This is a genomic window from Algoriphagus lacus, from assembly GCF_003583985.1.
In the GTDB taxonomy this organism is placed as follows: domain Bacteria; phylum Bacteroidota; class Bacteroidia; order Cytophagales; family Cyclobacteriaceae; genus Algoriphagus; species Algoriphagus lacus.
The window spans coordinates 865073-955800 of sequence record NZ_QXML01000001.1 but is presented as its reverse complement, the minus strand read 5'-3'; the positions used below and the strand labels follow the sequence as shown (position 1 = coordinate 955800).

Genomic DNA, 90728 nt, shown 5'->3' with positions numbered 1-90728 from the left:
TTGTAAATTATCATTATTGTCGATTACCATACGGCCTAAGCCTAATATGATAACTCCCTGTCTTTTCTACTCAGGCTTTTTCTATCTCTTACATCACTTCAAAGAACTTACTCCGCCTCATTCGGCAGAATCGTCAGAAACCGGTTTTCAACCCCCTGTTTCCCTCTCGTTTTACTCTTACTCCTTTCCCGTTCCTTCCGAACAGGGTTGCAAAGGTAACCGAAACTTTCTACTTTTCAACAAGGCCTGAAAAAAATATTTTCTACCCCTCCAGAACCTCACTAATTCAACCGGGGTCAACCCCAATCATTAAGAATCCAGCCCCTTCCCTTTCAAATCTTCCACAGCTCCGTTTGAGCCGTTTGGGAGTGCAAATATCTCCCTTTTTTCTCCCTCAACAATACCTCGGAAAGAAAAAAACTCATTTTTCTCTTAACTGACTGAAAATGATCGAAAAAAAATTAATCCATAAAAAAGCCCTGAGAGGTCAAATCCCAGGGCTTTTGATTTAGAAAATTCCGAAAATTAGAGTTCCTTCAGTACAATATTTCGCCAATAAACTTTAATCCCTCCACCATCGTGAATTTGAAGCAAAACACCGCCCTTTCCTTCTCCAATTTTGGCATCTGAGAAATTAACCATCTCTACCCCGTTCACATAAGATGTGACGTTATCACCTTTTACAACGATTCTCATTTTGTTCCACTCGCCAAATTTCAAGGCTTTATCTTTTTCCGGATCAGGTTTAATCAACCAACCTCTTCCATATGATTCATAAATTCCTCCGGTATCATTTCCAGGAGGTGCCACCTCTACCTGCCAACCAGAGACTTTTGTGCCATCTACAGTTGACCTGATGAAAACGCCACTATTACCATTGGCTTCCTGCTTGAACTCCAATTCAATTTCAAAGTCATCGTAATTTTCTTTGGTGCCTAAATACCCATATCCTTTATCCGGACCACTTTCGGAAATTAATAATCCATCCTCTACATACCACTTTTCGGTACCATAGACTACCCAACCCGTCAAGTCTTTTCCGTTGAATAGCTTTTTCTTCTTTTGTGCAAAGGTTACCTGAGCTACCAAAAGCAACAACCCAACAATAATTATCTTTTTCATAGAGGTCTTATTTTAATGTTTTTGAACCAAACAGGATCCCCATGGTCCTGCAATGCAATCAAACCTTTTCGTGCAATCTTGTAATCCGGAAAGTCATTCCACTTGCCGGAATTTCTCCTTGCGGTCCAATCCTCAGAGTAGGGTATAAATTCTACCGTCTTTTTACCATTGAGCCAATAGCTTGCTCCCGCTTCTGAGAAAATGATTTTGGACACATTCCATTCTCCGGCTGGCTTTACCACCCCTTCGTAGTCCGGCTCATACATGGCATAATCCCCTGCAAGTGACTGCCACTTTTCCAAAGGCTGTGCAAATCCCAACTGATCGATCACCTGATATTCCGGTCCAGTATAATAAGGCGCCTTATATTTTGGATCTTCCACCACGTGGTAGAAAACTCCACTGTTTCCACCCGGAGAAATTTTCCAGGTAAATTCCATTTCAAATTCTTCGAATTCCATTGGGCCAAAGACGATGTCTCCACCGAAATCTGCACCACCTGTAGCACCAAGTCCTTTCATCGCACCATCTTCAATGATCCAGTTGGATGGCAAAGTGTCTCCGTTGAAGGCTCTCCACCCGTCCATTGATGTCCCGTCGAAGAGGAGCATCCAGCCGGAAGCTTTTTCTTCTTCGCTGAGGGAATTGTCTGGAACAATCACTGGTGCCTCAGCCACCTCTGTTGTTTCTTCTGTAGCTTTTGGTCCACAGGCCCATGCTAAGGCGATCAATGCCGCCCAGGCTATTCTGCTTTTTTTCATATGATTATAATTTGATTTTTAAAGGCCACATGGGATTTATATCAATTTCATGTTTACCGGATCCCATTTGATAAACTTATCCTGGAAGTAGCTGTCATTACAGAGTAATGCCGGTGCTGCAGCTCTAAATCCAAAAATCGGATCCTCTTCGACTGATCCCCCTGTTCTGATTGCCTTGAACCATTTGCCAAAGTGATCATAATGAGCACCTTTCCAAGATCTTTCTGCAGTATAAGAGGTTTCTCGAGGAGGAAGAATCTTTGCTCTTTCTTCTTCGCCTGAGGCTGCCCTCAACTTCGCCTGCTCTTTCATAAACGGATCATCGCTTTCTGCATTGCTATTCAACTTCACCACGACTTCCTCCCACTTCACATCCATTGAACCCTTGGTTCCTACGATTCTCAGGTAGGTGGTTCCGCTTGTTCCATCCACGAAGTTACATCTTAAAGATAGGTTGAAGCCCCGGTGCTCGGGAGTCTCAGGATAATCAAAACTACCCAAAAGCACGTCAGGAACTTCCCGACCGTCTTTCCAATATCTCAATCCTCCCAAAGAAGCAATTTTACTTGGTCCTTTTGAATTGGTGATAAAGTGTAAGCTGGTAAAGAGGTGAACGAACAAATCTCCCGACATTCCAGTACCATAGTCCAAGTAATTTCTCCAGCGGAAAAACCGCAAGGGATCCCAATCCCGCTGGGTAGTATTGGAAATATACCGCTTCCAATCTACTGTCTTTTCATTTCCATCTGCAGGCACATTGTATTGCCAAGCCCCTTCGGGGGACATTCTTGCCCAAAAACCCTCAGCATAGACAATATCACCGATTACGCCGGCTGCCAACAATTCTTTGGCTTTCTCATTTCCCAAAGAAGAAATTCCCTGAGAACCGACGACCATTACCTTACCGGATTTTCTCCAAGCATCGATGACCTCTTGGCCTTCTTTCACAGAATGAACCATCGGCTTTTCGCAATACACGTGCTTCCCGGCATTCAAGGCGTCAATTGAAATCTGCTTGTGCCAGGAGTCTGGCGTCCCGATGATCACCGCATCCACATCAGATCGTTTCAGGATTTCCTTATGGTCTTTGGTGAGAAAAAGATGATCCCCCCACTTTTGCTTTGCGGACTGCAATCGACCATCATACAAGTCACAAACTGCGACTAGGGAAACATTCGCATGGCGCAAAGCTGTGTTTGTATCCTCAGTACCCATAATACCTGCTCCGATCAGGGCTAGTCTAATGGGCTGGTCCGCCACAAAAGAATCTTCTCTGCTGATGTATTCCTTATGAATTGAGTTGGCTTCCGCCATAATGGATGGAGCCAGCGCTGCCACACCCGTAGAAAGCCCGAGCTTTTTTAGAAAACTCCTTCGGTTATCTTTCATCGTTTGGAAATTAGGTTTAATGTTAGGGCTCAAAAGTTAATTGAATTTTTTAAAAAAGTCCCCTGGAGAAAGTTTAATTTTTACAAACGGAAATCGAATTCCGGATTTAGCTTTGCTTATAATCTTTTGAAATAGCGGGAAGATTGAAGCAACCGGCTCCCATACCAAGAAAATAGCTCTCCATCAGCCAGAATCAGTTTGGTCTTAGGCAAAAGGTTTTGGAAGAAAGCGATGTGTTTTTCCTTGAAAGGAAAAGGTTCTGAACTCAGAAGTAAAAAATCCGGTGAAAGACTGATCAATTGGTCCTCGGAAAGTGCAGGATACCGGGCCGATTGAATCAGGTTTTCAAATCCTGCCTTACGCAGCATGGAGTCAATAAAGGTGTTTTTGCCTGCTGCCAAAAGAGGATTTTCCCAAATCAAATAGACACAATTCCCTTTAAAGGAAATTTTCTCGGAAAAGGAATTCTGAATTTCCCGGACGAGTTGCTCCGCCTTGGAGGAAGTTCCGGTCAAAATCCCCACATCCGAAATCATCCTCAATGAATCATCCAGCTTGTAGATATCACTCATCCAAACGGGATAGATCGAAGCAAGCCTTTCGATTCCCTCTCGATCATTTTCCTCCTTATTCCCTATAATCAGATCTGGCTTGAGAGCTTCGATCACTTCAAAACGGTAATTTTTGGTACCTCCAACAATGGTTTTTCTTTTTTTCAAATCATGGGGATGTACGCAAAACTTGGTGATTCCGACGATTTTCTCTTCCAACCCCAAATCCACCAACAACTCCGTTTGAGAGGGAACCAGAGAAATGATCCGCTCGGGAGGTTTGGGAAGAAAAATGGTACGGTTTAGATGATCTGTGAATTCCATTCTGGAAAACGGTCCACAGTCTACTGTCCACAGCTATCGACCGTGGACTGTGGACAGTTGACTTATTTTATATACCTAAAATCAAAGCTTGGATCAAAATCCGTCAAAAATTCATACATCAGATTGATCACTTGCTCAATGTCATCTTTGCTTGCGGTCTCTACCGTAGTGTGCATGTATTTCAGAGGAAGTGAAATCAAAGCAGAAGGCACTCCATCATTGGAATAAGCAAATGCGTCAGTGTCTGTCCCGGTACTTCTCGAGGCAGCTGCCCGCTGAAAGGGAATCTCTCTTTTTCTGGCTGTATCGATGATCAAGTCCAACAGTTTTTTGTGAACCGAAGCACCGTATGTCAAAACCGGCCCTTTTCCGGCTGTCTGATCTCCGCTGCTAATCTTACTATATAGAGGAGCAGTGGTATCGTGGCAGACATCAGTGATGATGGCCATGTTTGGTTTGATGTTATTGGCAATCATTTCGGCTCCACGCAGTCCGATTTCTTCCTGGACCGCATTGACCACGTATAATCCAAATGGAAGTTTTTTCCCAGATTCTTTGATTTTTCTTGCCACCTGCGCAATCATATAGCCTCCGATACGATTGTCCAAAGCACGTCCGGACCAGAATTTCCCATTCAACTCGATCAATTCATCTTTAAAAGTAATCACGCATCCCACGTGAATCCCCATTTCCTCCACTTCAGCTTTGGATCTGGCTCCCACATCGATAAAGATATTGTCCAAAGTTGGAGCGTCTTCTTTTCCTTCTTTTCGTACGTGTATAGCCGGCCATCCGAAAACTCCCGGGATGACTCCTTTATCGGTGTGGATATTCACCCTCATGGATGGGGCAATCATATGGTCAGATCCGCCATTGCGGCGCACATAGATGTACCCATCGTCCTTGATGTAATTGACAAACCAGCTGATCTCATCGGCGTGGGCCTCTATGACGACTTTATAGGGTGCTTCGGGGTTGATAACTCCGACAGCTGTCCCGTAATTATCCGTGAAATAGGTATCAACAAAAGGCTTGATGTAATCCAGCCAGATCTGCTGGCCTGAAGCCTCGAAGCCCGTTGGTGAGGCGTTGTTTAGGTACTTGTGCAAAAAGGTATTCGATTCCATTCAAATTAGTTATTTGAGATTTAAGACTTGAGATTAATCAAAGCGGAATATTCCCATGCTTCTTTCTGGGCAACTTATCCACCTTGTTTTCCAGCATTTTGAAGGCTTTGATGAGTTTGATTCGGGTTTCTGAAGGAAGGATAACTTCATCGATGAAGCCACGGTGGGCCGCGCGATACGGATTGGCAAACTTGGAGGTGTATTCATCCACTTTTTCCTGAAGTTTAGTTTCGGGATTTTCAGCTTCGGCGATTTCTTTTTTGAAAATAATCTCTGCCGCCCCTTTTGCACCCATTACCGCAATCTCCGCAGTTGGCCAAGCATAATTCATATCAGCTCCGATGTGCTTGGAGTTCATTACGTCATAGGCACCACCGTAGGCCTTTCGGGTAATCACGGTGATCCGTGGAACCGTAGCCTCTGAAAATGCATAGAGCAACTTAGCTCCATTGGTGATGATCCCATTCCATTCTTGGTCAGTACCAGGCAAGAATCCCGGTACGTCCACTAAAACCAACAAGGGAACATTGAAACTGTCACAGAAACGCACAAATCTTGCTGCTTTGACTGAGGCATGAATATCCAAGACCCCCGCCATGGATTGAGGCTGATTTCCGACGATCCCGATGCTTCTTCCCGCAATTCGGGCAAATCCAACCACGATATTATCGGCATAGTTTTCATGGACTTCCAGAAAGGATTCCTCATCCACAATCCCTCGGATCACGTCGCGCATGTCGTAGGGCTGATTGGGATTTTCAGGAATTAAAGTATCCAGCACTTTTCGGCTTTCGTCCTTTTTCAATTCATAGGGATAAACCGGGGCGGCATCTTCACAATTCTGCGGAATGTAGCTCAGCAGTCTCTTGATGTGGCGGATCGCCTCGAGTTCATTTGCACAGGCAAAGTGCGTCACTCCTGACTTGGTGCTATGGGTAGATGCACCGCCCAATTCTTCCGCAGTCACTGTTTCCTGAGTCACGGTCTTTACCACATTTGGCCCGGTGACAAACATGTAAGAGGTATTCTCTACCATCAGGATAAAATCTGTAATCGCCGGAGAATAAACCGCACCTCCTGCGCAGGGCCCCATGATCGCAGAGATCTGGGGAATTACACCGGAAGCCAGTGTGTTTCGGTAAAAAATATCAGCATAGCCACCCAGCGAGTTGACCCCTTCCTGGATTCTGGCTCCACCGGAGTCATTCAGTCCGATTACCGGGGCGCCGTTTTTCATAGCCATATCCATGATTTTGCAGATTTTCTCCGCGTGAGTTTCAGAAAGTGAACCGCCGAAAACCGTAAAATCCTGAGAGAATACATAGACGAGGCGGCCGTTAATCTCCCCATATCCAGTCACCACTCCATCTCCTAGGTAATGCTCCTTATCCAATCCAAAATCCTTGGATCGGTGCATGACAAACTTGTCAATCTCCTCAAAGGTCCCTTCATCCATTAGTAAGTCGATCCGCTCTCTGGCTGACAGCTTGCCTTTTTTGTGCTGCGCGTCGATACGGGATTTACCTCCACCTTGAAGGGCCTCTTCATTTTTCTTTTTTAAAATCTCCAGTTTTTCGGCGTTGCCGGGCAAAGTATAAATGGGTTTATGCAGCTCTGACATTTCAGTTTTTTTAATGGACCAAAGATAGTCCCTCAGTTGAATTGGAAAATTGAAAGTTGGCAAATTTGCCAGAATGATTGAACCATAATGCTCAGCAATTTACAAAGCCTTGTCTCTCACAAATCTTACTTTTTACAAATCAAAAACTTTCTATATTCGCCCATCCAAAATTTGGCAGCATTATGAGTACCAGAAAGGCCGCGGTGATTGACATGGGAACCAATACATTTCATTTGTTATTGGTGGAATTAAACGGAGTAGGATTTAAGACAATCTACAAAGAAAAGATTCCGGTAAAGATCGGACAGGGAGGAATCAGCCAAAACCAAATCGCTCCGGACGCCCAAAAAAGGGCTTTTCATACCTTAAAACACTTCAAAAATCTGATTGATGGCGAGCACATCGATCAGATTTTTGCTTTTGCAACCAGCGCAGTCCGAAATGCAGAAAACGGGCCTGAGTTTGTCCAAAAAGTCAAAGAGGACATCGGAATCCACATTAACGTGATCTCCGGAGAAGAAGAAGCCCAACTCATCTATGAAGGGATCAACCTTTCCGGCTCGCTCAATGGTCATGTCAACTTGATGATGGATATCGGAGGTGGATCAGTGGAATTCATCATCGGCACTTCCCAGGAAGTGTTGTGGAAGAGAAGTTTTGAAATCGGAGGTCAGCGCTTGTTGGATGCCTTTCACTACCACGACCCGATCTTACCTGATGAGGTAGCAAAGCTGGAGGCCTATTGCGAAGAAAAACTTCAACCCCTGATTGAGGCAATTCAGAAATATGAGCCAACCGGATTGGTGGGTGCTTCCGGCACTTTTGATACCCTGACGGATATTTATTACGAATCCATGCTCCAATGCAAACTAACGGGACAGCATGTATTTGAGCTTCCCCGGGTGGAATTTGAGCGGATTTTTGAAATGCTGAAAAGCAAAAACCGGGAGGAGCGTCTAAAAATTCCGGGTATGATCGCCATGCGGGTGGACATGATCGTTGTGGCGAGTTGCCTGATCGAATTTATCCTGCGCTATGTTCCGGTGGAAGAAATCGTCTGCTCCTTTTATTCCTTAAAAGAAGGAGCCGTTTCCCGATTGCTTGCAGGAAAAGTGGCCGTTTAAGTTTTTCCGCCACCAAGGCACAAAGACGCAAAAGCCGTTAAGTACGTTCAGCTTCTTTATCAAATCTATTCTAAGAATCATCTCTCCATCTGTGGCTTAACAGCCTATATTTGGGAAAGTGAAATCATCCTATCCATGCAAACTTTCGCCTACGACCACCTTTACCGCTTCACCTACGACATGCTGATTCAAATCGGCTGCCCTGAGGCCGATGCCAAAATCGGGACCGAAGTGCTTCTTTCGGCAGACTTGCGAGGAGTGGACAGTCATGGGGTAGCCAGGCTGTCGGGTTATGTGAGACTATGGGAAAAAGGAAGAATCAACGCCACTCCCAATGTCCGCGTCACTTACGAAACCCCTTCCACAGCCGTTGTAGATGGAGATGGAGGTTTGGGATTGGTGGTGGCACCTTTCGCCATGAAAGTGGCTATCGAAAAAGCCAAAAATGTAGGAACAGGCTGGGTTTCGGTTAAAAACTCCAACCACTACGGCATCGCAGGCTACCATGCCATGATGGCCTTGGAGCATGACATGATCGGAATTTCCCTCACCAATGCAAGCCCGCTGGTAGCGCCGACTTTTTCCAAAGAAAGACTTCTGGGTACCAATCCCATCTCGGTAGCCATTCCTGCCAAAGACCAGCCCCCATTCGTAGCCGACATGGCCACTACCACGGCTGCCAATGGCAAACTCGAAATTCTTCAGCGAAAAGGATTGGACACTCCAACCGGCTGGGTGCAGGACAAAGACGGCAGCCCAACTACCTCTGCCAATGGAGTAAAGGACGGCGGTGCCCTGCTTCCTCTCGGTGGAGATCGGGAGCACGGATCGCACAAAGGTTACGCACTTGGTGCCATTGTAGACATTTTCTCAGCGGTACTTTCAGGTGCGAATTATGGGCCTTGGGTTCCACCGTTTGTAGCTTTCCTAGATCCCTTGCCAAACTTGGTGGGCGAAGGAATCGGTCACTTTTTTGGAGCGATGCGGGTGGATGCATTTCGTCCAGCAGACGAATTCAAATCCCACATGGACAACTGGATCACCCGATTCCGATCTGCTACCCCAACTCCAGGAAATGAAAAAGTACTCATCCCTGGTGACCCGGAGCGTGAACTGGAATCTATCCGCAGAACGGAGGGAATTCCATTGCTTGATCCGGTGGTGAAGGATTTGACTCAGCTGGGCGAGCGGTTTGGGGTGAAGTTCTAGAAAACTCCTATCTCCAACTACCCCCTTTACTTTTCCGAATCCAATTATTTCCCTATGGGTACCTGGATTTGTTGGACACCTGATACTTTTTAAACTCTGACCTCCCATCCCAACCTGATTTGCATCTGTCGGGCCTTTTTGTAAATTGTTGATCAACATGACTCTTTAACCCAAAAACCTATGAATCAACTCAACAGACGTGATTTTCTCAAAGGATCGACGGCGATGATGACCCTGGCCAGCTTTGGCCTGTTTGGCATGGACTTCAAAGATCAGGAAGGTCCGCTCAAAGTTGCCTTGATTGGCACGGGTTGGTACGGTAAATCCGACCTTTTCCGACTGATCCAAGTGGCCGATGTGGAAGTGGTGGCCCTTTGTGATGTGGACAAAAAGCTCCTCACCGCCGCCGGAGAACTCGTCTCCCAGCGCCAAAAATCGAAGAAAGTCCCTGAGCTTTTTGAAGACTACCGCGAACTGCTCAAAAAACACAAATGCGACCTCGTTCTCATTGGCTCGCCGGATCACTGGCATGCACTTCAGGCGATCGAGGCCCTCAAGTCGGGTGCCCATGTCTATTTGCAAAAACCCATTTCAGTCGACGTGATCGAAGGAGAAGCCATCCTCGCAGCAGCCAGAAAATATAACCGCAAGTGCCAAATCGGAACCCAGCGAAAAAGCACCCCACACCTGATCGATGCCAAAAAGCAGATCATTGATACCGGAAAGCTAGGAAAAATCAGTCATGCAGAGGTATGCTGCTATTTCCACATGCGCGCCAATGGCAACCCTCCAGTAGAGCCCGTACCGGATTTCCTGAATTATGAGATGTGGACAGGTCCAGCGCCGATGAGACCATATGATGGGCTACCTCATATCCGCTGGTGGAGAACGTTTATGGAATATGGTAACGGCATCACCGGAGACATGTGTGTCCACATGCTGGATACCGTTCGCTGGATGCTGAAGTTGGGCTGGCCGACTCAGATCACTTCCACTGGCGGGATTTATGTGCAAAAAGAAGGAAAGTCCAATATTGCCGATACCCAAACCGCCATCTTCGAATTCCCTGAACTAAACGTGGTCTGGCAACATCGCACCTGGGGCAATCCGGTGGATCCTGAATATCCTTGGGCCTTCAAGATTTATGGTGAAAAAGGAATGCTTGCCGGAAGCACCATGCAAGCAGACTATATCCCTTACGATTCCAAAGAAGAAAAAATCCACTTCGACTGCTTGTTTGAGCGGGAGCAATATCCTGAAGATGTAACCGAGGACCGAATCGAACTCAATGCAGCTCCAGCTACACGTCTTCACATGAAAAACTGGCTCGAGTCCATCGACAAAGACACCCTTCCGATCGCAGATGTGGAGCAGGGGCATATTTCCACTGCGGCTTGTATCCTGGCTAATATCTCCATGGAACTCGGAGGACGTGCACTTCGCTATGACCCCAAAACCATGACCGTGCTCAATGATCCAGAGGCCACCGCCAAACTCCGAAGACCTTACCGAGGTCCATGGGTGCATCCGGAGCCGAGTACAGTATAAATTAAGAGACTAAGAGATAAATCCCGGACATGAATGTGTTCGGGATTTTTTTTGAAATCCAGACCTGCCAGGTTTTGAAAAATCAGAAAGTCTAACTATTGATTTTCAATTACTTAAAAAAGGAAAAATTTTACTACTAAAAATCAGAGTTGAATTCTGGTTTAATCTTTTTTAACGCTAAATCGAGCTTCCGACTTGGCAAATGCAAACTCCGCTCATAAGGCCTCAGCCGCAAACCAGACTTTCCCCTTCCCTCAAAATATCCAATCAAGCTATCCAGTTCATCAAGATTAGCAGCCTCGATTCGGACTTTTGCCAGCCCATCACGAATCATATCGATTTCTCCAGCTGCAGCCCATGAAATATCAATGTCCCGTTTGGAATAACTGGGTAGCCGGTCATTGATCCTGACCAAAACCGACAAGTCATTTTTCCTGTTGGTCACCCGGACCCAAGTTCCAAAAGGCAGATTCTTGTGCGCTGCCGTCATGCTGTCCAAGTGAAAAATCTCCCCACTGGAAGTTCGTCTGCCCTGGAATTTCTTCCCGTAGTAACTTGCTGTCCCCTCCTGAATCAACAGTGAATCCACCTGGGCATGGGCAGCCACACCCATCATCCAGAAAAAAAAGACGAAAATCAGCCGGTAAAACACCCTTGAATCTAGCATATCCGCCTTGCTTTTCAATAAAAATGCCAATTCATGACAGGACGCCAATCTTCTCTTGGAGAAAGTTACCCCTTGGACTATCTTAGTACATATTGTTTAGTCAATCCCAAAGCCTGAATTTTTTGAGACTTCCGATTGAATGGTACTCCTCAAACTGATTCGTTGCTGGCGTGGACTGCTGACCGTAGACTGTTGACCAAAGAAATGCTGAAAATCCTCCACACCGCCGACTGGCACTTGGGCAAGCGACTCCAAGAATACTCCCGCCTTGAGGAACAAAGACTTGTTCTGGACGAAATCTGCCAGATCGCAGATCGGGAAAGTGTCGATCTTATTGTCTTGGCAGGGGACATTTTCGACAGCTTCAATCCAGCGCACGAAGCCGTGGAATTGCTCTACAAAACACTCCGAAAACTGTCTGATTACGGCAAGAGGCCCATCATTGCCATTTCGGGAAATCACGACAGCACCCAGTTTGTCGAGGCACCGGATCCATTGGCCAGGGAGTTGGGAATTATCTTTTACAGTCGCTTCGACAGTGTGATTCCACTTGGGAAACTGGACTCCGGCGTGGAAATCACCCGCTCGGAAAGCGGTTTTGTGGAGCTCAAACTTCCTCAACATGAATTTCCTACCCGAATCCTGCTGGCTCCTTATGCAAACGAAGTATCACTGAGAATCCATTTGGGTGAAGAAGATCGGGAAGGAGAATTCCGTTCCGTGTTATCCAACAAATGGCAGGAACTAGCGGACAAATACTGTGATGATTTGGGCGTCAATCTATTTGTCGGCCACTTTTTCTTTACCCGCGAGGGTGAACAACCGGAAGTAGAACCAGAATCGGAGCGCCCAATCCTGCATGTAGGTGGCACGCAGGCGCTTTTCACCAAAAACATCCCCAGTCAAATCCAATACGCCGCATTGGGACATTTGCACCGATACCATGCTGTTAGCCATGACACCGTTCCGGTGGTGTATTCCAGTTCCCCTTTGGCCTATTCCTTCAGCGAAGCCGATCAGGAAAAGAAAGTCGTCCTAATCGAAGCCCAACCCGGCAAACCAGTAGCTTACAAGCCCATTGGACTGAAGCAGGGCCGCCCACTCTACCGGGTCAAATTTGATCAACTGGACAAAACACTGCAATGGCTGGAAGAAAACCCCAATTGTTTTGTAGAGATCACCTACGAAACCGAGCAGTCCATTGACGCCTCCACCCGAAAGGCGATTATGAAAGCCCACGACGGGATAGTCAACCTGATTCCCCAGCTCAAAAATCCCCTTGGTCAGGAATCCTTCCAACTTCATGTGGATGACCTGAGCAAAGACGTCGAGAGTCTTTTTCGGATGTTTTACCAAAGTGAAAAAGGCCAGGAACCCAATCCGGAAATCCTTTCCCTTTTCAAAGAAATCATCAGCCAAAACGATCCCGTATGATCCCTGTACGACTGGAAATCGAAGGACTATACTCCTATCGCGAAAAGCAAACCGTGGAATTTGAAAAACTGACGGCAGCTGGCTTATTCGGCATTTTTGGTGCGGTGGGTAGTGGCAAATCCTCCATTTTGGAAGGAATCCTCCTGGCACTTTACGGCAGTACCGAGCGCTTGGCCGCTACAGGTGAGCGCTCCAGCATGGTTAATTTGCAGAGTGATCACATCCTGATCAACTTTACTTTCCGTGCCGGAAAAAACAACTCCAGCACCTATCTGGCCCGCTATTCTGCCAAACGAAACAAAAAGGATCCGGAGAAAATCGATACCGGCGAACATACTTTTTATGCCTGGAAAAATGAAAACTGGGAGGCTATACCACAGAATGCCGAGCAGCTGATCGGCATGAAAAAGGAACATTTCAAGCAGACCGTGATCATTCCCCAGGGCAAATTCCGGGAGTTTATCGACCTAACCCCAGGACCTCGGGCGGAGATGATGCAGCAGTTGTTTGGGCTGGAGCGCTTTGATCTTTCAGTCAAAACAGGAAGTCTGCTCAAAGCCACAAGAGAGGAAAAAATCCGATTGGAGACCCAGCTGAATGGACTTTTGGATATCTCTGAAGCCGGCCTACAGGACCGGAAGTTCCAATTCTCGGAATTAAAAAGGAAAAGTGATGAGGCAAGTCAAAAGCTGAAAAAAACCGAAGCGGATTTTCGGCAGATGGAACTGATCCAGAAGTCCCATCTACAGTTGCAAGAGCAAAGACTGGTCTTATCGGAATTGGAAAACCGGAAACCGGAAATCGAGGAAAAAAGACAGCTTTACAGGGAATTTATCACCGCCAAAACCTACCTCAGGCCAGTTTGGGATAGGCTTATCGATGCTAAAAAAGATCTCGAAAAGAACCAAAGAAGCGTCATTGACTGCAGCCGATTCAAAATCCGGTTTGAAGAGGAGGTGGAATTGCTGGAAAAAGAAGAAGAAAAATTAAAAGAAAAAAACGACGAACGACCCGCACGGGAGGCCAAAATCCGGGACCTTAAGAAAGTCATCGAAATCCAGCTGTTGGATAGCCAACTTGCCGAATCAGTCAGCATTCTTGATACAGCCAAACTGGAGATTGACTCTAAAAAAGCAGCTCTCAAAACACTGGAAAAGCAAATCTCCTTCCTTGAGGAGCGACTTGAGGCTGCGGGAAGCCCAGACACCAACTTACTTTCCGAATTGAAAAGTGCTGCACGTGATCTTGGGCTTTGGAACACTAAAATAACCGATCTTAAACTGATCCAAAACCAGTTTCAGCAAGAGGAAAAATCAGTCTCGGCACAGCTTGAGAAAATCCTTCTGGAAATTCCTTCAGGGGAAAAATCCTTGGAGTCCTGGTCCAAATCCCAAAAAAGCCGGATCGAAAATCTGGAATCAGAACGGGAAAAAATCCTGAGAAAGCAGGGATTGAATGCCCATGCGCACCTCTTGGAGTCAGGAAAGCCCTGTCCACTCTGCGGCTCAGCCCATCACCCAAGTCCCATTCATGCCGAAGCCGAGGAAAAGCAAATCCGGGAAAAAGAACTGGAAATAAACAGAGAAAAAGATAAACGGGAAGTCATCCTATCCCTCATCCAAAAGAACAGCGAACTCGGCATCTATTTGGAAAATCACAAAAGAAATACGAAAGAAAAAGCAGCGGAAATCCTCAATTACGAAGCCTTACTTGGCTCCCTCACTTTGAGACTGAAGGAGTTGGGACTGGCAGATCCAAACCAACTCGAAACGGAGATCAAGTCCCTGAGCGAAGCCGGTGAAACCCGGGAAAAACTGCTCAAAGAGATACAGAATACCCGAAAATCCTGGCAATCCGAGCGGGAAGTACTGGACAAAAAAGAAAAGGAATTCCAGCAGTCACAGCTTAGAAATCAGAGTCTGCTTTCCCAAATCGCAAGCAAAAAAGAAGAAATAAAGGATCCAACTTTCTGCAAACCCTACATTTCAAAGAAGAAATCTGAAATCGAATCTGATATTCTGACAGTAGAAAACCATATCAAAAAAGCTCAGGAAGAACTTTTAGGCAAGCAAAAACACCTGCAGGAAAAACGAAGGGAGCAGATAAAAAACCTATCCGATCTGGAAAACTTCCAGAACCGAGTGAAGGAATTGGAAATAAACTTAGCTGCGTATTCTGCTGATTTTGAAAGGCTCAAAATCGAATACGGATTTACCGATGAGGAGGCATTGATCCGGATATTCCACTACTCGATTGATGCCGAAAAAGTCGATCTGGAGATCCGGCAGTACGACCAAAAAGTTTCCACCACGCTTTCTCGGATAGGAGAATTAAGATCAGAAGCCGGAGTGGAGACATTCTTGGAGGAAAACTTTATAAGACTCAAGGACGAACTTCAATTGCTCAGATCCTATGCTTTGGAAATTCAGGAAGCCTATATTTTACTTCAGGAAGACATCAAAACCTTCTCCCAAAAATTAGCTGAAAAGACGGTTTTACTTAAGGCCTTTGCTCAAACCGAAAGCCGGGAAGGCAATCTCCGCGAGCTCGACAGACTTTTCCAGGGTAAGGGTTTTGTAAAGTATGTCAGTTCCATTTACCTCCGCGAGCTCTGCAATACCGCCAACCTGCGCTTTATGAAACTAACCAAAAATAGCCTGAGCCTGGAAATAGACGAGGACAATACCTTTTGGGTGGTGGATTACCTAAACGGTGGAAAAAAGCGCCTGCTTAAAACCCTCTCCGGAGGTCAGACCTTTCAGGCTTCGCTTTGTTTGGCCTTGGCCTTGGCGGAAAAAGTCAAAGCACTCAATCAGGCTGATCAGAGTTTCTTTTTCCTTGACGAGGGCTTCGGCGCCTTGGACAGAAATGCATTAAGGGTAGTCTTCGAAACACTAAAATCACTGCGCCACGAAAACCGAATTGTCGGCATCATCAGCCACGTGGAAGAATTGCAGCAGGAAATCGGAGTATATGCCCAGATCGAACTTGATCCGGAGAAGGGGTCCCAAATCCGGTATTCTTACTAGAGGAAATTTGCCAGTAAACCTATCATGGTTCATATCTGGAAAATTAGGCCTATCCGAATGAAGTCCTCAGAGGAATTTCAAATCATAAAAGACAAAAAAATACCCCGACAACCTGCCGGGGATTTTTCTAACCTAAATAGACCTTATAAGAAATCGAACATGCCTCAAAAGAGACATAATGCGTTAGGGTCATAATTCAAGCGAGATTCCATATGTCCGATAAAGACAAACCCAAATCATATGAAAATCTTTTGGTTTACCCATTTTATCTCTTCGGCTCGGATCGTGTGATCCGGGTCGTCAAATAGCTTAACTGTAACCTCTGCTCCCATTTTTCTCAGGAGCTCAGCTGATTCATTAATTCTTTTTGCCGGGACGTGAAAGTCCCGATCACTGCTACCGATGAAAATGGAAGTACCCTCAAAATCACCTGAATAATTTTCAGGTTTGAGTTTCTCTCCGATCAGCCCACCGGTAAAGGCCACCACTCCTCCCAACCTTTTCGCATGTCGCGCTGCAAACTCCAAGCTCAAACAAGCGCCTTGAGAAAATCCAAGTAGATAGATGTTTTCAGGTGCTATTCCTGCGCCAGTTACTTCTTCAACTATTTCTTCAATTTTCCTTAAAGACGATTCCAACGCAACAAAGTTGCCTTCATCTGAGGCCATAAAACCAAACGGATACCAGGTATTTCCGTTCGCCTGAGGCGCCAAAATTGCATAATCGGTCAGATTGAGATGGGGAACCAGCGAAAGAATGCTTTCAGCGGTACCGCCACGCCCATGGATCATAACAATAACCTTTTTGGCTTGGTCAAGAGGTAGCCCTTTTCTTTTGATTTCAGACATAATCTTCAAACTTGAGTTTTACAGGAGTCAAGTTCCGCTCGATCTTCTCTCTGCTTGTCTCCGCCCAATCCGGTAGCTTAATCAACTCGCCCAAATGAGCTTCATCTTCATCAATGGCAAATCCAGGTTCATCTGTTGCTATCTCGAAAAGTACTCCTCCGGGCTCACGGAAGTAAATTGACTTGAAATAGTTTCTGTCTTTCACCTCGGTGACCATGTAGCCGTTTTGCATCAGAATTTCCTGAATGGCTAGTTGAGTCGTGGTGTTGGCAGTTCGGAAAGCGATGTGGTGAACAGTTCCTGCAGACTGCATCCCCCTGTTGGCTGTTTTATCCACCACTATGTCTACGATATCACCGGGTTTACCATTAGTTCCATATCGAAATCGCTCCCCTTCCTGTCCGATAAACTTATAATCCATGTGACGGGTCAGGAGATTTTCGGTCAGTTCCCTAGCTCGGAGGTTAAGCGTTGCTCCGTAAAATCCTCGAATCGAATGCACAGCCGGAATATGTCCGTAAGTCCACCCCGGACGATCATCCTGATCATTGGCCACCAGCTCAATGCCCATGCTGTCATGGTCTTCAAATCGGATCAGCCGCTCTCCAAACCTGGTCTGTATATCAGAAACAGCAATTCCGAATTTCCCCAATCGCTCCACCCAATAGTCAAGCGAATCTTTTCCGATGGAAAAAGCCGTGTAGGTCACCTCGCCAGTTCCTTTGGTCCCTCTTCGGGCCCCAGTAAAAGGAAAGGTTGTAAATACCGTGCCTGGCCTACCCAATTCATCGCCGAAGTAGAAGTGATAAACATCAGGAGCATCGAAGTTTATGGTCTTTTTCACCAGTCTCAACCCCAGGATCCCAGTGTAGAAATCGATGTTTTTCTGTGGATTTCCGGCAATCGCAGTGATGTGATGTATACCGGTGATTAAAGGTCTCATAGCGTTTAATTTAATTAAAAAAAGCTGCCAGGAGGCAGCTTTTAGGGATTAGGCTGTGGCCTCCGCCATTTCATTGACGACTTGCTTTACCAATTGTACGTTTAGAATCAGTCTTACCTGATCACTGACTACTACATTTCCAGCCTCGGTCATGGCTGACCAAGTCAAACCGAATTCTTTACGGCTGATTTTACCTTCCATTTCAAATCCAGCCTTAGTTTGTCCATAAGGATCACCAGTCACGCCGCCGAAATCTATGTCCAATTCCACCGCATGCTTGTTTCCTCTGATGGTCAAGTCACCGAGCAATTTATAGTCTCCTCCATTTTTGGATACTTTGCCGGAGAAAGAAAGTTTAGGATGATTTGCTGCATCAAAGAAATCCGCAGATTTCAAGTGACCGTCTCTGTCTGCCTGATTGGTGTCGATGCTGTCAATGTCAGCGGAAAATGCTACAGTAGCTCCTTCGAAATCATCTGAAGTGCTTTCTGCGCTGCCTTCAAACTTTCTGAAATAACCGGTTACGGTAGAAATCACCAAGTGCTTTACTTTGAAAGAAACCTCAGAGTGAGTAGGGTCGATAATCCATTTTGTGGTGCTCATAATTTATTGTGTTTTAGTTTAGTGTTTGATTTGTTTTAACATTATTTGTATAGACATCTATTCAATTAAATTTTTTTATCCCCTAAGCTTATCCAGCAAGTCATTAAGAAGGATAGCTTCTGATTCGGTAAGGTTTACAAATTGCTTGTTACTTTCCTCGACCTGTACTTCCAGTTGTTTTAGCAATTCAAGGCCTTTTTCAGTGATCAAGACATCTACTTGCCGCCGGTCGCTGGGACATTCCTCCCGCTTTACCAAGTTTTTCATTTTCAGCTTTTCAACCAATCGTGAAGCATTTGACATCTTGTTAAGCATCCGATCCTGAATGGAAGAGACCGTTGTCGGAACTCCGTTTTGACCTCTAAGAATCCGAAGGACATTGTATTGTTCAGGGGATAGATCGTGAGGCTTGAAAAGCGAATGCTGTGCAGTCACCAGATAGCTTTGAGTAAAGAGGAGATTTACCACCGCTTTGTTGAAAGGATCTTTAAATTCCCGCTGCTGAATGGCGTCTTCTATCTTTCCCATTTTTATTTACATTTAATATTAATGTATATACATTTAAATCTACCAAAAGGTTTTCATTGATTGAAATAAAAACGAGTTTTATTTTTTAAACCATTGATATTCAATATGATATTTTTTTTATCGATCCGGAAGAACTCGTAAAAAGGATGGTATCAGAACCTCAATAAAAAATCACTCAAGCTATCCTGCCTGGCTAAGCCTAGCTTTTTCCTCACCCGGTATCTTCCTATCTCGACTCCCCGGACAGAAATCCCCAACAAATTGGCTATTTCTTTGGTATTGAGATTCATTCGGATGTAGGCGCTGAATTTGATTTCTTGGGGTGTGAGTTCAGGGAATTTTTCTTTTAGGCGAGTGATAAATCTTCCATGGACCTGATCAAAACTTTCGGCAAAAGCAGACCAATCTTCCACACCCTCCAGATCTTTATCGATGGATCTTACTAAGCGGCTGAGTTGAGCATTCAATTCATTGCTTTTATTCTCCTCCATCAGATTCTTTAAGGAACCTTTAATGGTATTGAGCAGCTTGTTCTTCTGAATCAAATTCATGGCCGATGAAGTCAACTCCTGGTTTTTAAATTCAATTTGGGATTGAAGTTGATCATTTTTTAGCCTCATGATTTCCTGCTCGGATTGAAGTGTGATGGTCTCGATGACATCATCTTTTTGCCTTAATTCCAAGTCCTTCTCCTGCTCAAGCTTCAGGGTTTGCTTTTTATGACGCCTATCGAGCCACTTAAATCCCACAAAAAGAAAGGCAAATAAGGAAAACGCATAAACTGCATAGGCAAAAACTGATCGATAAATGGGGGGCTTCACCGTAAACCGGAACTCCACCGGTGGACTGACCTCATCAAAAACGGTCTTAGACCTTACTTTAAATACATAATCACCTTCCCTCAGGTTAGTGTACTCCTTTTTGATTTCCGAGGTCCAAGGGGACCATTCTTCCTCATAGTTTTCAAGCAAATATTGATAGTGAATTTCTTCCCCGCTTTCGAAATGAGCTGATCCAAACTCAAAAAAGAAAGAATTCTGGGAGTAGGAAAAGGTGGTTTCTTCCAAAGTGGCATTGGGTTGATTGGACAACCCATGGCCGGAGAAAATCACTTGTGACTCCTTCCCCTGGTTTCTGATTTGCCTGAAAAATACTTTAGGTCCATCGGCTCTGGGAAGATCCAAGGATGGATGGTAATGAATAAAGCCCTGTTTACCTCCAATCAAAATATTCTGATTGTCCAAAACGATCACATTGGCCAAGTCGTCATTCCACAGTCTTTTAACCTTGTTGAACGAGGAGTAATTCAGACTCAACTGATGGTTCTGTTGGGGTTTGATTACCCCCAACCGGGATTGTTCAATAAAATAAATATTCCCCAACTCATCCGGCTCTAAGTCTGCCACCACAGTACCATAGCCAAATAGATCATTAAATTCCGAAAGTGGGCTAAACCGATCTTCCTCCGAAGCGTAGCCATAAAATCCGCCATTCGCAGTAAAAAGCAAACGGCTATTCACTTTAAAAACATTGATCAAATCATTATTTGGAAACCCCTGGGCGCTGTTGTACAGCTTTGTTTCCACTACCTCAGACAGATCATCGCTCAACTTGAGTTTAAAAACTCCTTTGTATCCATGTGCGACCCAAAGGGTAGTATCCTCAAACTCCATCACCCTGGAAGATTCCCCGAAGCCTTTGATTTTTTTAACAAATGAAAGCGACCCATTTTGCCATTTGAGCAGGCTGAGCCCCGTATAAGTTCCTTGAATATAATAGTCTGATTGCTTGGGGTGCTGCTTTAGAATCCAAGCCCCCTGAACTGAGGAAATCTGAACTGCCCCATCATTCTCAATTAGAAAAGTACCATTATGGTGATTCAGCACCACTTTTCCTCGGACTTCCTGAATAGAGTACACTTGGCCCTCCGTCCCTTTTACAAAGGAAATCTTTCCGTTCTTCCACAGAAAAAGCCCATTGTTGGTGCCCAAATAAATAACATCATCCAATTTCAAAGCTGCATATCCCGCCCCGGTAAGTCCCATCCGATCATCAATGACCGAAAAAGGGGAGGATAGCTCTACCCTAGCCAATCCATTGTTCATTGCCAACCAAAGACCGCTTTGACTATCTTCGAAAATGAAATTGATGGTCAGATCCTGCAATCCTGAATCTTTGTCCAGATGATCCAACAGATTTCCTTCCTTATCAAGGACAAAAAGACCGGCATTCTGGGTGGCTAGCGCTATACTTCCGTTTCTAAGCCGAGTGCTGTAATTAATTAGAAATTCATTTTTCCATTCTCCGCTTTCAATTTGAAAAGGGCGGACTTCCCCGTCATAAAGGAAAATCCCATGGGAAAATGTCGTTATTAACCATCTGTCTCGGTCATAGCTGAGGATATTAGACACTCTTTTATCCTTGAAAAAATCTCCGTTTCTGATCGGTTCAAACCGGTCTGAGTTAACTTGAAAAAGGCCTTCACCGGGAATCTGAGTGTAGAGCTGGTTATCTACCTGAAAAGAAATGTCCATTCTTCTTCCTGGATCCAAAGCGCGAAGTACTTTACCGTCATACACGTAGATTCTTGTAAACGTGCAGAAGTAAATGAACTTATCCATTCCAAAAACTCTCCAGGTTTCATCAAAATCACGAAGACCTTTTGGCAGGCTATCCGCAAGAGAGGTATAGGCCAAATTTCCCTGGCCATCATGGGAAAGGAATCCGAAATCTGCCTGACTGCCTACGTAGATCTTCTTGTCGGAACCCAAAAACGCCGACCTCACCTTGGTGTTATTCAGTCCATATCTAGCCCAGGATTTCCCATCAAATTCAAGAAGTCCCAAATTATTAGCCACGAAGATTCTTCCCAGATCATCCTGAATGATATCGAAATTCTGAATTCCGGCATGGTAAGTCAGGGCTTCGTGATTGGTGATAAACGGAAGGCCCTGAAATTCCTTCAAATTTTGCCCTTTGACCTCTTGAAAAATCGTGGCAAAAACGGAATATCCAATCAGCAATAAGCCAAGCAGTCTATTTCTCATCAAGGCCCGTTTTTTTCATATTCCACTCTGTTGTGAGCAATAAATAAAACTCTTAAAAGTGCTCAAATGTAGCAAATGGAGGAATTTTTTCCCGATTGATGAAATTTTGATGTAGTGGTTTTTGAGAATTGATGAATACATGTAGATGTCGGCTTTTTGGGTAGCGAGAGGATTAAAAAGATCTTTCCGAAAAAATAAACCCATGAAAAAAACAATATTAAAAATCACAGCTTTGGGAATGCTGACGGCATTCGCCTGGGCATGCGACAACGGATTCTCGGATGTGCCCGTTGTAGACACCCCACCGGTCATTGCTTTGGGTCCAATCACAAGCGGGTTGACTGAAGGACAGGATTTCAAGATAGAAGTTACAGTTTCAGATGGAAGGGATGAAGGCAGAATCACCTCTTTAGCCAATTTTACCTATGCAATTACCAAAGGCGGGGCCTCAGTAAAATCAGGCTCACAGGAATTGACAGGAGAAAATCAAAAAATAACCATAGAAGTAAAAGGTGGATTTGATCCGGGTGACTATAACCTGGACATCAAAGCCACTGATACCAATGGAAACGAAAGCACCGAAAACATTTCTTTTAGGGTGGCCTCAATCAGACCAGCTTTTGATATTTCAGGAACATGGACCATGGAACCGGTAGCCGGAGCAATGAAAGTAGGGCCTAGTCCTGGAAGCAGTGAGTGGTGGCAAAACTCCGCAGGAGATGTCTCTGCCAGGGCGTGCTTTTTCGACGATACCTACACCTTCAATAATGACGGAACTTTCAAAATGAATTTGGGAGGAGTTACTTGGTTGGAGACCTGGCAAGGGGTAGCCGCCGATGGATGTGGGGTTCCAAAATCACCTTTCGACGGTTCCAAGTCCTATAACTATACCTATACCAGTACAACTCTGACCCTCATTGGTTCGGGGGCTCACGTAGGCTTGGCCAAAGTCAATAATGCAGGTGAAATCTCAAATGGCGCAGCAGTAGCAAACCAGATCGCCTATACAATTGTCGATCAATCCAAAACAGGCAATACCAGAAGAATGACTCTCAGAGTACAAGCTGGTACGGGAGTATGGTGGGATTTTAAATTGATCTCAGGTCCTCCTGCCAGCGCCGCCATTGTGGGCAAATGGAAAATGGAACCAGTCGAAGGTGCCCTGAGTGTTGGACCAACTGCGGGCAGCAGGGAATGGTGGTTCAATACCACCGCGGATGTCGCGACCAGAGCTTGTTTCTTCGACGATGTCTACACCTTTGCTGAAAACGGCGCATTTAGCATTGACATGGGAGCTCAAACTTGGCTAGAGGCTTGGCAGGGAATTGCAGCGGACGGCTGCGGCACTCCAAAAGCTCCACACAATGGAACAGGAACATTCACCTATCTGTATGATGGAGGAACTTTGAGACTAATTGGGCAAGGTGCTCATGTCGGTCTTCCTAAGGCAGTAAATGCCGGAGAACTTCCGAACGTAGCAGTCCCTGGGGAAGTCACCTATCAAGTTGTGAGCTTAACTGAGACGGCTGGTGTGAAAAAAATGACCTTGAATATCCAAGCAGGTACCGGCGTATGGTGGACTTTTAAATTGATTTCTGCCTGATTCACAAAACCCCTAGTGATCCACTCACTAGGGGCTATCCTAAAGAAATTATGAGAAATATCTTTTTATTGACGCCAATCCTTTTTTTTGGTCTCTCCGGCTGTGTTTCCGAAGAGAATCCTAAAATTGACGCAGCAGATTCGGTAAACATCCCGACTCAAGGATTGAGTACTCCCAATACATACCCTGGGATGAATTTGGTTTGGGCGGATGAATTTGATGGAGCGACGCTAAATTCAGCTAACTGGAGTCATGAAACGGGAAACGGCCAAAATGGATGGGGAAACAATGAGCTTCAATTTTACCGACCTCAGAACACCAGCATTCAAAATGGCCACTTGGTCATCACTGCTAAAAAAGAATCTTTTAGCGGTAAAGAGTACACCTCGTCAAGAATCATCACCAAAGGAAAACAACAGTTTAGATACGGCAGGGTGGACATCCGAGCGGTATTGCCTAAAGGCCAAGGAATCTGGCCAGCACTTTGGATGCTTGGTTCCAATTTTGACACAGTGAGCTGGCCAGCCTGTGGTGAAATTGACATCATGGAAATGATTGGTGGCAATGGTCGTGAAAAAACCGTTCATGGAACTGTCCATTGGGAACATGACGGCAAGCATGCACAATTTGGAGGGGAATATTCCCTGGCCTCAGGCACCCTTTCGGATAAATTTCATGTGTATTCGATCGTATGGGATGCTACCTCAATCCGGTGGTTTATCGACAATAAGCAATACCATGTAATTGACACCACTCCGGCACAATTGGATGAATTTAGAAGAAGCTTCTTTTTTATCTTCAATATCGCTGTGGGCGGAAACTGGCCGGGTTCACCCGACGGGACTTCCACCTTTCCACAACACATGATTGTAGATTACGTCAGAGTATTTCAAAACAACTAAAAAAGCCCTTCGGGGCTTTTTTAGCTTTTACTCGCAAGCCATTCTGAGATCAACTGATTGACGAGCTCCGGCTTTTCTATACAGCTACTATGGCCTGCCCCTGCAATTATATGAAGCTTGGCTCCTGCAATTCCCATTTGAATGTATTTTGCCTTCTCAGGTTTGGTGGCAACGTCCTCATCTCCGACCAAAATCAGAGTAGGACAGCTTATTTTGGATAATTCGTCTTCAACGCCCTTGCGGAAAATCACTCCTTCTACAGGACCTGTGATGCTTTTCTTGTTGGAAGAAAGTTCCTTCTTCCAAAACTTCATCTGACTGGAATTGGCAGGATCTGACAACCAACTTTCGGCAAACATGATGTGCATGACCTTGTTGGCAACCGGAGGAATAATCCCCAACCATTTTACAATGCCATTTAGCGTCTTGTACTTGGGAAGGTTTTCAACGGGTTCAGGATTTGCAGAAGTCTCCAGCAGAATAAGGCTTTTGACCAACTGAGGGTAACGGGCAGCAATTCGGATTCCTACAAACCCACCCATGGAAAGGCCTGCAAAATGAACCGGCCCATTGCATAGCTTCTGAATCAAGGCAGCTGCATCTTCTGCCACAGTGTCCATATCAAAAGGACCTTTGACCTCGCTTTGTCCCTGTCCTCGGTGATCATAGGCGATGACCCGATAGTCCCTGCTAAGAAAATCTATCTGGGCCTGAAACATCCAATGACTCCATAGTAAGCCATGGGAAAAAACAATCGTTTCTCTCCCAGTTCCTTTTTCCTGATAGAAAAGCTTTATTCCGTTGACCTCAATAGTGGGCATAAAAATGAATGGTTAATGGGTGACTAGTGAATATAAAAATTAAAAATGGGAGTGAGTCAATCTCACCCCCATTCTCAATTAATCTTTTAAAATTTCAATCTAAGTAATTACCAATCCAATCCCGGCTGGGTTATCCGTGCATTTTCGCGTGCCTTATGCTGATCTACCATGGTGCGTACATCCTGAAGGAGTTGCTTGGCATCGTAAACAATTCCATCCTTCACCGTGTACTTCACTCCTCCTACTCGAATTGGCTCATTGTTTTCATTGATTCGGATGGTTCCTGTACCATAAAGGACTTTAAGATTTTGAAGGGGGTTTTCTTCCACAATCACAAAATCAGCGAGTTTACCTACTTCGACCGTCCCGATTTCCTTATCCATACCGAGTGCCTCAGCCCCATACATTGTAGCAGAACGGATCACTTCCAAAGGATGAAATCCGGCTTCTCTCAACAACTCGAGTTCGCGGATGTAAGCAAATCCATACAGTTGGTAGATAAATCCTGAATCAGAACCTGTGGTAACGCGTCCTCCACGGTTTTTGTACTCATTGACGAATGTCATCCAAAGCCGATAGTTTTCTTTCCATTGAACCTCTTCTTCAGTGGTCCAGTCAAACCAGTAAGATCCGTGAGACTGACGGCTTGGAGCATAAAACTTCCAAAGGGAAGGTAGCGTGTAGACCGAATGCCATTCCTGAGTTCTAGCCCGCATCAAATCGCGGTTTGCTTCATAAATGTTGAATGTGGGATCTAAGGTGAAATCCAACTCAAGCAGTTCGGTCATCACTTTATTCCAATGCTCTGAATAGGGAGCAGCAGCCTGTTTCCAGAGTTTACCTGCCTCTGCAAATCGGTGCTGTTCATTTTGATAATTGTAATCCAAACGAAAATCCTGAATTGTACGATTCTCAAAAAGCGCTTCAGGCAAACCATACCAATGTTCCATGGCGGTCAAGCCTGCTCGGGCCGAGTTGAGCACATTCCATCGGGCCACATCCAGTTGTTGATGGTGCATGATGGATCTAAGACCGATCCGCTTATTCTCAGCAATGGCAGCTTCCATCACTTCAGGTTTCGCACCAAAAAATTTAATTCCATCCGCACCTTTGGCTTTGTTGGCGTTTACCCAAGCTTTGGCTTGATCTGCGTTTGTGATGGGAGTGGTAGCTCCTTGGCCGAAAGAGGTATAGGCGAAAATCCGCGGAGCAGTTATTTCATTCGCAGAGGATTTCTTTTTCTGATCCAAAACCCAATCAATTCCATTTCCGGCGGAAGGATCCTTGATGGTGGTGATGCCATGTGCCATCCATAATTTATAGACATATTCGGCAGGAGTCCCCTGTCCTGTGCCACCGATATGGCCATGACTATCAATAAATCCTGGCAGGAGGTAGTGTCCCTCCATATCCATCACTTTGGTGTTTGCATCAGCTTTTGGACGTCTTTCCTCATTGATGGGAAGTCCAGGGTAGCCTACGGTTTGGATTTGGGTGATGCGGTTTTTCTCAACCACAATGTCCACAGGACCCACAGGAGGTGCGCCCGTTCCATCGATCAGCGTGACTCCACGGATAATCAATTTGGTATAAGGCCCCTCACCTTCTTCTCTCGCCGGGGCCGGCATAATCTGAGAGAATGTCTGTATGGCCGTGGCGAAAACCAGTACGGCCGAAAATAGAATTCGTTTTAACATTTGGATTGGTGGCTATTTTATGGTCAATAAGTTAGGAGAAATTGCGTCAGAAAAAAATGTGATTTGGACGAGATTGGACCAATAAAAAAGCCCAATTGAAATCAATCGGGCTTTTTGGGCTGGGAAGGTGGTCTTTATAAGTCTTTAAATTTTTCCATGATATCTTCAGAAATCCCCGTGAAGGAATACCCTCCATCGTGGAATAAGTTCTGCATGGTCACCATTTTGGTAAAATCAGAGAACATGGTCACGATGTAATCGGCACATGCTTCCGCAGAAGCATTTCCAAGTGGGGATAGCGCTTCTGCAAAATTATAGAAGGAGTCAAATCCACCGATGCCTGTACCTGCTGTAGTTTTGGTCGGGGACTGGGAAATGGTGTTAACTCTTACTTTTTTCAATTTACCGAATCGGTAGCCGTACCCTCTCGCGATGCTTTCAAGCAAAGCTTTGGCGTCCGCCATATCGGTGTAGAATGGATAAACTCGCTGAGCAGCAATATAGGAAAGCCCAACAATGGAACCCCACTCTTTCATGATATCCATCTTCTCAGCCACGTGCATCATTTTGTGGAAAGAGATCGCTGATACGTCGTAGGATTTCATCGCCCATTCGTAATTCAAATCTCCATAGCTGCGGCCTTTACGGATATTCGGAGACATCCCAATGGAATGCAACAGAAAATCAAAGTCTGCACCCAAAAACTCCTTGGCTTCGGCATAAAGCTTCTCGATGTCCTCCACCACGGTGGCGTCTGCAGGGATGACTATGGTTTTGCATTCTTCCGCAAGTTCCTTGATTGCACCCATTCTCATCGCGATCGGGGCATTGGTGAGGACAAATCGTCCACCTTGTTCTTTAACCTTCAGGGCAGTTTTCCAGGCAATTGAGTTTTCATCCAGTGCACCTGTGATGATCCCAACTTTTCCTTTGAGCAAATTTTCTGGCATATAGCTTTTTGGATTGATTTCAAAAGTTTGGGTAAAAATAGGGAAAATTTGGGATTACCCTTCTCAATTCAACAGCAGCTCCCTCGCACTCTCCACTGCTGAAGCAGACGGATTGGCTCCTGCAATCATTTTGGCAAGTTCAGAAATCCGCTCCTCATGGCTCAAAAGCTTGATTTTACTGACAGTTTTGTCGGAAGAATTGTCCTTGAACACAAAGAAATGAAGCTCCCCTTTGGCCGCAACTTGTGGCAAATGGGTGATACAAATCACCTGATGACGGGAAGCAATTTCCTTCATCATTCGGACCATTTGCAATGCTACCTCTCCTGAAATCCCCGTATCGATTTCATCAAAAATCAAGGTCGGAAGTGCCATTTTATCCGCCATCAAGTATTTGATGGCAAAGAGCAATCGAGAAAACTCACCCCCGGATGCCACTTTCTTCAATGGCTGAGGTATTCCTCCTTTATTTGCAGAAAAAAGTAATTCTACCTCATCCAATCCTGAGGCAATTGGTGAAATAAGCTTATGCTCCAGTTGGATCCGGGCATTTTCCATTCCAAGGCCTGAAAGCAATCCCTGAAGTTCTTTCTCAAAAGATGGGAAACAGGATACTCGTTTTTTAGTGAGTAACGCTCCTGCTTTTATCATTGCTTCCTGATTCTCTTTCAACTCTTTTTCAGCAGTGGATAAACTCTCATCCAGATTTTGAAACTGAAAAACCTTATCTGCAAGATCGCTCTCAATATTCATCAGGTCCTCCACGGTGGCAACTCCATGTTTTTTCTGTAGCTGATAGATCCTGCTCAACCGCTCTCGGATTTGGTCCAATTTTCCGAAGTCGATTTCCACTTTACTCTCTTCATCCCCCAGGGTCTCTACAAGATCTTTGACTTCAATGAAAACACTTTGAAACCGTTCTTTCAACTCTGAAAATTTATGAGCCAAGCGCTCCAGACTTTGCATCCCGTGCAGGATTTGTCCCATTCCCTGGATCACTCCAAACTGCTCTTCCTGAAAGAGGGCCAACATTTCATTGATCTTAAGTTTGATCTCCTCCGCATTTTCGAGCACTTCCTGAGTGGATTCCAATTCGCTCTGCTCACCTGGCATCAATGACAAGGCGCTTAGTTCGTCCAATTGAAATTGATTGAAATCTGCTTCCTTTTGCAGCTCCAAGGCTTTTTGCTTGAGTTCTTCGAATTTGATTTTCGCCGTCCGATAAGATTTAAAGCACTTCAGAAAAAATCCCCTCTCATCCTTAGTCTGAGCAAAAGCATCCACCAAAGCAAGTTGATAGCTCCCTTCACCCAACTGAAGTGTGTCGTGCTGGGAATGCACATCCATGAGTTTGGCCCCGAGCACTTTCAAAGAATCCAGCAAGACTGGCGTATCGTTGACAAAGGACCGGGATTTTCCACCTGGACTGATCTCTCTGCGAATGATGCAGGTATCTTCATAGTCAAGCTCTTCCTGTTCAAAAAAATCTCGAAGCCCGTATTCGCCGATTTCAAAAACACCCTCGACGACACATTTACGGTCTTCGTGAAGGAGAACTTTGGTATCGGATCGATTGCCAAGCAACAACCCAACTGCCCCCAACATGATGGATTTTCCCGCTCCGGTTTCACCGGTAATCATGCTCAGCCCTTTGCTGGGCTGAAGGTACAATTGATCAATTAAGGCGTAATTGGAAATGCTAAGCGATTTGAGCATGGACTGGAAAACCTTTAGGCAAAGCTAAAAAAAACCAACTTAGCTTCTCAGAAGCTCATTGTACTTTCTGGCGTTATTTGGATCAACTTCCAAAAGTAGTTTAACAGCCTCGTCCCGAATTTCAAAAGGGGCCGCTTTGAGAATTTGGGAGATTTCATCTGATTTAGCGTCCACAAAGGTAATGGTGTAAATTCCATTGGGCTGTAATTTGTTGGCCTCTGCCACCAGTCTGATCGCTTCCAGAATGTTCTGATAGGCTTTTTCAGGATCGATTTGGATCATGTCCATTCCCTGCCGATGATACAGATAATAGGCATCTCGGATCGAAGAATAGATGGTAGAGACGTAGATGTCGTTGATCAACCAATAGCGGCTTCTTCGGTCGGACTGACTCTGAACCCAACCTGGTCGGCCGGATTGTTGGGCATTGTTGACGATGTCATTGGCCACTTCAAAAAATGGATTGCCTCCCCGACTCGAAAAAGTATCGTAGTCTATCCCCAAGGCGATATGGGCATAAAATGCCAGCAAGGAACTGATGTTGTTCAAAAATGTAAATCGATTGAACTCCAATGGTTGGGATTCCAAGTATTCAAAGGTCCAATTTCGATCGGCATAATTGAAAATCAGGGACTCGTAATTCGTACCATAAACAGGCCTAACTACCTGAACCTGCACCGTAGCATTGTACACACCGATCTGTGGAACCTCATTTATGGTAATGAGCAGGTTTCCTTTTATTCGCTCCTCAGGACGGTATTCATCATCTGTCCAAGACCGACCGTTGAGAAACTGCTCAAAGTTGGTCTTCATCTGATTAAAAATATCCGTATTCTGGATTCTGGAGCGATCACTGTTGATAATAACAGTGAAATTCAACTCCTGGGCCTGAATGGCTTGAGCAAAAAAATACAGGACTAAAAGAAGTCGGAACTTTGTCATGTGTCTAAAATAGGTAAAATTCCACCGATCAAATCCAAACTGGGGTCTTTTTGACCTCATCCAAAATCAATTCACCAACCTCAGTTTTGGAAACCAGCCCAGAGTCTATCATCCTTCCATCCCGGCTGAATATTTTCACCCGATTGGTGTCATGTTGGAATCCGGCACCTTCTTCCCTGGCTGAATTCAAAACGATCAAATCAAAGTTTTTCTTATCCAATTTGGCTTTTGCATGTAATTCCTCCCGCTCAGTTTCCAAAGCAAATCCTACATGGATTTGTCCAGGTCTTTTGCTTTTTCCGAGTTCGAAAGCGATGTCTACATTCTTTTTTAACAGAATGGACATTTCAGAGTCCTGCTTTTTGATCTTTTCGGGGGCTATCTGGGCTGGAGCATAATCTGCCACTGCCGCTGAAAAGACACAAATGTCCATCTTGGGGTGAAGCTTATTAGCGGCCTCATACATTTCATCCGCTGATTTCACAGCGGTAATGCTAAAATCACCAGGATTGATCTGGAGAAATACCGGGCCTAAAACCAGAAAAACCTCTGCGCCTCTGCCTTTGAAAGCTTTGGCTATTGCCAACCCCATTTTCCCAGAAGAGTGATTACTAATAAATCTAACCGGATCGATTGCCTCCTGCGTTGGCCCCATGGTGATTAGGACCTTTTTTCCTCTGAAATCGGATTTTTGATTGAAGAACTTTTCTACTCTTGCTAAAATATGCTCGGGCTCCATCATCCTTCCCTGACCTGAAAGTCCGCTGGCCAACTCCCCACTTTCAGCATCCAGAAGAATGTTGCCAAAGGACTGAACCTTCCGAAGGTTTTCCCTAACAGAAAGGTGTTGATACATATCCAAATCCATTGCAGGAGCAAGCATGACCGGACATCGAGCAGACAAGTAGGTAGCAGAGAGAAGATTGTCACAAATTCCGTTGGCCAACTTTGCCAAGGTATTTGCACTAAGGGGAGCGATAATAAAAATGTCGGCCCAAAGACCCAGCTCCACGTGATTATTCCATTCACCGGAATTTTTATCCGAAAATTCAGACAAAACGGCCCGTTTGGAAAGCGTGGCTAAAGTAAGGGGGGTAATAAAATCAAGAGCTGAAGTGCTCATGATGATTTGCACTTCAGCTCCGGACTTGATGAGTAAGCGGGTCAAATGGGCAGACTTGTAAGCAGCAATACTGCCTGTCACCCCGAGTAGAATTCGCTTACCCTGCAGGTTCATGGGAATTATTCGGCTCCCTCCTGATCAGGAAATCTATGATAAATCTTGTCCTCAATAAATTCTTCCATTGCAATGGTAGAAGGCTTTGGCATACGCTCATAAAACTTGGAGATTTCGATCTGCTCCTTGTTCTCAAAAACCTCCTCCAAATTATCCACTGTAGAAGCAAATTCGGAAAGTTTGGTATTCAATTCTTCCTTCAGGTTGGTGGAAATTTGCTTTGCACGCTGACCCACGATATGAAGTGATTCATAAATGTTGCCAGTCTTGTCAGCAATTTTGTCCAAATCACGGGTGACGATGGATGGGTTGATAGCCATATTATATTGATTTTGAATTTTCTTGATTAATTATCTTTCTCGTTAATCTTTGACTCTGAGACTACCTTAGCTTCGGCTGCGGCGGCCTCATCCGCATATTGTTTTTTCAACTTGAGATGAGCATCAAGCTCTTCTTTAGTCTCTTTTTCAAATTCTTGCACCTCAGCCATGTATCCGCTGCTTGGGTATTTTCTGTAAAAATTACTGGCAAATCTGATGGCATCATTGAGGCGTTCTTCTTTTTTGTCGAAGGCAGAATTTCTAGCATAGCCGAATCCGACCTCAACCAATTTGTAAGCAAGCTCTTCGTTATGCTTACTTTCTGGATAATCCTTGGCGAAATTTTGGAAATTGATGATACAAGCTCTGTAAAAATCCCCTGGAAACAATCCGTCTTTCAATCGGTAGTACATCTGGGATTCACTGTATGCCTTCTCCTCAAATCTACTTTCCAAATCGCTTAACATCTCCATCGCTCGCTCATAGCTGGCAGATGCAGGAAATCTTGTCACAAACTGCTGGATAGCAGCAACAGCTTCCTGACTACTTTGCTGATCCAGATTGTAATCCGGAGCATCAAGATAGAGTGAATAAGCATGCATAAACAGCGCTTCCTCCGCTAATGGACTTCGGTTAAACGTGCGGTAAAAGGTATTGAAATATCCAGCTGCCTCGATGTATCGCTTGGTCTTGAAATGACAGTTGGCGTAATTGTACTCCGCCATTTCGGCTTTCTCAGAACCTTTTATAACAGGTAGGACTTTCTCATAGAGAATGATAGCTTTTCCATACTCTCCTTCCTGATAGTACTTGTTTGCGCCGTTATACAATTCCTCCCAGTTGGTACTTTTTTCCAGTTTGGCAAAGGGGCCACAGGAAGCCAATACAATTAGAATTGAAAGAAAAAGAAGGGATTTTGACTGCATGCTCATTTTCAAGACCGCAAATATACGGGTAAATTTTTCGGATTCAAACGGCTGAATTACAACAGGGATTACTACTTTTTGACTTGTAGTTTCTTGGTCACCACATTCTTGTTGTCTACGAATAGGGTGTAGAAGTACACGCCTGGTTGGAAATCCGTGACATTGATTACCAGTGAGTTTCGCTCAGGATCCAGCTCAAATTCTGCGATTGGGTTTCCAATAAAGCTGTTGATCGTAATCTTTGCTTTTGCTTTTGGATTCACCAATTCATAATCCAATTGAGCAATTCGGTTGCTGGGATTGGGATAAATTTCACTCAATTTGATGTCTTTGTGAGTGAAATCGGTTCCTGCTCCGGCTGATACTTGATACCTTGCTTCAACGATGAAGTTTTCACGAATATTTTCCGCATTTACAAAAAACAAATCAAAACTGCCTCTGGTCTCAGCAATACCCATTTCAAACTCTAAATACAAATCAGTGAAAACCTCACCTGGTCCTAACTTCAAGGAAATTTTCGCCAAGTCTCTTTTTGGATCGAAACATTGATCGTTGAGGCAAATCTTTACCTTTTGGGAAGACCCTATACTTCCTCGGACATTCTTTAGAAAATAAGTCTTGGACTGATTGGATTCATTTTGGAGAATGATGGTCTTTCGCTGAGAAGAACCAATATCACCTGAAAAATCTACTGCCTCACTCAATACACGAACCTGCTGCGCACCCGCCGCTAACGGTGCTATGAGCATCAGCCATGTAAAAATTTTGAATAAGGACTTCATGTAAAGCTTTAATCAATACGCTCCAGAAATTGGTTTTTCGGTGAGATTAATATACGTACAAAATTATCTTTTTGGTTTCGGATACAATAAAAATATGGGTTAATAGTTGTTAACCTTTTAAAAATAAATTGAACAGGGACCAACTATATCTAATTGCCCTTTTTGGGCTCGGTGACCAAGGTTCTTTTTGTAGGCATAAAACCCGATTTTTTTAGGTTTTCCTGAATTTGATCGTCAGTTGGCATCTCAAGATGCACATCTGGTTCATTGAATAAATTTTTTGCTTCCGGATCGATTTCTTCAGGTTTTCTCCAGGAATCAATTACCTCACGATCAGGCTTTTCTTCTATTCTCCAGTTAAATCCTTCAAGTCTGGAAATCTTTTCATCTATCTTTTGTACTGGAGTAAACTTCCCATCCGGCCTGACTCCAAAGTTTGCCTTCCTGATAGCCCCATCCTGAAAAGTCAATCGGATATTTGCACTTAAGATCCGGTTGATCCCCTGGGTAAGGGTGTCCGCTTCCAATGCATAGTAAAGCGACTCTCCATTTCCGTCTATTTCCAGATTTTCGATTTGCCCTTCTTTGAAAAAACCCGTCATCCTCCTTCCTTTCATCTGATTGAAATTAAGTAAGGTATCGGACATGATCGCAAAGGCTTTATCCTTTAGGTAAACTCTATCCAGTTCCTCATTTGCAATGTAAAAAACCATAGAATCTGCAGAAATCTGGCTCTTCTTATTCCACATTACCGGGTCATAAAAAAGGCGAATGGAAGAATCTGAATAATTGTAAACCAATGAATCTGCAATTCCTGCCAAATCAGTTTTGGTCAGTTTGATCGATCGAAAGGCCAAAAGATACTTAGCTGTATCCGCTTCGCTATCCTGTGAAATCAGCGTATCAGCTGTCATGAAAAGCGTATCTGCTTCAAAGTACTTTCGTACCAATGCCCGGCCATGAACCAGGCTGTACTTTCGTTGTTCCCAGTATTGTCCCACATCCCCATACACCTCGACCTGCCGCTCCTTATTCAACACCCGAACATCTTCCTTGCCCTCGTAATACGCCTTTGCCTCATCGTAGAACAGTTCCTGAGCCTTTACCCGGCTTTCTTCGGTCTCCACGATCCCGTCAAAAAACCGAAATTGTTTTTGTTGGGTATCATAAAAACTCCCTTTCTGCGCATCCAGCTTGTATCCTTCTTTGGATATAATATTTGTCAGTCCTTGTGTTTCTGCCGTTTTGGGGATAGTCAAATAAATCAGATAATCAGTCTTCATGGTGTAGTCGGGATTAACCAAGACTACCTCGTCACGGAAAGTGATTTTTTCATAATTGACTTCATAGATACCACGCTCGCTGGTCAAAACATTGGTGGAGTCGACAACTTTTCCGTCGTTGTAGTAGGTTGCGACATTCGTCTCCCTATTGTAATCCAGATAGTCGGTGAAGAGTGAGGTCTCTTGATTGGTAAATACCACCTTGTTTCTCAACTTGGCCACTTTGGTATTGCCATCATATTCAGCATAAGAACTGGTGGTAGTGATGGGATCCTCCACATCTTGAATACGAACTTTCCCAAAAAGCTGTGCCCGGTTTTCGTCCCGATAAAAATGCGCCGAATCACAGTAAATCAATGAATTTTGATGCTTCATTTGCACACTCCCTAATAATCGCTCGAAGCCCTTCGCCCCTTCAAGCAGATCCGCACTGAGGATTTCAAGAGTTGATGACTGCTGTGCCAAGCTTCCTCCCGAAATCGAAATGAGTAGAAAAAAGAATACTGAGGAAGTGAGGAAGCGAATGTTCATGGTTACTTAGATGTGGGCAAAATTAACAGAAACCAGCACAAAGCTACATTTCACAGTAGAATTAACTCGTAAAGGATGCAACTCCACTTGGCATGAAATATTGAAGAAAACTCTATTTTTGGACAATGCTTGATGCTTTTCAATCCCACATTCAACTCCGTTCCCTACTCAATTCTGAGTCTGTTTACCTTCTGGCATGCAGCGGAGGAATGGATAGCATGTGTCTGGGAGAGTTGCTGATTCAAACCAAAATCCCAATTGAAGTAGCCCATGTCAATTTCCAGCTTCGGGGAAATGAAAGCGAAGGAGACCGGCAATTCGTCCAAAACTGGGCAGAAAGTCACGGGATTCCTTTTCACCTGAAATTGGCAGAAACCACTGAGTTGGCACTATCCAAAGGAATTTCCATTCAAATGGCAGCTAGGGAAATCCGCTATGCCTTTTTTGAGGAAATTCGCTCTCAAAGAAACCTTGCCGGAATTCTTCTTGCCCATCATGAAGACGATCAGTTGGAAACGGTTTTTCTAAACCTCCTCCGCGGAACAGGAATTGAAGGAGTTTACGGAATGGCAGATCGAAAAGGTTGGCTAATTAGGCCCCTACTTCCTTTTTCCAGAGCCGAAATCCAAGATTTTATGCTAGCTCAACAGCTAAGCTGGCGCGAGGACAGTTCCAATGAAAAGGATGAATACAAAAGAAACAACCTGAGAATCAATGGACTTCCTGCACTTCTGGCTTTGGAGCCCGATGCAAGAAAAAACCTATTCACCTCATTCAATCGGCTCAAAGATACGGGAAGAGCTTTTGCCGGACTTTTTGAGAACTGGAAAAATTCATCCATCCGTACAGAGGATTCTTATCATTATTTGCCTTTTTCTGCGATTCAAAATCAACCCGGAAACTCAAGTCTACTTTACTTTTGGCTTCGCCCTTTTGGATTTAATTCGGATCAGGCTCAGGCAATCGCTGAGGCCCTGAATCATCCCAAGACAGGAACAGTCTTTCGAGGAGCGGGGTATTTGTTGCAATTTGATCGGAATGAACTGATTCTGTCACCCAATCAAGAAGATTTTGAACCCGTTTTTCTTCAAAAGAACGAAACCCTTCTTGACTTGCCTGAAGGAAAATATTCCCTGAACCGGCTGGAATACACAGATCTTATAGATCGAAATCCTACACATGCCCAATTGGATGAAGATCGGCTTGAATTTCCGCTTGAGATCCGAACCTGGAAAGAAGGCGACAAGTTTGTTCCGCTTGGAATGAACTCATCCAAAAAAATCTCCGATTTTTTGATTGATCTAAAAGTACCTGTAGCTAAAAAACAAGGCGTAAAAGTCTTAGTTTCAGGGGGAGAAATTGCTTGGGTGATCGGATTGAGAATTGCAGACTGGGCAAAGTGCAATCCTTCCACCCGAAGAATCCTTCATTTCAAAAAAACTTGATCCATGCTGAATCCATTTTCCAAAACTTACGATGAGGATCAACTGAGAATGTTTGATTTTATGCAAGGGATCAAATTCTTTGAACGCCTTCGCCAAAAAGAACTTGCGAAATTTCTCCCTGCCATGCATCACCGCAAGTACATACGGGATGAAGTAGTTTTTTTCAGCAAGGATCCGAGTCAGGCACTTTACCTGATCAAACAAGGAAAAGTAAATCTTACCATAGACGTCAAGGATAATTTTGAAACGATTCTGGAGGTAAGTAGAGGTGAGGCTTTTGGTGAAAATTCCCTGTTGGAAAATGCCAAGCGGACCTATACTGCCTTGATCGATTCAGATGAGGCCGAACTGATCGTGATTCCTCAATTTGCGATTCAGGAAATATTCGACAGCAATCCGAAAATCAAAGCAAAAATGATGACCTCACTGGCGGAGTATTACAATGCCAATAATCAGCGTCTGTTTCGCTCCTATCGGGAATCTTTCGGCTTTTTCAGCCTACGACAGATGTTTGAATAGGAGGGAAATCCGCTCCCTTTTTTATTTATCAAAAATCAGGAAATCTATCCAAAGTATTCTAAAGCAGACTTCAATTCCAACTTGTTGTTTAATATCTTAGCGCCGCTTTTCAAGCCAGTAATCATTTAAAAAAAACAGATAAAATCATGAGCAAAGTAACCGTAGTAGGTGCAGGTAACGTGGGTGCGACCTGTGCCGATGTTTTAGCTTATCGCGAAGTAGCCGAAGAAATTGTTTTAGTTGACATTAAAGAGGGAATTGCTGAAGGCAAAGCGCTGGACATCTGGCAAAAAGCCCCAATCAATCAGTATGACAGCCGCACTGTAGGTAGCACCAACGACTACAGCAAAACTGCCAACTCAGATGTAGTGGTAATCACTTCCGGTCTGCCACGTAAACCGGGGATGACCCGCGATGATCTGATTGAAACCAATGCAGGCATCGTAAAGTCTGTGACTGAAAACATCATCAAATATTCTCCAAACGCCATCATCATTGTGGTATCCAACCCATTGGACGTCATGACCTATCAGGCACACCTGACTTCTGGTCTTCCTCGTACCAAAGTGATCGGAATGGCTGGAATCTTGGATACCGCACGCTACAGGGCCTTCCTTGCTGAAGAATTGAATGTTTCCGGAAAAGAAATTCAGGCAATCCTGATGGGTGGACATGGCGACACCATGGTTCCACTTCCTCGTTACACAACCGTTGCTGGTATCCCTGTGACTGAGTTGGTTGCAAAAGACAAATTGGATGCGATCATCGAAAGAACAAAATTCGGCGGTGGAGAACTGGTAAAACTGATGGGAACTTCCGCTTGGTATGCTCCTGGATCCGCTGCTGCTCAAATGGTAGAAGCAATCCTTAAAAATCAAAGAAGAGTATTCCCTGTGTGCATCAAGCTGGAAGGCGAGTACGGAATCGACGACTGCTACCTTGGTGTACCGGTAATCCTTGGCAAAAACGGTATTGAAAAAGTAATCGAACTGGATCTCAATGCTGAAGAAAAAGCATTGCTTGAAACTTCCCGCGGTCACGTGAAGGAAGTAATGAACGTTTTGGACAAACTCGGTAAATAATCCTTCCCAATAAACGTTATGACCTAAGATTCTCCAATCGCCCTTGGAGTTTCTTAGGTCTATTTTTTGTATAATGGCCCTTTAATCACCTTATTCAGCCAAGTGAAAATCTGGAAAAGCCTTCTGGTCCTGATAGGAGCAATTCTGCTCGGATGGGGAGCATTTTGGGTTTACCAGAATTATTTTTCTTCACGAAAAATCAACAGCCTGAACCTGATATCTCCCGATGCAGTTTTTGTTTTTGAAACGGAACAGGCGGATCAAACTTGGAATGAATTAGTCAATCAGCCAGTCTGGGAAATAATCTCCCAACTACCCGCTTTTTCAAAAATCTCCACTCAACTGATCAGTCTTGACAGCCTAACTGGTGCAAATGGAGAAATTTCTCGAATACTCAGAGGAAAGCAAGTAACCGTAAGCTACCATGCCACAGGAATTGACAGCTTTGAACTTCTTTTTTCCGTCAATTTCGGAGCTACCACTCCACAGGATTTTCTTGAAAAAATAAAAAGCCAGGTCCCGAAGGATATTCGGATTCAGTCCCGAAAGTACAGTGACTTGGATGTTCTTGAATTTTTCGGCCCAGACAATAACCGGAAATGGTCCCTCACCATCTTGGGAAATGTCTTGCTCGCATCCTCCTCCTCATTTATTGTGGAAGAAGCGATTCGGCTCTACATCAGTGAAGACCAAAATTCCCTAGCCACACGCTTGGGAGAAAATCTCGAGGCCGGTTCGGGACTTGGGCGATTGTTGATTTCTGCAAAAGGAATCTCAAAATTACTGGAAGGAATCAGTGCGGATCGTGAAAATTCTGCTGTCAAAGAACTTAGTCTAAATGAGACGATTTTAAGCTTAGAGCTTTCCTTTGATGAAAACCAACTGACCTTCAAAGGGCCGGCAATTCTCTCTAACGAGATAAACTTCACCCCTTCCGTCAGGGCAAATTTCCCGGAAATGCAAAAGCTGATTTCCAACCGAACCCAGTCCCTGACTCAAATCAATCTGGACGGAATTTTTGAGTCCCAAAAGCTCCAAAACCCGGCCTTTATCCCTAAATCAACAATCAGCGGGGAGATCCAAACCCGCCTGACCGATCGGGGATTTTTGGATAATTTCTCCGGAGAATTATACTTCCTGGAACTGGAAAATCTCGGCAATCAGCTTCAAAATCAAGTCTTATTGGCCCGCACGGTGGATCCTGCCCAGACCTTCGCTTTTCTCAAAGAATTCAGAAACGGGACAGATTCGGATCAATCAGATTTTTACAGAGACTCTGAAATTTTGTTTTTCCCGGAGGAAGAATTCCCGGCACACCTTTTTGGAGGAAAATTTATCGGATTTCCTCAAACCCACATCAGCCTGATCGGAGAGGTTCTAATCCTGTCCAATTCTGCACCGGGCATGAAGATGATTTTGGATGATTTTGCACAAGGCAACACCTGGTCCAAAGCTCCTGAATCAGCCACCGAAACCAAATCCATCAACCCTGCTTCGGGATATTCAAAAACCTTCTTCTTTGAAAAAATCTGGGCGAAATGGGAAGAAAAAAGCAATCCTTCCTGGAGTCCTTTTATCCAGAAATATGCTTCAGTTTTTCAAAGTTTCCCTTACCTGACTTTGAGAATCAATCAAATTGGAGGTAAACCGGAAGCTTCTTTAAGTATTCCCTATTTTTCTGATGAAAAGAAAGTAGTCAACGACCAAAAAGGTCTGATCCTGACTCCCTCCCAGACCATTTCTCTTCCGGAAAAAATCACCTACGGCCCAAAAAGCATTCTCAATTTCAGTGACAAATCCGAGGACCTAGTCCTGCAGGACGCCAATCACATCCTCTATCTGGTCAATTCTGCAGGAGAAACTGTCTACACCCAGAAACTTTCAGGACCGATAGTTTCGGATGCCTTCCAAATTGATTATTTGAAAAACGGGAAACTTCAATTGCTCATTGCCACTGCTGACCGACTGTATGCAATCGACCGATTGGGTAATTCACTACCCGGCTTCCCGGTATCCCTCAAGAATGAAAAAATTGCCCATCTGAATTTAGTCGATTATGACAATTCACGGGAATATCGATATTTCTTATCGACCGAATCTGGGAATCTCTGGCTCCTGGACCGAAATGGAAAGGATCTGGATGGCTGGAATCCCATGAAGCTTTCGGAAAAATCCGTGCTTTCCCCCACTCACATCCGCGTCCCAGCAAAGGGCGATTTCATGGTTACCCAAACGGAAAAAGGGAAGATGTACTTTTTCAACCGCAGAGGAGAAAAGCAGAACGGGTCTCCACTTGATCTGGGGAAAGAATATAATCGCCCGGTAAAAATCACAAGCGGAACTGGAGGGAATTCCCTTCGTATTTCTGCCATTTCTGAATCAGGAGAACTGATCCATGCGAGTTTTGGAGGGGAAATCACCTATAGGAATCAATTGGTCAAAGCTGAACGGGACAATACTTTTGACTTGATTTCCGATCAGGCTGGAAATTCCCTGCTGATTTTGTCTAAGCAATTTTCCAAAACGGTCATTCTCAATGAGGGAGAAAAAGAACTTTTCAGCTTACCGCTCACAGGAGAAAACGTTTGGTTTGGATATTTTGACTTTGGAGCAGACCGAAAAATCCTCGCTGTATCCGATGCTGAACAAGGATTTGGCTACCTCTACGATTTGAAAGGAACCATGCTGACCACCACTCCACTGGAAAGTGAAGGTCCAATTCAGATCACTCATTTACCGGCCAAAAGTCAGTATATAATTCGGACTGTTCAGGGAAACAGGATTTTGGAATACCTCATGCCAGACTAACCGAGGTTTCTTTGGCCTGCCTTTTTGTTATTCCTAACTTTCGGCTCCAACACAAATTGCTATCAGATGATCCACAAGCTGTTCTTGCTATCATTTTTTCTTCTCGCCTTCATCACGATATCGAATGCTCAACTGATCACCGAGGAGGAAGACCTCGAGCAAGTAGGTGAGGGAGTCAATCTCAGTTCGCCGTACCATACCACGCTGACTTTTTTCTACAACTTGGAAAGAGACCACTTCTTTCCAAAGCGGGCCTCAAGGACCTTGGACAAAAGAGGAGTGGAGGGAAATGCAGAGGAGTTGGTGATCAAGCTTCAGCAGATTTTTGAAGGAAAAGGGATAGTAGTGAGGACCAGCGAAATCCCGAATGATCCCAACTATGTGGATTCTACGGATAATGCAGAAAAGAAATTCTATTTCGATCGCGACAAACTTCCTGGAATATACCTGGAGAAAAGAGGGAGTCAATGGCGCTTTTCCTCTTTTTCTGTAGGCCAAATTGACGCCTTACACAAAGAGACCTACCCCTTTGGCACTGATCGGCTTCTCAATATTCTTCCCAAAATAGGGAATCAGGAATACCTGGGACTCCAACTTTGGCAATTGGTCGGGATTGGGATATTGGTCCTTCTCACCTTTCTGGCACATTTTCTTTTCACCTTCCTGGTGGACAAGGGATTAATTTATTTGATGAGGCGCCTGGGCTATGGCTATATCGGAGAAAATTATCTCTTACCGATAGCAAAAATCTGCAGTTTCTATCTGATCGTGATTTTGCTCTCGCTTTTGATCCGGGTGCTGCAGCTCCCGGTCGAAATCTATGCCTGGATCGTTCCAATAATTGAAACACTCAAGCCATTCCTCATCACGGTCATTTTCTACAAAATCGTGGATGTGGTCGCGGCGTATTTTGCCAAACTCGCCTCAAAAACCGAGTCCACACTGGATGATCAGTTGGTTCCCCTGATTCGGAAGACGCTTAAGGCCTTTGTGATCATCGTGGGAACCTTGTTTATCCTTCGTGATGGCCTTGATTTGGATATTATCCCGTTCCTGACCGGTTTGTCCATCGGTGGTTTGGCGATTGCATTGGCTGCCCAGGATACCATCAAAAACTTCTTCGGCTCGGTCATGATTTTTATAGACAAGCCTTTTCAGGTGGGCGATTGGATCACTTCGGGTGAGATCGACGGTACGGTGGAAGAGGTCGGCTTCCGTTCCTCCAGAGTTCGGACACCCCGGAATTCAGTCATGTATGTTCCCAACGGGAAAATAGCGGATGCTGTAATTGACAATCATGGGCTGCGGCAGTACAGAAGGTATACAACCAATCTGACGCTGACCTATGACACTCCACCAGCCTTGATTGAAGAATTTGTCAAAGGACTGCGCGAAATCGTCCTAGTACACCCAAAAACCCGTAAGGACTTTTTCACCATCTATTTCAACAACCTTTCCAGCTACAGTCAGGATGTCCTTTTTACTATTTTCTTTGAGGTTCCTACTTTACCGGATGAACTTCAAGCCCGGCACGAGATACTGGTTCAGGTGGTCAAATTAGCCAGAGCGCTTGGGGTGAGATTTGCATTTCCTACCCAAACACTTCATATGGAATCTTTCCCTGAGAAAAAAGGATTGGAACAGACCTATCCCGAATCTCAGGAATTTCAAGCCAGACTTAATCAGTTTTTAGCTCAGGAATTAACAAAAAAGGAAGACAACAAGGAGGACTAATTCGCTACGTTCAGGTAGCGTTTACTAACTTTTACTTGGCCGGCTTCATCCAGAAATTTCACCCAAAAAATGAATCTTCCGGAAAAAGCCGGTGCTAGGATTTCCTTTTCCAAGGTATTATCCCAAAACAAAACCGTCCTAAAATCCGGAAATTTCCCTCCCGTCCCGGGCTTCCCAAACTGGGATTTGTCAAGCTGAACGGAAGGTTGCAGACCGGAATAATCAAAAAACCGGGCATTTGAAGCGAGTGGAAACATTCCGAAATTGTTGGAATAACTGCTAAAACTGAGTACACCGGGATAGGTTCGGTCATTGAGGTAAAACTCCCGGTTGAGGACTTCCAACTTGCTCAAAAACTTGGGATTGAATGCTGAAAGCAAATCCGAATCGAAAACCGGCATGGCATCGACCAAAATCAACGGATTGGTATCAAAGGCAGCATTTCCTGCCTCATCGATCAAGCGGAACTCCTTCTTTTTGTCTCTAATTCTAACCGCCACGCTAGGCACGTACTCCCGGATGACTGTCTCCACAGTCTCAAATCGGGTGTAATCATCCAGCAAATAGGTATAGTCCGCCACAAATCCTGTTACCACTTCCAGGGAATCCTGATCAAAGGCCTCTACATAGTAGGACTCCACCGCCGAAGCTTTTTGAAGTTGAGTTAAAAACTCGAGGTCTGTCGACGGAATCGACAGGGTTGGAAACTTCATTTCAGGCTTGAATTTCGTCTTGATCACGGGTGAAACGATCTCCAACCCTTCCATTTCCGCACCATCTTCCAATTGGATAATCAGTCGGTCCCAATGGGATAGTCCACCTGCATCAAAGATTATTCGGCCATTGGAATCTACCCGGTCGGTAAATAGGGCACTTTGCTTGCCATGAAGTGAAAGAAAATAAGTTAATGTGGTATCCGACTGAGGAATCTTTGCCTCCACAATATGCCCAAAGAGCTCCGGAAGCAAGGTTTTTTCCTCGATTGAGGTGTAAATACCTGCTGACCGAATTGGCATGTGTTCTTCCTCCAGGTAAGGGTTGGCTATGGAAATCCCCGAGGAAAGAATTACAGGGGCTCCCGAAACCGAAATCCTGAAACTTTCTCCCGTTTTCGGATTTGGATTGCTGAGCTGGAGAAATCCCGGCTCAACTTCCGAACTTGACCTTGTTGGAGAATTTGTACTTACCGCATTCTTAGGGGGAATTTTAGAGTTGATTACCGTGACAAACTGCTGGGCAATGCCTTGGTTAATATCCAAGTAAGGACTGATCCGAGTGTACAGCCGAAGTAAATACTGATCAGAAGGAATCGATCCAGAAAGCAATAGGTAATTCAATGCCTTTCCCTGCTCCAACGGCACTTTGGCATAAGCTACTGAATTGGAAAAACGATCAACCAGTTCGGCATACAAGACCTGTGATGGGCTGGGATTTTGACCGGATTTAACTTCAGCCTCAAACCAGATCTTCTCTCCAACCACAAAGAGCGTTTTGGAAAGATGAAACGAAACAGCCTCAAAGGGACTGTTAGCCTCCTGCGCTTTAACGGCAGACAAGGAAATCAACAGTAAAAACCCTAACCATATAGCGTAAGGACTCTGACTTTTTAGATTTAACTGGATATATCCGCTCACTTTAATTTTTCTAAGTCTATCAATCATCTTCCCAAAAATCAGGTTTGACCCGTGAGGCATAAAGTGTACAATCTGCGCAGCGTCGATCCACTGGATAATACGCCACTATGGTAGTTCCCTCCATCAGTCCGCGTGCAGGCAAAACTGATCCGTCTCCAAAGGCGGTTTTGTAATTCTGAGACCGAACCTCTTCCAATCCGATTGCGCAGTCATTAAACTCAGGATCGAGGTATCCCCAAGGGGAAACATCTGTCAGATTGATGTAGATTCTTCGCTGCTTGACCACTCCCATGCTGATCTGACCGACAACGGGAATCCCAGAATCTCCCACTGACTTGATATTGCCGGAGATTTGAGAAGGAAGTGGGCTGAAAATCGACCCAATGTCCTCCGTATTTCTTTTTAAGGTCTCCCAAAACTGAACTGCTTCAGAATCGATGGCTTTCTGAGAAATCAAAATACTGTAGCGTTCCATGATCCGCTCATCCCCTTGAGGGATTTCAGTGATGGTTTTTCGAAAGACCACCTGATCCTGAAATCTGGAACTCGTCTCCAGTAAAATATCCGGATTCGTCTCATTTTTAAAGCAAAGGTCAATCTTCTCGGCCTGCGTGCGATCCCTTACATTACTGATTTTGGGATCATAAATATAAGGAACCCGAATTCGGGGACGGTAAATCCAGGTTTCTTCAAAGGTCCAGAGGAAATCATCGGCATTTTCATCACCCTGGGTAGTGACAAATACTTCAACGCCTTCCTCATCCTGCAAAAATCCTGCATCGATGATTTCCGGAGTAATAATTGGCTTCATAGTTTCGGATTCAAAAAGCTCCCCTGTTCGCAACTCAATTTCCAGCTGATATTCCATATCCTCCGGCATATTTTGAGCGATCGTATAGACTCCGGGCTCCTTTTCTGCCAAGGAAAAGGTTCTTCCGTTTTCTCCATAAAGTGTCACTTTTGCGCCTATCTCCGGGGCAAAAGTTGCTTCGGCACCGATCGATACAGTCCGGCTTAGCAAAAGCTCGCTTTCCAATCCCTCGGTATCCAAGTATCCTTCGACAACCAAAGCAGAGACACTCTCCTGGGAGACTTCAGGCTCATACGGCTCCCTACACCCAAAAGCCAAGATCAGAAAGCTTAAAATGAAAACAGTTTTTCTCATCAGAACCGGAAGTTGTAAGTAATAAAAGGAATGGGCTCTGCAAAAATGGCCAATTGATACCCTTGGAGTTTGCCTCCTTCAGGCACGTAATAAATGGAATACGGATTGTCCCGGCCCAAAATATTATAGACACCCAAGGACCAAGAGCTGTGGGCAATTTTGTTCACCTTATGATTTCCCTCTAAGTTGATCGATAGGTCAAGCCTGAAATAATCCGGAATACGCATGGCATTACGGTCTGAGAAGAAAACCCGCTCTGACCCGGCATATTGGAATTTGGAAATCGGCAAGGTAACTGGACGGCCGGTGCTATACTTGCCTGCTAGGGTAGTATTGAATCGTCTGCTCAGCTCATAATTCAAGACCAGATTGGCATTGTGCGGTTGATCAAAATTGCTCGGGTACCACTCGGATCGGTTGATTTTTTCTTTTCGCTCGCTGGGATCTGTCTGCAACAGGGAGCGGCTATAGGTATAGGCAAGTGATCCGTTCAATTTTCCCTGAGACTTTTTCAGGTAAAGTTCCAGACCGTATGCCTTCCCTTGGGTTATCAAAACATCCTGCTCAATTCGGTCATTGAGGACGATCGTCGCACCTGAGCGATAGTCCAGCAGGTTTTCCATGGTTCGGTAATAGACCTCAGCTGAAAATTCCAGGGTATTGTTTTTCAGATTTTGGAAATAGCCCAAAGCATATTGGATTCCCCGCTGCGGAGCAATGAAGGCATCACTCAGCTTCCAGGTATCAGTTGGGGTAATAACTGAGGAATTGCTCATCAGGTGGATGTTTTGCCGCATCGTGTTCACCCCTGCTTTGATCGAAGACCAGTTATTGATCGCGTATCTTCCGGAGATTCTAAACTCAGGTCCGTGGTAAGATTGGACCAGTTCACCTGAGTTGTAAGTCTTTTCTCCGGTGATATTTTCCGCCAAAAACGGCTCTCCCGGAGCATAAACCGGCAAAGTCTGGGGACCAAAATAGCCGTAAAGATTGTATCTCACTCCTCCTGAAACTGTCCATTGATCATTGATTTCAAATTCATCCCCGAAAAACAGGGAGGTCTCAAGGGCTTTTTCGGAAGCAACTTGATCCGGAATCACAATACTTTCCGCCCCAAAAGGTGCAATTTCTCCGGGGTTCAAATCGTACCAAATGGAGTGAATCCCATAGGTAAAGATGTGCCGCTGGCCTTTTTCCTGGCGAAACTGCGCCTTGAGAAAACGCTGCCGAATGTCAAAATTGTACTGATAGGAATTGAGCGGATTGTCCTCACCCTGCACCTGAAAATCATAGGCATCCTGACCTGCCGAAAAAGTGGCCTCCAATTGGTAATTGAAATAATGAGTCCAGGAGAGGGCGAAATTTTGGTTGGAATAACTGTAAACGGTATCAGGATCAAATTGGAACTCATCCTCGCTGTAGTAGCCGGTGAATCTGAGGATATTTTTCTCATCAAAACGATGCTCTATCGTCCCGTTAAAATCCGCAAAAAATGCCCGACTGGCTCCAATGTCTGCATTTTCCTCCAAGTAATCCAGCAACCAGTCCGAATAGGTCATTCTCGCCCCAACGATGAACGTGGTCTTCTGTCCAATCGGGCCATCAATACTTAGTCTGCTGGTTAGGGGACCAATTCCTCCTGAGCCTCCGATTTTATCCGTCCGGCCCTGCTTGGGTGTCACCTGCAAAACAGAAGAAAGCCTTCCTCCCAAGCTGGCTGGTATACCTGCCTTATACAATTCCACGCCCTGCACCATATCCGAATTGACCGCTGAGAAAAACCCGAACAAATGCGAGGGATTGAAGAGGGTGCTCTGATCAAAAAGAATGAGGTTTTGATCGGCGGCTCCACCTCGGACATTGAATCCCACACTGGCCTCTCCGGCAGTATTTACCCCAGGCATGGTAAGGAGTCCTTTGAGAATATCCACTTCACCCATCACAGCGGGTAGTTTCCTCATCTGCTGCACGGTCATGGACTGAACTCCCATCTCCGGCCGAGAGACATTGGATAAGGCGCCCGACCGGACCACCACTTCATTGAGTGAAAATACCCCCTCGCCGATACTCATGTTCAGTTCCCCGTCTCCCTGCAAATCGATCAGTCGCTGCTCGGTATACCCGCCGATATTCTGGACAAGCAGGGTCTGATTTCCCTTTGGCAAAGTCAACACATATCTTCCTTCCTGATCGGTGATGGTTTGGGTTTGGCTGAGTTTTTCATAGACTATGGCCCCATCGATGGGTTTACCGTTTTCGAGGCTCAAAATCTGCCCCTGGATTTTTGCCGTTCTCCCTTCACCGCTTGGCACTCCGATGGTGTACCGGCGGTTTCTTACAAATTCATCCTGTTGACTGAATTCACCGCTTCCGCCACCTTGTCCGGATTGGTTGAAAAACGTGTTTGGAAAATCAACTGTCAGTTTTTGTCCTTTGCTGATGAAGACTTCCCCGGACTGGGAAATCGTAAACTTGAGATCGGAATTCAAAAAAATCTGACTCAGTACCTCTTCAAGCTTGCTACTATCCGCCTGAATATTCACCGTCAACTCCCGAATATCTTCCTCCTTATAATAAAAACGATAGGTAGTTTCCTCCTCCACTTTTTCCATAAACCGCTCAAAAGCCACTCCCGGGAAAAATCCGGTTATTCGGTCCGCTGTCTGCTGGGCAAATAGACTGGAAGAGACTAAACAAAACAACACCAATAACCCCGCAGTAAAAATTCTAATCATCTGGTTATTTTTTTGAGGATTGATCTACTAAAAATCGGAGATAGACTTCCGGATTCTGCTTGAAATTCAGACTTCTGGACCTGAGTTGTTTTTTTAGTTCTTTGGGTTCCAAACCCAAAATTTCAATTGCCTGGTTTCCTTGGCTGATCGGATAGAACACCCCCGAATTCCAAAGGAAATAGTCACTTTTTTCTACATAAACCTCGTCGAAACGGGACATTTCGCGGGTAGACTTGGTGGTCTTGTACCGCTTGGCAAGTGCGGTAAAACTTCCCTCTCCAAGAATTTGATAAATTCCGTTTTGGTCACGGAAATAAGAAGAATTGCCTGGGAAAAAGCGGAAACGGGAGCCGTTTGAAAGCACAAATCCATCAATTTTCTCCGGCTTGATCAATATCTTTTGGTTGAAAATGGGGTGGAAAGTCACCAGTTGATCCCGATAGTTGTCATACAACAAAGGGACCTCAGGATAAACAATCCCATTGATGCTCAATGTCCCTTTTTCAAATTGCCGGGAAGCAAAAAAAGGAACTCCTTCGATCAACTTGGACGCCTCGGCATATTGTCCTCCGGTGATTAATTCCTGAAAATAGGGCAAAGCCTCTTTGTACTCGGATAGATATGCGAGATTTTCTCCGGCCACTTGTGCAATTCCGCTTTTCACAAAAAAGGCCGTGGTGAAAAGAAAAAATAGTATTTTTTGCATGTCGTAAAATACGATTCAAAATTCTAATGGATTCGATTTATTCAGAATATGTTTGAACGGCTATCCATTCCTTTGAAAGGAGCAAATCTCCTTAATTCAAGACCTATGACCTCCCGAAGAAACCTGTTAAAAACCCTTGCTTTGGCCCCCATGGCCCTAGCCGCTGGATCTGCATCTGCAGAGACACCAGAAAAAAAAGAAAGCACATTTAGATTCTCCCTCAATACCAGCACCATCCGGGGCCAAAAACTGAACCTTCCGCAAATCATCGAGCTGGCTGCACGGGCAGGTTATGACGGGTTTGAACCTTGGATGATGGAGATCGAGGCCTATGTCAAAGAAGGCAAAACCGTCGCTTCCCTGAAGAAACTGGCTTCCGATGCCGGACTGGAGTTTTTTGACTGCATTGGTTTTCCGACTTGGATGGCTCAGGATGAGGAGAAGAGCAAGACGGGTTTTGCCCAAATGGAAAAGGAAATGGGAATCCTGGCCGAACTGGGCTGTCCGCGGGTAGCGGCTCCAGCCATCGGCACCGAAGCCCCATTGGATCTATTGAAAGCCGGAGAACGCTATAAAAAGCTGTTGGAATTGGGACGAAAGACCGGCGTGATGCCGCAGTTGGAATTTTGGGGTGCATTTCCTTCCTTCTTTCATCTTGGTCAGGCCATGGCCGTAGCGGCAGCAGCGGATGACAAAGACGCCAAGATTCTTGCCGACGTGTATCACCTGTTCCGCGGAGGATCAGGATTTGAAGGAATGAAGATGCTGGACGGGCATGCGATTGACATTTTCCACATGAACGATTTCCCAAAAGAGATTCCGAGAACCGAGCAGCAGGACAAGGACCGCGTTTTCCCTGGAGACGGTGGTGCCCCTATGCAGGAACTCGCCGATACGCTGAAGTCAAAAGGCAAACCCATCATCCTTTCCCTCGAACTCTTCAACCCAACCTATTACGCCATGGATGCGGAATATGTGATCAAGACGGGATTGGAGAAGATGAAGAGGTTTTTTTGAAAGAATTTCCACTGGTCCACGGTTTAAACCGTGGACCAGTGGCGCTTTGCAGTATTAACTGCGCTTAATGAATAAAAAAGCAGTCCGAAGACTGCAATTTAGTGGCCTAAGCCCGCCTTCGGAATGGACAGGTTTGAAGACTTTAACCAATCAGGGCCAGTGTCAATTTTCCAATCTTCCAATTTTTCAATCCCTACTCACCCAAACAAATCCGAGCTCAAATACCGGTCTCCCCGGTCACAGGTGATGCAGACTATCAAGCCTTCTTCAAGCTCTTTGGAAAGTTCGATGGCGGCAAAGAGCGCCCCACCACTGCTCATCCCGGCAAGGATTCCTTCTTCCTTAGCCATACGTCGGGTCATTTCGGTGGCCTGCTGCTGACTGACATCGATGATCCGGTCTACACGGGATGACTCATAAATCTCCGGCATAAATTCCAGTGACCACCTGCGGATTCCAGGAATGCTGGAACCGTCCGTGGGCTGGGTTCCTACAATCTGAGCTGCAGGGTTGACTTGTTTCAAAAACCGGGATACTCCCATGATTGTACCTGTAGTGCCCATGGCAGAAACAAAATGGGTGACTCTCCCTTCGGTATCCCGCCAGATCTCCGGGCCTGTGGTGTAATAGTGCGCTAGGTAATTGTCGGGATTAGCGAATTGATTGAGCATGTAGTAGCCTTCCTCATCCCGCATCTTTTCGGCTAAGACCCGTGAATATTCGATGGTCTTGGCGGCAGGAGTCAAAATGACTTTGGCACCATATGCTTCCATGGACAGTACCCGCTCTTTGGTAGAATTATCCGGCATGATCAGGGTCATTTCCAGGCCTAGGACTTTCGCAACCATGGCCAAAGCAATTCCCGTATTTCCGCTAGTCGCCTCGACGAGTTTGTCTCCTGCTTTGATATCTCCCCGATCCAAGGCAGATCGAAGCATATTGTAGGCTGCACGGTCTTTCACACTACCTCCAGGATTTTGACCTTCCAGTTTGCATAGGATCTTGACCTTTGGGTTGATAGGAATATGCTCGAGCTCCACCAAGGGAGTATTTCCGATTAATTCAAAGAGTTTCATGGAATAGGTTTAGTTATTAGGCAGCAGGAGAATTGCTGAACTTGATATTAAAAGATGGGAAAAAGCATTTAGCCCATTTCATCAAATTCCTGTTTGAAGACGTAGAGATCCGTCACCGCACCTTCCTCATGATACATTTGGGTTTGGTAATAGACTTTTGATCCGGGAGGAACAGATTTGGTCAGCCAGACATTGCCTCCGATCACGGAGTTCTTTCCAATAATGGTTTTTCCTCCCAAAATGGTAGCCCCGGCATAGATCACCACATTGTCCTCAATGGTAGGATGCCGCTTGAGATCAGCATCGGCTTTGTCCACACTAAGTGCGCCAAGAGTAACACCCTGATAGATTTTGACGTGATTCCCAATAATTGTAGTTTCCCCAATCACAACTCCCGTACCATGGTCAATGCAGAAATACTGTCCAATAGTTGCTCCTGGGTGAATGTCAATTCCTGTTCTGCTGTGAGCAAGTTCAGTGATCATCCTTGGAATCAATTTGACACCCAATTGATGCAACAAATGCGCAATCCGGTATGCGGCAATCGCGTAGAATCCAGGGTAGCTTCTTAAAATTTCTGTTCGGGATTTTGCGGCAGGATCACCCGCAAACATGGCGTCCACGTCCTGATTGACCCAATCAAAGACTTGTTCCAATCCGCTGAAAAACCGGGAAGCCAATTCCCCGCCTTCCCCTTGATGGAGGTGGCGATTTCGGGTCAAAATAGCTGAAAGGGTTTCTTTTAACAGGATTAATCTGGCAGAAACCTCCTCCTGGCTTTTCACCTTTTGGACGGCATACTCTGGAAAAAGCAATCCGAGCAACTCCTCGAAAAACTGCTGAACAACTTTTGGAGAAGGGCAATCGGAGCATTCCTGATGTGCCTGGTGAATTTTTTTGATTAAGGAATCCATGGACGACAAAAAGATGGCTTGGTCACATGACAAAACCAACCCGAATCACATAAGGTTCGGCATAGTATGAGTTTTCACGATCGTAGAGGACATTATACAAAAATGTGAAGTTTGCCCCACCTCTGGAACCAAATGGAGCGAAGTATCCCCCTCCCAGAAAAAGCGCATTACTCCAAATCCTGCGAAAATCTTCCGCATTGTAGTCATACGCCTCCCAATTAATGGATTCATATTCTCCTTGGAGAAAAATATTGGGCAGCACATTAAATCTACTGAATAGTCGACCACCATAGGAAGTGCCTTCAGCCCCTTGAAATCTGCTGTCATCGTAATACTGGAAGGTGGCCCCAACTCCGCTGGAAAACCGAGGCGTAATCATGACTCCTACCAAAGGAGATACATCTATTAAGGTGACAGTACCAAATTGAAGTCCCAGATTTCCTCCAAAATACATTCGATCCTTTAAAGGTGGTTTAGCCTCCGTGTCTATTTCACGTTGGGCAAATGAAGGATTGGAAAAGAAAAAAAGCCCCATCAGGGCTAGTAAAAGCAAGTTATTTTTCAACAATGACATATAGGTCTTCGGTTGGTTTCTTCATCAAGTATCTCTCACGTGCAAATTTCTCCAAGAGTTCAGGATTGCTCATCAATTCTTCCCGCTCAGCTTTGATTTTCTCCTTTTTCTCCAGGTAAAATTCCTTCTGATCTTCAAGTTGACTTAATTTCTGACTCAAACGAAAATGATTCACCAAGTTATTGGAATCAATGAAAATCATCCAAAACAGAAAAAACAGGATGGATAGGACATAAAAATTGCCACCGTACTTGAGCAGTTTTTTCATTTTTATTTTGGATAACAAAGCATCAAGTTACAAAAATGATGCAAAAAAAAAGACAGCCCGTATTTGCGGGCTGTCCAATAGTTAGAAAACAGGATTGATTATTTCAATCTGCCTTTAAATACTGCTGATTCGCCCAATTGCTCTTCAATTCTAAGCAATTGGTTATACTTGGCCATACGGTCAGAACGGGATGCAGAACCTGTCTTGATCTGTCCGCAATTGGTAGCCACTGCTAAATCAGCGATAGTGGAATCTTCAGTTTCTCCTGATCTGTGAGACATCACAGCAGTAAAACCAGCCTTATGCGCCATATTTATGGCATTCAGGGTTTCAGTGAGTGTTCCGATCTGATTAACTTTAACCAAGATGGAATTGGCTGACTTCTCTTCGATACCTCTCTTGAGGAATTTCACATTGGTCACGAACAAATCGTCTCCTACCAATTGGATTTTGTCACCGATTTTGGCAGTAAGCATAGCCCAACCAGCCCAGTCTTCCTCAGCACATCCGTCTTCAATGGAATCGATTGGATATTTGCTGGCTAATTCTGCCAAATAGGCCACTTGCTCCTGGCTAGTTCTGATTTTGCCAGTAGGTCCTTCAAACTTGGAGTAGTCATATTTTCCATCTTTGTAGAACTCAGAAGAAGCGCAGTCCAAGGCGATGGTCACATCGTCCCCTGCCTTATAACCTGCTTTTGCAATGGCGTCCAAAATGCAACCTAAAGCTTCTTCAGTACCTCCGGAGAAGTTTGGAGCAAATCCACCCTCATCTCCTACAGAAGTATTCAGACCTTTGTCATGAAGGATTTTCTTCAGGTTATGGAAAATTTCAGCTCCCATTCGGATGGCTTCAGAGAAACTTGGAGCACCCACCGGACGAACCATAAATTCTTGGAACGCAATCGGTGCATCAGAGTGAGAACCACCGTTGATGATATTCAACATTGGAACTGGTAAGGTATTGGCATTCACCCCACCAATGTATCGGTAAAGTGGCTGACCGGACTCCATCGCTGCAGCTTTTGCAACCGCCAAAGAAACACCTAAGATGGCATTAGCTCCCAATTTGCTCTTGGTAGGAGTACCATCCAGCCCAATCATGATCTGATCGATGGTATTCTGCTCAAACACATCCATACCCACCAATTCAGGAGCGATGATTTCATTGACATTGGCTACGGCTTTCAATACGCCCTTGCCCAAATATTTGCTTTTGTCTCCGTCTCGAAGTTCCACTGCTTCATTTACACCGGTAGAGGCGCCACTGGGTACCGCAGCACGGCCAAAGGCTCCATTTTCGGTCACTACATCTACTTCAACGGTTGGGTTACCTCGGGAATCAAGGATTTGTCTTGCATGAATTGATTGAATCAACGTCATAGTTTTAAAAGGTTTAGGAAAATTAGTTTTGATTGATTAGCTCAATGAATTCGTCGAAAAGGTATCGGGAATCATGAGGTCCCGGGGAGGATTCCGGGTGATACTGTACTGAAAATGCAGGCTTATTTTTCAGACGGATGCCTGCAACTGTATTGTCATTGAGATGTACGTGTGTGATTTCAACTTCGGGATTCTTCTCAGTATCTTCCCGCACCACGTTGAACCCATGATTCTGGGAAGTAATTTCACTCTTTCCAGTCAAAAGGTTTTTAATCGGATGGTTTAGGCCTCGATGCCCGTGATGCATTTTGTAAGTGGAAATACCTACTGCTTCAGCCAAAAGTTGATGCCCTAGGCAAATTCCGAATACAGGCTTACCAGTTTCCAAGATTTCTTTGACAGTATCTACGGCATAGTGCATCACGGCCGGATCGCCGGGACCATTGGAAAGAAAATAAGCATCAGGTGCCCATGACTCCATTTCAGCCAACTTGGTTTTGGCTGGATAAACTTTACAATATGCTCCTCTGGAAGCGAGATTTCGAAGGATATTCTTCTTAATCCCAAAATCAAGACAGGCTACTTTTATTTCTGAATTTTCACTCCCATAAAAATATGGCTCCTGGGTACAGACAGAGGAAGAAAGTTCAAGTCCATTCATGTCAGGAACCTTTGCCAATTCAGCTTTCAGGCCCTCCAAGTTCCCTTCAAACTCAGAACTGATGATCGCATTCATTGCCCCTTTGGATCTGAGGTGTCTCACCAATTTGCGGGTATCAATATCTGCAATCCCGGTAATCCCATAATTAACCAGGTAATCCTGCAAAGAACCTGAAGCATCTAATCGGGAAAAGATCTCTGAAAAACTGTTGACTACAATTCCTGCGATGCAGGGATGATCAGATTCAATTTCGTCCGGATGGACTCCGTAGTTTCCAATATGGGATGTGGTAGTTACGACTATTTGTCCTGTGTAGGACGGATCAGTGTAGATTTCCTGATATCCGGTCATACCGGTGTTGAAACAAATTTCACCACCGTTTGTGCCAGGTTTACCAATTAGGGAGCCATGAAACATTGTCCCGTCGGCCAGAAGAAGAGTAGCTTTCTGTTTAATCATTGTTTTGAAGGTTGGCCAAAGTTAACCAATTCTTGGGAAGGAGGATAAGGGGTAGGGGTATAAAAAAAGGATTGAACGAGCGTCCAATCCTTTTGATATTTAAAGTATTCTTCAATTTATTTTTCTTCGTTTTCACTTTCAGCAGAAGCCTCAGGAGCGCTAGGCGCCTCAGTTTTGGCTTCGGCAACAGGGGCGGAAGTAGATGCTGGAGCATCAGCAGCCTTACCAGTAGTGGCTCTACGAGATCTTCTGGTTGTCTTTTTGGCTGGCTTAGCGTCTTTCAACATCAATTCATTGAAATCTACCAGTTCGATGATACACATCTCAGCATTGTCACCCAAACGGAAACCAGTTTTGATAATTCTGGTATATCCTCCTGGACGAGTACCTACTTTTTCGATTACCTCACCGAAAAGAGCCTTGATGGCGTCTTTGCTTTTCAGGTAGGAGAAAGCGATACGTCTGTTGTGTGTAGAATCTTCTTTTGCTCTGGTCACCAGAGGCTCAACAAACTTCTTCAATTCTTTAGCCTTGGCAAGCGTAGTTGAAATACGCTTGTGAAGAATCAGGGAAGTTGCCATGTTGGAAAGCATTGCCTTCCTGTGAGAGGCAGTCCTACCAAGGTGGTTATTTTTCTTACCGTGTCTCATTGTTTATTATTCTTCATCAAGTTTGTACTTAGAAATGTCCATCCCAAAGGTCAGACCTTTCTCCTGGATCAACTGCTCAAGCTCAGCCAAAGACTTCTTACCGAAGTTTCTGAATTTCATCATATCTGAAATTTCAAGTCTTGCAAGGTCTCCAAGAGTTCTCACATCAGCGGCTTTTAGACAGTTAAACGCACGAACAGAAAGATCGAGATCGCTCAAGGATGTCTTAAGAAGCTTACGCATGTGAAGGAATTCCTCATCGATAGGCTCTGGTTCTGCTATACCCGTAGAATCAAGGACCATGGTCTGGTCAGAGAACAACATGAAATGCTGGATCAAAATCTTAGCTGATTCCTGTAGGGCTTTTTCCGGATGGATTGAACCATCGGTAGAAACTTCAAGAATCAATTTTTCGAAGTCAGTCTTCTGTTCTACTCGGGTATTCTCAACGCTGTACTTCACATTTTTGATTGGAGTGAAGATCGCATCGATAGCAATTTGTCCAAAAACCTGCTCTTTTGGTTTGGATTCTTCAGCCGGAAGATACCCTCTACCCTTTTCGATAGTCAACTCAATCTCGAAATTTTTGGTCTCGTCAATGTGACAGATCACCAGCTCAGGATTAAGGATTTCAAAGGAAGAAGTGAACTTAGCAATGTCCCCCGCGGTGAAAACAGACTGATTTTTGATTTCTACAGTGATCTTTCCGTCAAATGCATCATGCACTTTCTTGAATCTCACTTGTTTCAAGTTCAAAATGATATCAGTCACGTCTTCTACTACACCCTCAATGGTAGAGAATTCGTGAACCACTCCCGGGATTTTGATAGAAGTGATGGCGTATCCCTCCAAAGAAGAAAGCAAGATTCTTCTCAGGGCGTTACCGATGGTAACTCCATAGCCTTTTTCGAGTGGTTTGAAAGTGAACAAGCCATGAAAATCATCGGCTTTTTCCATCACCACTTTCTCGGGCATTTGAAATGCTAGTATGGACATATATCTCGTTCTGGTTTTTAGCTGAAAATAGTAAAATATTACTTAGAGTAAAGTTCGACAATGAGCTGCACCTTGATATTCTCAGGAATATCATCTCTGCCTGGTACACTGACGAATTTTCCTGTCAAAGAAGCATTATCCCACTCTAACCAAGGATATCTGTTTGCTGCTTTACCTGACAGGCTGCTGGTGATTGCTTCAAGAGACTTAGAACGCTCTCTTACTGAAACTACATCTCCAGGCTTCAACGTGAAAGAAGGAATGTTTACAACTTCTCCGTTTACAAGGATGTGCTTGTGCGAAACAAGCTGTCTTGCGCCACGACGAGTTGGGGAGATTCCCAATCTGTATACGGTGTTATCCAAACGAGCTTCTAGAAGCTGAAGGAGGTTTTCACCGGTAATACCAGACTTTCTAGAAGCAATGTCAAACATCTTAGCGAACTGTCTTTCCAACACGCCATAGATGTATTTTGCCTTTTGCTTCTCAGCGAGCTGAACAGCATATTCGGACTGCTTCTTTCTTCTACCACGACCATGCATTCCTGGAGGGTAGTTCTTCTTTTGAAGTGCCTTGCTGTGCCCTTCGATTGCTTCTCCAAATTTTCTGGAGATTTTAGCTTTAGGACCTGTATATCTTGCCATTCTGTTTCCTTTTTAAAATTAAACTCTTCTACGCTTAGGAGGACGACAGCCGTTGTGCGGCATAGGAGTAACGTCAATAATCGTAGTCACATCCAAGCCGACATTTTGCAATGTTCTGATCGCAGATTCACGACCAGCTCCCGGACCTTTCACGAAAACTTCGATTTTTCTCAAACCTAAGTCGAAAGCGACCTGTCCACAGTTTTGAGCCGCCATCTGTGCAGCGTAAGGAGTATTTTTCTTAGAACCTCTGAATCCCATTTTACCGGCAGAAGCCCAAGAGATCACTTGACCTGCATTATTGGTAATAGAGATAATGATATTGTTAAAGGAGGCTTTGATGTGCGCCTGACCTACAGCTTCTACCTTTACTACTCTTTTCTTACCTTTTGCTTTATCGTTTCTTTTCTGAGCCATAATCTAAATCAGGTTTTATTTAGTTGCCTTCTTTTTGTTAGCAACAGTTTTTCTCTTACCCTTCCTTGTTCTGGCGTTGTTTTTAGTGCCTTGACCACGTACAGGAAGTCCTTTTCTGTGTCTCAAACCTCTGTAGCATCCGATGTCCATCAGACGCTTGATGTTCAATTGGATCTCCGACTTCAGCACGCCTTCGGTTCTGTATTCCTCAGCGATGATATTACGGATAGCAGTAGACTCTTCGTCGTTCCACTCACCTGCTTTTTTGTCAAAAGAGATACCGGCCTTGCTCAGGATCGTTCTCGCAGCGCTTCTTCCTATTCCGAAAATGTAGGTAAGTCCGATTTCGCCGCGCTTATTGTCTGGTATGTCTACACCTGCAATTCTAGCCATGATTAACCTTGTCTTTGTTTATACTTAGGATTTTTCTTGTTGATGACGTAAAGTTTTCCTTTTCTTCTGATCACCTTACAGTCAGCACTTCTCTTCTTAATAGATGCCTTTACTTTCATGTCAGTCTATTTATATCGATATACTATTCTGCCTTTTGTCAAATCATAGGGAGATAATTCCAGCTTGACCTTATCTCCGGGAAGGATTTTGATGTAATTCATCCTCATCTTACCAGAAATATGAGCAATCAACTGATGTCCATTTTCTAGTTCTACTTTAAACATTGCGTTAGACAACGCTTCGATAATGGTTCCGTCTTGCTCGATTGATGTCTGTTTGGCCATATTAGAATTTAAATATCTCTTCTATGTATTTATGGGTTGTCAAAACCTCAGTTTTATCCTCAAATATTGCAACCGTATGCTCATAGTGAGCTGAAGGTTTCCGATCTGCAGTTCGGATAGTCCACCCGTCTCGTTCCTGTACGATGTTTCGCGTACCCAGATTGATCATTGGCTCAATTGCAATCACCATCCCTGCCTTTAGCAGAGGACCACTTCCTTTTTTCCCATAATTGGGAACCTCAGGGGCTTCATGTAATTTTCTTCCTAAGCCATGTCCGACAAGCTCTCTGACTACGGTGTAGCCTTTTGCTTCGACAAACTTTTGGATGGAAAAACCAATGTCACCAATTCGATTTCCAGCTACAGCTTGCTCAATTCCTAAATAGAGCGAATCTCGAGTGGCCTTTAATAATGCTAAGACAGAAGGGGAAACCTCACCGATAGGGTACGTATAAGCGGAATCGCTATGAAAACCTTGGTGAAAGACTCCACAATCTACCGAGATTATATCGCCATCTTTCAATTCATAATCACTTGGAAAACCATGAACAACTACTTCATTCACAGAAATACAAAGTGAAGCAGGAAAACCATTGTAGCCTTTAAAGGAAGGAACGGCACCGTGGTCCCTGATAAACTCTTCAGCAATCTTGTCAAGAAAAGAGGTCTTTACCCCTTCTTTGATATGCTTGGCAATTTCTCCATGAGCTTTACCAAGTATATCAGCACTTTTTTTTATTAACTGAACTTCTTCCGAAGTCTTGTATTGAATCATATTAAGCTACTTGGTAATTAGAAGGGTTATTCTTCATATTACCACTTTTCATCATTCCCTCGTAATGTCTCATCAACAAATAGCTTTCAATTTGTCTAAGAGTATCCATGATTACACCAACCATGATCAACAGTGAAGTTCCTCCATAGAACTGAGCAAACTCACCACCTACACCAGCAATAATCGCAAGGGCGGGGAGAATTGCAACAGCTGCTAGTAGCACAGAACCTGGAAGTGTAATTTTAGAAATGATACTGTCAATGAACTCTGAGGTAGGAGCTCCTGGCTTAATACCTGGAACAAAACCGCCATTACGCTTCATGTCTTCCGCAATCTGCTCAGGATTCACCGTGATGGCAGTGTAGAAGAAAGTGAAGATGATAATCAAGGAAGCAAACAACAAGTTATACTGCCAAGAAGTAAAATCACTGAACGTGGTTCCAATGTAGTTAGCTATATCACTTTCTCCAGCCCAGATTTGTGCGATCAAAGCCGGCACAAACATCAATGACTGAGCAAAAATGATTGGCATTACACCTGAAGCATTCACTTTAATAGGGATGTATTGACGTTGTCCGCCATACACCTTTCCTCCCACAACCTGCTTTGCGTATTGAACTGGAATTCTTCTGGTAGCTTCTGTCAGAGCAATCACTCCCACCACTACGAAGAACAAAACCACAGCTTCAATAATCAGCAACAGCATTCCGGAGGAACCCTTCTCAAGACCTTCTGCAATGAGTGCGCCTGGGAATCGGGAAATAATCCCAATCATGATTAGCATCGAAATACCGTTTCCGATACCTTTTTCAGTGATTTTCTCACCTAACCACATACAAAACATGGTTCCGGCAGAAAGCAGCACCAATGAGCTGAACATGAAAAGAGAAGTACTAACCATTACTGCCCCTGTAGGAAGGATTGTTGCAGTAACGTAACCTATACCTTGAGCTACCGTGATTGCAATGGTCAGTACGCGAGTGATCTGATTGATTCTCTTTCTTCCAGATTCACCCTCTTTTTGCATTTTCTGAAAATAGGGAACTCCGACAGTCAACAACTGCAAAACAATGGATGCAGAGATGTAAGGCATGATTCCCAGACCGAAGATAGAGGCATTGCTAAATGCTCCACCGAGGAAGGTATCAATCAGGCCGAAGATCCCTTCGGGAGTACCACCTAGTTTGGATGGATCCACTCCAGGAAGCACGATGAATGAACCTAATCTGAAGATGATGAGAAATCCAATTGTATTTAGGATTCTTACTCTCAAATCTTCGATTGAGAATATATTCTTAACTGTCGAAATAAACTTTTTCATTTACTTAAATCTTGTTTACAGTTCCACCAAGCTTTTCAATAGCTTCTACAGCAGAAGCCGAAAATTGATGGGCAGTCACGTCTAATTTGGCTTTCAATTCACCACCACCAAGAATTTTGATGTTATCATTCTTGGAAGCAATACCATGGGAAACCAAGGCTTCCATGTTGATTGCTGTAAGATTGAATTGCTCGGCAAGAGCCTGCAAGGTATCCAAATTTACTGGTTTGAATTCAACTCTGTTGATAGATTTGAAGCCAAACTTAGGAACTCTTCTCTGAAGTGGCATTTGACCACCTTCAAATCCGATTTTTGACTTATATCCTGATCTGGATTTTGCTCCCTTGTGACCTCTTGTTGAAGTTCCACCTCTACCTGAACCGGTACCACGACCAATTCTCTTTCGGTTTTTGGTTGACCCTTCGGCTGGAGTTAATGTATTTAGTTTCATAATTAAGCTTCCTCCACTTTTACAAGGTGATTCACTTTATTTACCATTCCAGCAATTTGAGGAGTATGCTCTACTACTACAGTTTTGCTGATACGACCCAAACCTAAAGCAGTGATTGTTGCTTTCTGATCTTTCGGTCTGTCGATCGTACTTTTAACTTGTGTGATCTTGATCTTCGCCATGATAATTATCCGTTAAAGACTTTCGCCATTTTCACACCACGCTGCTGTGAAACAGCGATTGCATCTCTTAGCTGAACCAACGCGTCGATGGTAGCTTTTACCACGTTGTGAGGGTTTGAGGAACCTTTGGACTTTGCCAAAACGTCTGTAACGCCAGCACTTTCCAATACAGCACGCATCGCACCACCTGCAATCACACCAGTACCTGCAGCAGCTGGCTTGATCAAAACAAGACCACCACCGAATTTACCGATTTGCTCATGAGGAATTGTGCCTTTCAAAACCGGTACTTTAACCAAATTTTTCTTTGCGTCCTCGATGCCTTTGGTGATTGCATCCGTTACTTCATTGGCTTTACCCAAACCGTAACCTACAACACCTTGGCCATCACCTACTACAACGATTGCTGAGAAGGAGAATCTTCTACCACCCTTTACCACTTTGGCAACTCGGTTGATAGCTACTACTTTCTCTTTTAATTCTGTATCTGTAGCCCTAATGGGTTTTCTTCTTACTTGAGACATAACGATTAGAATTTGAGGCCTCCTTCTCTGGCGCCGTCAGCCAAAGCTTTTACATTACCATGATACAAGTAGCCATTTCTGTCGAAAACTACTTCAGATACGCCATTAGCTATGGCTCTTTCAGCAAGTTTCTTACCTACTTCTTTGGATACGCCTACGTTAGTGTTGGCTTTAGCTCCAAGCTCTTTGGAAGAAGCCTGTGCCAAAGTCTGACCTTTAAGGTCATCCACCAATTGAGCATAGATGCCTGTATTACTTTTGAATACTGACAAACGAGGTCTGGAATCGGTACCGGAAATCTTTCTTCTGATACCCTGCTTGATTCTAAGTCTTCTGGAATTCTTATTAAATGCCATAACCTATTATTTTTTACCGGCAGTTTTACCAGCCTTACGTCTAACTTGTTCACCAACGAAGCGCACACCTTTACCTTTGTAAGGTTCAACCTTACGAAGAGACTTGATTTTTGCAGCTACTTGTCCTATCAACTCTTTGTCAATTCCTTCTAGAGAAATCAATGGATTTTTACCTTTTGGAGTTTCAGTTTTAAGAGAAATCTCATTAGGCAATGCCATAAAGATACTGTGAGAATAACCTAAGCTTAGCTCAAGTACCTGGCCTTGATTGGAAGCCTTATAACCTACACCGACTAGTTCCAAATCTTTCTTGTAACCTTCAGAAACACCGATCACCATGTTGTTGATCAGGGATCTATAAAGCCCATGCAAAGATTTGTGTCTTTTTGAATCAGTAGGTCTTGTAAGGACAATTTCTTTGCCCTCCACTTTCACCTGAATATCCGGATTCACATCCTGCTTCAGTGTACCTTTTGGACCTTTAACAGTGACAGTTCCATGAGCTGACACGTCTACAGTTACACCGCCAGGTATATTTATTGGTTTTTTACCTATTCTAGACATGATAGTAAATTAATATACGTAGCAAAGTACTTCGCCACCGATACCTTCGGTACGGGCTTCTTTGTCTGTCATCACACCTTTTGAGGTGGATACTATTGCAATGCCTAAGCCATTGATTACTCTAGGGAGCTCATCGTGCTTGACATATTTTCTTAAACCTGGCGTACTAACTCTTTCAAGGCTTACAATAGCATTTTGCTTAGTTGTAGGATTGAACTTCAAAGCAATTTTGATGGTGCCTTGAGGTCCGTTTTGTTCAAACTTATAGTTTTGAATGTATCCTTTATCGTGCAATACTTTCGTAATCTCCTTCTTGATGTTAGAAGCAGGTATCTCTACGATTCGGTGAGAAGCCTTGATGGCATTTCTCAACCTGGTCAGATAATCAGCTATTGGATCAGTCATGGTATTTATTGTCTAGCTCCACCCAATTTGGGCGTGCAAAGTTACGAATTGATTTTTAAAATAAAAACTACTGTCGTTCTTTTACCAGCTGGACTTCGTCAACCCAGGGATCTTGCCTGCTGAGGCCATTTCTCTGAAGGTTACCCTGTTGATACCGAACTTTCTCATATAGCCTTTTGGACGACCGGTCAGTTTACATCTGTTGTGAAGTCTTACCGGCGAAGCATTTTTTGGCAATTTGTCAAGGGCTTCATAATCGCCAGCTGCTTTTAGCAGAGCTCTTTTTTTGGCGTACTTGGCTACCAGATGCTCTCTTTTTCTCTCGCGAGCTTTGATGGATTCTTTTGCCATGATTATTCTTCTTTATTTTTATTAGCGAATGGCATTCCGAAAGCTTTCAACAAAGCATAGCTTTCTTCGTCAGTCTGGGCAGTAGTCACAAAAGTGATATCCATACCTGAGATTCTGTTTACCTTTTCGATAGAAATCTCCGGGAAGATAATCTGCTCCGTTACGCCGAGCGTATAATTACCTCTTCCGTCAAATCCTTTGTCAGAGATACCTTTGAAGTCACGTACACGTGGGAGAGCTACTGTCATCAAACGATCCAAGAACTCATACATTTTTTCACCTCTCAAAGTAACTTTTGCTCCGATTGGCATTCCTTCTCTCAACTTGAAGTTGGAAACCGCAATTTTCGCCTTCGTAGCTACAGCCTTTTGGCCAGTGATCAAAGAAAGTTCTTCAACACCCTGATCAACCAATTTCTTGTCAGCTACTGCTGCACCTATTCCTTTGTTAAGGACGATTTTGGTTAATTTCGGTACTTGCATGATAGAAGCATATTGAAACTTCTCTTTCAAAGCCGGAACGATTTCGCTCAGGTACTTATCTTTCATTCTTGGATTAGCCATTGATCACCTCCCCAGTTTTCTTTGAATATCTCACTAGTTTACCATTTTCACCAGCCTTGCGCCCTGTTCTGGTTGCTTCACCAGTCTTAGGATCTACAAGCATTAGGTTGCTGATATGAAGAGCGGCTTCTTTCTTTTCGATACCACCCTGAGGCTTGGCCGCAGTAGGCTTCACGTGTTTGGTGATCATATTGATCCCCTCGACAAAAGCTCTTTTCTTTTCGGTATCTACAGAAAGTACTTTCCCTGTTTTGCCTTTGTCATCACCTGAGATCACCTTTACGGTGTCACCGGTTTTGATATGCAGCTTTGGCTGCTTATTGAATTTTCTTTCCATGATTAGAGTACTTCAGGGGCCAAGGAAATGATTTTCATGAACTGCTTTTCTCTAAGCTCTCTGGCCACGGGTCCGAAGATACGTGTACCTCTTGGCTCGTCGTTGTTGTTCAACAACACGGCAGCATTGTCTTCGAATCGGATATAAGAACCGTCTTTTCTACGAATTTCTTTTTTGGTCCTTACAATTACCGCTTTGGAAACGGTACCTTTTTTCATGTTGCTGGAAGATAGGGCTGACTTTACAGTCACGACTACTTTATCACCGATAGAAGCATAACGCTTCCCAGTTCCTCCCAACACACGGATTACCAATACCTCTTTGGCACCGGAATTATCCGCAACGCTTAGTCTGGATTCTTGCTGTATCATGATTACTTAGCCCTTTCAATAATTTCAACTAATCTCCAACGCTTATTCTTGCTCAGCGGACGAGTTTCACTGATTTTAACGATGTCACCTGGATGACACTCATTGTTCTCGTCATGAACCATAAATTTGGTAGTCTTGGCAACAAACTTTCCGTAGATTGGATGCTTCACTTTACGCTCCACAGCCACAGTACAGGATTTATCCATTTTGTTGCTTACGACTTTACCAACTCTTTCTTTGCGAAGATTTCTCTCAATCGTAGCCATTTTCTTTTCTGTTAGCTAGTTATTTGGAAGCTAATGCAGTCTTCAATCTTGCGACCAGACGCTTGGCTTCTCTGATTCTATTAGGATTCTCTATTGGAGAAATCGAATGGGCAAATTTCAATTTGCCTAGATTCTCCTGCTCTGCGACAATTCGCTCTGCGATCTCACTTACGGAAAGTGATCTGATTTCAGTATTTTTCATAGTTTCTGATTATTCTGCGTAATCTCTACGAACAATAAATCTTGTACTTACGGGTAGCTTCTGCTGCGCAAGTCTCAACGCATCCTGAGCAATCTCCAGGCTCACGCCTGTAGCTTCGAAAAGGATTGTACCTGGCTTGATAACGGCAACCCAATATTCAGGAGCACCTTTACCTTTACCCATACGAACCTCTGCGGGCTTTTTGGTGATCGGCTTGTCAGGGAAAATCCTGATCCAAACCTGACCTTCTCTCTTCATAGCTCTTGTCATGGCAATACGTGCTGCCTCGATCTGGCGAGAAGTAATCCATCCTGGCTCAAGGGATTTGATGCCAAAGTTACCAAAAGAGAGCTCTGCGCCTCTTGTAGCAAGGCCTTTGACACGGCCCTTGTGCATTTTCCTAAATTTCGTTCTTTTCGGCTGTAACATGATTTCTCACTTATTCGGTGAAAATAGTTATTTCTTATTTCTGCGTCTTGGACCGTTGTCTCTCTCATTCCGACCGCCTTTAGGGCTTGGAGTACGCTGGCCTTTTGGCTCATTCGCAGCTCCTTGGTTTGGAGAAAGGTCTCTTTTTCCGTACACCTCACCTTTGAAGATCCATACTTTGATTCCGATGATTCCGTACACAGTAAGTGCTTCAGAAAGTGCGTAATCGATGTCTGCTCTCAAGGTGTGAAGAGGAATTCTTCCCTCTTTGTACATTTCAGAGCGGGCCATTTCGGCACCACCCAAACGACCAGAAAGTTTAACTTTGATTCCTTCAGCTCCCACTCTCATGGATGCTGCAATGGCTTGCTTCATTGCTCTTCGGAAGGAAATTCTAGCCTGAAGCTGCTGTGCGATAGACTCACCTACCAATTTAGCATCCAATTCAGGACGCTTAATCTCAAAGATATTGATTTGAATATCCTTGTTGGTGATCTTCTTAAGCTCTTCTTTCAGCTTGTCTACTTCGGCTCCGCCTTTACCAATCACTACACCCGGACGGGCAGTATGGATAGTCAAGGTGATTCTCTTAAGCGTACGCTCAATGATCACTTTGGCAATACCACCTTTAGGGATTCTGGCAAGGACATATTTACGGATCTGCTGATCTTCGTACAGTTTTTCGGCAAAATCTTTCCCACCATACCAGTTGGAATCCCAGCCTTTGACTACACCAAGTCTAAATCCTATTGGGTTAATCTTTTGTCCCATAGTCTTTCTTAATTTGCCTTTTCGTTAGTTTGTACTACATCAGCGGTAACGTCTCCAGCGATGAACGCATCAACTACAAGGGTTACATGATTGGATCTTTTACGGATTCTATGACCGCGTCCCTGGGGAGCAGGTCTTAGTCTCTTCAGTGATCTTCCTTCGTCAACCATAATGGTTTTGATGTAAAGATCAGCTTCTTCAAGCTTTGCATCAGGATTTTTAGCCTGCCAGTTAGCCACAGCTGAAAGGAGAAGTTTCTCCAATTTCATTGCTCCATGGTTAGGAGTAAATTTCAAAATGCTGAGGGCCAAGCCTACTCTCTTACCTCTTACGAGATCAGCCACAAGGCGCATTTTGCGCGGGGAAGTAGGAACGTTTTTTAATCTTGCTATTGCTTCCATGATTATCTCTTTCCTTTGTCTTTTTTAGCAATGTGACCGCGGAAGTTTCTAGTTGGCGCAAATTCTCCTAGCTTATGACCTACCATGTTGTCGGTTACAAAAACAGGGATAAACTTGTTGCCGTTATGCACAGCGAAGGTATGTCCTACGAAATCCGGAGAAATCATTGATTTTCTTGACCAAGTCTTGATGACAGATTTCTTGCCTGACTCGTTCATGGCATCTACTTTCTTCACCAAGTGGTGCTCGATATAAGGACCTTTTTTTAATGAACGTGCCATAATTATTTAGATCTTTTGCTGATGATGAACTTGTTTGAATACTTCTTAGGCGCTCTGGTTTTCTTACCTTTTGAAAGGAGACCTTTACGGGATCTTGGATGACCACCTGAAGAACGGCCTTCACCACCACCCATTGGGTGATCAACAGGGTTCATTGCCACACCTCTTGTACGAGGTCTGATTCCAAGCCATCTCTTTCTTCCAGCTTTACCTAGCACCACGTTCATATGGTCACCGTTGGATACAGTACCAACTGTAGCCATACAAGCACCCAAAACGAGTCTCATCTCACCAGAAGGCAGCTTTACAGTTACGTATTTCGCATCACGCGCAACGATCTGTGCATATCCACCGGCACTTCTGGCCATTGCTCCTCCTTTACCTGGCTTTAATTCCACATTGTGTACAATAGTACCCATTGGGATATTAGCCATTGGCATGGCGTTGCCCACTTCTGGAGCAACTTGCTCACCGGAAATCACTGTTTGCCCTACTTGCAAACCTTCCGGAGCGATAATATAGGCCTTAGCACCATCTGCGTAGTAAAGCAGGGCAAGACGTGCTGTTCTGTTTGGATCGTATTCGATTGCCTTTACGGTAGCCGGTACTCCAAACTTGTTTCTCTTGAAGTCTACAATTCTGAGTCTTCTTTTATGACCACCACCGATGTATCGGGCAGTCATTTTGCCTGTATTATTTCTACCGCCTGATTTCTTGATAGGAGCAAGAAGTGATTTTTCCGGCTTTGACTTAGTAATCTCGTCAAAAGCAGGAGCCACTCTGAATCTTGTTCCTGGAGTAACAGGCTTCAACTTTTTAATTGCCATGATATTGATTCAATTAAATTTCTCCGTAAAAATCAATTACCTCACCATCAGCTACTTGCACGATTGCCTTTTTGTAAGCATTGGTGAAGCCTGATACGATCTTATTCTTGGTATAGCGGGTTTTATGCTTCGCAGCATATCTCATGGTACGAATAGATACCACCTTTACCCCATACTTTTTCTCAACAGTATTTTTGATCTGCGTCTTGTCAGCGGTTTTCTCCACGATAAAACCGTAGGTACCTTTCTCGTTGCCAGCGGAGACCTTTTCTGTAATCAAAGGCTGCTTTAGAATATCCATTGTCTTATTTCGATAAAATGGTTTCCAATTTACTTACAGATCCTTCGCACAATACCAAGTGGTCAGCATTTAGGAGTTGGTAAGTATTTACATCATTTACAGTCACTACTTTCGCCTTAGGAAGGTTTCTGCTTGACAAAAACACGTTCTTGTTTTCCTCTGGAAGAACCAAAAGGGTCTTCTTGTCAGAAAGAGAAAGTCCGCTCAAAAGCGCGATGTAGTTTTTGGTCTTTGGAGCCTCGAAAGAAAGATCCTCCAATACAACCAGGCTGTTTTCAATCACTTTATAAGAAAGTGCTGACTTACGAGCCAACTGTTTTACTTTTTTATTGAGTTTGAAAGAGTAGTCTCTTGGCCTAGGGCCAAATACTCTACCTCCACCACGGAAGTTAGGCGCCTTCAAAGATCCTGCACGAGCACCACCGGTACCTTTTTGCTTTTTGATCTTTTTAGTAGAACCTGCTACTTCGTTTCTTTCTTTTGATTTGTGAGTGCCTTGTCTCTGGTTAGCCAGATACTGCTTCACATCCAAGTAGATTGCGTTATCGTTAGGTTCGATCGCGAAGATTTCGTCAGAAAGAGTCACCTTTCTACCTGTATCTTGTCCTTTATGATTGATTACTGCTAATTCCATGGCTTATTTCTCAAGAATTACGAAAGAGTTTTTAGGACCAGGTACTGAACCAGAAACCAAAAGAAGGTTTTGCTCAGGGTAAACTTTCAACACGCGAAGGTTGATCACTTTCACTCTGTCACCACCTGTTCTGCCGGCCATTCTCATTCCTTTGAAAACTCTGGATGGCCATGAACATGCACCAATGGAACCTGGGTGTCTCTGTCTGTTGTGCTGACCGTGAGTTTGACCACCCACACCACCAAAACCGTGACGCTTCACAACACCTTGGAAGCCTTTACCTTTTGAAGTACCGATGGCATCTACGAAGTCACCTTCTACGAAAACCTCTCCTGCACTTACCGTCTTTCCGAGCTCCACTTGACCTTCAAACTCGGCCCTGAAGTCACGGAATTCAACAACTTTCTGCTTTGGCGTAGTACCGGCCTTTTTAAAATGACCGATCAGCGGCTTGGGAGTATTTTTCTCCTTACGCTCGCCGAATGCCAACTGCACTGCGTTGTACCCGTCTGTTTCAACGTTTTTTACTTGCGTCACTACGCAAGGACCAGCTTCTATTAGCGTGCATGCGACGTTACGTCCATCGGCACTGAAAATGCTAGTCATTCCTACTTTTTTACCTATAATACCAGACATCTTGAATAAGATAATTTGATAATCCACAAGTGATTACACACTTGGGCCCTTTTTAAGGACTGCAAAGTTACTGAAATAATATTTGGCAGCAAATCCCAACTCTAATATTTTCAAACAATTAGAAATAAATTGAAACAGAAGGGAACTTTTGAAGGATTACCTGTCAAATCCAATTTTCCTTAGAGTTGAAAAAACAAAAGACCTGCAGTGATTGCAGGCCTTTTGCTATTGAATTAAGGTTCTGTCAGACCTTGATTTCTACATCCACTCCACTTGGAAGCTCGATTTTCATCAAAGCATCCACGGTTTTCGAAGAATTTGAGTAGATATCTACCAGTCTTTTGTAAGTACACAACTGGTACTGATCTCTGGCTTTCTTGTTTACGTGTGGAGATTTCAACACAGTGAATTTCTCCTTTTTAGTCGGCAAAGGAATAGGTCCAACTACTACTGCGCCAGTGGCTTTTACAGCCTTCACGATCTTCTCTGATGACTTATCCACCAGGCTATGATCGTATGATTTTAGTTTTATTCTGATTTTCTGGTTCATTTTCTTGAAGATTAGGCTTTTTCACCTTTTACTTTAGCAATTACCGCTTCAGCTATGTTATTAGGAACAGGCTCATAGTGAGAGAATGTCAAAGAAGCAGTCGCTCTACCTGAAGTGATTGTTCTCAAATCAGTCACATATCCGAACAACTCAGACAAAGGAACGCTAGCTTTGACTACGGTAGAGGTACCCTTGGTATCCATACCTTTCATCAAACCTCTTCTTCTGTTCAAGTCACCTGTGATTGGTCCGGTATATTCATCCGGAGTCACCACGTCAACAGCCATAATTGGCTCAAGCAACTGTGGCTTACACTTTTTAGCAGCTTCTTTGAAACCAATTCTAGCAGCTAATTCAAATGAAAGCGCATCGGAATCCACATCGTGATATGAACCGTGGAATAATCTCACCTTCATAGCTTCGATTGGATAACCTGCCAATGGTCCATTCTTCATTGCCTCTTGGAAGCCTTTCTGAACGGGCTGGATAAATTCTTTTGGAATCACACCTCCTACGATGCCATTGACAAAGTCAAGACCTGGCTTGATCTCGCCAGTTTCCGGGTCGGGATCCTTAGGACCCAATTCGAACACGATATCAGCGAATTTACCTTTACCACCAGTCTGCTTCTTGTAAACTTCTTTGTGCTCAACAGAACCAAACAAAGCTTCTTTGTAAGCAACCTGAGGAGCTCCTTGATTGATTTCAACTTTGAATTCTCTCTTCAGACGGTCGATGATAATTTCCAGGTGAAGTTCACCCATACCTCTTAGGATCGTCTGACCAGTTTCATGGTCAGTATTTACCTGAAGTGTTGGATCTTCTTCTACCAGTTTTGCGATCGCCATTCCAAGTTTATCCACGTCAGCTTGAGTTTTTGGCTCAATTGCATATCCGATAACAGGCTCAGGGAACACCATGGATTCCAGAACTACCTTGCGCTTTTCGTCGCAAAGTGTATCTCCTGTCTTGATGTCTTTGAAACCTACTACAGCTCCAATGTCACCCGCTACCAATCTTTCGATTTGGTTTTGCTTGTTTGCGTGCATCTGGAATACTCGGGAGATACGCTCCTTGTTGCCTGAACGGCTGTTGAAAACGTATGAACCGGACTCCAAAACACCAGAATAAGCTCTAACAAAGCATAGACGACCAACAAACGGATCAGTTGCGATTTTGAAAGCCAAACCAGTGAATGGTTCCTTTTCGTCAGGAGCAATAGCTACTTCAACATCCTCATCATCCAAAGAATGGGCAACGATATCGTCCTTGTCCAATGGAGAAGGAAGCAATTCCATAACCAAGTCAAGCATGGTTTGAACACCTTTGTTTTTGAAAGAAGAACCACAAACCATCGGTACAATTTTCATGTCGATAGTTGCTGCTCTTAATGCCTTCAAAATTTCGGCTTCAGTAATGGAATTTGGATCATCGAAAAATTTCTCCATCAAAGACTCATCGTAGTCAGCAACAGCCTCCAACAGATACTCTCTGTATTGAGCTGCTTCCTCTACCATATCTTCAGGGATTGGAACTACTTCATAGGTCATACCCATGTCATTTTCGTTCCAAATGATTCCACGGTTGTTGATCAAATCAACAACACCACGGAATTTATCTTCTGCACCGATTGGAAGCTGCAAAGGCACGGCATAAGATCCGAGCATTTCCTTTACTTGCTTACAAACTTCCAGAAAATTTGCGCCAGCACGGTCCATTTTGTTAACGAAACCGATACGGGCCACTTTATAATTATCAGCTAATCGCCAGTTGGTTTCAGACTGTGGCTCAACACCATCCACAGCACTGAACAGGAAAACAAGTCCATCAAGGATTCTCAAGGAGCGGTTTACCTCTACGGTAAAGTCAACGTGTCCAGGAGTATCGATGATGTTGATTTGATATTGGTTGCTTCTGTAATTCCAGAAAACGGTAGTTGCAGCAGAAGTGATAGTAATACCTCTTTCTTGCTCTTGCGCCATCCAGTCCATGGTAGCAGCACCTTCATGCACTTCACCAATTTTATGTGACTTACCGGAATAGTAAAGAATACGCTCAGTAGTTGTCGTCTTTCCGGCGTCAATATGCGCAGCGATACCGATGTTTCTGGTGAATCTTAAATCTCTTGCCATCCTAATTAAAATCTAAAGTGGGAGAATGCTTTGTTGGCTTCGGCCATTCTGTGCGTATCATCTTTCTTCTTCACAGCGGCTCCTTCGCCTTTTGCTGCTGCGATGATTTCGCCTGCCAATCGGTCCATCATGGTCTTCTCACCTCTTTTACGAGCATAGGCGATCATCCACTTGATACCAAGTGACATTTTTCTTTCAGGTCTGACTTCCATAGGAACCTGGAACGTAGCACCACCAACTCTACGACTCTTCACCTCAACGGATGGAGCAATATTGTTAAGCGCTTTTTTCCAAACTTCAAGACCATTCTCACCTACTTTGGATTCTACCTTTGCTACTGCATCGTAGAAAATGTTGTAAGCAATACTCTTCTTCCCATCGACCATCAGACAGTTTACAAACTTGGTCACCAAAGTGTCATTAAACTTTGGGTCTGGAAGAATATATCTCTTCTTTGGTTTCGCTTTTCTCATTTCTTTTTAATGTTTTTTATTATTTCTTTTTTGCCGGAGCACCTTTGGTCGGAGCTGCTGGAGCACCTTTACCAGCTTTCGGTCTTTTAGCACCGTACTTGGAGCGACCTTGCTTACGGTCTTTTACTCCTGCAGTATCCAATGCACCTCGGATGATGTGATATCTCACACCTGGAAGATCTTTCACACGACCACCTCTGATCAATACAATAGAGTGCTCTTGCAAATTGTGACCTTCACCCGGAATGTAAGCATTCACTTCTTTTCCGTTCGTCAATCTCACCCTAGCCACCTTTCTCATCGCAGAGTTAGGTTTCTTAGGGGTCGTAGTATATACCCTAGTACAAACCCCTCTTCGCTGTGGACATGCATCCAATGCTCTAGATTTTGATTTGATCTCCAGTGTATTTCTACCTTTTCTTACTAGTTGTTGAATAGTAGGCATTAACTGATAAAATTTAGTTTTCCTGTAAACTGTTAAATTTTGGACTGCAAAGGTAAAGAATCAAATAAGAGTAACAAAATTAAGCAGTTATATTTTTACTATGCCTCCCCCGGCTTACCAAAGGAAATCGGAAAAGAAGGAGAACCGCCTCCTTGGTTGATTTTTCCGAATGCAGCTTCATATTTTTCGATGTTATCCTTCAAGGCCGCAAGCAATCTTTTTGCATGATCCGGAGTCACGATAATTCTTGACTTTACTTTTGCCTTTGGTACTCCCGGCATCAACCGGATGAAATCAATTACAAATTCGGAATTGGAATGCGCGATCATGGCCAAATTGGAATAGGTACCTTCTGCCACTTCTTCAGAAAGCTCGATGTTTATCTGTTGATCTTGTCTTTTGTTGTCTTCCATGTTTTTTGGGATTAAAAAAAGGCCTGTACACAACATACAGGCCTTTCGTGTTCTAATTCTAACTTGATTAAAGAATGGCTTCGCTAGATCTTCTAGCGGAAGTTCTTTCCATATTTTCAGAAAGCTTGTCGTATTCTTCCTGAGAACCTACAATAAGATTTTGCAATCTTCTCTGTCCGGTACCGGCTGGAATCAGGTGACCTACGATTACGTTTTCTTTCAAGCCCAACAATTCGTCTCGCTTACCTCTGATGGCAGCTTCGGAAAGAACCTTGGTAGTTTCCTGGAAGGAAGCTGCCGAGATAAAGCTTTCTGTACCTAAAGAGGCAGCAGTGATTCCTTGCAAAGTAGGAGCAGAAACAGCTGTCTCAGCATCACGAACTTGAACAAGTTTCAAATCCTTACGCTTTAAGCTGGAGTTTTCGTCTCTCAATCTTCTTGCAGAAATGATCATACCTGGCTTCAAGGTAGATGAATCACCAGCATCCATGACCACTTTCTTATCCAGGATATTGTCGTTTTCCTCACGGAATGCCCACTTATCCACGATTTGACCTTGTAGGAAGTTCGTATCCCCCGCATCCAGAATTTCAACTTTCTGCATCATCTGAGATACGATTACCTCAATGTGCTTATCGTTGATTTTTACACCCTGAAGTCTGTAAACTTCCTGAATCTCGTTTACTAAGTATTCCTGTACTGCAGTTGGTCCTTTAATGGAAAGGATATCATTTGGAGTGATCGCTCCATCTGATAACGGCTCACCTGCACGGATGAAGTCATTTTCCTGAACCAAAATGTGCTTGGAAAGAGATACCATGTACTTCTTGATCACGCCATCTTTTGATTCAATAACGATTTCTCTGTTACCGCGCTTGATTCCTCCATAGGTAACAACACCGTCAATTTCAGAAACCACAGCCGGGTTGGATGGGTTACGTGCCTCGAACAATTCAGTAACTCGTGGAAGACCACCGGTGATGTCTCGAGTCTTACCCACAGATCTTGGAATTTTAACCAGGATTTGACCAGCCTTAACTTTGTCTCCAGCTTCAACAGCTAGGTGAGCACCAACAGGAATATTGTATGCCTTGGTTTCGCCACCATAATTAATGACGATCGCAGGGTTCTTAGTTCTATCCTTGGTTTCAATGATTACTTTTTCACGGAAACCAGTCTGATCATCGGCCACTTCTTTATATGTGATCCCTTCTACGATCGCCTCGAATTCAACTTTACCGTCAAATTCAGAAAGGATTACCGCGTTGTATGGATCCCAAGTGCAGAGAGACTGTCCTTTGGAGATTTTCTGACCATCCTTCACATTCAACAACGCACCATAAGGAACGTGGTTGGACACTAAGGTTTTACCGGTTTTTGCTTCGTTGATTTTGATTTCACCCGAACGTCCCATTACAATAGTAATTGCTTCACCATCTTTATTGGTCGTTTCAATGAATCTCAATTCTTCTTCGAATTCAATTACACCGTCAAACTTAGCATTGATGGAAGCGTCTACTGCCATGTTGGAAGCTGTACCACCTACGTGGAAGGTTCTCAAAGTCAACTGAGTTCCCGGTTCACCGATGGACTGTGCAGCAATAACACCAACAGATTCACCAGCCTGTACCATTTTACCGGTAGCCAAGTTTCTTCCGTAACATTTTGCGCAGACACCTCTTCTGGTTTCACAAGTCAACACAGATCTGATTTCCACCTCTTCGATAGCAGACTCATCAACCAGCTTGGCAACTTCGTCTCCGATTTCAACACCCGCTGGGATAATCAATTTATCTGTAATAGGATCATAAACGTCATGTACTGATACACGACCCAGGATTCTTTCAGAAAGTGGCTCAACGATTTCATCGTTGTCTTTCAAAGGCTGAACTACCAGACCTCTCAAAGTACCACAATCCTCTTCGGTCACGATCATATCCTGAGCTACGTCCACCAAACGACGGGTCAAGTAACCCGCATCGGCTGTTTTCAAAGCCGTATCAGCAAGACCTTTACGAGCACCGTGTGTAGAGATGAAGTACTCCAATACGTCCAGACCTTCTTTGAAGTTGGAAAGGATTGGGTTTTCGATGATTTCACCTACAGAACCCTGAAGGTTTTTCTGTGGCTTAGCCATCAACCCTCTCATACCACCCAGCTGACGGATTTGCTCTCGGGAACCACGGGCTCCTGAGTGCATCATCATGTAGATGGCATTGAAACCCTGCTTGTCCTCTTCCATCTTCTTCATCAGATTGTTGGTCAAATGAGAGTTGGTACGAGTCCAAATATCGATTACTTGATTATAACGCTCATTATCCGTGATCAGACCCATAAGGTAGTTGTTCCATACTTGGTCAACTTCCTCTTTTGCCTTGGCGATCATCGGCTCTTTTTCTTCCGGAATGATTACATCATTCAGACCCATTGACAGGCCACCTTGGTAAGCCATCTGGAATCCAAGATGCTTGATATCATCCAAGAACTGGGCCGTACGGGCAATTCCGCAAACCTTCACCACCTCAGCGATGATCTGCTGGAGTTTTTTCTTAGTCAAAAGTTCGTTTACATAGCCTACTTCCTCAGGAACGAATTGATTGAAAATCAAACGACCGGCAACAGTTTCGATGATTTGTTCTTTGATCTCACCTTCGGAAGTCCTCACCTTTACTTTACACTTGATGTGTGCATGCTTGGAGATTTTGCCTTCGTTCAATGCAATGATTACTTCTTCCTGACTGTAGAAAGTCATGCCTTCACCGGCAACTTTCTCCTCAGGAGTTGACTTTTTGCCTTTGGTCACATAATAAAGACCCAAAACCATGTCCTGAGAAGGTACAGTGATTGGAGCACCGTTGGCTGGGTTCAAGATATTGTGAGCAGAAAGCATCAGCGTGGAAGCTTCCAAGATTGCCTCGTGGCCAAGCGGAACGTGAACCGCCATCTGGTCACCGTCAAAGTCGGCGTTGAATGCAGTACACACCAATGGGTGAAGCTGGATCGCTTTTCCTTCAATCAGCTTTGGCTGGAAAGCCTGGATACCCAATCTGTGAAGAGTTGGGGCTCGGTTGAGAAGAACTGGATGTCCTTTCAATACGTTTTCCAAAATATCCCACACCACAGGATCTTTACGATCCACGATTTTTTTGGCTGATTTTACAGTCTTTACAATACCTCTTTCGATCAGTTTTCTGATGATAAAAGGTTTGAAAAGTTCCGCCGCCATATTTTTAGGAAGACCACACTCGTGCAGTTTGAGCTCAGGACCTACGACGATTACAGATCGACCGGAGTAGTCCACTCGCTTACCGAGCAAGTTTTGACGGAAACGGCCCTGCTTACCTTTCAACATGTCGGAAAGGGATTTCAACGCACGGTTACCGTCTGATCTTACTGCATTTACTTTTCTGGAGTTATCAAAAAGTGAATCCACAGCTTCCTGCAACATTCTCTTTTCGTTTCTCAAAATCACCTCAGGAGCTTTGATATCAATCAATCGCTTCAAACGGTTATTTCTGATGATTACTCTTCTATACAGGTCATTCAAATCAGAAGTCGCAAAACGACCTCCATCCAAAGGAACCAATGGACGCAATTCCGGTGGAATAACAGGAACCATTCTTACCACCATCCACTCTGGACGGTTTTCTATACGAGTTCTTGCATCACGGAACGCTTCTACTACTTTCAAACGCTTCAACGCTTCAGCTTTACGCTGCTGAGAAGTGTCGGTAGCGGCTTGGTGGCGAAGTGAATAAGAAAGATCATCAAGGTCCAATCTTGCTAACAGCATTTCCAAGGCTTCAGCACCCATCTTGGCGATGAATTTGTTTGGATCAGCATCGTCCAGCATGTGGTTTTCCTTTGGAAGCTTATCCATGATGTCGAGGTATTCGTCTTCAGTAAGGAAGTCGAGGTACTGCACACCTTCTTCAGCTTTGATACCGGCTTGTACTACGACATATCGCTCATAGTAAACAATCTGATCCAATTTCTTGGTAGGAAGACCAAGCAGGTATCCGATTTTGTTTGGAAGAGATTTGAAGTACCAAATGTGCGCTACAGGAACCACCAATTCGATGTGTCCCATACGCTCACGGCGTACTTTTTTCTCAGTCACTTCCACTCCGCAACGGTCGCAGATGATGCCTTTATATCTGATTCGCTTGTATTTACCGCAATGACATTCCCAGTCTTTCACAGGACCAAAGATTCTCTCGCAGAACAAACCGCCCATTTCTGGTTTGTATGTCCTGTAGTTGATGGTCTCCGGCTGAGTTACTTCACCATTTGAACTGTCCAGAATAGATTCTGGAGAAGCCAAGCTGATGGTAACTCTGGAAAAATCGTTGTTGAGTTTTTTATTTTTTCTAAACGACATAATTTTTTGAGATATGTTAAGGGCGATTACTCGCCCTATGAGCCTAATTAATCCAGTGTAATTTCAAGAGCCAAACCTCTCAACTCGTGAACCAATACATTGAATGATTCAGGGATGTTAGGCTTAGGAAGGTTTTCTCCCTTCACGATCGCTTCATAGGCTTTCGCTCTACCGATTACGTCATCAGACTTTACAGTCAGGATTTCCTGAAGTACGTGAGATGCACCGAATGCTTCCAGTGCCCACACTTCCATCTCTCCGAATCGCTGACCACCAAACTGTGCCTTACCACCCAGCGGCTGCTGAGTAATGAGCGAGTATGGACCAATTGAACGGGCGTGCATTTTATCATCAACCAAGTGACCAAGTTTCAGCATGTAAGCAACACCTACTGTTACAGGCTGGTCAAATCTGTTTCCGGAAAGACCATCATACAGATAAGTTCTGCCATAAGGCGGCACACCTGCTGCTTCCAATTCTGCAGATACTTCTTCCAAAGAAGCACCATCGAAAATTGGAGTTGCATATTTCTTACCCATTCGCTGTCCTGCCCAAGCCAATACCGTTTCGAAAATCTGTCCGATGTTCATTCGAGAAGGTACACCAAGTGGGTTCAAAACGATATCCATTGGGGTTCCGTCTTCCAAGAAAGGCATATCCTCGTCTCTAACGATACGAGCAACGATACCTTTGTTTCCGTGACGACCGGCCATTTTATCACCCACTTTCAGCTTACGCTTCTTAGCGATGTAAACTTTGGCCAGCTGAACAATACCTGCTGGCAATTCATCACCAACCTCAAGTGTAAATCTGTCACGCTTGAATCGACCAGAAATCTCATTTCTGGAATTGGTGTAATTTTTCACCAACTGAACAATCAATGCATTGGTATGTGCATCCTCTGTCCAGTCATCCAAGATGATATCAGAAATCAAGTTTGCTTCCTCTGGAACATTGTAATTGGACTCGTCTCTGTAAGGGTTCTTAGCAGGGAAGAGGTTATTCTCGATGTTCTTCAAGTTAAACTTCATTCCTTTGCTGATGATCTCATCACCAAATTTGTGCTTCACTCCCTGAGAAGTTTTGCCATCAAGCAATGTCACAAGCTTGTTGATCATTCTGGCTCTAATTCCAAGGAGATCCTTTGAATATTTCGCCTTCAATTTTTCAACTTCAGCCTTTGACTTAGCTCGGTTATCTTTGTCTTTCTTAGGTCTTGAGAATAGTTTGGTTTCAATCACCACACCGTTCAAGGATGGAGAAGCTTTCAAAGAAGCATCTTTCACATCACCAGCCTTGTCACCAAAGATTGCTCTCAAGAGTTTTTCCTCAGGAGTTGGATCAGTCTCACCTTTAGGAGTGATCTTACCGATAATGATGTCCCCTTCTTTTACTTCAGCTCCAATTCGGATGATTCCGTTTTCGTCAAGGTGCTTAACAGCCTCTTCAGAAACATTTGGAATTTCAGAAGTAAGTTCTTCTTCACCACGCTTGGTGTCACGAACTTCCAATTGGAATTCTTCAACGTGAATTGAAGTGAAGATATCTTCACGAACCACTCGCTCGGAAATTACAATCGCATCTTCGAAGTTATATCCTTGCCATGGCATGTAGGCCACTTTGAGATTTTTACCTAAAGCAAGCTCTCCTTTATTGGTAGAATACCCTTCCACAAGAACCTGACCTTTTGATACCTTCTGGCCTTTCAAAACCAAAGGAGTTAAATTGATCGTGGTATCTTGGTTGGTTCTTCTAAACTTGATCAGATCGTAAGTTTTGTATTCATCTGTGAAATTCACCAACAATTCATCTGAAGTCAGATCGTATTTAATGGTGATTTTTTTCGCATCAACATATTCTACCACACCATTTGCCTCTGCAATAATCAGGGCTCTAGAGTCGATAGCTGCCTTTCCTTCCAAGCCTGTTCCCACGATTGGGGCTTCTGCTTTCAACAATGGAACTGCCTGACGCTGCATGTTGGACCCCATTAGGGCACGGTTAGCATCATCATGTTCCAAGAAAGGAATCAAGGAAGCCGCAACAGATACGATTTGGTTTGGAGCTACGTCCATGTAAGAAATCTCACTAGGATCTAGTACTGGGAAATCACCTTCAAATCGTGCCTTTACCTTCTCATTAAAGAAAGTGCCATCTGCTTCAAGTCGAGCATTAGCTTGGGCAATGTTGTGATTGTCTTCTTCTTCAGCTGTCAGGAATACGATTTCCTCCGGCTTCATTCCCACTTTTCCATTTTCTACCTTACGGTATGGCGTTTCAAGGAAGCCCATTGAATTCACTTTTGCGTGAACACAAAGAGAAGAAATCAACCCAATGTTTGGACCTTCTGGAGTTTCAATTGTACAAAGACGGCCATAGTGTGTGTAGTGAACGTCTCGAACTTCGAATCCTGCTCTCTCTCTGGAAAGACCACCTGGTCCTAAGGCAGAAAGTCTTCTTTTGTGAGTCAGCTCGGCCAGAGGATTAGTCTGGTCCATGAACTGAGAAAGCTGATTGGTTCCGAAGAAAGAGTTAATAACTGAAGAAAGGGTTCGTGCATTAATCAAATCGACCGGTTTGAAGTCTTCATTGTCACGCACGTTCATTCTCTCACGGATAGTTCTGGCCATTCTGGCCAAACCTACACCAAACTGGCTATAAAGTTGCTCCCCAACGGTTCTAACTCGTCTGTTGGACAAGTGGTCAATATCATCGACCACAGCTTTAGAATTGATCAAACCAATAAGGTATTTCACGATGGAAATAATATCCTCCTTGGTCAATACAATCTTATCGGGCTCGATAGATAAACCTAATTTTTTGTTGATTCTGTAACGTCCAACTTCGCCAAGATCATAACGCTTGTCTGAAAAGAACAAGCTTTGAATTACTTCGCGGGCGGTTGCTTCATCTGGAGCTTCCGTGTTTCTAAGTTGACGATAGATCACTTCAACCGCCTCTTTTTCAGAGTTGGAGTTATCTTTTTGAAGGGTATTATAGATGATAGAGAAGTCAGCCACGTTCACATCTTCTCTATGGAGAATGATGGACTTGGAACCTGAATCCAAAATCATTTCGATGTCTTCTTCTGTAAGAACGGTATCCCGCTCAAGCAATACTTCATTTCGATCAATAGAAACTACCTCACCGGTATCTTCATCAACGAAATCTTCTACCCAAGTTCTCAAAACCCTTGCCGCCAGTTTACGCCCTGCAGCTTTTTTCAAAGCATTTTTAGTAGCAGGAACCTCTTCAGAAAGACCAAAGAGATCAAGGATATCCTTATCAGAACCATAACCAATGGCTCTCAAAAGTGTGGTAACTGGAAACTTCTTCTTCCGGTCAATGTAAGCATACATGACATTGTTGATGTCTGTAGCAAACTCAATCCAAGAACCTTTGAAAGGAATAATTCTGGCAGAATATAGCTTGGTACCATTTGTATGCTTGCTTTGCGCAAAGAATACACCAGGTGATCGGTGCAACTGAGATACAATAACACGCTCTGCACCATTGATTACAAAAGACCCTTTTTCGGTCATGTATGGTAGGTTGCCAAGGAATACCTCTTGTTCGATGGTTTCGAAATCCTCATTGTCTTCATCGTGACAAAGCAATCTCAACTTTGCCTTTAACGGAACAGAATAGGTCAAACCACGATCTATACATTCTTCCACACTGTACTTTGGTGGATCTACTGCATAGTCGATGAATTCAAGAGTGAAATTCTCTCTGGAATCACTAATGGGGAAGTTTTCAGCAAAAACTTTAAATAACCCATCTGCCCGGCGTTTTTCCGCAGGAGTATCCAACTGAAAAAAGTCTTTAAAAGACTGCAGCTGAATATCGAGAAAATCGGGATAGTCTTTGACCACCTTAATGGAGGAGAAACTTTTCCTTTCGGTTTGATTCTTGATAGCCAAGGTAGTGTATGTTTATAGTGAATTGAAATAACGGAATGCGACAATTATCGCTTAGAATAATGCAATTTTATACCTGCGCATAAACAGGAAAAGACCTGACTTGTTTAGTCAGGTCTTTGAGCTAATTCCGAACCTAAAGGCACGGAATCAGCAAATTATTTGATCTCTACTTCAGCACCAGCCTCTTCAAGAGACTTCTTAAGCGCTTCAGCTTCGTCCTTAGCAACTCCTTCTTTCAGAGCCTTTGGAGCAGCGTCAACAAGATCTTTTGCCTCTTTCAAGCCAAGACCTGTCAATTCTTTCACCAATTTAACTACTGCAAGCTTCTGAGCACCAGCAGCTTTAAGGATTACGTCAAAAGAAGTCTTTTCTTCTTCAGCAGGAGCCTCAGCAGCACCAGCACCACCACCAGCAACTACTACAGCACCAGCTGCAGCAGGCTCAATGCCGTACTGATCCTTAAGGATATCTGTCAATTCTTTAACTTCTTTTACAGTCAAGTTTACCAACTGTTCTGCAAGTTGTGTAAGATCTGCCATTGTATTAATTATTTAATTGTTTTTGAATGATTTGATAAGATTATTTTGCTTCTCGGTCGGCAAGCGTCTTCAATACACCAGTGATGTTATTTTGACCTGACTGCAATGCAGACACGAGATTTTTAGCAGGAGACTGAAGCAATCCAATCAGATCACCCAGCAATTCTTGCTTAGACTTGAGGTTAGACAGCATTTCAAGATTGTTCTCGCCCAGAATTACATCTGAATCGATACCTGCTCCTTTGAAAACTGGTCTATACTCTTTTTTACCTTGTTTCTTTCTGAAATCCAGCAATACTTTTGCTGGAAGGTTACTAGTCTCTTTTGAGAAAATAATTCCAGAGAACCCTTTCAATGCACCACTCACCAATTTGGAGTAGTCTGCATCCAGATTTTCAAGAGCTTTTGCGATCAAGGTATTCTTGTACACTTTGTACTCAACACCTCTTTCGAAACAAGTTCTTCTGAACGCGTTCACTTCAGCTACCGAAAATCCCGAAGCATCTGTGATGTAGAAGAAAGGGCTTTCCTTCAGCTTCTCAGTCAGACTGTCGATTATAACTTTCTTTTCGTCTCTAGTCATGATTAAATACCTTGAATGCTACCCTTGTCTACAGCAATACCCGGAGACATTGTGCTTGACAAATGAATACTTTTGAAATATGTACCCTTAGAAGAAGATGGCTTCAACTTAGAGATCGTCATGATCAGTTCTTTCACATTTTCCTGAATTTGTTCAGGAGAGAAGGAAACCTTACCAACACCGGCATGGATAATTCCAAACTTATCAACTTTAAAGTCGATTTTACCAGCTTTAACTTCTCTTACAGCTTTACCCACATCAAGGGTAACGGTTCCAGATTTAGGATTTGGCATCAAGCCACGAGGACCTAACACTCTACCTAACCTACCTACTTTTGCCATTACGTTAGGCATCGTGATGATGACATCAACGTCAGTCCATCCGCCTTCGATTTTGGCAATGTAATCGTCCAAACCTACGTAGTCTGCACCTGCTTCGGTAGCTTCTGCTGCTTTATCAGGAGTACAAAGCACCAATACTTTGATGTCTTTGCCAGTACCATGAGGAAGTGCAACAACACCTCTTACCATTTGATCAGCTTTACGTGGATCGACGCCCAAACGAACGTCAACATCTACGGAAGCGTCAAACTTAGTCATGGTAATTTCCTTAACCAGTGAAGAAGCTGCCTCCAGGGAGTACATTTGGCTTGCGTCGTACTTAGAAAGAGCTTCTTTTTGCTTTTTTGTTAACTTAGCCATTGTTGTTTATTTATACTTCCCATGGGGCTTTACCAGATACAGTGATACCCATGCTTCGTGCAGTACCAGCTACCATTTTCATGGCAGATTCTACTTTGAAAGCATTAAGGTCAGGCATTTTCGTCTCAGCAATCACTCTTACCTGATCCCAGGTAACAGATCCTACTTTCTTTCTATTTGGTTCAGCCGAACCACTCTTGATCTTGGCAGCTTCCAACAGCATATTTGCAGCCGGAGGAGTTTTTACCACGAAATCAAAAGTTTTATCGGAATAAACCGTAATCAGTACAGGAAGCACAGTACCCATTTTGTCTTGGGTACGCGCATTGAACTGCTTACAGAACTCCATGATGTTCAAGCCCTTGGAACCAAGAGCCGGTCCTACCGGAGGCGACGGGTTAGCCTGGCCACCTTTCACTTGTAGTTTTACATAACCAGTGATTTCCTTAGCCATTGCTTAGTCTTGTTTTTCTACTTGTATAAAATTTAACTCTACTGGAGTATTTCGGCCGAAGATCTTAACCATAACATTAAGCTTCTTCTTTTCCTCAAATATCTCCTCAATTGTCCCGGTAAATCCACTGAAGGGTCCGTCCATTACCTTAACGGCCTCTCCGACTATAAATGGGGTATCTTGCTTCTCGGCAAACTCATCAATCTCTTCAACCTTACCTAAGATACGGTTGACTTCTGACTGTCGTAATGGCTCAGGGGTTTTGGAAGCTCCCCCCTGGTTTGATCCAAGAAAACCGATAACACCCGGGATACTCGTAATTACGTGATTGGCCTCACCATTGGAAAGATCAGCGTTAACTAAAACATATCCAGGGAAGAAATTTCTCTCCCGAACACGTTTTTTACCGTTCCGCATCTCATATACTTTCTCAGAAGGAATCAACACTTCAGGAATATATTCCCCAATCTTCTGTCTATGAATTTCATTATCCAGATAGGTCTTGGTCTTCTTTTCCTGTCCTGCTACTACTCTGAGTACGTACCACTTATGTTCAGCCATTCTGTAATGTCAATTAGAATAAATCATAAAACCATGTCATGACGTTTTCAAATCCCAGATCAACGACACCAATAAACAGGGCAAAGATCAAGGAAGCTACCAACACCAATACGGCACTATTTTGAAGAAAAGAAAACTTAGGCCAAGTGACCTTGTTTTTCATTTCGTCGTAAGACTCCAGGACAAAGTTTTTAAGATTCATAGTCTACTTACTTGCTGCACGGGCAGAGAGATTCGAACTCCCATCAACGGTTTTGGAGACCGCTATTCTGCCATTGAACTATGCCCGTGTGAATTAACGCCCCGCAAATGGGAACGCAAAATTAGTAATAATGTCTTTAGAAACAAATGCGATCCCAAAATAATCTGGGATCGCATCGCTTGCTTATTATTTGAATGATTAGTCAAGAATTTCGGTAACCTGACCGGCACCTACTGTACGGCCACCTTCACGGATAGCGAATCTCAAACCTTTCTCCAATGCTACTGCAGACAACAAGTTAACTTCGATGGTTACGTTATCACCTGGCATAACCATTTCAACGTTAGCAGGAAGTTTGATTTCACCAGTTACGTCAGTGGTTCTCAAATAAAACTGAGGTCTGTACTTGTTGAAGAATGGAGTGTGACGTCCACCTTCTTCTTTAGAAAGTACGTAAACTTCAGCTTTGAAGTGAGCGTGAGGCTTCACAGAACCTGGCTTACAGATGATCATACCGCGCTTGATCTGAGATTTTTCAATACCTCTCAACAACAAACCAACGTTATCACCAGCTTCACCTCTGTCAAGGATTTTTCTGAACATTTCAACACCAGTTACGGTAGACTTAAGTCCTTCAGCACCCATACCGATGATTTCAACTGGTTCACCAGAGTTGATAACACCTCTTTCGATACGGCCTGTAGCAACTGTACCACGGCCAGTGATAGAGAATACATCTTCAACAGGCATCAAGAAATCCTTGTCGATAAGACGCTCTGGAAGAGGAATGTAAGAATCAACGGCATCCATCAATTGCATTACGGTAGCTACCCACTTTTCTTCACCGTTCAAAGCACCAAGTGCAGAACCAGCGATTACTGGAATATTGTCACCGTCAAACTCATAGAAAGAAAGCAATTCTCTTACTTCCATTTCAACAAGCTCAAGCAATTCAGGGTCGTCAACCATGTCAACTTTGTTCAAGAAAACAACAAGCTGAGGTACACCTACCTGACGAGCCAAAAGGATGTGCTCTCTAGTTTGAGGCATTGGACCATCAGTTGCAGCTACTACTAGGATAGCACCGTCCATCTGAGCAGCACCAGTAACCATGTTTTTAACGTAGTCAGCGTGACCAGGACAGTCTACGTGAGCGTAGTGTCTCTTTTCAGTTTGATATTCTACGTGAGAAGTATTAATAGTAATACCTCTTTCTTTCTCTTCAGGTGCGTTATCAATAGAAGAGAAATCTCTCAATTCAGAAAGACCTTTTTTAGCCAATACGGTAGTGATGGCGGCAGTCAGGGTTGTTTTGCCATGGTCTACGTGTCCAATCGTACCGATGTTAACGTGCGGCTTGGAACGGTCGAAGGTTGCTTTTGCCATGCGTGAAAATCCTCAGTTTAAGTTTAAAGATATGTTTAGATAATAATTTCTGTATTGAGCCAACGACGGGAATTGAACCCGTGACCCCTTCCTTACCAAGGAAGTACTCTACCCCTGAGCTACGTCGGCTTAACCCATTGTGCTCTGTAAGCACAGAGCGGGAGACGAGGCTCGAACCCGCGACCTGCAGCTTGGAAGGCTGCCGCTCTACCAACTGAGCTACTCCCGCTTGTTACCGGCGTACCGGATATTTTTCGCCCTGCAAAACTAGAAAAAAATTTTACATTCAGGCAACTTGGTGGGGGAAACAGGATTCGAACCTGTGAAGACATAAGTCAACGGATTTACAGTCCGTCCCAGTTGGCCGCTTTGGTATTCCCCCAACTGCGCTAAAACCAGAAAGTTTTGACCCCTTATGACCTTAACGGATGGCAAAATTATAGCCTTTTACCAAAGTATCAAAGGATGGCTTCCAAATTTGAAAACTTTTTCTCTTGGGCTAATTCAATGGTTTAAAAATCAACCGATTAATTTTCTCACTTCAGTGCTTCCAGAAAATAATTGAAATAGTTTCTGAGTTCGGGATCTTTTTCGAGAGCACTTAACTTTTCTATTTTTTCAATTACCAACTTATCATCAGCAAATCCCATCAAAGCCTGAAAAGCTCCCATACGGATAAAATTCTTTGAGTCATTTTCCATTAACGCCAAGAGTTGCTTTACAGCAGCTTCTTTACCCTCTTCAGGAAATCTGGAAAAATATTCACTAAAGTATCCCAAGAAATAATAAAGCCCTTCACCGGAAAGAAGTCCGAGTCGATTCAAAAACCAAGGCCCCTTACCTCCAACACTTTGTTCAATATAAAATTCAGCTACAGGAACACTAATCCTAAAATTAGGGTCTCCAGCGAATCGCTCAATGACCGTTGAGTCTACCGGATTGTCCGTGGCACTTACCAATCCCATCAATGCAGACCCTGCCACCAAATAGGACGGTTCGTTAGCAAGTCTGGCAAAAGTGTTCTGATATTTATTCGGATCCCAAACCCCCAAAAGATCAATCGCAGCAGATCTCACTGAGCTCTTTAAATCCTTTTCTGCAAGTTCATATACAAGTTCCTCTATCTCTGGAATCAAGTTTCTCAGCTCAGGGTCATTTTGCATAAACCCGAGTGCATTTTCTCTGATTGACCAAAATGGATCCTTCAAGGCGAGAGGTAAGATCTCCAACAATTCATCCTTAGCCTCTCTTGCCACCAAGCTATCCAATGCCTCATACCGGGCAACGCCCAATTGGGACTCTTTGAATTGACGGACAAACTGTCCAGAACTGATTTCCTGTGACCTTCTTGCGAGAAGATTTTTGCCCTCATCCAAGTACACTTGGGAAATTGGCGTTTCACTTTCTATTGAAAATTGTTGGAAAGCCTGAGTCATAAAGAACTTGTTGGATTTTCGAACTTCAGCTTCGTACCAACTTACCTCAATGGGCAATTGGTAAAGGGGTGCTTCTTCCAAATCCTGAGCTTGATAAACCGAAACGAGAATGCTTTGAGGTTGGGAATAATCAATTTCAAAATAAAGCTCAGGATGGCTTTTGTCTAGAAACCACTGATTGAAAAACCAATTCAAATCCTGTCCGCTCACCTGCTCAAATGCCAACCTCAAATCATGGACCTCCACCGATTGAAAAGAGTGTTGGGTTAGGTAAAGATGGAGCGCCTTAAAAAAAGCCTCATCGCCCAAATACTGGCGAAGCATGTTCAATACGACTCCTCCCTTGTTATAGCTATGCGCATCAAACATGTCCTCCGAATCAGAATAATCGAACCGAATCAGGTCTTCCTGTTTGGATTCGGATTCTGCAAAATAGCCTTCCATTTCAGATACCAACTTCAGTGAAGCTTGATCCTTTCCATATTTATGCTCATTCCAAAGGTATTCGCTGTAATTGGCAAAGGCTTCATTTAAAGTTAAATTTGACCAAGACTCTGAGGTTACCAAATCCCCAAACCATTGATGAAAAAGCTCATGAGCTATAATATAATCCCACTCTGAGTCGATTGCCTCCCGTTCGTCAAGTCGAAGTTCCTCCATAAAAATAGAGGCGGTTGTATTTTCCATCGCGCCTGAGACAAAATCTCTCACCACGATTTGATCGTACTTTGGCCAAGGGAATTTCACACCCAACTTATCTTCGAAAAACCCGATCATTTCAGGAGTATTCTCAAAAACCTTTGCTGCTCCTTTTTCAAACCCTTTTTCCACATAGTACCCCAATGGAAGATCGCCCCATTTTGCTTCTACTTTTCCAAAAACCCCAACGGCAATTGCAGCTAAATATGGTGCATGAGGGAGTTCCATTTGCCAGAAATCTTTTCGCAAGCCGCCTTCCAATTTTTCCTGTTTGACCAATTTCCCATTACTTATAGACACCATGGAATCCGGTACAGTGAGTTTGAAAAGCTGAGTAGCCCGTTCGTTAGGCTTGTCAATCGTGGGAAACCATTTACTGTTATGCTCAGTCTCCCCCTGAGTCCAAATCATGGTCGGTTTGCCGGGAATGGTATCCAGCGGATCTATGAAATACAGTCCTTTGGTATCGGTAATTGCTTCACTTCCATTGCCTGAATTGCGATCAGGAAATGCGGTGTAGTTAATTTCCACTTCGAACGTATCCTGAGAAGAAAGCAATTCCGGTAAATAAATGCGGAGTTGCTTTTCGTCGTAGCGATAAGACAGTTTGGTAAGATTTTCTCCTTTTACCAGATGAATCGCACCAACTTCATAGTCCTTTGCATCCAGGATCAATTCCTTCTGGGGATAGAAGAAAGGCTTTAATGTCAATCGTGCTTTTCCCAAAACAGCCTGATTTGACCAATCAAATGACAAGTCCAAATCGGTATGGATCAAATCAAAATCCCGACGCGCACTGGGTTGATAGGCTTCAATTTCAGCTTCTTTTTCCTGGATCAATTGGATCAGCTTGGCACTGTCCACCCCTTCGCCCGAATCTGTATCAGTAATAGTCAACGGCTCTGACTCAAGCTCAGTGGCAATTTTTTCAGATTTACAGGAAATGGCAAATACAAGGATAGAGGAGCTTCCCAAAACCAGGCAGGAATTCAAAATTTTTGTTAGTCTCAAATTCATTTGTTTGATAGTTGAGAAAAATCTTAACGAGGCAATTTCCCCGCTTGATGTATATTCACACCCAAAATAGCAGGAATGTTTTCAGTTATCCTTCAAGACACCGCCCATTCGGTCGAAAAAACCGAGGATTCGATCAAAGTCAACCAAAAGCCACTTGCTTGGGACATGAAATGGATCGGGGACAGAAAAGTCCATCTAATCCGTGGAAATGAGTCCGTCGAAGCTGAATTGCTATCGCTTGACAGAGAATCAAAAAGCCTTCAAATCCGAGTTGGATACAAAACCGCGACACTACAGCTTAAGGACCGTTTTGATCTATTATTGGAGCAAATGGGAATGAGCGCTGCTGGTTCCGGCACTGTAAAAGACATCAAAGCGCCTATGCCGGGTCTTATTTTAGACCTAAAAGTAAAACCTGGAGACGAAGTCAGGAAGGGTGATGTGGTCCTGATCCTGGAAGCCATGAAAATGGAAAACATCATCAAGTCACCGGGAGATGGTGTCGTAAAGGATGTGAAAGTAGCCCTAAAACAAAGTGTGGAAAAGAATCAGGTCCTGATTCAGTTTTAATAATCAAAGCAACCTTCAGGTTGCTTTTTTACTTTCGGAAAAAAGTCTTCCGGAATTTTTTTAGTCTTTGGAGCGGATTGGACCGAATCAACACTTTCATCAATCCC

Annotated in this window: 91 protein-coding genes and 4 tRNA genes (1 of these 95 cut by a window edge); 14 read left to right on the top strand and 81 right to left on the bottom strand. The window is 44.0% G+C overall.

Going from position 1 to position 90728, the window contains the following annotated elements:
* Positions 1-525: 525 nt before the first annotated feature.
* From D0X99_RS04130 to D0X99_RS04105, 6 genes are all read right to left on the bottom strand, one after another.
* Positions 526-1122: a 3-keto-disaccharide hydrolase gene (locus tag D0X99_RS04130; protein WP_119476353.1), complete on the bottom strand. Its 597-nt coding sequence runs from the start codon at positions 1120-1122 to the stop codon at positions 526-528.
* Positions 1119-1883, bottom strand: a complete 765-nt coding sequence (locus D0X99_RS04125) for a 3-keto-disaccharide hydrolase (RefSeq protein ID WP_119476352.1) — start codon at positions 1881-1883, stop codon at positions 1119-1121. Before D0X99_RS04125 ends, D0X99_RS04130 begins: the two co-directional genes overlap by 4 nt.
* Before the next feature lie 36 nt (positions 1884-1919).
* Positions 1920-3272, bottom strand: coding sequence for a Gfo/Idh/MocA family protein (locus D0X99_RS04120; RefSeq protein ID WP_119476351.1), 1353 nt, complete (start codon positions 3270-3272; stop codon positions 1920-1922).
* 116 nt (positions 3273-3388) lie between these two features.
* On the bottom strand, positions 3389-4147 hold the full coding sequence (locus D0X99_RS04115; protein WP_119476350.1) for an ABC transporter substrate-binding protein: 759 nt from the start codon (positions 4145-4147) through the stop codon (positions 3389-3391).
* A gap of 62 nt (positions 4148-4209) precedes the next feature.
* Positions 4210-5274, bottom strand: coding sequence for a M20/M25/M40 family metallo-hydrolase (locus D0X99_RS04110; RefSeq protein ID WP_119476349.1), 1065 nt, complete (start codon positions 5272-5274; stop codon positions 4210-4212).
* A gap of 37 nt (positions 5275-5311) precedes the next feature.
* Entirely contained in the window at positions 5312-6895 is a 1584-nt protein-coding gene (locus D0X99_RS04105; RefSeq protein ID WP_119476409.1) for an acyl-CoA carboxylase subunit beta, read from the bottom strand.
* A 182-nt stretch (positions 6896-7077) separates the two neighbouring features.
* Between D0X99_RS04105 and D0X99_RS04100 the strand changes: the two genes are divergently transcribed.
* The 3 genes from D0X99_RS04100 (at position 7078) to D0X99_RS04090 (ending at position 10776) form a co-directional block, all read left to right on the top strand.
* Complete coding sequence (locus tag D0X99_RS04100; RefSeq protein ID WP_119476348.1) at positions 7078-8019, top strand: Ppx/GppA phosphatase family protein; 942 nt, start codon at positions 7078-7080, stop codon at positions 8017-8019.
* Between the two features lie 135 nt (positions 8020-8154).
* Positions 8155-9228 (top strand): Ldh family oxidoreductase, encoded by a 1074-nt coding sequence (locus D0X99_RS04095; RefSeq protein ID WP_119476347.1) that lies wholly within the window; start codon positions 8155-8157, stop codon positions 9226-9228.
* Positions 9229-9408: 180 nt separating this feature from the next.
* A complete protein-coding gene (locus D0X99_RS04090; RefSeq protein WP_119476346.1) occupies positions 9409-10776 on the top strand; it encodes a Gfo/Idh/MocA family protein in 1368 nt (455 codons plus the stop codon).
* A 136-nt stretch (positions 10777-10912) separates the two neighbouring features.
* Here D0X99_RS04090 and D0X99_RS04085 read toward each other — a convergent pair whose 3' ends face one another.
* Entirely contained in the window at positions 10913-11443 is a 531-nt protein-coding gene (locus D0X99_RS04085) for a septal ring lytic transglycosylase RlpA family protein (RefSeq protein WP_119476345.1), read from the bottom strand.
* 204 nt (positions 11444-11647) lie between these two features.
* On the opposite strand from D0X99_RS04085, the gene D0X99_RS04080 reads away from it, so the two are divergent.
* A complete protein-coding gene (locus D0X99_RS04080; protein WP_199707997.1) occupies positions 11648-12877 on the top strand; it encodes a metallophosphoesterase family protein in 1230 nt (409 codons plus the stop codon).
* Positions 12874-15906 (top strand): AAA family ATPase, encoded by a 3033-nt coding sequence (locus D0X99_RS04075; protein WP_119476344.1) that lies wholly within the window; start codon positions 12874-12876, stop codon positions 15904-15906. The genes D0X99_RS04080 and D0X99_RS04075 overlap by 4 nt, the downstream gene beginning before the upstream one ends.
* A gap of 236 nt (positions 15907-16142) precedes the next feature.
* On the opposite strand, the gene D0X99_RS04070 is transcribed toward D0X99_RS04075, so the two are convergent.
* The 5 genes from D0X99_RS04070 to D0X99_RS04050 form a co-directional block, all read right to left on the bottom strand.
* Positions 16143-16754, bottom strand: coding sequence for an alpha/beta hydrolase (locus D0X99_RS04070; RefSeq protein WP_119476343.1), 612 nt, complete (start codon positions 16752-16754; stop codon positions 16143-16145).
* Positions 16747-17697 (bottom strand): ring-cleaving dioxygenase, encoded by a 951-nt coding sequence (locus D0X99_RS04065; protein WP_119476342.1) that lies wholly within the window; start codon positions 17695-17697, stop codon positions 16747-16749. The genes D0X99_RS04070 and D0X99_RS04065 overlap by 8 nt, the downstream gene beginning before the upstream one ends.
* Before the next feature lie 48 nt (positions 17698-17745).
* Positions 17746-18300, bottom strand: a complete 555-nt coding sequence (locus D0X99_RS04060) for a YceI family protein (RefSeq protein WP_119476341.1) — start codon at positions 18298-18300, stop codon at positions 17746-17748.
* Between the two features lie 75 nt (positions 18301-18375).
* On the bottom strand, positions 18376-18828 hold the full coding sequence (locus tag D0X99_RS04055) for a MarR family winged helix-turn-helix transcriptional regulator (RefSeq protein WP_119476340.1): 453 nt from the start codon (positions 18826-18828) through the stop codon (positions 18376-18378).
* Positions 18829-18980: 152 nt separating this feature from the next.
* A complete protein-coding gene (locus tag D0X99_RS04050) occupies positions 18981-21875 on the bottom strand; it encodes a triple tyrosine motif-containing protein (RefSeq protein WP_147392183.1) in 2895 nt (964 codons plus the stop codon).
* 202 nt (positions 21876-22077) lie between these two features.
* On the opposite strand from D0X99_RS04050, the gene D0X99_RS04045 reads away from it, so the two are divergent.
* Both D0X99_RS04045 and D0X99_RS04040 read left to right on the top strand, forming a co-directional pair.
* Positions 22078-23478, top strand: coding sequence for a COG1361 family protein (locus D0X99_RS04045; RefSeq protein ID WP_147392182.1), 1401 nt, complete (start codon positions 22078-22080; stop codon positions 23476-23478).
* Between the two features lie 50 nt (positions 23479-23528).
* Positions 23529-24380: a glycoside hydrolase family 16 protein gene (locus tag D0X99_RS04040; protein WP_119476337.1), complete on the top strand. Its 852-nt coding sequence runs from the start codon at positions 23529-23531 to the stop codon at positions 24378-24380.
* A 20-nt stretch (positions 24381-24400) separates the two neighbouring features.
* Here the strand turns inward: D0X99_RS04040 and D0X99_RS04035 are convergent, their stop codons facing one another.
* The 10 genes from D0X99_RS04035 to D0X99_RS03990 all read right to left on the bottom strand — a co-directional run bounded on the left by D0X99_RS04035 (position 24401) and on the right by D0X99_RS03990 (position 35585).
* On the bottom strand, positions 24401-25201 hold the full coding sequence (locus D0X99_RS04035; RefSeq protein WP_119476336.1) for an alpha/beta fold hydrolase: 801 nt from the start codon (positions 25199-25201) through the stop codon (positions 24401-24403).
* Positions 25202-25308: 107 nt separating this feature from the next.
* Positions 25309-26898 (bottom strand): amidohydrolase family protein, encoded by a 1590-nt coding sequence (locus D0X99_RS04030; protein WP_119476335.1) that lies wholly within the window; start codon positions 26896-26898, stop codon positions 25309-25311.
* Positions 26899-27032: 134 nt separating this feature from the next.
* Positions 27033-27848, bottom strand: coding sequence for an enoyl-ACP reductase FabI (locus D0X99_RS04025; protein ID WP_119476334.1), 816 nt, complete (start codon positions 27846-27848; stop codon positions 27033-27035).
* Positions 27849-27911: 63 nt separating this feature from the next.
* Complete coding sequence (gene recN / locus D0X99_RS04020) at positions 27912-29564, bottom strand: DNA repair protein RecN (protein ID WP_119476333.1); 1653 nt, start codon at positions 29562-29564, stop codon at positions 27912-27914.
* A 39-nt stretch (positions 29565-29603) separates the two neighbouring features.
* A complete protein-coding gene (gene porD, locus D0X99_RS04015; RefSeq protein WP_119476332.1) occupies positions 29604-30506 on the bottom strand; it encodes a type IX secretion system protein PorD in 903 nt (300 codons plus the stop codon).
* A gap of 28 nt (positions 30507-30534) precedes the next feature.
* Positions 30535-31743: a bifunctional phosphopantothenoylcysteine decarboxylase/phosphopantothenate--cysteine ligase CoaBC gene (gene coaBC, locus D0X99_RS04010; protein WP_119476331.1), complete on the bottom strand. Its 1209-nt coding sequence runs from the start codon at positions 31741-31743 to the stop codon at positions 30535-30537.
* Between the two features lie 5 nt (positions 31744-31748).
* Positions 31749-32063, bottom strand: a complete 315-nt coding sequence (locus D0X99_RS04005) for a DNA-directed RNA polymerase subunit omega (RefSeq protein ID WP_119476330.1) — start codon at positions 32061-32063, stop codon at positions 31749-31751.
* 26 nt (positions 32064-32089) lie between these two features.
* Complete coding sequence (locus D0X99_RS04000) at positions 32090-32989, bottom strand: outer membrane protein assembly factor BamD (RefSeq protein ID WP_119476329.1); 900 nt, start codon at positions 32987-32989, stop codon at positions 32090-32092.
* Positions 32990-33060: 71 nt separating this feature from the next.
* The gene (locus D0X99_RS03995; RefSeq protein ID WP_119476328.1) at positions 33061-33771 is read right to left on the bottom strand and encodes a T9SS type A sorting domain-containing protein; all 711 of its coding nucleotides are present in this window, start codon (positions 33769-33771) and stop codon (positions 33061-33063) included.
* Positions 33772-33920: 149 nt separating this feature from the next.
* Positions 33921-35585: an OstA-like protein gene (locus D0X99_RS03990; protein ID WP_119476327.1), complete on the bottom strand. Its 1665-nt coding sequence runs from the start codon at positions 35583-35585 to the stop codon at positions 33921-33923.
* Positions 35586-35710: 125 nt separating this feature from the next.
* On the opposite strand from D0X99_RS03990, the gene tilS reads away from it, so the two are divergent.
* The 5 genes from tilS to D0X99_RS03965 all read left to right on the top strand — a co-directional run bounded on the left by tilS (position 35711) and on the right by D0X99_RS03965 (position 43173).
* Positions 35711-37030 (top strand): tRNA lysidine(34) synthetase TilS, encoded by a 1320-nt coding sequence (gene tilS / locus D0X99_RS03985; protein WP_119476326.1) that lies wholly within the window; start codon positions 35711-35713, stop codon positions 37028-37030.
* 3 nt (positions 37031-37033) lie between these two features.
* Positions 37034-37549 (top strand): Crp/Fnr family transcriptional regulator, encoded by a 516-nt coding sequence (locus D0X99_RS03980; protein ID WP_119476325.1) that lies wholly within the window; start codon positions 37034-37036, stop codon positions 37547-37549.
* 146 nt (positions 37550-37695) lie between these two features.
* Positions 37696-38631: a malate dehydrogenase gene (mdh, locus tag D0X99_RS03975; RefSeq protein WP_119476324.1), complete on the top strand. Its 936-nt coding sequence runs from the start codon at positions 37696-37698 to the stop codon at positions 38629-38631.
* 102 nt (positions 38632-38733) lie between these two features.
* The gene (locus D0X99_RS03970; protein WP_119476323.1) at positions 38734-41439 is read left to right on the top strand and encodes a hypothetical protein; all 2706 of its coding nucleotides are present in this window, start codon (positions 38734-38736) and stop codon (positions 41437-41439) included.
* A gap of 66 nt (positions 41440-41505) precedes the next feature.
* The gene (locus tag D0X99_RS03965) at positions 41506-43173 is read left to right on the top strand and encodes a mechanosensitive ion channel family protein (protein WP_119476322.1); all 1668 of its coding nucleotides are present in this window, start codon (positions 41506-41508) and stop codon (positions 43171-43173) included.
* On the opposite strand, the gene D0X99_RS03960 is transcribed toward D0X99_RS03965, so the two are convergent.
* Genes D0X99_RS03960 through D0X99_RS03945 form a run of 4 tightly spaced genes read right to left on the bottom strand, consistent with a single transcriptional unit; the run spans position 43170 to position 49413 of the window.
* The gene (locus D0X99_RS03960; protein ID WP_119476321.1) at positions 43170-44834 is read right to left on the bottom strand and encodes a hypothetical protein; all 1665 of its coding nucleotides are present in this window, start codon (positions 44832-44834) and stop codon (positions 43170-43172) included. The two genes, D0X99_RS03965 and D0X99_RS03960, sit on opposite strands and share 4 nt — an antisense overlap.
* The gene (locus D0X99_RS03955) at positions 44827-45972 is read right to left on the bottom strand and encodes a DUF4249 domain-containing protein (RefSeq protein WP_119476320.1); all 1146 of its coding nucleotides are present in this window, start codon (positions 45970-45972) and stop codon (positions 44827-44829) included. The genes D0X99_RS03960 and D0X99_RS03955 overlap by 8 nt, the downstream gene beginning before the upstream one ends.
* Complete coding sequence (locus tag D0X99_RS03950) at positions 45972-48707, bottom strand: TonB-dependent receptor (RefSeq protein ID WP_119476319.1); 2736 nt, start codon at positions 48705-48707, stop codon at positions 45972-45974. Before D0X99_RS03950 ends, D0X99_RS03955 begins: the two co-directional genes overlap by 1 nt.
* Before the next feature lie 4 nt (positions 48708-48711).
* Positions 48712-49413, bottom strand: a complete 702-nt coding sequence (locus D0X99_RS03945; RefSeq protein WP_119476318.1) for a hypothetical protein — start codon at positions 49411-49413, stop codon at positions 48712-48714.
* A 105-nt stretch (positions 49414-49518) separates the two neighbouring features.
* Between D0X99_RS03945 and D0X99_RS03940 the strand changes: the two genes are divergently transcribed.
* Positions 49519-50430: a sugar phosphate isomerase/epimerase family protein gene (locus D0X99_RS03940; RefSeq protein WP_119476407.1), complete on the top strand. Its 912-nt coding sequence runs from the start codon at positions 49519-49521 to the stop codon at positions 50428-50430.
* Between the two features lie 197 nt (positions 50431-50627).
* Here the strand turns inward: D0X99_RS03940 and cysM are convergent, their stop codons facing one another.
* The 54 genes from cysM to D0X99_RS03670 all read right to left on the bottom strand — a co-directional run bounded on the left by cysM (position 50628) and on the right by D0X99_RS03670 (position 90051).
* Complete coding sequence (gene cysM, locus D0X99_RS03935; RefSeq protein ID WP_119476317.1) at positions 50628-51506, bottom strand: cysteine synthase CysM; 879 nt, start codon at positions 51504-51506, stop codon at positions 50628-50630.
* A gap of 68 nt (positions 51507-51574) precedes the next feature.
* A complete protein-coding gene (epsC, locus tag D0X99_RS03930; RefSeq protein ID WP_119476316.1) occupies positions 51575-52420 on the bottom strand; it encodes a serine O-acetyltransferase EpsC in 846 nt (281 codons plus the stop codon).
* Positions 52421-52442: 22 nt separating this feature from the next.
* Positions 52443-52994 carry a hypothetical protein gene (locus D0X99_RS03925; RefSeq protein ID WP_119476315.1) on the bottom strand — a complete coding sequence of 184 codons (552 nt, stop codon included), beginning with the start codon at positions 52992-52994 and terminating at the stop codon, positions 52443-52445.
* Positions 52975-53262: an FtsB family cell division protein gene (locus D0X99_RS03920; RefSeq protein ID WP_119476314.1), complete on the bottom strand. Its 288-nt coding sequence runs from the start codon at positions 53260-53262 to the stop codon at positions 52975-52977. The genes D0X99_RS03925 and D0X99_RS03920 overlap by 20 nt, the downstream gene beginning before the upstream one ends.
* Before the next feature lie 98 nt (positions 53263-53360).
* Positions 53361-54644 carry a phosphopyruvate hydratase gene (eno, locus tag D0X99_RS03915; RefSeq protein WP_119476313.1) on the bottom strand — a complete coding sequence of 428 codons (1284 nt, stop codon included), beginning with the start codon at positions 54642-54644 and terminating at the stop codon, positions 53361-53363.
* Between the two features lie 22 nt (positions 54645-54666).
* Entirely contained in the window at positions 54667-55764 is a 1098-nt protein-coding gene (gene carA, locus D0X99_RS03910) for a glutamine-hydrolyzing carbamoyl-phosphate synthase small subunit (protein WP_119476312.1), read from the bottom strand.
* A 116-nt stretch (positions 55765-55880) separates the two neighbouring features.
* A complete protein-coding gene (gene rplQ, locus D0X99_RS03905; RefSeq protein ID WP_119476311.1) occupies positions 55881-56414 on the bottom strand; it encodes a 50S ribosomal protein L17 in 534 nt (177 codons plus the stop codon).
* Positions 56415-56420: 6 nt separating this feature from the next.
* A complete protein-coding gene (locus D0X99_RS03900) occupies positions 56421-57410 on the bottom strand; it encodes a DNA-directed RNA polymerase subunit alpha (RefSeq protein WP_119476310.1) in 990 nt (329 codons plus the stop codon).
* A gap of 38 nt (positions 57411-57448) precedes the next feature.
* Complete coding sequence (rpsD, locus tag D0X99_RS03895) at positions 57449-58054, bottom strand: 30S ribosomal protein S4 (protein ID WP_119476309.1); 606 nt, start codon at positions 58052-58054, stop codon at positions 57449-57451.
* Positions 58055-58072: 18 nt separating this feature from the next.
* A complete protein-coding gene (rpsK, locus tag D0X99_RS03890) occupies positions 58073-58471 on the bottom strand; it encodes a 30S ribosomal protein S11 (protein WP_119476308.1) in 399 nt (132 codons plus the stop codon).
* Positions 58472-58486: 15 nt separating this feature from the next.
* A complete protein-coding gene (gene rpsM, locus D0X99_RS03885; RefSeq protein WP_119476307.1) occupies positions 58487-58864 on the bottom strand; it encodes a 30S ribosomal protein S13 in 378 nt (125 codons plus the stop codon).
* Between the two features lie 2 nt (positions 58865-58866).
* On the bottom strand, positions 58867-58983 hold the full coding sequence (rpmJ, locus tag D0X99_RS03880) for a 50S ribosomal protein L36 (RefSeq protein ID WP_013927415.1): 117 nt from the start codon (positions 58981-58983) through the stop codon (positions 58867-58869).
* Between the two features lie 6 nt (positions 58984-58989).
* The gene (gene infA, locus D0X99_RS03875; protein ID WP_009183359.1) at positions 58990-59208 is read right to left on the bottom strand and encodes a translation initiation factor IF-1; all 219 of its coding nucleotides are present in this window, start codon (positions 59206-59208) and stop codon (positions 58990-58992) included.
* Between the two features lies 1 nt (position 59209).
* Complete coding sequence (map, locus tag D0X99_RS03870; RefSeq protein WP_119476306.1) at positions 59210-59983, bottom strand: type I methionyl aminopeptidase; 774 nt, start codon at positions 59981-59983, stop codon at positions 59210-59212.
* 1 nt (position 59984) lies between these two features.
* A complete protein-coding gene (secY, locus tag D0X99_RS03865; protein WP_119476305.1) occupies positions 59985-61304 on the bottom strand; it encodes a preprotein translocase subunit SecY in 1320 nt (439 codons plus the stop codon).
* Positions 61305-61308: 4 nt separating this feature from the next.
* Positions 61309-61755 carry a 50S ribosomal protein L15 gene (gene rplO / locus D0X99_RS03860; protein ID WP_119476304.1) on the bottom strand — a complete coding sequence of 149 codons (447 nt, stop codon included), beginning with the start codon at positions 61753-61755 and terminating at the stop codon, positions 61309-61311.
* A 2-nt stretch (positions 61756-61757) separates the two neighbouring features.
* Complete coding sequence (gene rpmD, locus D0X99_RS03855; RefSeq protein WP_119476303.1) at positions 61758-61937, bottom strand: 50S ribosomal protein L30; 180 nt, start codon at positions 61935-61937, stop codon at positions 61758-61760.
* 5 nt (positions 61938-61942) lie between these two features.
* The gene (gene rpsE, locus D0X99_RS03850; protein WP_119476302.1) at positions 61943-62461 is read right to left on the bottom strand and encodes a 30S ribosomal protein S5; all 519 of its coding nucleotides are present in this window, start codon (positions 62459-62461) and stop codon (positions 61943-61945) included.
* Between the two features lie 5 nt (positions 62462-62466).
* Positions 62467-62817 (bottom strand): 50S ribosomal protein L18, encoded by a 351-nt coding sequence (gene rplR / locus D0X99_RS03845; RefSeq protein ID WP_119476301.1) that lies wholly within the window; start codon positions 62815-62817, stop codon positions 62467-62469.
* 6 nt (positions 62818-62823) lie between these two features.
* Positions 62824-63381, bottom strand: a complete 558-nt coding sequence (rplF, locus tag D0X99_RS03840; protein ID WP_119476300.1) for a 50S ribosomal protein L6 — start codon at positions 63379-63381, stop codon at positions 62824-62826.
* 9 nt (positions 63382-63390) lie between these two features.
* Positions 63391-63786, bottom strand: coding sequence for a 30S ribosomal protein S8 (gene rpsH / locus D0X99_RS03835; RefSeq protein ID WP_119476299.1), 396 nt, complete (start codon positions 63784-63786; stop codon positions 63391-63393).
* 81 nt (positions 63787-63867) lie between these two features.
* Entirely contained in the window at positions 63868-64137 is a 270-nt protein-coding gene (gene rpsN / locus D0X99_RS03830; RefSeq protein ID WP_119476298.1) for a 30S ribosomal protein S14, read from the bottom strand.
* A gap of 2 nt (positions 64138-64139) precedes the next feature.
* Positions 64140-64700 carry a 50S ribosomal protein L5 gene (gene rplE, locus D0X99_RS03825; RefSeq protein WP_119476297.1) on the bottom strand — a complete coding sequence of 187 codons (561 nt, stop codon included), beginning with the start codon at positions 64698-64700 and terminating at the stop codon, positions 64140-64142.
* Entirely contained in the window at positions 64693-65037 is a 345-nt protein-coding gene (rplX, locus tag D0X99_RS03820) for a 50S ribosomal protein L24 (protein ID WP_119476296.1), read from the bottom strand. The genes rplE and rplX overlap by 8 nt, the downstream gene beginning before the upstream one ends.
* A gap of 2 nt (positions 65038-65039) precedes the next feature.
* A complete protein-coding gene (rplN, locus tag D0X99_RS03815; protein WP_119476295.1) occupies positions 65040-65408 on the bottom strand; it encodes a 50S ribosomal protein L14 in 369 nt (122 codons plus the stop codon).
* 2 nt (positions 65409-65410) lie between these two features.
* Entirely contained in the window at positions 65411-65674 is a 264-nt protein-coding gene (gene rpsQ / locus D0X99_RS03810; RefSeq protein WP_119476294.1) for a 30S ribosomal protein S17, read from the bottom strand.
* 19 nt (positions 65675-65693) lie between these two features.
* The gene (rpmC, locus tag D0X99_RS03805; RefSeq protein ID WP_119476293.1) at positions 65694-65876 is read right to left on the bottom strand and encodes a 50S ribosomal protein L29; all 183 of its coding nucleotides are present in this window, start codon (positions 65874-65876) and stop codon (positions 65694-65696) included.
* A 9-nt stretch (positions 65877-65885) separates the two neighbouring features.
* Positions 65886-66305 carry a 50S ribosomal protein L16 gene (rplP, locus tag D0X99_RS03800; RefSeq protein ID WP_119476292.1) on the bottom strand — a complete coding sequence of 140 codons (420 nt, stop codon included), beginning with the start codon at positions 66303-66305 and terminating at the stop codon, positions 65886-65888.
* 27 nt (positions 66306-66332) lie between these two features.
* The gene (gene rpsC / locus D0X99_RS03795) at positions 66333-67076 is read right to left on the bottom strand and encodes a 30S ribosomal protein S3 (RefSeq protein ID WP_119476291.1); all 744 of its coding nucleotides are present in this window, start codon (positions 67074-67076) and stop codon (positions 66333-66335) included.
* 8 nt (positions 67077-67084) lie between these two features.
* Positions 67085-67477 (bottom strand): 50S ribosomal protein L22, encoded by a 393-nt coding sequence (rplV, locus tag D0X99_RS03790; RefSeq protein ID WP_119476290.1) that lies wholly within the window; start codon positions 67475-67477, stop codon positions 67085-67087.
* Positions 67478-67479: 2 nt separating this feature from the next.
* The gene (gene rpsS / locus D0X99_RS03785) at positions 67480-67758 is read right to left on the bottom strand and encodes a 30S ribosomal protein S19 (protein WP_119476289.1); all 279 of its coding nucleotides are present in this window, start codon (positions 67756-67758) and stop codon (positions 67480-67482) included.
* A gap of 2 nt (positions 67759-67760) precedes the next feature.
* Positions 67761-68585, bottom strand: a complete 825-nt coding sequence (rplB, locus tag D0X99_RS03780) for a 50S ribosomal protein L2 (RefSeq protein WP_119476288.1) — start codon at positions 68583-68585, stop codon at positions 67761-67763.
* 13 nt (positions 68586-68598) lie between these two features.
* On the bottom strand, positions 68599-68886 hold the full coding sequence (rplW, locus tag D0X99_RS03775; protein ID WP_119476287.1) for a 50S ribosomal protein L23: 288 nt from the start codon (positions 68884-68886) through the stop codon (positions 68599-68601).
* Between the two features lie 4 nt (positions 68887-68890).
* Complete coding sequence (gene rplD / locus D0X99_RS03770; protein WP_119476286.1) at positions 68891-69520, bottom strand: 50S ribosomal protein L4; 630 nt, start codon at positions 69518-69520, stop codon at positions 68891-68893.
* A gap of 3 nt (positions 69521-69523) precedes the next feature.
* Positions 69524-70156: a 50S ribosomal protein L3 gene (gene rplC / locus D0X99_RS03765; protein WP_119476285.1), complete on the bottom strand. Its 633-nt coding sequence runs from the start codon at positions 70154-70156 to the stop codon at positions 69524-69526.
* A gap of 244 nt (positions 70157-70400) precedes the next feature.
* The gene (gene rpsJ, locus D0X99_RS03760; protein ID WP_024284766.1) at positions 70401-70706 is read right to left on the bottom strand and encodes a 30S ribosomal protein S10; all 306 of its coding nucleotides are present in this window, start codon (positions 70704-70706) and stop codon (positions 70401-70403) included.
* Between the two features lie 11 nt (positions 70707-70717).
* Positions 70718-72838 carry an elongation factor G gene (gene fusA, locus D0X99_RS03755; RefSeq protein ID WP_119476284.1) on the bottom strand — a complete coding sequence of 707 codons (2121 nt, stop codon included), beginning with the start codon at positions 72836-72838 and terminating at the stop codon, positions 70718-70720.
* Between the two features lie 5 nt (positions 72839-72843).
* The gene (gene rpsG / locus D0X99_RS03750) at positions 72844-73311 is read right to left on the bottom strand and encodes a 30S ribosomal protein S7 (protein ID WP_119476283.1); all 468 of its coding nucleotides are present in this window, start codon (positions 73309-73311) and stop codon (positions 72844-72846) included.
* A gap of 19 nt (positions 73312-73330) precedes the next feature.
* Entirely contained in the window at positions 73331-73756 is a 426-nt protein-coding gene (gene rpsL / locus D0X99_RS03745) for a 30S ribosomal protein S12 (RefSeq protein WP_119476282.1), read from the bottom strand.
* 98 nt (positions 73757-73854) lie between these two features.
* Positions 73855-74169, bottom strand: a complete 315-nt coding sequence (locus D0X99_RS03740) for a DUF3467 domain-containing protein (protein WP_119476406.1) — start codon at positions 74167-74169, stop codon at positions 73855-73857.
* Positions 74170-74236: 67 nt separating this feature from the next.
* Positions 74237-78550 (bottom strand): DNA-directed RNA polymerase subunit beta', encoded by a 4314-nt coding sequence (gene rpoC / locus D0X99_RS03735; protein ID WP_119476281.1) that lies wholly within the window; start codon positions 78548-78550, stop codon positions 74237-74239.
* A gap of 47 nt (positions 78551-78597) precedes the next feature.
* Entirely contained in the window at positions 78598-82473 is a 3876-nt protein-coding gene (gene rpoB, locus D0X99_RS03730; RefSeq protein WP_119476280.1) for a DNA-directed RNA polymerase subunit beta, read from the bottom strand.
* Between the two features lie 155 nt (positions 82474-82628).
* Positions 82629-83012, bottom strand: coding sequence for a 50S ribosomal protein L7/L12 (gene rplL / locus D0X99_RS03725; protein WP_119476279.1), 384 nt, complete (start codon positions 83010-83012; stop codon positions 82629-82631).
* Between the two features lie 40 nt (positions 83013-83052).
* Positions 83053-83595, bottom strand: coding sequence for a 50S ribosomal protein L10 (rplJ, locus tag D0X99_RS03720; RefSeq protein WP_119476278.1), 543 nt, complete (start codon positions 83593-83595; stop codon positions 83053-83055).
* 2 nt (positions 83596-83597) lie between these two features.
* Positions 83598-84296, bottom strand: coding sequence for a 50S ribosomal protein L1 (gene rplA, locus D0X99_RS03715; RefSeq protein ID WP_119476277.1), 699 nt, complete (start codon positions 84294-84296; stop codon positions 83598-83600).
* 10 nt (positions 84297-84306) lie between these two features.
* Positions 84307-84750, bottom strand: a complete 444-nt coding sequence (gene rplK, locus D0X99_RS03710) for a 50S ribosomal protein L11 (protein WP_119476276.1) — start codon at positions 84748-84750, stop codon at positions 84307-84309.
* A gap of 3 nt (positions 84751-84753) precedes the next feature.
* Positions 84754-85311, bottom strand: a complete 558-nt coding sequence (gene nusG / locus D0X99_RS03705) for a transcription termination/antitermination protein NusG (RefSeq protein ID WP_119476275.1) — start codon at positions 85309-85311, stop codon at positions 84754-84756.
* A 13-nt stretch (positions 85312-85324) separates the two neighbouring features.
* A complete protein-coding gene (secE, locus tag D0X99_RS03700; protein WP_119476274.1) occupies positions 85325-85513 on the bottom strand; it encodes a preprotein translocase subunit SecE in 189 nt (62 codons plus the stop codon).
* 17 nt (positions 85514-85530) lie between these two features.
* Positions 85531-85601 (bottom strand) — tRNA-Trp (locus tag D0X99_RS03695).
* Positions 85602-85711: 110 nt separating this feature from the next.
* Positions 85712-86899, bottom strand: a complete 1188-nt coding sequence (gene tuf / locus D0X99_RS03690; protein ID WP_119476273.1) for an elongation factor Tu — start codon at positions 86897-86899, stop codon at positions 85712-85714.
* Positions 86900-86956: 57 nt separating this feature from the next.
* Positions 86957-87028: transfer RNA gene (locus D0X99_RS03685), tRNA-Thr, on the bottom strand.
* A 27-nt stretch (positions 87029-87055) separates the two neighbouring features.
* A tRNA-Gly gene (locus D0X99_RS03680) sits at positions 87056-87128 on the bottom strand.
* Positions 87129-87195: 67 nt separating this feature from the next.
* Positions 87196-87281 (bottom strand) — tRNA-Tyr (locus tag D0X99_RS03675).
* A 154-nt stretch (positions 87282-87435) separates the two neighbouring features.
* Positions 87436-90051: a M1 family metallopeptidase gene (locus tag D0X99_RS03670; protein WP_119476272.1), complete on the bottom strand. Its 2616-nt coding sequence runs from the start codon at positions 90049-90051 to the stop codon at positions 87436-87438.
* Between the two features lie 75 nt (positions 90052-90126).
* On the opposite strand from D0X99_RS03670, the gene D0X99_RS03665 reads away from it, so the two are divergent.
* On the top strand, positions 90127-90621 hold the full coding sequence (locus D0X99_RS03665) for an acetyl-CoA carboxylase biotin carboxyl carrier protein subunit (protein WP_119476271.1): 495 nt from the start codon (positions 90127-90129) through the stop codon (positions 90619-90621).
* Between the two features lie 28 nt (positions 90622-90649).
* Here the strand turns inward: D0X99_RS03665 and D0X99_RS03660 are convergent, their stop codons facing one another.
* Positions 90650-90728 carry the 3' portion of an SDR family NAD(P)-dependent oxidoreductase gene (locus tag D0X99_RS03660; RefSeq protein ID WP_119476270.1) on the bottom strand. It continues 749 nt past the right edge of the window, so 79 of the gene's 828 nt are visible here — the last part of the coding sequence; the start codon falls outside the window, past its right edge — the gene reads right to left on this strand; it ends in the stop codon at positions 90650-90652.

Bases quoted from the DNA above. Each gene is read 5' to 3' on its own strand.
- rpmC (WP_119476293.1), bottom strand. From the start codon at position 65,876: ATGAAAAATACTGAAATCAGATCACTTTCCGTAAGTGAGATCGCAGAG.
- rplV (WP_119476290.1), bottom strand. From the start codon at position 67,477: ATGGAAGCAATAGCAAGATTAAAAAACGTTCCTACTTCCCCGCGCAAA.
- rplN (WP_119476295.1), bottom strand. From the start codon at position 65,408: ATGATACAGCAAGAATCCAGACTAAGCGTTGCGGATAATTCCGGTGCC.
- D0X99_RS04050 (WP_147392183.1), bottom strand. From the start codon at position 21,875: ATGAGAAATAGACTGCTTGGCTTATTGCTGATTGGATATTCCGTTTTT.
- rpoC (WP_119476281.1), bottom strand. From the start codon at position 78,550: ATGTCGTTTAGAAAAAATAAAAAACTCAACAACGATTTTTCCAGAGTT.
- D0X99_RS04035 (WP_119476336.1), bottom strand. From the start codon at position 25,201: ATGCCCACTATTGAGGTCAACGGAATAAAGCTTTTCTATCAGGAAAAA.
- rplP (WP_119476292.1), bottom strand. From the start codon at position 66,305: ATGTTACAGCCGAAAAGAACGAAATTTAGGAAAATGCACAAGGGCCGT.
- D0X99_RS03925 (WP_119476315.1), bottom strand. From the start codon at position 52,994: ATGTCATTGTTGAAAAATAACTTGCTTTTACTAGCCCTGATGGGGCTT.
- D0X99_RS03960 (WP_119476321.1), bottom strand. From the start codon at position 44,834: ATGATTGATAGACTTAGAAAAATTAAAGTGAGCGGATATATCCAGTTA.
- rpsM (WP_119476307.1), bottom strand. From the start codon at position 58,864: ATGGCTAGAATTGCAGGTGTAGACATACCAGACAATAAGCGCGGCGAA.
- D0X99_RS04030 (WP_119476335.1), bottom strand. From the start codon at position 26,898: ATGTTAAAACGAATTCTATTTTCGGCCGTACTGGTTTTCGCCACGGCC.
- rpsN (WP_119476298.1), bottom strand. From the start codon at position 64,137: ATGGCAAAAGAATCCATCAAAGCTCGCGAGAGAAAAAGAGAGCATCTG.
- D0X99_RS04125 (WP_119476352.1), bottom strand. From the start codon at position 1,883: ATGAAAAAAAGCAGAATAGCCTGGGCGGCATTGATCGCCTTAGCATGG.
- rpsH (WP_119476299.1), bottom strand. From the start codon at position 63,786: ATGACTGATCCAATAGCTGATTATCTGACCAGGTTGAGAAATGCCATC.
- D0X99_RS04005 (WP_119476330.1), bottom strand. From the start codon at position 32,063: ATGGCTATCAACCCATCCATCGTCACCCGTGATTTGGACAAAATTGCT.
- rpmD (WP_119476303.1), bottom strand. From the start codon at position 61,937: ATGGCGAAGATCAAGATCACACAAGTTAAAAGTACGATCGACAGACCG.
- D0X99_RS03990 (WP_119476327.1), bottom strand. From the start codon at position 35,585: ATGAACATTCGCTTCCTCACTTCCTCAGTATTCTTTTTTCTACTCATT.
- D0X99_RS03920 (WP_119476314.1), bottom strand. From the start codon at position 53,262: ATGAAAAAACTGCTCAAGTACGGTGGCAATTTTTATGTCCTATCCATC.
- D0X99_RS04045 (WP_147392182.1), top strand. From the start codon at position 22,078: ATGAAAAAAACAATATTAAAAATCACAGCTTTGGGAATGCTGACGGCA.
- rplD (WP_119476286.1), bottom strand. From the start codon at position 69,520: ATGGAATTAGCAGTAATCAATCATAAAGGACAAGATACAGGTAGAAAG.
- rplQ (WP_119476311.1), bottom strand. From the start codon at position 56,414: ATGAGACACGGTAAGAAAAATAACCACCTTGGTAGGACTGCCTCTCAC.
- rplC (WP_119476285.1), bottom strand. From the start codon at position 70,156: ATGTCTGGTATTATAGGTAAAAAAGTAGGAATGACTAGCATTTTCAGT.
- rplK (WP_119476276.1), bottom strand. From the start codon at position 84,750: ATGGCTAAGGAAATCACTGGTTATGTAAAACTACAAGTGAAAGGTGGC.
- D0X99_RS04055 (WP_119476340.1), bottom strand. From the start codon at position 18,828: ATGGGAAAGATAGAAGACGCCATTCAGCAGCGGGAATTTAAAGATCCT.
- D0X99_RS04120 (WP_119476351.1), bottom strand. From the start codon at position 3,272: ATGAAAGATAACCGAAGGAGTTTTCTAAAAAAGCTCGGGCTTTCTACG.
- rpsD (WP_119476309.1), bottom strand. From the start codon at position 58,054: ATGGCAAGATATACAGGTCCTAAAGCTAAAATCTCCAGAAAATTTGGA.
- tuf (WP_119476273.1), bottom strand. From the start codon at position 86,899: ATGGCAAAAGCAACCTTCGACCGTTCCAAGCCGCACGTTAACATCGGT.
- rpsS (WP_119476289.1), bottom strand. From the start codon at position 67,758: ATGGCACGTTCATTAAAAAAAGGTCCTTATATCGAGCACCACTTGGTG.
- D0X99_RS04040 (WP_119476337.1), top strand. From the start codon at position 23,529: ATGAGAAATATCTTTTTATTGACGCCAATCCTTTTTTTTGGTCTCTCC.
- rpsG (WP_119476283.1), bottom strand. From the start codon at position 73,311: ATGAGAAAAGCGAAACCAAAGAAGAGATATATTCTTCCAGACCCAAAG.
- rpsE (WP_119476302.1), bottom strand. From the start codon at position 62,461: ATGTCTCAAGTAAGAAGAAAACCCATTAGGGCTACAGATACAGAATTA.
- D0X99_RS04100 (WP_119476348.1), top strand. From the start codon at position 7,078: ATGAGTACCAGAAAGGCCGCGGTGATTGACATGGGAACCAATACATTT.
- rpsQ (WP_119476294.1), bottom strand. From the start codon at position 65,674: ATGGCTACGATTGAGAGAAATCTTCGCAAAGAAAGAGTTGGTAAAGTC.
- coaBC (WP_119476331.1), bottom strand. From the start codon at position 31,743: ATGAACCTGCAGGGTAAGCGAATTCTACTCGGGGTGACAGGCAGTATT.
- D0X99_RS04000 (WP_119476329.1), bottom strand. From the start codon at position 32,989: ATGCAGTCAAAATCCCTTCTTTTTCTTTCAATTCTAATTGTATTGGCT.
- D0X99_RS03955 (WP_119476320.1), bottom strand. From the start codon at position 45,972: ATGAGAAAAACTGTTTTCATTTTAAGCTTTCTGATCTTGGCTTTTGGG.
- porD (WP_119476332.1), bottom strand. From the start codon at position 30,506: ATGACAAAGTTCCGACTTCTTTTAGTCCTGTATTTTTTTGCTCAAGCC.
- rplB (WP_119476288.1), bottom strand. From the start codon at position 68,585: ATGGCAATTAAAAAGTTGAAGCCTGTTACTCCAGGAACAAGATTCAGA.
- rplA (WP_119476277.1), bottom strand. From the start codon at position 84,296: ATGGCTAAGTTAACAAAAAAGCAAAAAGAAGCTCTTTCTAAGTACGAC.
- carA (WP_119476312.1), bottom strand. From the start codon at position 55,764: ATGATTAAACAGAAAGCTACTCTTCTTCTGGCCGACGGGACAATGTTT.
- D0X99_RS04110 (WP_119476349.1), bottom strand. From the start codon at position 5,274: ATGGAATCGAATACCTTTTTGCACAAGTACCTAAACAACGCCTCACCA.
- D0X99_RS04065 (WP_119476342.1), bottom strand. From the start codon at position 17,697: ATGAGACCTTTAATCACCGGTATACATCACATCACTGCGATTGCCGGA.
- rplW (WP_119476287.1), bottom strand. From the start codon at position 68,886: ATGGATATTCTAAAGCAGCCTTTGATTACAGAAAAGGTCTCCGCTGGC.
- D0X99_RS03945 (WP_119476318.1), bottom strand. From the start codon at position 49,413: ATGCAAAAAATACTATTTTTTCTTTTCACCACGGCCTTTTTTGTGAAA.
- rplE (WP_119476297.1), bottom strand. From the start codon at position 64,700: ATGGCTAATCCAAGAATGAAAGATAAGTACCTGAGCGAAATCGTTCCG.
- D0X99_RS03740 (WP_119476406.1), bottom strand. From the start codon at position 74,169: ATGGAAGACAACAAAAGACAAGATCAACAGATAAACATCGAGCTTTCT.
- nusG (WP_119476275.1), bottom strand. From the start codon at position 85,311: ATGGCTGAACATAAGTGGTACGTACTCAGAGTAGTAGCAGGACAGGAA.
- D0X99_RS03965 (WP_119476322.1), top strand. From the start codon at position 41,506: ATGATCCACAAGCTGTTCTTGCTATCATTTTTTCTTCTCGCCTTCATC.
- D0X99_RS03980 (WP_119476325.1), top strand. From the start codon at position 37,034: ATGCTGAATCCATTTTCCAAAACTTACGATGAGGATCAACTGAGAATG.
- D0X99_RS03665 (WP_119476271.1), top strand. From the start codon at position 90,127: ATGTTTTCAGTTATCCTTCAAGACACCGCCCATTCGGTCGAAAAAACC.
- D0X99_RS04105 (WP_119476409.1), bottom strand. From the start codon at position 6,895: ATGTCAGAGCTGCATAAACCCATTTATACTTTGCCCGGCAACGCCGAA.
- D0X99_RS04075 (WP_119476344.1), top strand. From the start codon at position 12,874: ATGATCCCTGTACGACTGGAAATCGAAGGACTATACTCCTATCGCGAA.
- D0X99_RS03940 (WP_119476407.1), top strand. From the start codon at position 49,519: ATGACCTCCCGAAGAAACCTGTTAAAAACCCTTGCTTTGGCCCCCATG.
- rpmJ (WP_013927415.1), bottom strand. From the start codon at position 58,983: ATGAAAGTAAAGGCATCTATTAAGAAGAGAAGTGCTGACTGTAAGGTG.
- D0X99_RS04060 (WP_119476341.1), bottom strand. From the start codon at position 18,300: ATGAGCACCACAAAATGGATTATCGACCCTACTCACTCTGAGGTTTCT.
- D0X99_RS04025 (WP_119476334.1), bottom strand. From the start codon at position 27,848: ATGCCAGAAAATTTGCTCAAAGGAAAAGTTGGGATCATCACAGGTGCA.
- D0X99_RS03950 (WP_119476319.1), bottom strand. From the start codon at position 48,707: ATGATTAGAATTTTTACTGCGGGGTTATTGGTGTTGTTTTGTTTAGTC.
- rplJ (WP_119476278.1), bottom strand. From the start codon at position 83,595: ATGACTAGAGACGAAAAGAAAGTTATAATCGACAGTCTGACTGAGAAG.
- rpsC (WP_119476291.1), bottom strand. From the start codon at position 67,076: ATGGGACAAAAGATTAACCCAATAGGATTTAGACTTGGTGTAGTCAAA.
- D0X99_RS03900 (WP_119476310.1), bottom strand. From the start codon at position 57,410: ATGTCCATACTAGCATTTCAAATGCCCGAGAAAGTGGTGATGGAAAAA.
- map (WP_119476306.1), bottom strand. From the start codon at position 59,983: ATGATTCAATACAAGACTTCGGAAGAAGTTCAGTTAATAAAAAAAAGT.
- fusA (WP_119476284.1), bottom strand. From the start codon at position 72,838: ATGGCAAGAGATTTAAGATTCACCAGAAACATCGGTATCGCTGCGCAT.
- rplX (WP_119476296.1), bottom strand. From the start codon at position 65,037: ATGGAAAGAAAATTCAATAAGCAGCCAAAGCTGCATATCAAAACCGGT.
- tilS (WP_119476326.1), top strand. From the start codon at position 35,711: ATGCTTGATGCTTTTCAATCCCACATTCAACTCCGTTCCCTACTCAAT.
- D0X99_RS04080 (WP_199707997.1), top strand. From the start codon at position 11,648: ATGCTGAAAATCCTCCACACCGCCGACTGGCACTTGGGCAAGCGACTC.
- D0X99_RS04070 (WP_119476343.1), bottom strand. From the start codon at position 16,754: ATGTCTGAAATCAAAAGAAAAGGGCTACCTCTTGACCAAGCCAAAAAG.
- secY (WP_119476305.1), bottom strand. From the start codon at position 61,304: ATGAAAAAGTTTATTTCGACAGTTAAGAATATATTCTCAATCGAAGAT.
- D0X99_RS04085 (WP_119476345.1), bottom strand. From the start codon at position 11,443: ATGCTAGATTCAAGGGTGTTTTACCGGCTGATTTTCGTCTTTTTTTTC.
- D0X99_RS04090 (WP_119476346.1), top strand. From the start codon at position 9,409: ATGAATCAACTCAACAGACGTGATTTTCTCAAAGGATCGACGGCGATG.
- D0X99_RS04130 (WP_119476353.1), bottom strand. From the start codon at position 1,122: ATGAAAAAGATAATTATTGTTGGGTTGTTGCTTTTGGTAGCTCAGGTA.
- D0X99_RS04115 (WP_119476350.1), bottom strand. From the start codon at position 4,147: ATGGAATTCACAGATCATCTAAACCGTACCATTTTTCTTCCCAAACCT.
- D0X99_RS03995 (WP_119476328.1), bottom strand. From the start codon at position 33,771: ATGAAGTCCTTATTCAAAATTTTTACATGGCTGATGCTCATAGCACCG.
- rplL (WP_119476279.1), bottom strand. From the start codon at position 83,012: ATGGCAGATCTTACACAACTTGCAGAACAGTTGGTAAACTTGACTGTA.
- rpsL (WP_119476282.1), bottom strand. From the start codon at position 73,756: ATGCCTACTATTCAACAACTAGTAAGAAAAGGTAGAAATACACTGGAG.
- infA (WP_009183359.1), bottom strand. From the start codon at position 59,208: ATGGCCAAACAGACATCAATCGAGCAAGACGGAACCATTATCGAAGCG.
- recN (WP_119476333.1), bottom strand. From the start codon at position 29,564: ATGCTCAAATCGCTTAGCATTTCCAATTACGCCTTAATTGATCAATTG.
- epsC (WP_119476316.1), bottom strand. From the start codon at position 52,420: ATGGATTCCTTAATCAAAAAAATTCACCAGGCACATCAGGAATGCTCC.
- rplR (WP_119476301.1), bottom strand. From the start codon at position 62,817: ATGGCATTTAATAAGAATTCCAGAAGACTTAGAATCAAGCAGGGTATC.
- D0X99_RS04095 (WP_119476347.1), top strand. From the start codon at position 8,155: ATGCAAACTTTCGCCTACGACCACCTTTACCGCTTCACCTACGACATG.
- rpsK (WP_119476308.1), bottom strand. From the start codon at position 58,471: ATGGCTCAGAAAAGAAACGATAAAGCAAAAGGTAAGAAAAGAGTAGTA.
- rplO (WP_119476304.1), bottom strand. From the start codon at position 61,755: ATGAAACTAAATACATTAACTCCAGCCGAAGGGTCAACCAAAAACCGA.
- mdh (WP_119476324.1), top strand. From the start codon at position 37,696: ATGAGCAAAGTAACCGTAGTAGGTGCAGGTAACGTGGGTGCGACCTGT.
- secE (WP_119476274.1), bottom strand. From the start codon at position 85,513: ATGAATCTTAAAAACTTTGTCCTGGAGTCTTACGACGAAATGAAAAAC.
- rplF (WP_119476300.1), bottom strand. From the start codon at position 63,381: ATGTCTAGAATAGGTAAAAAACCAATAAATATACCTGGCGGTGTAACT.
- cysM (WP_119476317.1), bottom strand. From the start codon at position 51,506: ATGAAACTCTTTGAATTAATCGGAAATACTCCCTTGGTGGAGCTCGAG.
- D0X99_RS03670 (WP_119476272.1), bottom strand. From the start codon at position 90,051: ATGAATTTGAGACTAACAAAAATTTTGAATTCCTGCCTGGTTTTGGGA.
- rpsJ (WP_024284766.1), bottom strand. From the start codon at position 70,706: ATGAACCAGAAAATCAGAATAAAACTAAAATCATACGATCATAGCCTG.
- eno (WP_119476313.1), bottom strand. From the start codon at position 54,644: ATGACGTTGATTCAATCAATTCATGCAAGACAAATCCTTGATTCCCGA.